The 115,343-nt window shown below is 49.3% G+C and carries 104 protein-coding genes, 4 tRNA genes and 1 other RNA gene (2 of these 109 cut by a window edge); 50 read left to right on the top strand and 59 right to left on the bottom strand.

The genetic code is table 11. The annotated features are described in order from the left end of the window. The 7 genes in view from DYA43_RS10560 to DYA43_RS10530 are tightly spaced (at most 10 nt apart) and all read left to right on the top strand, a layout consistent with a single transcriptional unit that may run on beyond the window. A protein-coding gene (locus tag DYA43_RS10560) for a type I restriction-modification system subunit M (protein WP_061056782.1) crosses the window boundary here: on the top strand, window positions 1-372 show its 3' portion. It extends 1,128 nt beyond the left edge of the window; the window shows 372 of its 1,500 coding nt (coding positions 1,129-1,500); its start codon lies beyond the left edge, outside the window; it ends in the stop codon at window positions 370-372. Next, window positions 369-1,247 (top strand): hypothetical protein, encoded by an 879-nt coding sequence (locus tag DYA43_RS10555; RefSeq protein ID WP_061056781.1) that lies wholly within the window; start codon window positions 369-371, stop codon window positions 1,245-1,247. The genes DYA43_RS10560 and DYA43_RS10555 overlap by 4 nt, the downstream gene beginning before the upstream one ends. Then, window positions 1,244-2,728, top strand: a complete 1,485-nt coding sequence (locus tag DYA43_RS10550) for a type I restriction-modification system subunit M (protein WP_061056780.1) — start codon at window positions 1,244-1,246, stop codon at window positions 2,726-2,728. The genes DYA43_RS10555 and DYA43_RS10550 overlap by 4 nt, the downstream gene beginning before the upstream one ends. Next, on the top strand, window positions 2,721-3,923 hold the full coding sequence (locus DYA43_RS10545) for a restriction endonuclease subunit S (RefSeq protein WP_081094778.1): 1,203 nt from the start codon (window positions 2,721-2,723) through the stop codon (window positions 3,921-3,923). The genes DYA43_RS10550 and DYA43_RS10545 overlap by 8 nt, the downstream gene beginning before the upstream one ends. 1 nt (window position 3,924) lies before the next feature. Next, window positions 3,925-6,987, top strand: a complete 3,063-nt coding sequence (locus DYA43_RS10540; protein ID WP_061056779.1) for a type I restriction endonuclease subunit R — start codon at window positions 3,925-3,927, stop codon at window positions 6,985-6,987. Between the two features lie 10 nt (window positions 6,988-6,997). Next, window positions 6,998-7,807: a Hachiman antiphage defense system protein HamA gene (locus DYA43_RS10535; protein WP_061056778.1), complete on the top strand. Its 810-nt coding sequence runs from the start codon at window positions 6,998-7,000 to the stop codon at window positions 7,805-7,807. Continuing rightward, window positions 7,797-10,913 (top strand): DEAD/DEAH box helicase, encoded by a 3,117-nt coding sequence (locus DYA43_RS10530; RefSeq protein ID WP_061056777.1) that lies wholly within the window; start codon window positions 7,797-7,799, stop codon window positions 10,911-10,913. The genes DYA43_RS10535 and DYA43_RS10530 overlap by 11 nt, the downstream gene beginning before the upstream one ends. A gap of 25 nt (window positions 10,914-10,938) precedes the next feature. Here DYA43_RS10530 and DYA43_RS10525 read toward each other — a convergent pair whose 3' ends face one another. The 3 genes from DYA43_RS10525 to smpB form a co-directional block, all read right to left on the bottom strand. Next, window positions 10,939-12,177 (bottom strand): integrase domain-containing protein, encoded by a 1,239-nt coding sequence (locus DYA43_RS10525; protein ID WP_055467111.1) that lies wholly within the window; start codon window positions 12,175-12,177, stop codon window positions 10,939-10,941. 165 nt (window positions 12,178-12,342) lie between these two features. After that, window positions 12,343-12,709, bottom strand: a transfer-messenger RNA (tmRNA) gene (ssrA, locus tag DYA43_RS10520). Between the two features lie 67 nt (window positions 12,710-12,776). After that, entirely contained in the window at window positions 12,777-13,265 is a 489-nt protein-coding gene (smpB, locus tag DYA43_RS10515) for an SsrA-binding protein SmpB (RefSeq protein ID WP_020328134.1), read from the bottom strand. A gap of 226 nt (window positions 13,266-13,491) precedes the next feature. Here smpB and DYA43_RS10510 point away from each other — a divergent pair, with 226 nt between their 5' ends. Together DYA43_RS10510 and DYA43_RS10505 are read left to right on the top strand one after the other, a co-directional pair. Next, window positions 13,492-13,926, top strand: coding sequence for an SRPBCC family protein (locus DYA43_RS10510; RefSeq protein ID WP_020328132.1), 435 nt, complete (start codon window positions 13,492-13,494; stop codon window positions 13,924-13,926). After that, window positions 13,923-14,282 carry an RnfH family protein gene (locus tag DYA43_RS10505; protein ID WP_020328131.1) on the top strand — a complete coding sequence of 120 codons (360 nt, stop codon included), beginning with the start codon at window positions 13,923-13,925 and terminating at the stop codon, window positions 14,280-14,282. Before DYA43_RS10510 ends, DYA43_RS10505 begins: the two co-directional genes overlap by 4 nt. Before the next feature lie 46 nt (window positions 14,283-14,328). Here DYA43_RS10505 and bamE read toward each other — a convergent pair whose 3' ends face one another. The 3 genes from bamE to nadK all read right to left on the bottom strand — a co-directional run bounded on the left by bamE (window position 14,329) and on the right by nadK (window position 17,508). Beyond that, window positions 14,329-14,688, bottom strand: a complete 360-nt coding sequence (bamE, locus tag DYA43_RS10500; protein ID WP_024374098.1) for an outer membrane protein assembly factor BamE — start codon at window positions 14,686-14,688, stop codon at window positions 14,329-14,331. 154 nt (window positions 14,689-14,842) lie between these two features. Next, complete coding sequence (gene recN / locus DYA43_RS10495; protein ID WP_020431423.1) at window positions 14,843-16,507, bottom strand: DNA repair protein RecN; 1,665 nt, start codon at window positions 16,505-16,507, stop codon at window positions 14,843-14,845. Between the two features lie 116 nt (window positions 16,508-16,623). Further along, window positions 16,624-17,508 carry an NAD(+) kinase gene (nadK, locus tag DYA43_RS10490; protein WP_020328128.1) on the bottom strand — a complete coding sequence of 295 codons (885 nt, stop codon included), beginning with the start codon at window positions 17,506-17,508 and terminating at the stop codon, window positions 16,624-16,626. A 144-nt stretch (window positions 17,509-17,652) separates the two neighbouring features. Here nadK and grpE point away from each other — a divergent pair, with 144 nt between their 5' ends. The 4 genes from grpE to dnaJ all read left to right on the top strand — a co-directional run bounded on the left by grpE (window position 17,653) and on the right by dnaJ (window position 23,387). Then, window positions 17,653-18,255: a nucleotide exchange factor GrpE gene (gene grpE, locus DYA43_RS10485; RefSeq protein WP_020328127.1), complete on the top strand. Its 603-nt coding sequence runs from the start codon at window positions 17,653-17,655 to the stop codon at window positions 18,253-18,255. 323 nt (window positions 18,256-18,578) lie between these two features. Then, the gene (locus DYA43_RS10480; RefSeq protein WP_020328126.1) at window positions 18,579-19,853 is read left to right on the top strand and encodes a dicarboxylate/amino acid:cation symporter; all 1,275 of its coding nucleotides are present in this window, start codon (window positions 18,579-18,581) and stop codon (window positions 19,851-19,853) included. Between the two features lie 235 nt (window positions 19,854-20,088). Further along, complete coding sequence (gene dnaK / locus DYA43_RS10475) at window positions 20,089-21,999, top strand: molecular chaperone DnaK (RefSeq protein ID WP_024374099.1); 1,911 nt, start codon at window positions 20,089-20,091, stop codon at window positions 21,997-21,999. 239 nt (window positions 22,000-22,238) lie between these two features. Then, entirely contained in the window at window positions 22,239-23,387 is a 1,149-nt protein-coding gene (gene dnaJ / locus DYA43_RS10470) for a molecular chaperone DnaJ (RefSeq protein ID WP_020328124.1), read from the top strand. 89 nt (window positions 23,388-23,476) lie between these two features. Here dnaJ and DYA43_RS10465 read toward each other — a convergent pair whose 3' ends face one another. Next, the gene (locus tag DYA43_RS10465) at window positions 23,477-23,914 is read right to left on the bottom strand and encodes a type IV pilin protein (protein ID WP_024374100.1); all 438 of its coding nucleotides are present in this window, start codon (window positions 23,912-23,914) and stop codon (window positions 23,477-23,479) included. Between the two features lie 96 nt (window positions 23,915-24,010). Here DYA43_RS10465 and DYA43_RS10460 point away from each other — a divergent pair, with 96 nt between their 5' ends. From DYA43_RS10460 to DYA43_RS10440, 5 genes are all read left to right on the top strand, one after another. Beyond that, window positions 24,011-24,520, top strand: a complete 510-nt coding sequence (locus DYA43_RS10460) for a GspH/FimT family pseudopilin (RefSeq protein WP_024374101.1) — start codon at window positions 24,011-24,013, stop codon at window positions 24,518-24,520. After that, complete coding sequence (locus tag DYA43_RS10455; RefSeq protein WP_024374102.1) at window positions 24,498-25,124, top strand: PilW family protein; 627 nt, start codon at window positions 24,498-24,500, stop codon at window positions 25,122-25,124. The genes DYA43_RS10460 and DYA43_RS10455 overlap by 23 nt, the downstream gene beginning before the upstream one ends. After that, window positions 25,121-26,452 carry a hypothetical protein gene (locus tag DYA43_RS10450; RefSeq protein ID WP_024374103.1) on the top strand — a complete coding sequence of 444 codons (1,332 nt, stop codon included), beginning with the start codon at window positions 25,121-25,123 and terminating at the stop codon, window positions 26,450-26,452. The genes DYA43_RS10455 and DYA43_RS10450 overlap by 4 nt, the downstream gene beginning before the upstream one ends. Beyond that, window positions 26,442-26,858 (top strand): type IV pilus modification PilV family protein, encoded by a 417-nt coding sequence (locus DYA43_RS10445; RefSeq protein ID WP_020328118.1) that lies wholly within the window; start codon window positions 26,442-26,444, stop codon window positions 26,856-26,858. Before DYA43_RS10450 ends, DYA43_RS10445 begins: the two co-directional genes overlap by 11 nt. A gap of 292 nt (window positions 26,859-27,150) precedes the next feature. Next, on the top strand, window positions 27,151-28,710 hold the full coding sequence (locus tag DYA43_RS10440; RefSeq protein WP_024374104.1) for an AbgT family transporter: 1,560 nt from the start codon (window positions 27,151-27,153) through the stop codon (window positions 28,708-28,710). 45 nt (window positions 28,711-28,755) lie between these two features. On the opposite strand, the gene fghA is transcribed toward DYA43_RS10440, so the two are convergent. After that, window positions 28,756-29,604: an S-formylglutathione hydrolase gene (gene fghA / locus DYA43_RS10435; RefSeq protein ID WP_061056776.1), complete on the bottom strand. Its 849-nt coding sequence runs from the start codon at window positions 29,602-29,604 to the stop codon at window positions 28,756-28,758. Window positions 29,605-29,712: 108 nt separating this feature from the next. Further along, a complete protein-coding gene (locus tag DYA43_RS10430; protein WP_024374106.1) occupies window positions 29,713-30,843 on the bottom strand; it encodes an S-(hydroxymethyl)glutathione dehydrogenase/class III alcohol dehydrogenase in 1,131 nt (376 codons plus the stop codon). A gap of 155 nt (window positions 30,844-30,998) precedes the next feature. Here DYA43_RS10430 and DYA43_RS10425 point away from each other — a divergent pair, with 155 nt between their 5' ends. After that, window positions 30,999-31,886 (top strand): LysR substrate-binding domain-containing protein, encoded by an 888-nt coding sequence (locus DYA43_RS10425; RefSeq protein WP_020328114.1) that lies wholly within the window; start codon window positions 30,999-31,001, stop codon window positions 31,884-31,886. Window positions 31,887-31,912: 26 nt separating this feature from the next. Then, the gene (tadA, locus tag DYA43_RS10420) at window positions 31,913-32,452 is read left to right on the top strand and encodes a tRNA adenosine(34) deaminase TadA (RefSeq protein WP_020328113.1); all 540 of its coding nucleotides are present in this window, start codon (window positions 31,913-31,915) and stop codon (window positions 32,450-32,452) included. A 96-nt stretch (window positions 32,453-32,548) separates the two neighbouring features. Here tadA and DYA43_RS23090 read toward each other — a convergent pair whose 3' ends face one another. Continuing rightward, window positions 32,549-32,680: a hypothetical protein gene (locus tag DYA43_RS23090; protein ID WP_004729240.1), complete on the bottom strand. Its 132-nt coding sequence runs from the start codon at window positions 32,678-32,680 to the stop codon at window positions 32,549-32,551. Window positions 32,681-33,027: 347 nt separating this feature from the next. After that, window positions 33,028-34,587, bottom strand: a complete 1,560-nt coding sequence (gene mltF / locus DYA43_RS10415; protein ID WP_061056775.1) for a membrane-bound lytic murein transglycosylase MltF — start codon at window positions 34,585-34,587, stop codon at window positions 33,028-33,030. Window positions 34,588-34,894: 307 nt separating this feature from the next. Between mltF and purL the strand changes: the two genes are divergently transcribed. Next, window positions 34,895-38,788 (top strand): phosphoribosylformylglycinamidine synthase, encoded by a 3,894-nt coding sequence (gene purL / locus DYA43_RS10410; protein WP_061056774.1) that lies wholly within the window; start codon window positions 34,895-34,897, stop codon window positions 38,786-38,788. 126 nt (window positions 38,789-38,914) lie between these two features. On the opposite strand, the gene DYA43_RS10405 is transcribed toward purL, so the two are convergent. The 5 genes from DYA43_RS10405 to tsaA all read right to left on the bottom strand — a co-directional run bounded on the left by DYA43_RS10405 (window position 38,915) and on the right by tsaA (window position 42,727). Next, window positions 38,915-39,106 carry a DUF4250 domain-containing protein gene (locus DYA43_RS10405; RefSeq protein WP_020328109.1) on the bottom strand — a complete coding sequence of 64 codons (192 nt, stop codon included), beginning with the start codon at window positions 39,104-39,106 and terminating at the stop codon, window positions 38,915-38,917. Between the two features lie 2 nt (window positions 39,107-39,108). Next, window positions 39,109-39,312: a YaeP family protein gene (locus DYA43_RS10400; RefSeq protein ID WP_020431399.1), complete on the bottom strand. Its 204-nt coding sequence runs from the start codon at window positions 39,310-39,312 to the stop codon at window positions 39,109-39,111. Between the two features lie 103 nt (window positions 39,313-39,415). Then, complete coding sequence (locus DYA43_RS10395) at window positions 39,416-40,063, bottom strand: tellurite resistance TerB family protein (protein ID WP_061056773.1); 648 nt, start codon at window positions 40,061-40,063, stop codon at window positions 39,416-39,418. A gap of 106 nt (window positions 40,064-40,169) precedes the next feature. Then, window positions 40,170-41,885, bottom strand: a complete 1,716-nt coding sequence (locus tag DYA43_RS10390; protein WP_020328106.1) for a proline--tRNA ligase — start codon at window positions 41,883-41,885, stop codon at window positions 40,170-40,172. Between the two features lie 146 nt (window positions 41,886-42,031). Further along, window positions 42,032-42,727 (bottom strand): tRNA (N6-threonylcarbamoyladenosine(37)-N6)-methyltransferase TrmO, encoded by a 696-nt coding sequence (gene tsaA, locus DYA43_RS10385; protein WP_061056772.1) that lies wholly within the window; start codon window positions 42,725-42,727, stop codon window positions 42,032-42,034. Between the two features lie 245 nt (window positions 42,728-42,972). Between tsaA and DYA43_RS10380 the strand changes: the two genes are divergently transcribed. From DYA43_RS10380 to DYA43_RS10370, 3 genes are all read left to right on the top strand, one after another. After that, complete coding sequence (locus DYA43_RS10380; protein WP_020431392.1) at window positions 42,973-43,230, top strand: type B 50S ribosomal protein L31; 258 nt, start codon at window positions 42,973-42,975, stop codon at window positions 43,228-43,230. After that, window positions 43,231-43,356, top strand: a complete 126-nt coding sequence (gene ykgO, locus DYA43_RS10375; protein ID WP_080650550.1) for a type B 50S ribosomal protein L36 — start codon at window positions 43,231-43,233, stop codon at window positions 43,354-43,356. 222 nt (window positions 43,357-43,578) lie between these two features. After that, complete coding sequence (locus DYA43_RS10370; protein WP_020328103.1) at window positions 43,579-45,165, top strand: AbgT family transporter; 1,587 nt, start codon at window positions 43,579-43,581, stop codon at window positions 45,163-45,165. A gap of 50 nt (window positions 45,166-45,215) precedes the next feature. On the opposite strand, the gene DYA43_RS10365 is transcribed toward DYA43_RS10370, so the two are convergent. After that, on the bottom strand, window positions 45,216-45,677 hold the full coding sequence (locus DYA43_RS10365) for a YaiI/YqxD family protein (RefSeq protein WP_024374112.1): 462 nt from the start codon (window positions 45,675-45,677) through the stop codon (window positions 45,216-45,218). Further along, complete coding sequence (locus DYA43_RS10360) at window positions 45,677-45,967, bottom strand: hypothetical protein (RefSeq protein ID WP_020328101.1); 291 nt, start codon at window positions 45,965-45,967, stop codon at window positions 45,677-45,679. Before DYA43_RS10360 ends, DYA43_RS10365 begins: the two co-directional genes overlap by 1 nt. A gap of 845 nt (window positions 45,968-46,812) precedes the next feature. Here DYA43_RS10360 and DYA43_RS10355 point away from each other — a divergent pair. Beyond that, complete coding sequence (locus tag DYA43_RS10355; protein ID WP_020328099.1) at window positions 46,813-47,340, top strand: GNAT family N-acetyltransferase; 528 nt, start codon at window positions 46,813-46,815, stop codon at window positions 47,338-47,340. On the opposite strand, the gene DYA43_RS10350 is transcribed toward DYA43_RS10355, so the two are convergent. Both DYA43_RS10350 and DYA43_RS10345 read right to left on the bottom strand, forming a co-directional pair. Beyond that, window positions 47,297-47,599: a DUF3301 domain-containing protein gene (locus tag DYA43_RS10350; protein ID WP_020328098.1), complete on the bottom strand. Its 303-nt coding sequence runs from the start codon at window positions 47,597-47,599 to the stop codon at window positions 47,297-47,299. The two genes, DYA43_RS10355 and DYA43_RS10350, sit on opposite strands and share 44 nt — an antisense overlap. 5 nt (window positions 47,600-47,604) lie before the next feature. Next, on the bottom strand, window positions 47,605-48,642 hold the full coding sequence (locus DYA43_RS10345; RefSeq protein ID WP_020328097.1) for a DUF3549 family protein: 1,038 nt from the start codon (window positions 48,640-48,642) through the stop codon (window positions 47,605-47,607). An 80-nt stretch (window positions 48,643-48,722) separates the two neighbouring features. Between DYA43_RS10345 and DYA43_RS10340 the strand changes: the two genes are divergently transcribed. Both DYA43_RS10340 and truC read left to right on the top strand, forming a co-directional pair. Beyond that, a complete protein-coding gene (locus tag DYA43_RS10340; RefSeq protein ID WP_061056771.1) occupies window positions 48,723-49,034 on the top strand; it encodes a YqcC family protein in 312 nt (103 codons plus the stop codon). After that, entirely contained in the window at window positions 49,034-49,765 is a 732-nt protein-coding gene (gene truC / locus DYA43_RS10335; RefSeq protein ID WP_061056770.1) for a tRNA pseudouridine(65) synthase TruC, read from the top strand. The genes DYA43_RS10340 and truC overlap by 1 nt, the downstream gene beginning before the upstream one ends. A 69-nt stretch (window positions 49,766-49,834) precedes the next feature. On the opposite strand, the gene dxs is transcribed toward truC, so the two are convergent. The 3 genes from dxs to xseB are packed head-to-tail and all read right to left on the bottom strand — an operon-like array spanning window position 49,835 to window position 52,869. Beyond that, window positions 49,835-51,700 (bottom strand): 1-deoxy-D-xylulose-5-phosphate synthase, encoded by a 1,866-nt coding sequence (gene dxs / locus DYA43_RS10330; RefSeq protein WP_055452215.1) that lies wholly within the window; start codon window positions 51,698-51,700, stop codon window positions 49,835-49,837. Window positions 51,701-51,720: 20 nt separating this feature from the next. Then, window positions 51,721-52,605, bottom strand: coding sequence for a (2E,6E)-farnesyl diphosphate synthase (gene ispA / locus DYA43_RS10325; protein WP_047463088.1), 885 nt, complete (start codon window positions 52,603-52,605; stop codon window positions 51,721-51,723). Between the two features lie 21 nt (window positions 52,606-52,626). Next, window positions 52,627-52,869 (bottom strand): exodeoxyribonuclease VII small subunit, encoded by a 243-nt coding sequence (gene xseB, locus DYA43_RS10320; protein ID WP_024374628.1) that lies wholly within the window; start codon window positions 52,867-52,869, stop codon window positions 52,627-52,629. A 499-nt stretch (window positions 52,870-53,368) separates the two neighbouring features. On the opposite strand from xseB, the gene pomA reads away from it, so the two are divergent. The 7 genes from pomA (at window position 53,369) to rlmM (ending at window position 60,188) form a co-directional block, all read left to right on the top strand. Then, a complete protein-coding gene (pomA, locus tag DYA43_RS10315) occupies window positions 53,369-54,133 on the top strand; it encodes a flagellar motor protein PomA (protein WP_020328091.1) in 765 nt (254 codons plus the stop codon). A gap of 9 nt (window positions 54,134-54,142) precedes the next feature. Further along, window positions 54,143-55,108, top strand: a complete 966-nt coding sequence (locus DYA43_RS10310) for a flagellar motor protein MotB (protein WP_024374629.1) — start codon at window positions 54,143-54,145, stop codon at window positions 55,106-55,108. Between the two features lie 163 nt (window positions 55,109-55,271). After that, entirely contained in the window at window positions 55,272-56,720 is a 1,449-nt protein-coding gene (thiI, locus tag DYA43_RS10305; protein ID WP_020328089.1) for a tRNA uracil 4-sulfurtransferase ThiI, read from the top strand. Between the two features lie 452 nt (window positions 56,721-57,172). Continuing rightward, a complete protein-coding gene (locus DYA43_RS10300; RefSeq protein ID WP_020328088.1) occupies window positions 57,173-58,108 on the top strand; it encodes a transcriptional regulator GcvA in 936 nt (311 codons plus the stop codon). Then, window positions 58,089-58,712 carry an alpha/beta fold hydrolase gene (locus tag DYA43_RS10295; RefSeq protein ID WP_038127093.1) on the top strand — a complete coding sequence of 208 codons (624 nt, stop codon included), beginning with the start codon at window positions 58,089-58,091 and terminating at the stop codon, window positions 58,710-58,712. The genes DYA43_RS10300 and DYA43_RS10295 overlap by 20 nt, the downstream gene beginning before the upstream one ends. Continuing rightward, window positions 58,702-59,100 (top strand): DUF423 domain-containing protein, encoded by a 399-nt coding sequence (locus tag DYA43_RS10290; protein WP_020431373.1) that lies wholly within the window; start codon window positions 58,702-58,704, stop codon window positions 59,098-59,100. The genes DYA43_RS10295 and DYA43_RS10290 overlap by 11 nt, the downstream gene beginning before the upstream one ends. Further along, window positions 59,097-60,188 (top strand): 23S rRNA (cytidine(2498)-2'-O)-methyltransferase RlmM, encoded by a 1,092-nt coding sequence (rlmM, locus tag DYA43_RS10285; protein WP_020328085.1) that lies wholly within the window; start codon window positions 59,097-59,099, stop codon window positions 60,186-60,188. The genes DYA43_RS10290 and rlmM overlap by 4 nt, the downstream gene beginning before the upstream one ends. Window positions 60,189-60,236: 48 nt before the next feature. On the opposite strand, the gene xni is transcribed toward rlmM, so the two are convergent. From xni to queF, 5 genes are all read right to left on the bottom strand, one after another. Next, complete coding sequence (gene xni, locus DYA43_RS10280; RefSeq protein ID WP_061056769.1) at window positions 60,237-61,013, bottom strand: flap endonuclease Xni; 777 nt, start codon at window positions 61,011-61,013, stop codon at window positions 60,237-60,239. Window positions 61,014-61,082: 69 nt separating this feature from the next. Continuing rightward, window positions 61,083-62,441, bottom strand: coding sequence for a nucleotide 5'-monophosphate nucleosidase PpnN (ppnN, locus tag DYA43_RS10275; protein WP_020328082.1), 1,359 nt, complete (start codon window positions 62,439-62,441; stop codon window positions 61,083-61,085). 382 nt (window positions 62,442-62,823) lie between these two features. After that, window positions 62,824-64,389 (bottom strand): GGDEF domain-containing protein, encoded by a 1,566-nt coding sequence (locus DYA43_RS10270; protein ID WP_061056768.1) that lies wholly within the window; start codon window positions 64,387-64,389, stop codon window positions 62,824-62,826. Window positions 64,390-64,497: 108 nt separating this feature from the next. Continuing rightward, window positions 64,498-66,768, bottom strand: a complete 2,271-nt coding sequence (locus tag DYA43_RS10265; protein ID WP_020328080.1) for a tetratricopeptide repeat protein — start codon at window positions 66,766-66,768, stop codon at window positions 64,498-64,500. Window positions 66,769-66,785: 17 nt separating this feature from the next. Beyond that, window positions 66,786-67,631, bottom strand: a complete 846-nt coding sequence (gene queF, locus DYA43_RS10260; RefSeq protein ID WP_061056767.1) for an NADPH-dependent 7-cyano-7-deazaguanine reductase QueF — start codon at window positions 67,629-67,631, stop codon at window positions 66,786-66,788. 97 nt (window positions 67,632-67,728) lie between these two features. Between queF and syd the strand changes: the two genes are divergently transcribed. Beyond that, window positions 67,729-68,274, top strand: coding sequence for a SecY-interacting protein (gene syd / locus DYA43_RS10255; RefSeq protein ID WP_061056766.1), 546 nt, complete (start codon window positions 67,729-67,731; stop codon window positions 68,272-68,274). A gap of 3 nt (window positions 68,275-68,277) precedes the next feature. Beyond that, window positions 68,278-69,054: a Zn-ribbon-containing protein gene (locus tag DYA43_RS10250; RefSeq protein WP_061056765.1), complete on the top strand. Its 777-nt coding sequence runs from the start codon at window positions 68,278-68,280 to the stop codon at window positions 69,052-69,054. A 98-nt stretch (window positions 69,055-69,152) separates the two neighbouring features. On the opposite strand, the gene DYA43_RS10245 is transcribed toward DYA43_RS10250, so the two are convergent. The 3 genes from DYA43_RS10245 to metN all read right to left on the bottom strand — a co-directional run bounded on the left by DYA43_RS10245 (window position 69,153) and on the right by metN (window position 71,728). Beyond that, entirely contained in the window at window positions 69,153-69,962 is an 810-nt protein-coding gene (locus DYA43_RS10245) for a MetQ/NlpA family lipoprotein (RefSeq protein ID WP_061056764.1), read from the bottom strand. 64 nt (window positions 69,963-70,026) lie between these two features. Then, entirely contained in the window at window positions 70,027-70,704 is a 678-nt protein-coding gene (locus DYA43_RS10240; protein WP_020328075.1) for a methionine ABC transporter permease, read from the bottom strand. Next, entirely contained in the window at window positions 70,694-71,728 is a 1,035-nt protein-coding gene (gene metN, locus DYA43_RS10235) for a methionine ABC transporter ATP-binding protein MetN (protein WP_020328074.1), read from the bottom strand. Before metN ends, DYA43_RS10240 begins: the two co-directional genes overlap by 11 nt. A 213-nt stretch (window positions 71,729-71,941) precedes the next feature. Here metN and gmhB point away from each other — a divergent pair, with 213 nt between their 5' ends. From gmhB to treC, 5 genes are all read left to right on the top strand, one after another. Beyond that, window positions 71,942-72,499: a D-glycero-beta-D-manno-heptose 1,7-bisphosphate 7-phosphatase gene (gene gmhB, locus DYA43_RS10230; RefSeq protein ID WP_020431363.1), complete on the top strand. Its 558-nt coding sequence runs from the start codon at window positions 71,942-71,944 to the stop codon at window positions 72,497-72,499. 130 nt (window positions 72,500-72,629) lie between these two features. After that, window positions 72,630-72,965, top strand: a complete 336-nt coding sequence (locus DYA43_RS10225; protein WP_061056763.1) for an MliC family protein — start codon at window positions 72,630-72,632, stop codon at window positions 72,963-72,965. 72 nt (window positions 72,966-73,037) lie between these two features. Continuing rightward, window positions 73,038-73,991 carry a trehalose operon repressor TreR gene (gene treR, locus DYA43_RS10220; protein ID WP_061056762.1) on the top strand — a complete coding sequence of 318 codons (954 nt, stop codon included), beginning with the start codon at window positions 73,038-73,040 and terminating at the stop codon, window positions 73,989-73,991. 274 nt (window positions 73,992-74,265) lie between these two features. Beyond that, a complete protein-coding gene (gene treB, locus DYA43_RS10215; protein ID WP_061056761.1) occupies window positions 74,266-75,690 on the top strand; it encodes a PTS trehalose transporter subunit IIBC in 1,425 nt (474 codons plus the stop codon). 66 nt (window positions 75,691-75,756) lie between these two features. After that, entirely contained in the window at window positions 75,757-77,448 is a 1,692-nt protein-coding gene (treC, locus tag DYA43_RS10210; protein ID WP_061056760.1) for an alpha,alpha-phosphotrehalase, read from the top strand. A 111-nt stretch (window positions 77,449-77,559) separates the two neighbouring features. Here the strand turns inward: treC and DYA43_RS10205 are convergent. From DYA43_RS10205 to DYA43_RS10190, 4 genes are all read right to left on the bottom strand, one after another. Then, window positions 77,560-77,644 (bottom strand) — tRNA-Tyr (locus tag DYA43_RS10205). A gap of 69 nt (window positions 77,645-77,713) precedes the next feature. Beyond that, a tRNA-Tyr gene (locus DYA43_RS10200) sits at window positions 77,714-77,798 on the bottom strand. 69 nt (window positions 77,799-77,867) lie between these two features. Continuing rightward, window positions 77,868-77,952, bottom strand: a tRNA-Tyr gene (locus DYA43_RS10195). A 69-nt stretch (window positions 77,953-78,021) separates the two neighbouring features. Next, window positions 78,022-78,106 (bottom strand) — tRNA-Tyr (locus tag DYA43_RS10190). A gap of 268 nt (window positions 78,107-78,374) precedes the next feature. On the opposite strand from DYA43_RS10190, the gene DYA43_RS10185 reads away from it, so the two are divergent. Then, entirely contained in the window at window positions 78,375-79,424 is a 1,050-nt protein-coding gene (locus tag DYA43_RS10185; RefSeq protein ID WP_061056759.1) for an efflux RND transporter periplasmic adaptor subunit, read from the top strand. After that, a complete protein-coding gene (gene vexH / locus DYA43_RS10180; protein WP_061056758.1) occupies window positions 79,424-82,537 on the top strand; it encodes a vibriobactin export RND transporter permease subunit VexH in 3,114 nt (1,037 codons plus the stop codon). Before DYA43_RS10185 ends, vexH begins: the two co-directional genes overlap by 1 nt. A 48-nt stretch (window positions 82,538-82,585) precedes the next feature. Here the strand turns inward: vexH and DYA43_RS10175 are convergent, their stop codons facing one another. Continuing rightward, window positions 82,586-83,188 carry a YitT family protein gene (locus DYA43_RS10175; protein WP_061056757.1) on the bottom strand — a complete coding sequence of 201 codons (603 nt, stop codon included), beginning with the start codon at window positions 83,186-83,188 and terminating at the stop codon, window positions 82,586-82,588. A gap of 343 nt (window positions 83,189-83,531) precedes the next feature. Between DYA43_RS10175 and glyA the strand changes: the two genes are divergently transcribed. Next, entirely contained in the window at window positions 83,532-84,782 is a 1,251-nt protein-coding gene (gene glyA / locus DYA43_RS10170) for a serine hydroxymethyltransferase (RefSeq protein ID WP_020328012.1), read from the top strand. A gap of 42 nt (window positions 84,783-84,824) precedes the next feature. On the opposite strand, the gene DYA43_RS10165 is transcribed toward glyA, so the two are convergent. The 13 genes from DYA43_RS10165 to leuS form a co-directional block, all read right to left on the bottom strand. Then, window positions 84,825-85,151 carry a hypothetical protein gene (locus DYA43_RS10165; RefSeq protein ID WP_020431846.1) on the bottom strand — a complete coding sequence of 109 codons (327 nt, stop codon included), beginning with the start codon at window positions 85,149-85,151 and terminating at the stop codon, window positions 84,825-84,827. Between the two features lie 287 nt (window positions 85,152-85,438). Then, window positions 85,439-86,404 carry a lipoyl synthase gene (gene lipA / locus DYA43_RS10160; protein ID WP_020431847.1) on the bottom strand — a complete coding sequence of 322 codons (966 nt, stop codon included), beginning with the start codon at window positions 86,402-86,404 and terminating at the stop codon, window positions 85,439-85,441. Between the two features lie 3 nt (window positions 86,405-86,407). After that, a complete protein-coding gene (lipB, locus tag DYA43_RS10155) occupies window positions 86,408-87,064 on the bottom strand; it encodes a lipoyl(octanoyl) transferase LipB (RefSeq protein ID WP_024373345.1) in 657 nt (218 codons plus the stop codon). Between the two features lie 195 nt (window positions 87,065-87,259). Continuing rightward, the gene (gene ybeD, locus DYA43_RS10150) at window positions 87,260-87,538 is read right to left on the bottom strand and encodes a DUF493 family protein YbeD (RefSeq protein WP_020328008.1); all 279 of its coding nucleotides are present in this window, start codon (window positions 87,536-87,538) and stop codon (window positions 87,260-87,262) included. Window positions 87,539-87,658: 120 nt separating this feature from the next. After that, window positions 87,659-88,834: a serine hydrolase gene (locus tag DYA43_RS10145; protein WP_020328007.1), complete on the bottom strand. Its 1,176-nt coding sequence runs from the start codon at window positions 88,832-88,834 to the stop codon at window positions 87,659-87,661. A 97-nt stretch (window positions 88,835-88,931) separates the two neighbouring features. Further along, complete coding sequence (locus DYA43_RS10140; RefSeq protein ID WP_061056756.1) at window positions 88,932-89,720, bottom strand: septal ring lytic transglycosylase RlpA family protein; 789 nt, start codon at window positions 89,718-89,720, stop codon at window positions 88,932-88,934. Next, on the bottom strand, window positions 89,720-90,841 hold the full coding sequence (gene rodA / locus DYA43_RS10135; RefSeq protein WP_020328005.1) for a rod shape-determining protein RodA: 1,122 nt from the start codon (window positions 90,839-90,841) through the stop codon (window positions 89,720-89,722). Before rodA ends, DYA43_RS10140 begins: the two co-directional genes overlap by 1 nt. After that, on the bottom strand, window positions 90,841-92,724 hold the full coding sequence (mrdA, locus tag DYA43_RS10130) for a penicillin-binding protein 2 (RefSeq protein WP_020328004.1): 1,884 nt from the start codon (window positions 92,722-92,724) through the stop codon (window positions 90,841-90,843). The genes rodA and mrdA overlap by 1 nt, the downstream gene beginning before the upstream one ends. A 6-nt stretch (window positions 92,725-92,730) precedes the next feature. Further along, a complete protein-coding gene (gene rlmH / locus DYA43_RS10125) occupies window positions 92,731-93,201 on the bottom strand; it encodes a 23S rRNA (pseudouridine(1915)-N(3))-methyltransferase RlmH (RefSeq protein ID WP_020328003.1) in 471 nt (156 codons plus the stop codon). A 2-nt stretch (window positions 93,202-93,203) separates the two neighbouring features. Further along, window positions 93,204-93,521, bottom strand: coding sequence for a ribosome silencing factor (gene rsfS, locus DYA43_RS10120; protein WP_061056755.1), 318 nt, complete (start codon window positions 93,519-93,521; stop codon window positions 93,204-93,206). A gap of 68 nt (window positions 93,522-93,589) precedes the next feature. Next, complete coding sequence (gene holA / locus DYA43_RS10115; RefSeq protein WP_061056754.1) at window positions 93,590-94,615, bottom strand: DNA polymerase III subunit delta; 1,026 nt, start codon at window positions 94,613-94,615, stop codon at window positions 93,590-93,592. Between the two features lie 8 nt (window positions 94,616-94,623). Continuing rightward, on the bottom strand, window positions 94,624-95,247 hold the full coding sequence (locus tag DYA43_RS10110; protein WP_024373350.1) for an LPS-assembly lipoprotein LptE: 624 nt from the start codon (window positions 95,245-95,247) through the stop codon (window positions 94,624-94,626). Between the two features lie 109 nt (window positions 95,248-95,356). Continuing rightward, a complete protein-coding gene (gene leuS, locus DYA43_RS10105; protein WP_024373351.1) occupies window positions 95,357-97,933 on the bottom strand; it encodes a leucine--tRNA ligase in 2,577 nt (858 codons plus the stop codon). A gap of 121 nt (window positions 97,934-98,054) precedes the next feature. Here leuS and DYA43_RS10100 point away from each other — a divergent pair, with 121 nt between their 5' ends. Beyond that, a complete protein-coding gene (locus tag DYA43_RS10100; protein WP_020431856.1) occupies window positions 98,055-98,525 on the top strand; it encodes a zinc ribbon-containing protein in 471 nt (156 codons plus the stop codon). 49 nt (window positions 98,526-98,574) lie between these two features. On the opposite strand, the gene lnt is transcribed toward DYA43_RS10100, so the two are convergent. The 5 genes from lnt to miaB all read right to left on the bottom strand — a co-directional run bounded on the left by lnt (window position 98,575) and on the right by miaB (window position 104,155). Continuing rightward, window positions 98,575-100,092, bottom strand: coding sequence for an apolipoprotein N-acyltransferase (lnt, locus tag DYA43_RS10095; protein WP_061056753.1), 1,518 nt, complete (start codon window positions 100,090-100,092; stop codon window positions 98,575-98,577). 44 nt (window positions 100,093-100,136) lie between these two features. Then, on the bottom strand, window positions 100,137-101,012 hold the full coding sequence (gene corC, locus DYA43_RS10090) for a CNNM family magnesium/cobalt transport protein CorC (RefSeq protein WP_020327996.1): 876 nt from the start codon (window positions 101,010-101,012) through the stop codon (window positions 100,137-100,139). Window positions 101,013-101,090: 78 nt separating this feature from the next. Beyond that, entirely contained in the window at window positions 101,091-101,555 is a 465-nt protein-coding gene (ybeY, locus tag DYA43_RS10085) for an rRNA maturation RNase YbeY (protein ID WP_061056752.1), read from the bottom strand. Next, window positions 101,552-102,661 (bottom strand): PhoH family protein, encoded by a 1,110-nt coding sequence (locus DYA43_RS10080; protein ID WP_061056751.1) that lies wholly within the window; start codon window positions 102,659-102,661, stop codon window positions 101,552-101,554. The genes ybeY and DYA43_RS10080 overlap by 4 nt, the downstream gene beginning before the upstream one ends. A gap of 69 nt (window positions 102,662-102,730) precedes the next feature. After that, a complete protein-coding gene (gene miaB / locus DYA43_RS10075) occupies window positions 102,731-104,155 on the bottom strand; it encodes a tRNA (N6-isopentenyl adenosine(37)-C2)-methylthiotransferase MiaB (protein ID WP_020327993.1) in 1,425 nt (474 codons plus the stop codon). Between the two features lie 296 nt (window positions 104,156-104,451). On the opposite strand from miaB, the gene DYA43_RS10070 reads away from it, so the two are divergent. Beyond that, on the top strand, window positions 104,452-105,603 hold the full coding sequence (locus tag DYA43_RS10070; RefSeq protein WP_061056750.1) for a 2-octaprenyl-3-methyl-6-methoxy-1,4-benzoquinol hydroxylase: 1,152 nt from the start codon (window positions 104,452-104,454) through the stop codon (window positions 105,601-105,603). Between the two features lie 63 nt (window positions 105,604-105,666). Here the strand turns inward: DYA43_RS10070 and crr are convergent, their stop codons facing one another. The 5 genes from crr to cysZ all read right to left on the bottom strand — a co-directional run bounded on the left by crr (window position 105,667) and on the right by cysZ (window position 110,573). Then, the gene (crr, locus tag DYA43_RS10065) at window positions 105,667-106,176 is read right to left on the bottom strand and encodes a PTS glucose transporter subunit IIA (protein WP_014205560.1); all 510 of its coding nucleotides are present in this window, start codon (window positions 106,174-106,176) and stop codon (window positions 105,667-105,669) included. Window positions 106,177-106,284: 108 nt separating this feature from the next. Beyond that, on the bottom strand, window positions 106,285-108,006 hold the full coding sequence (gene ptsI, locus DYA43_RS10060; RefSeq protein ID WP_024373355.1) for a phosphoenolpyruvate-protein phosphotransferase PtsI: 1,722 nt from the start codon (window positions 108,004-108,006) through the stop codon (window positions 106,285-106,287). Window positions 108,007-108,142: 136 nt separating this feature from the next. After that, a complete protein-coding gene (locus DYA43_RS10055) occupies window positions 108,143-108,400 on the bottom strand; it encodes an HPr family phosphocarrier protein (protein ID WP_020327990.1) in 258 nt (85 codons plus the stop codon). Window positions 108,401-108,700: 300 nt separating this feature from the next. Further along, window positions 108,701-109,669: a cysteine synthase A gene (cysK, locus tag DYA43_RS10045; protein ID WP_024373356.1), complete on the bottom strand. Its 969-nt coding sequence runs from the start codon at window positions 109,667-109,669 to the stop codon at window positions 108,701-108,703. Between the two features lie 157 nt (window positions 109,670-109,826). Beyond that, complete coding sequence (gene cysZ, locus DYA43_RS10040) at window positions 109,827-110,573, bottom strand: sulfate transporter CysZ (protein WP_061056749.1); 747 nt, start codon at window positions 110,571-110,573, stop codon at window positions 109,827-109,829. Window positions 110,574-110,813: 240 nt separating this feature from the next. On the opposite strand from cysZ, the gene zipA reads away from it, so the two are divergent. From zipA to DYA43_RS10020, 4 genes are all read left to right on the top strand, one after another. Further along, a complete protein-coding gene (zipA, locus tag DYA43_RS10035; protein ID WP_020327987.1) occupies window positions 110,814-111,677 on the top strand; it encodes a cell division protein ZipA in 864 nt (287 codons plus the stop codon). Between the two features lie 65 nt (window positions 111,678-111,742). After that, window positions 111,743-113,752 carry an NAD-dependent DNA ligase LigA gene (ligA, locus tag DYA43_RS10030; protein WP_061056748.1) on the top strand — a complete coding sequence of 670 codons (2,010 nt, stop codon included), beginning with the start codon at window positions 111,743-111,745 and terminating at the stop codon, window positions 113,750-113,752. A 487-nt stretch (window positions 113,753-114,239) separates the two neighbouring features. After that, complete coding sequence (locus tag DYA43_RS10025) at window positions 114,240-115,250, top strand: porin (RefSeq protein ID WP_061056747.1); 1,011 nt, start codon at window positions 114,240-114,242, stop codon at window positions 115,248-115,250. 80 nt (window positions 115,251-115,330) lie between these two features. Further along, on the top strand, window positions 115,331-115,343 hold the 5' portion of the coding sequence (locus DYA43_RS10020; protein ID WP_061056746.1) for a DUF2057 domain-containing protein. Its footprint extends 794 nt past the window's final position; 13 of the gene's 807 nt are visible here — the first part of the coding sequence; it begins with the start codon at window positions 115,331-115,333; its stop codon lies beyond the right edge, outside the window.

The raw sequence follows: 115,343 nt of genomic DNA, 5'->3' as shown, positions 1-115,343 counted from the left end.
CGTAAAGCGAGACCAGAAGAGCATAAAGATCATGTGCTGATTGTGAATGCGGAAGAGATCTTCACGAAAGGTCGAGCGCAAAACACCTTGTCAGAGCCTCAAGCCGATGAGATCTACAACATCTATCAGAAGATGCGCACCAAAGGTCCGAAGGCTGATGACATTGAAGGTGTCGCACGTTGGGTGTCACATAGCGAGATTGAAGAGAACGATTTCAACTTGAACATCGCTCGTTATGTACAAAAGCCGCTAGAAGAAGAAACCATTACCGTAGAAGAAGCGTTGAAAGACTTCCAGCAAAAATTAGCCGCCTTAGAAACGGCTGAACAGGAGCTCGAAGCTTTGTTGATCAAGGAAGGTTTTGAAATATGAAGTTAGAAAAATCTTATTCAATTGATCTTAAACGAAACATTTCTCCTGTAGAAGCAGATCTTAAATATCGTGAAGGTAAAATTACATCCAAGTTTGCATTTGAATGTCCTGATGACAATTGCCATGCAGCGGTAACATGCGCCAATTTGGATAGATCAAAAGAAAAAAGAAAAATAGATCCTTACTATAAAGTCGTTGAGGTGCATTCCGAACGATGTTTGATAGGAAAAGATCTTTCTGGGGTTAAGAGAAAGAAATCTAAATATTCCGATTATTCTGATACTGATGAATATATTTCAAATGCAGTTAGGTTGAACTTGCGTCCTCACAGCACGAAGAGACCTGTTGAAAAAGACGGCGTGTCGGAAGATGAGTTTGTCATTAAAGGACGACCGATACGTGAAAGTGATGGAGAAGAGGGCAAAAGGAAAAAACAAGCTTCGAAAGTACTTTCATCCATGGTTGATTCATTTTTGAACGATGAAAACATCTTAGTGCAATTACCTGAAATAGGTACTATGCCAATTCAAGAGTTGTTCATTGAAATTGATGGGCAAAAGATAGAAAACTTTGCTGATGAGTTTAGAATCTACTTTGGCAAAGCATGGTTCAATAAGTATGAAGCTGGCTATTCAGTCGTTTTTGCAAATAGGCTAGAGCATGACGAAAATGCTGTACGCCCTTCGTTTTTTATTCCTAATAGTTTGATAGAAGAGACATCTTACCGACTATTTCAAGAGAAAAAGCTAAATGGGTTATTGGATAAAAAGCCAAGGCTAGTTTTTATTGCTAGTGAAACTGGACCTTTCTGCAAGGACAAATACATCAATTTCTGGCTTGAAGGGCTTGAATACTTGGAATATCGCTCACAATGAACAAAAACAAACTAGAAGACCTACTGTGGGGCGCTGCCGAGTTCCTACGTGGGCAAATCGATGCGTCTGATTACAAGCAGTACGTATTCCCACTGCTGTTCTTTAAACGTCTGTCAGATGTATATCTAGAAGAGTATAACGAAGCGCTAGAGCTGCACGAAGGTGATGCCGAATATGCAGCGATGTCTATGTATCACCGTTTCGATATCCCAGAGGAAGCAAGCTGGGAGAAAGTTCGCAACACGAGTAAAGACATTGGTGAAGCGATTCAAAATGCACTGCGTTTGATTGAAGCAAAGAACGAGCGACTACATGGTGTATTTGGTGATGCGCAGTGGACCAACAAAGAGCGCTTGCCTGACCACCTGTTGTCAGATCTTATTCAGCACTTTAGTAAGATCCCACTAGGCATTAAGTCTGTTGCTCAAGATGATTTAGGTGAGGCCTACGAGTACTTGATCAAAAAGTTTGCCGATGACTCAGGCCATACTGCAGCCGAGTTCTATACCAACCGTACCGTTGTGCATTTGATGACTAGAATCATGAAGCTCAAACCTGGTGAGAGTGCGTACGACCCAACGTGTGGTACGGGCGGCATGTTGCTTAACGCGGTAATGGATTTACGCTCTCAAGGTGAAGAGTGGCGTGGTGTTCATTTGTACGGCCAAGAAGTAAACTTGCTAACCTCTGCAATTGCACGTATGAACATGTTCCTGCACGACATTGAAGAGTTCGATGTTATGCGTGGTGATACTTTAGGCGACCCTAAGTTTATTGAGAATGATCAGCTTAAACAGTTTGATGTTATTTTCGCTAACCCGCCGTATTCCATTAAAAAATGGAACCGTGAAAAGTTCGCCGCTGACCCGTATGGCCGCAATATGTACGGCGTACCACCGCAAGGTTGTGCGGATTACGGCTTCTATACTCATATCATCAAGAGTTTGAAACCCGAGACAGGCCGTGCAGCCATGCTTTGGCCTCATGGGGTATTGTTTCGTGATTCAGAACAAGCGATCCGCAAGCAGGTGATTGAATCTGACATCATTGAAGCAGTGATAGGCCTTGGGCCAAATCTATTTTACAACTCGCCAATGGAATCGTGCGTGGTGGTGCTTAACTGCAATAAGCCTGTTGAGCGCAAAAATAAGATTCTCTTTATCAATGGCGTAGAATATGTCACCCGAGAACGTGCCCATAGCCGCTTATCTGATGATGATTTAGATGTGCTTTGTGAAGCTTACTTCAAGCCTGAAAATCAAGGTGATATTACTGCGTTGGTTGATTTAGATATTATCGGTGAAAACCAATACAGCTTATCTATTCCACTTTACGTGAAAGCTAAGGTTGGTGGGGAAGTACATGATACCGAACACGCTATTGAGTCATGGAAAATGAGCCGAGTACAACTGAAGAATCAAACTAATAATCTCTTTAATAGCCTCGCACAGTTAGGTTACGAGGTAAAGATCTATGACTGATAAGCAAACTGTAAAATTCGGTGATATCTGTAAAGAAGTAAAGCTAACGACTAGAGATCCTATTGGTGATGGCTATGAGTGTTACATCGGCCTTGAACACTTGGATTCTGGTTCTTTAAAGATAAAGCGCTGGGGAATCATTGCCGAAGACAATCCAAGCTTCACGCGAGTGTTTAAGAAGGGGCATATCCTTTTTGGTAAGCGACGCCCTTACTTGAAGAAAGCGGCGATTGCAGAATTTGATGGGATCTGTTCTGGTGACATTATCGTGATGGATGTTAAGCCTGATCATGAAGTATCTAAACTTTTGTCCTTCATTGTTCATTCTGAGGGTTTTTGGAACTGGGCTGTAAAAACCTCTTCTGGTTCATTGTCTCCTCGAACAAAATTCAAAGAGCTACAGAAGTATGAAATTGAGCTTGGGGGAAAACACTCGGTAACAGACATTGCAAAGATACTGCGAGGCGCTAATACGGTTAAGCAAAAGCTAGATGATGCATCAGAAAGTATTTCTGATGCATTTGATAATATTATTACTAATGTCATGTCCGGTGGTTTCGAGAGAAATGAATCGTTAACTAGAACGAAATACTTGAAGCACAATCCTTTTTGGTCTGTTAAACCTTTGTCAGAACTGGTAACAAGAGTAAAGAGAGGTCCGTCACTGTCTACAAATGAACGCGGGATTGGTGTTCGATATCTTACATCAGGAAATATACAAAATAGTAAAGTTGATATGAGTTCTGAAGTGAAGCATTTAGAGGGATATGATGCTTTAGAACAATGTCTTGTTTTACATAAAGATATATTATTTAACTGCGTTAACAGTATGACTCAGGTAGGAAAAGTAGCTTATGTAGATGATGATACTTTTTCAGAGGACGTTATCGTTGGTTTCAATAATTATGCTCTAGAAGTTAATGACACAATAGTCATCCCTAAATTTCTTTATTATTTCATGAGAGATAAGAGGTTTTTACATCGAGTAAGGGCTTTAGTTAAACCAGCAATCAACCAAGCTAGTTTTGCCTCGAAGGAGTTGAATCATATGCTAATTGCGTTTCCATCGATTGCTGAGCAAAAGAAAGTTGTAGACTTGCTTGATCAGACTTCAGCACTACTCGAGTTAAGCAAAAACCATGGACATAATTGCTCAAAGGTTCAGGTCTGCCTTAGTCATTCTTTAGGAATTTAAAATGTTTAACGAACAAACCGTCACAGAAAATGGAATCATTGACCGTTTACAAGGTTTAAGTGGAGTAAGGTGGAATTACTGCCATGGTGAGAGCTTGCCCAAGCAAACTCACGATATTTTCGTTGATACTTGGCTCAAAGATGCGCTTTGTTCGTTAAACCCTGATATTGGTAACAATCCTGATTATGCCGATGAAGTGATTTACAAACTTCGTGGCTTGATGTTGGAAGCTAAGCATACAGGCTTAGTTAAAGCCAACGAGAATTTTCATGAATGGTTGATGGCAGAGAAAAGCCTACCGTTTGGTGAAAATGGTGATCACATCACTATTAAGTTGATTGACTTTGATACCCCTGAAAATAACCACTTTGTTGTTTCTCAACAGGTTCACTTCATTGCCGCGACAGAGGTGTTCTTTGACATCGTTCTCTACGTAAACGGCATCCCATTGGTGGTGGGGGAAGTAAAATCAGCGACTCGCCCAAGTGTGACTTGGCAAGATGGCGCTGCTGATTTTATGGGCGGCCAAAAACACTATTGGAAAAATGTTGAGCCCTTCTTTGTGCCAAACCTTTTGTGCTTTGCTTCTGAAGGACGCACCTTTGCTTATGGTGCAATTAATGCGCGAGTGAAAGATTGGGGTCCATGGCATAAAACCGATCAGCGAGATGAAATTCCAGCAAGTTTAGCAACTGTGCTTGATAGTTGTGAAGGATTGCTGAATCCAGAAACCTTGCTGCAAATGCTAGAGTCCTTTGCTCTGTTCTCAACAGTGAAAGCAGGGAAAGACACGCCACCTAAACGCATTAAAATTTTACCGCGTTACCCTCAATTTGAAGCTGCAAAACAAATAGTTGAGCGTGTAAAAAAAGGCTACCCGAAAAAAGGACTTATCTGGCACTTCCAAGGCTCAGGCAAGTCTTTGCTTATGCTCTATGCTGCACGCATGCTTCGTGCTGATAACAAATTGAAAAATCCAACCGTGTTAATTGTGGTAGATCGTCGAGATCTCGATAGCCAAATTAATGAAACCTTCGGTGGAGCCGATGTTAAAAACCTCATCAAAGTACAAAGCTGTAAAAAGCTTGGCGAGCATATAGAACAAGATAGTCGCGGTATTTTGATTACTACAGTCTTCAAGTTTAAAGATGTCGAAATTGATGAGAGCAATGAAAACGGCCTAAATAGTCGTGACAACATTATCGTGCTGGTGGATGAAGCACACCGCACTCAAGAAGGCTCTCTCGGCGATAAAATGCGCTGGGCGCTGCCTCAAGCTCACTTCTATGGTTTAACAGGTACGCCGATTTCTGGTATCGACCGTAACACCTTCAAGCTCTTTGGTGCCGAAGAGGATGAAGGGCGTTACATGAACCGCTACAGCTATAAGCAATCCATACGAGATAAAGCGACCAATGCAGTGAAGTTTGAGCCTCGTTTGGCCGAGCTTCGTGTGGATCGTGCAGCGATTGATGAAGCCTTTGAACAAATGGTCAAAGATAACGACCTAGACGATGACGAGAAAATGGCATTGTCTAAACGTGCTGGTCGTCTTGCGATTATGTTGAAGGCGCCAAAACGCATGACGGCGGTAAGTGAAGATATTGCCAATCATTTTGTAAGCCATGTAAAGCCAAAGCAGATGAAAGGCATGGTTGTGGTCTATGACCGAGACGCTTGTGTTCAGATGTACTATTTACTCGGTAAGAAACTAGGCTTTGATGCGGTAGAAGTGGTCATGAACGTTGACCAAGCACCAATCAAAGATGAAGACGCAAGTAAGAAAGGCAAGGTTAACAAGGACTGGCGTAAATGGAAGCAAGACCTTGAGCTGCCTATCAAAGAGTCCGACTTTGAACGTTGGCAAGAGATTGATGGTAATGACCAAAAGCAGAAGAGCCTGATTGAGGATTACAAAGATCCAAAACAACAACTTCAACTGCTGATTGTTACCGCAAAACTGTTGACCGGATTCGATGCGCCTATCTGTTACTGTATGTACTTAGATAAGCCATTACGTGACCATACTTTGTTGCAGGCAATGTGTCGTACTAATCGTTTGTACGAGATGGACAATGTTAGCAAGCAAATGGGCCTCATCATTGATTACCTTGGCGTATTTGAGAACTTGCGTACCGCACTCGCTTATGATCCTGAAGAAATCGACGGCGTGGTAGAAGGTATTGAGGCCTTTAAAGAGCTCCTGCCTGCTCAGCTAGATAAGTGTTTAAGCTTCTTCCCTAACGTCGACAGAACTATCGATGGCTTTGAAGGTATTATGGCTGCGCAAGCTTGTTTACCTACCAATGAAAAGCGTGATGAATTTGCAGCCTCTTTCGGTGTATTAGCTAAGTTATGGTCTGCGATTCACCCAGATGCTTTCCTTACGCCTTACAGAGCTGATTATAAGTGGTTGGTACAAATCTATGAATCAGTCCGCCCTGTCGGGCAGACAGGCTCTCTCGTGTGGGCTGCGCTAGGCCCAGAAACCATCAAGATGATTCACGAACATACTGATATTAATCGCATTCGTGATGATATTAATGAGTTGGTTATGGATGAGCACGCTATCTTCACGTTGACTGAGAAAGAACAAGAAAAGCGCGCAAGCCAGCTAGAAATCGATCTAATGGGCCGTCTGCGTGGCAGCGGTAATCCTAAGTTTATCGCTCTCGGTGAGCGCTTAGAGAAATTACGCCAGGATTATGAAGCGGGCGTAATTAAAGCAATAGACTGGTTAAAGGGGTTGCTTGATACGGCCAAAGATACTGTGCAAGCCGAACGTGAAACAGGTGACTCACCAGTAACCCAAGAAGATAACAAACAAGCGCTTACCAAGCTGTTCTTAGAAACACGACCAGAGAGTACGCCAAAGCTAATCGGCGATGTAGTAGAGCAGATAGACAAGATTGTAAAAGCCAAGCGCTTTAAAGGCTGGCAAAGCTCGAACAGTGGCCCAAGAGAAATTCAAAAGGCACTGCTACTGACACTAGCCCAGTTTGGTTTAGGAAAAGACAAAGAGCTGTTCGCCAAGGCGTACGGTTATATTGAAGAGCATTATTAGGAAATACAAAATGCCGTGGACTAATGAGCATATTCAGTGGCTACAAGATACAGGAAGTGTTTTAACACTAGCGTGCGGTAAGCAAGCGCCTGTTTATCGGTTTCATCACGATGTAAATGATCAAATTAAAATGTCCGCGTGGGCTAAGCACTTTAGGAATCACTATTGTGACGATAATCAAATAGATTTATTTAAGGCTCCAGGGCAATCCCGTGCTGATTATTTACTATCGATGAGATTTCCTAGTAGCACGACCGCACCAGGTCCAAGTATTCGAGCAGGAGATTTTTCTGAAATACTGGTCGCAGATTATTTGACGTATTTACATGACTACACGGTTCCTAGAACGCGTTATGACCGAAAAGGTGTGCCGAATGAATCTACCAAGGGCTCTGATGTGTTGGCTTTTAAGTATAACCAAGCCAGCCCTGTTGATGATGAGCTGTTAGTCTATGAAGTTAAAGCTAAGTTAAGTGCGGGACCTAAACCAATGCTTCAAGAAGCGATAGAACACTCAGCGAAAGACCACTTACGCTTGGCAGAATCTCTGCATGGGATAAAGCAAAGGATGATTGATCGAAATGAGCTGACTAGTGTTGGCATGATCAATAGGTTTCAGGATTCTGTAAATCAGCCTTATCAGTTGAGGTTCGGTGCTGCTGCGGTCTGTTCTGATAGCGCGTATGATGCAACTTTGCTCGCTGAAGCTGATACCACAGCGCATCCGCATGCACAAGATTTGGAGTTATTAGCTATTCAAGGAAGTGAGTTAATGGCACTTGCTAACGCACTTTACGAGAGGGCTGCTCATGAGATTTGAGAATCAATCTGCAAAGCTACTCTCTATTACTAAATCTAAGGCAAAGATGCACGAGTTTGGTTTAGATGAAGAGCACCATATTCGTTTAACTGAATCGCCAACCAAATTACTATTAATGACAATTGGTATTTTAGGCGATTTATGTCAAGAAGAACTTTCTGCTGAAAAAGACGCCGCTACTTACGAATTGAGAAAGGGCGAAATCCGAAATGTAGCAAGGTATTTCGATGCTCTGATTAGTTCAAAACTACAAACTGAATATGAATATTACCTTTGTCTGTTAGGTGCTGCATCATACTATCTTGCGGATATGCCTGGCAGCGCCGTTGTTTTGTCCAACAAGTTTGATGAATTGAGAGTTGATTTAACTGCCTCAAGAATTGAGAAGTTGTTGGAGTGGTTGTTAAAAGGAAGCTTTGTAGAGCCTCTACGCTTGGATGAAGAAACCACATTAGCCCCTTTGATGTTAGAACTATCTGAGTCGATTAGTGCCTATATTGGTTCAGACATAAGTGCTCGGTCTAACACTCTCAACACGTCTAAGAGTATTCGTAGATTCTGTCACGAAAATGGCAGTGATCGAGAACTACTGATAGCAGATATAGTTGCTTCGGTTGTCGAACGTAAGATGAATAATGCTTCAATCAACCTACTTCCTGCTTATACAGGTTTACCAGTTGAGGCTTGGCTTCCATCCTTGGCTAAGAAGACGTTTGTTAGTGAGTTTTGGCCTGCTCAAAGGTTACTAGGAGAGGCAGGGGTCTTGAGCGGACAGTCTGCGGTAGTTCAGCTCCCCACCAGCGCGGGAAAAACAAAATCAGCAGAGCTAATAATTCGTTCATCTTTTTTGTCTGGTAGGGCGACTGTTGCGGTAATTATTGCTCCTTTTCGTTCGTTATGTAGGGAGATTAGTTCCTCACTTTCTTTGGCGTTCGCTGGTGAAGACGTGTTAGTTAATCAACTTAGCGATGTTCCCCAGATTGATGATTTTGATGTGGAATTATTCTTACAGCTCTTTGGTAAGGCAGAAAAAACGCTGAGTGAGACACAAACTATTGTGGTTGCTACACCCGAAAAGCTAGTTTACCTGCTACGACATAAACCAGAATTAGCTGGGGCTATTTCGTTAGTTATATACGACGAAGGACACCAATTTGATACTGGTGCTCGAGGGGTGACTTACGAGCTACTTCTAACGAGTTTAAAAAGAAAGTTGAGAGAGCAGACCCAGCACATATTGATTTCCGCCGTGTTATCAAATGCGGAGTCTATAGGCGACTGGCTTTATGCTGGAGAAGGTAGTGTCGTTAATGGTGCAGAGTGCTTATCTACAGAGCGAAGTATAGCTTTTGCTAGCTGGCGAAGAGGTAGAGGGCAGTTCCACTATGTTGAACCTTTTAATATAGATGAAGAACAATTTTTCGTTCCTAGAGTAATGGAATCGCTAAAGCTTCCTAAGCGAGGCAATGAAACAGTTCAACGGCATTTCCCTCCCAAGGATGATAAGTCACTAGTTGCAGCGTATTTGGGTATCAAACTGTCTGAGCACGGTCCTGTAGCTGTATTTTGTGGCCAAAAAAGCTCAGTTATAAAGATTTGTCGAGAAGTCCTTAAACCGTTGGAGAGAATTGAGCAACTCGATGATCCAATACGTTACAGTGATCAAGATGAAATCCAGAAAATTGGGAAGTTGTCGGAACTGCACTTAGGGAGTAGCTCGGTTGTTACGAAAGCGATAAAACGAGGAGTTCTGCCTCATAGCGCAAACATTCCCAATGGCCTGAGGGTATCTGTTGAGTATGCAATGGAAAATGGGCTCGGCCGTTGCGTTGTCTGCACATCAACCTTAGCTCAAGGTGTGAACCTACCGATTAAATACCTAGTTGTTTCAGGTGTATTTCAAGGTGAGAAGTTGATATCCACTCGAGATTTCCACAATTTGTTGGGTAGAGCAGGCAGAGCAGGGAAGCATACAGAAGGTAGTATTATCTTCGCAGATACCGAGTTATTTGATAATCGCCGTACTTCAAAGTGGAGACAGTGGGTACAAATGAATCATTTGCTAGACCCATCTCAATCAGAGAGTTGTTTAAGTAGCCTCTTAACTTTGGTTCAGCCTTTTGTTGATGACCCATTCAACATTGATCCTATCAAGCAGATACAGTCACCCGAAAAATATGAAAGACTTAGTATTCAGGCCGCTGATCGCCAGGGGATTGATATCACAAGCCTACTGAGACAAATGCAGCAACGGGTAGGTTACATAGAAAGTCTTGAAAGCTATCTGCTTGCTAACCTCGCTAGCAATGAGATGCTTGATGGTGAGGCTTTGACTGAACTTTGCTATGGAACATTTGCTTATAACCTTGCTTCTGATACTGAAAAAGAAAAGCTAGTACAAGTTTTCAAGGTGGTAGCGGAGCGAGTAAAGCAAATTGAAGTCGAAAAGCGTCCATGTTTTGGTAAAGCTCTTCTGGGTATCAATGAGCTACAGTTTCTTGAAGGTTGGTTAGTGGATAACATAGGGGCTTTAGATGAAGGCGCGGATGTTTTAGGTACGTTAGAGTCTCTCTGGCCTGCTATAGAAAACTTAGGCATGAATAATAGCCTGGGTAAGCTTATCGGTGAAAATGCACCACTGCTTGTTGCTAAGCAATGGTGCTCTGGTGTTTCGTACAATGAAATTTTATTGAAAGCGAAGAGAGAGAATTTCAAATTAAGGGCCGGTAGTCAGCAATGGAATTTGAAAATAGAAAACATTACTGACATTTGTGACGGTGCTTTGGGCTACGAAGTGATGTTGATAGTTGGTGCGTGTGCTGACTTAATAGAAAGCCTATTTGGTAACCAACCACTTGCTGATTCCTTGCGTGATTTACAGCTGTCTCTCCGTATAGGATTGTCGGATCACATTGCGAAGGAGTTGTATGCTATTGGTTTGGCTGACAGAGCTGTAGCTTCGATCATATCAGATAGTATTGTTAAGTCTGGTGCTGAGGTGACCGAGTATGGCAAGAGGCTCGCTGTAGCTCATCGGGCAATTATCGAGCCTGAGTTGCACAAACTCCCAACAGTATTTTCCAACTCTCTTTATGGATACGCATAGCCTATTGGGAGACTAATTGATAGGTTTATATTACTTTTAATTGCTTGGCTCCAGTAACAGAAAGGCTGCCTTTGGCGGCCTCCTCTATATGTCCGCTCCACCAGCTCATCATAGGGCGGCGGCGTTCAAGGTAGTCAGTACGGTTATAGGCGCTACGCACTTGGTTATCATCGACGTGTGCCAGTGACGCTTCGATCAAGTCACGGTCAAAACCTTGTTCATTGAGAGTGGTACTCGCTAGCGATCGTAAACCGTGGCTAACAAGTCGACCTGCAAACCCCATACGCTTTAGAGCCATATTTGCCGTTTGGCTGTTACATGGTTTCTTCGGATCGCGATCTGAAGGAAAGATAAATTCACGATGGCCGCTTATCGGCTTCATTACATCTAATAGCGCCAGCATCTGCTCACTGAGCGGGATGCGGTGCTCCCTTCTTTTTTTCATTCTCTCTGCGGGAATGGTCCAAATTTTCTCATCCCAGTCAATTTCGTTCCAACGCGCGCCAGAGGCTTCGGCAGGACGTGTCATAGTGTGAAGTTGCCACTCAATTAAACAACGAGTGGTACGCTTTATACTGGCATGAGCGATAGCTCCCATGAGCTCTGGGAGCTCTGTCGGTGCCAATGCGGCCATATTTTCTTTTTTGGGCTTTTTAAAAGCAGCACGAATACCAGTCAGTGGGTTGGCTTGGATTAGGCCACAGTTAGCAGCATAGTTCATCACCTCATTTAGTCTTTGAACTAGTCGCTTAACTGTTTCCAAGCTACCTTTGGCCTCAATTGGCTTAAGAAGTTCTATGACTTGTGGAGCTGTAATTTGCTTAACTGGTGTATCAGCGAGGGAGGGGAAAATGTGTAAATCAAGAGAACGCCAAATATCAACGGCATAGTCAGGGGTGACATCGTGTTTTTTGATTTCAAACCATTCTTTAGAAACATTCAAAAATGTATGTTCATGAACCGCTTTGTGTTCCTGTAACTTTTGCTCTTTATGTTCCTGAGGATCAATTCTTTGTGCGATCAACTCTCTTGCTTCTAGAGCACTTTTTCGTGCTTGTACAAGAGAAACATCTGGATAGCGTCCTAAGTTGAGATTTGCTCGTTTGCCATTTGTTGGTCTGTAGTAATTAAGTTGCCATTGTTTAGAGCCACTTGGCAAAACCCGTAACTTTAGACCTTGGCCGTCAACAAGGCTGTACTCTTTTTCCTTGGGCTTCGCGTTTTTGACTTCTGTTGCAGTGAGCGGTTTCGTTTGTCTAGGCATGTTAGGAACCAAAAGGAAGGAACATTATACTAAGGTTCCTACAATGGTTACTAAAAGTCAAAGATGTAGTGAAACGTCCTGAGATACCATGACACGCTAAGTTGTTGATTTTTGGTTGTTGCAGGCAAGAAAAAAGACGCCATGAGACGTCTTTAAACTATGAATTGGTGGAGCTGGCGGGAGTTGAACCCGCGTCCGAAAACCATTCATCTTTGGTACTACATGCTTAGTCGATCTTTAATTTCACCACCGCCTGCGAACCGACACGCTAACGAATGGCTAACCTGAATTAATTCTCGCGGTTCATCCCTCAGGTGGGGGAATCCACGCCAGCTTGATTGGGTTTGACCTTCCTGATTTCCCCGTCTTACAAGCGGAAGCTAGGGAGGAAGGGCTCTTAGCAGGGTATTAAGCTGCTAGTGCGTAGTTTTCGTCGTTTGCGACTATTTTTTTGCGGTTTGTTAACGAGGCCTACCGCACCTCGGCATGCACCTTAGACTTCAAAATTCCCGTCGAATCCTGAATCAGCCCCAAGGTATTGTTCGCATACTACCAGAAAAGCTTTTGCTGTCTAGCCATATGCGTTCAAGTGGTTAAGATTAACGCAGGTTATTGCTCTTCATAACGCGAGCTTTCTGGCGCTGCCAATCTTTGTCTTTCAAATCTTCACGTTTGTCGTGCAGTTTCTTACCTTTTGCGACACCGATTTTGATTTTTACCCATGAGCGAGACCAGTACAGCGCGGTGGCTATCAAAGTCATCCCTTCACGGTTAATACGACCAAATAGGTTATCGAGTTCACGACGTGACAAAAGCAATTTACGCACACGAGTCGGGTTAGCGACCACGTGCGTTGAAGCTTGTTGTAGTGGTGTAATCGTCATCCCGGAGATAAAGGCTTCTCCGTCACGCAGGAATACATAGCTTTCTGCGATGTTGGCTTTACCCTGGCGTAGAGATTTAACTTCCCAGCCTTGTAGCTCCATGCCAGCTTCGATTTCATCTTCAATGAAATACTCATGGCGAGCTTTTTTGTTCAGCGCGATAGTGTTGCTACCCGCTTTTGTGTTTGATTTTTTCTTTACCATAGTGGGCGCATTATACGGATTGGTGAAAGGTTAGGAAATGCTTTTCTTTGCGTAGCATAAGGTTAACGACTGTTGAGCTCAAGAGGGATTTACGCAGTAACTTGAGGTCGTGCAGGGATAAAAGTACAATCCCTGCAACGTGATATTCCCGATTGGCCGATAGAAGAATGAACTTCAGTATAAAAGGTTGGTTGAACAAGAATTCTGGGTAATGTGAGGAGAAAAGATGAAGCAAGTCAGCCGTTCTGCCCTGGTGTCTTTTAGTGCAGATCAGATGTTTCATTTAGTGAATGATGTAGCTCGTTATCCGGAATTTTTACCGGGATGCTCTGGCTCGCGTGTTATTGAAGCATCGAGTGAGAAAATGGTGGCGTCTGTAGATGTGTCAAAAGCGGGCATCAGCAAAACGTTTACCACCTCTAATGAATTGAATCATGGTGAATCGATCATCATGAATCTGGTCGACGGCCCGTTCCGAACTCTGCGTGGTGGCTGGTATTTCACGCCGCTGGATGAGCAGGCGTGTAAGGTAGAGCTGAAACTGGAATTTGAGTTCTCCAGTAAGATGATCGAGATGGCGTTTGGTAAGGTGTTCAACGAACTCACCAGCAATATGGTCAATGCCTTTACGAAACGTGCCAAACAGGTATATGCGCTATGAGTATTGAATCCGACATGATTCACGTGGAAGTGGTTTATGCGCTTCCGCATGAGCAGCGTGTACTGACGCTGGTGGTGAATAAAACCATGACGGTTGAAGAAATCATTCAGACCTCAGGGATCTTGCAGATGTACCCTGAGATTGATCTGAGCAAAAACAAAGTGGGTGTTTTCAGCCGCAACGTTAAGCTGGACGCAACAGTACGTGATCGTGACCGAATCGAAATCTATCGCCCGTTGTTGGCAGACCCGAAAGAGATTCGCCGTAAGCGCGCTGAACAGGCAAAGGCTGCAGGTACTGCGGATCCGGTAACGGGTGGCAAACCAAGTGCTTCGCGAAAAGCAGATACGGAATAATATAAAAATAAAAAAGCTCGCTTAGGCGAGCTTTTTTCATACCCGATCAGTTCAGGCTTTCAAAGAAGTTGTCACTTTGCTGGAAGTCGCCAGCGATGTTGACTAAGGTGCCACCGTTGTTAAAGCTCACGACCAAATTCTTCTGAACAGGATCTTCGTGGCCAGCTGTGTGGTGGTAAATGTAATACCAGGTATCCGGGTAACCGTTTTCAACCAGCATAGGTGAACCCAGCACGAAGCGGACCTGTTCTTTTGACATACCAAACTTCAACTGATCAACAGCCTGCTGTTCGATGTAGTTACCTTGGTTAATATCGATACGATAAACCAGACGTTCTAGGACAGTACAGCCAGACAGCATGGTCAAGGCTAGGGGAAGGGCAACAAGCCACTTGGTAAACTGCATATTCAAAATTCTATAGCTGATGAAACTCAAAACTGGGGTGATAATAAACAAGCTCAGAGCAGATGTAAAAACATCCTGTATCCTCTGAGCTTGTTGAGACTACGATTTTTGAATTAGGTTGCAAAGCCTGAACAAAAAATCCATTTTTTGTGCGCTAGGCAGCAATCAGCAGTTCTTTGGCATTGGCCAGCGTAGATTCGGTGATTTGGCTTCCACCTAACAGGCGTGCCAGTTCTGCCACACGTTGCTCCTGATCGAGCTTGACCATTTGTGTTTCGGTTTTTCCGCCTTTGGTTTGCTTAGCCACAAACAGCTGATTGTGGCCGCAGCCGGCGACCTGAGGTAAGTGAGTGACACAGAGTACCTGAGTGGATTCGCCCAGAGTGCGCAACATTTTCCCGACGACAGCAGCCGTTGGGCCCGAAATACCCACATCCACTTCATCGAAGATCAAACTTGGCGTATCCACTTTCTGCGCAGTGATGACCTGAATCGCGAGCGACATACGTGAAAGTTCACCACCAGAGGCGACTTTGGCGATCGGTTGCAAAGGCTGACCAGGGTTGGTGGAGACCAAGAAAGTGACAGAGTCAAAGCCGAGTGGCGAAGGATGTCCACCTTGATTGCAAACATCAATCTTAAACTGTGCTTTCTCCATGCTGAGTTCATGCATGCTCTGACTGATGAGCTTATCCAGTTCTTTGGCGTAGCGACTGCGCGATTTATTCAGTTTTTCTGCCGCGGAAACAAATGCCTGATATTTCGCTTCTACTTCAGCGGCCAGTTCATCCATTTTCTCTTCTGAGCAATCCAATTGTGCGATCTGTTGGAGTAAATCCTGATGATGTTGATAGAGCTCCTCCGGCAGCACGTGATGTTTGCGTGACAGCGACATGATGCGCGAATAACGCTCTTCCACAAATGCCATGCGCTCGGGATCGACATCAATACTGTCCAGGTAACCACGCAGCTCGCTATTGGCTTCTTCCAACTGGATCATGGCTTCTGAAATCATGTTCGGCAGCGCGCCGAGTTTGCCGTCTAATTCTGCCAGCTCAATCAGGGTGTGGCTGGCGGATTGCAGAATATTCAGCGCATTGACTTCTTCACCTTCGTACAAAAGTTCGATGGCTTTTTGGCAGTTGATCGCGAGATCGCCGCTGTTTGACAGGCGTTTGTGTTCTTGTTCGAGTTCCGCATACTCTTCTTCACCGATCGCCAGCTCGTTGAGCTCTTTGATCTGGTACTCCAACAGCTGCAACTGGGCCAGATTTTGTTGGCTGTTTTCTTTCAGTTGCTTCAATTGGTTGTTGGCCTGACGCCAAGCTTGATAGGTCAAGCGTGTTTTTTTTAACAAGTCGATGTGCCCGGCATACTGATCCAGCATAGTCAGTTGATATTCCGGTTTCATCAGTTGTTGGTGGGCGTGCTGACCATGAATGTTGATCAGCAGTTGGCCTAGGGATTTGAGTTGCGACAGCGGAACAGGGCTGCCGTTAATGAAGGCTCTTGAGCGGCCGTCTTTAGTGATGGTACGGCGCAGAATGCAATCCTTGCCGTCCAGCAGATCGTTATCTTCTAACCAACGTGTTGCGTGAATATTGTTATCAAGTACAAAAGCGGCGCTGACTTCGGTTTTCTCTTCACCTTGTCGCACCATACTGGCTTCTGCGCGGCCACCTAAACAAAGACCCAACGCGTCTATCGCAATAGATTTACCCGCACCAGTTTCACCGGTAATCGTGGTCATTCCTTTTGACAGCTCAAGCTGCAGAGATTTTACAATCGCAAAGTTATTCACACTTAAATGAGCCAGCATTTTTGCACCTGTATAATTGAACAATACTGTATAAGAAAACAGTATATACTGTTTCTTTATACAGTAAAGTTGTCCAGGTAAAAACTTTTAGCCAGCTGAATGAAGTGTGAGCAAACTCAAAACAGTTTGCTCGACCAGCCGAGTTTGTTACGCAGCACGTGGTAGTAGCTGTAGTCCTGTGGATGGATCAGTCTGAGTACGTTAGGGCTTTGATAAATATGAATTTCATCGCCCGGAGAAACGGGGAGAGAAACCTGACCGTCACAACTTACTTCCTGGGTGCCACGGTTGTCTGGCGACACAATCAGTTTGATGCGCCGTTTACCATCGACCACTAATGGGCGACAAGACAGTGTATGCGGAAACATCGGAACCAGAGTGATGGCGTTAAGGCTTGGCGACAAAATCGGACCGCCTCCCGAGAGCGAATATGCTGTCGAGCCAGTCGGTGTGGAGATAATGATGCCGTCGGAACGCTGAGAGAACGCGAAGTTGTTGTCGATGTACACTTCAAATTCAATCATGTGCGCGATTTTGCCTGGGTGCAATACGGCTTCGTTGAGAGCAGCGTTGTGGCTTTTTACCTGGCCGTGGCGATGGATTTCCGCTTCAAGTAAAAAGCGTTCTTCTTCCAGATAGTTACCCGCCAGAACGTCAAGCAGGCGATCCTGAAAATCTTCCGGATTGAGGTCGGTCAGAAAGCCGAGATTGCCTCGGTTCACACCGATGACGGAGATATCAAAGCGCGACAGGACGCGTGCCGCTCCCAGCATGTTGCCATCACCGCCAACGACAATCGCAAGATCGGCTTTTTTGCCCAGTTCGATCAGGCTACCAAAATGGTCCGACGGGATCTCGGTCAAAATTTCACGTAGTCGGTCGTCAATAAAGACAGACTTGCCCAGAGACATTAACCAGTGGTAGAGATCTTTATGTGTTTGAATAGCTTGTTGATCTCTCGGTTTACCGATGATGGCGATCACTTCAAACGGGTTTTTCATAAGTTTTCCAACCGAATTAGGCTTGAATCAGAATTCTTCATCCCCATAATAAAGGCAAGTTACGCTTTTATGCGAATTTTTGTGTCAGGAAACTAAGAGATTTCAACTCCTAAGCACATAAGTGACGAGAGTTCTGGAGATATCATGAGCAACGAAGAAAACAAGATCAAAGACGAAGAGCTGCAACAAGACGCGGTTGAAGTAGAAGCGGAAGCCGTTGGCACTGATGCTGATATCGATTGGAATCAAGACGCAGAAGAGCTTGATGAAAAAGAAGCGAAAATTGCACAGTTGGAAGCCGCGCTGCTGACCAGCGAAGAGCGTGTGAAAGAGAATCAGGATGCGGTACTGCGTGCCCGTGCTGAAGTGGAAAACATGCGCCGTCGTAGCGAACAGGAAATCGATAAAGCACGCAAATACGCGCTGAGTCGTTTTGTTGAGGAGTTGCTGCCGGTTCTGGATAACCTGGAACGTGCGATTCAGGCTGCCGACGGCGAGAACGAAATCGTGAAGCCGATTCTGGAAGGTGTGGAGCTGACGCATAAAACATTTGTTGATGCGGTAGCAAAATTTGGCCTGAAAGAGATCAACCCAGAAGGCGAAGCATTTAATCCTGAGTTCCACCAGGCAATGTCGATTCAAGAAAGCCCGGATCATCAGTCAAACACCGTGATGTTTGTGATGCAGAAAGGTTATGAACTGAACGGCCGTGTTGTTCGTCCTGCGATGGTGATGGTTGCAAAATAATCCACTGCGGATTTTATGAAAAGAGAGGCATAGGCCTCTCTTTTTTTGTTTTAAATTCGTGCCGGAAAGCTTGTTGTATAAGGAATTTCTTAAGTAAAGCTGTTGGGTTGGTTGATTTTCTTGTGAAACAGGTGGTTAGACGTTAATTCTGATTGTTCTGGCTATTTTTAGTAAATGTTCTAATTTGCGCCATGTAACATTTTTGTAAATAAATGCTTCGGATTGTTATCGGTGTGTGTATTATGCGCGGACGTTTAGCACTTTAGGTGACATAAACGACTCTATAACGATAAATACTCAACACAACAAACTGGAGTAGAACGATGGATAAATCGCTCTCATCGAAAATCTTTTTAGGCTTGTTTGCTGGTCTGGTTCTTGGGACCGCCATTCAATACCTGTTTCAGGGTGTTTCCCTGTTCGACGTGTACCTGTTAGGTGCAGCAGAAGGGGCGGGCGGCATGTTCGTTTCGCTGATCAAACTGCTGGTTGTTCCACTGGTGTATGTTTCAATCGTCTGTGGCATTGTTGATCTTAAAGACATCTCCGCTTTTGGCCGTTTAGGCACTAAAACTTTTGCGCTTTATATCATCAACACCGTGATTGCGATTGCGGCGGCATTAACGGTTGGTCTGATCTTCCAGCCAGGTGCTGACGCAAACTTGGCAGGTACGGTGTCACAAGCGGTGAAACTGACCACCACAGAAACGCCGGATATTTTCTCTCTGGTTGTGAACATTGTGCCAAGCAACCCGGTTCAGGCGTTTGCGAATGGCGACATGCTACAAATCATCTTTATGGCAATTCTGACTGGTTTGGCGATTCAAGCGCTGGATTCTCGTGGTGGCCCGGCTATTCGTACCTTTAAGCTGGCTAACGAAATCATGATGAAGCTGGTTGGTCTGGTGATGAGTCTGGCACCTTACGGCGTGTTCGCTCTGATGACCCAACTGGGTGCAACACTGGACGCGCACACGCTGATGTCGGTGGCGGGTTACGTGGCTCTGGTTGTTGCTATGCTGGTGTTCTGGATCTTCGTTTTCTACCCAATTGTGGTAGGTATGACGACCAGCGTATCGCCAAAGCAGTTCCTGCGTGCTACGCGTGAACAGATTCTGTTCTCACTGTCGACTGCAAGTTCGAATGCAACCATTCCGGTAACCATGCGTACACTGACTGAGAAGTTGCAAGTGTCGAAGTCTGTCGCGGGCTTTGGTGTGCCGCTGGGTGCAACCATGAACATGTCGGGTGTGTCTATCTATATCGCTCTGGCGACTATCTTTGTAGCGAACGCTTTTGGTCAGCCAATTAACTCAGCGGATATCTTTACTCTGGGTCTGACGATTTTGCTGCTGTCTATCGGTGCTGGTGGTGTTCCGGGCGGCGGTGTGGTGATGGTTGGCGTGCTATTGCACCAACTGGGTCTGCCACCAGAAGGTTTGGCCATCATTGCTGCGGTAGACCGTATTAACGATATGTTCTGTACTTCATCGAACGTAGTGGGTGACACTGCCGTTAACACCATCGTGGCGAAAAGCGAAGGTGGTCTGGCGAACGAAGAAGAAGCGCAAGCAGAGCTGGCAACAGAAACTCGTTAAGCCAAAATTTCACCTCTTGTATGAAAAGCGAAGCCGATGCTTCGCTTTTTTCTTACTAAAAATTCAAACTTTTTTCGTTTTTGCCCTTGAAAAGGTATTTGTCGCCCTTATCTATGGGGCATACGAGAAGCAAACATACACGTTTTTGTTTGTGAGCGGGGGTTGAAACCCGATTCTCCATCCCCACATTAGGGGTATAGCAAAACGAACATAGAATTTATTCGGAGATAGCCTGATGGGTAAAATCATTGGTATTGACTTAGGTACTACTAACTCATGTGTTGCTGTGCTAGACGGCGACAAACCTCGCGTAATCGAGAACGCAGAGGGTGAGCGTACAACCCCTTCTGTAATCGCGTACACAGATGGTGAAACGCTAGTTGGTCAGCCAGCGAAACGTCAAGCTGTAACAAACCCGGAAAACACGCTATTTGCAATCAAGCGTCTTATCGGTCGTCGTTATGAAGACGAAGAAGTACAGCGTGACATCTCAATTATGCCTTACAAGATCGTTCGTGCAGACAACGGCGATGCGTGGGTAGAAGCGAAAGGCCAAAAAATGGCTGCGCCACAGGTTTCAGCAGAAGTTCTGAAGAAAATGAAGAAAACTGCGGAAGATTACCTGGGCGAGAAAGTAACGGGTGCCGTTATCACCGTTCCTGCTTACTTCAACGATGCGCAGCGTCAGGCAACGAAAGATGCCGGTCGTATCGCAGGTCTTGAAGTAAAACGTATCATCAACGAACCGACTGCTGCTGCACTGGCTTACGGTCTGGACAAACAGGGCGGCGATCGCGTTATCGCAGTATACGACCTGGGTGGTGGTACATTTGATATTTCAATCATCGAAATCGATGAAGTTGAAGGCGAGAAAACCTTCGAAGTTCTGGCAACCAACGGTGATACTCACCTGGGTGGTGAAGACTTCGATAACCGCATGATCAACTACCTGGTTGACGAGTTCAATAAAGAACAAGGCATCAACCTGAAGAACGACCCACTGGCGATGCAGCGTCTGAAAGAAGCGGCAGAGAAAGCGAAGATCGAACTGTCTTCAGCTCAGCAAACTGATGTGAATCTACCTTACATCACTGCTGATGCAACCGGTCCTAAGCACATGAACATCAAAGTGACTCGTGCGAAACTGGAATCTCTGGTTGAAGACCTGGTTCAACGTTCTCTGGATCCACTGAAAGTGGCTCTGGCTGATGCAGACCTGTCTGTCAGCGACATCACTGACGTTATCCTGGTGGGTGGTCAGACTCGTATGCCAATGGTTCAGAAGAAAGTGGCTGAATTCTTTGGTAAAGAAGCACGTCGTGACGTGAACCCTGATGAAGCAGTAGCTGTTGGTGCTGCGGTTCAAGGTGGCGTACTGGCGGGTGAAGTAAAAGATGTACTGCTGCTGGACGTAACTCCGCTGTCTCTGGGTATTGAGACAATGGGCGGCGTAATGACCAAACTGATTGAGAAAAACACCACGATTCCAACCAAAGCGAATCAAGTGTTCTCAACAGCCGAAGACAACCAGAACGCGGTAACGATTCACGTACTGCAAGGTGAACGTAAACAAGCGAACTTCAACAAGTCGCTGGGTCAGTTCAACCTAGAAGGCATTCAGGCAGCACCACGTGGTATGCCTCAGATCGAAGTGACGTTCGACCTGGATGCGGATGGTATCCTGCACGTATCAGCGAAAGACAAACAAACTGGTAAAGAGCAGAACATCACTATCCAAGCGTCTGGTGGTCTGAGCGACGAAGAAATCGAGAAAATGGTTCAGGAAGCAGAAGCGAACAAAGAAGCGGACAAAAAGTTCGAAGAGCTAGCAACTGCACGTAACCAAGCTGACCAGATGATCCACGCAACTCGTAAGCAGGTTGAAGAAGCGGGTGACGCTCTGCCAGCAGACGAGAAAGAGAAGATCGAAGCGGCGATCAGTGAGCTGGAAACAGCGAAACGCGGCGAAGATAAAGCAGAAATCGATGCGAAAGTTCAAGCACTGATGACTGCTTCTCAGAAACTGATGGAAATCGCTCAGCAGAAAGCTCAGGCACAAGGTGCTGACGCTGGCCAGCAGTCTACTTCTCCAGAAGATGACGTGGTTGACGCCGAGTTTGAAGAAGTGAAAGACGACAAGAAATAATTCTTTGTCATCGAAGGCTTGAATTTGAGAGAATTCAAGCCCTTCACCTTCGGTTCTTTTTTCGAAAAGAACACTCGAAGTTTGATGCGGGCGTTAGGGGAAACTCTTACGCCCGTCTGTTTGTCAGCTTTATCGCTATAGCTAAGAAATCAACACTTTTTATCTATATCGATACAAACACCAAGCGGCGCTTAAGTAGAGCGAAAACCGTTTGCAGTAACAGATTGGTGATCTAGAACATGTCAAAACGTGATTTTTACGAAGTATTAGGCGTTAGCCGTGATGCCTCTGAGCGCGATATTAAGAAGGCGTACAAACGCCTGGCGATGAAATTCCACCCGGACCGCAATCAGGGTGATGCCAGCGCTGCGGATAAGTTTAAAGAAGTAAAAGAAGCGTATGAGATTCTGACCGACCCGCAGAAGAAAGCGGCGTACGACCAATATGGTCACGCAGCGTTTGAACAGGGCGGCGGTGGTTTCGGTGGCGGCGGCTTTGGCGGCGGCGGTGCGGATTTCGGCGACATCTTTGGTGATGTCTTTGGCGATATTTTCGGTGGCGGCCGTCGTGGTGGTGGTGCGCCGCGTCCACAACGTGGTGCGGATCTGCGCTACAACATGGAACTGACGCTGGAAGAAGCGGTACGTGGTTGCTCGAAAGAGATTGAAGTTCCGACTTTGGTTCACTGTGATACCTGTGATGGCAGCGGTGCGAAGAAAGGCACCTCGGCTCAAACCTGTGGCACCTGTCATGGTCACGGTCAGGTACAGATGCGTCAGGGCTTCTTTGCGGTCCAGCAAACCTGTCCTACCTGTCATGGTAAAGGCAAGATCATTAAAGACCCTTGTAACGACTGTCATGGTCAGGGCCGTAAACAGAAAACCAAAACGCTTAACGTTAAAATTCCAGCTGGTGTCGACACGGGCGATCGTATTCGCCTTGCGGGCGAAGGCGAAGCAGGAGAAATGGGCGCACCTGCGGGCGACTTGTACGTACAAGTGCACGTCAGAGAGCACCACATTTTTGAACGTGATGGCAACAACTTGTACTGCGAAGTCCCTGTCAGCTTTGCAATGGCCGCACTGGGCGGTGAAGTGGAAGTTCCAACCCTCGATGGTCGTGTGAACCTGAAAGTGCCGGAAGAAACGCAAACGGGCCGTATGTTCCGCATGCGTGGCAAAGGCGTGAAGAGTGTTCGCGGCGGCGCCATCGGCGACCTGATCGTGAAGCTGGTGGTGGAAACTCCGGTGAAACTGAGCGCGCGTCAGAAAGAGCTGCTGCGTGAACTGGAAGAATCTTGTGGTGGCGATGCAGCCAACAAGCATAAGCCCAAGTCTGAAGGGTTCTTCAATGGTGTGAAGAAGTTCTTTGATGACTTAACCAGCTAATCATTGAACTGAAAAGCCTGCATCTGCAGGCTTTTTTGTTTTCAGTTCCTAGTCCACTGGCGGTGCCGGTGGATTTTTACATTTACGAATTACTGCCAACACGTTACGGGCTCTGCTAATCCTGTACTTCTCAATGAGAGCTGGGAATAAGTACTGCCTGCGCATTTATCCAGATTCTGGCCTTTGTTGGCTTGTGGCGTTGCGGTAATGGTGTATCCCGAGCTGGATACCGTAACACCAACGGAATAACGATCTGTATCACTGCTACATAAGGTGCAGGCACCACCCGATAGCACTCCGGCTGTGGAATAGCCACTGTTGTAATGTTCTTCCAGATACAACTGGATTTTGACCATGTCAGCCATGACCTGCTTACGGTGCCCTTCTTTAACATAGCCAGTATAAGCCGGGTAGGCGATGCCGGACAGAATGCCAATAATCACCACTGCGATCATTAATTCGATCAGTGTCATACCCAAAGAATCGGATTGCCGCCTGTTGCAACGATTTGTTCGAATCATTTCCATTAGTTCCCTGAATCTGCCTGCCTCTATTGTGGATACTGCTAGCATCGGTGCAAGTTGATTCACATTCATCTCATTGTTTGCAAAAGGTTTTGGGAAATGGTTCGCGGGTTTACCTTACTGGAACTACTGATCACGCTGGCTGTTCTGGCCGTGGTGCTAACGTTCGCAGCGCCCAGTTTTGAGCGTTTTTCACAGCAGAATCAGATGCAGACGTTGGCGTCTGAACTGCAAGGATTCATGCTACAAGCCAAATCGGAAGCGGTGTTTCGCAACCAAGATTTATGGGCCCACTTTGTGATGGACAGCAATCCATCTGCATCGGGCCAGTGGACTATTGTACTGAAAGACAGCGATTCGCCTTCCTCTGGAAATACCATTTTGCTGCTCAGTGGCCGGGGATTTCGCAACATCAGTTTGGAATCGCACTTCGGCGCCAACAAAATCAAGTTCGATGGTGTGCGCGGTAAAGTGGTTAACGGCAGCCTCTCATTTCATCCGGTCACCGAGACAAGCAAAGAACTCAAACTACGGACGTCATACAGCGCAAATCGAGTGATGATTTGTGGCAACCAAGGAGCCTTGTATGGTTATCCAGCGTGCACGTAAAAAGCTCCGAGGCGCTTCGCTGATCGAATTTATGATCGCCTCGTTAGTGGGGACGATGGCGCTGGCGATAATCGGAAGTGTGTTTATCAGCAGTCAGCGCAGTGCCGCGCAACGCAGCCAAGAAATTCTGCTGCTGCAAAATATCACTAATGTGATGCAAGGGATGAAAGAGGAGATGTATCAGGCCGGGTTTGATGACGTAAACCGGACTTCCGTGTTGTTATCCGGGGCATCAAGCGTGGTTTATACACAAAGTTTTCCCTCCGTAGTTGGTTTTGTGTATCGCGTGGAATCTGCAGGGGCGGCGGCGTATCGCCATGTGGTTTATCGTCAGGACTCCACGGCGTTGAAGTTGTGCGAAAAAATGCGGGCAGCGCCTTTAACCCCCGCGTCTGCGGCGGATTCTATCGTCGGCGATAGCTGTTATTCACTCTTTGATCCCCGGCAGATATCCGTCACCGCGTTTTCTACCGATACTGACGCGTTATCGGGCGGCCTTGTCAGCGGAGCAATGACCACCATCGCCATTACAGCGGCGTTGACTAACCGTCCGAGTGTTACGCAATCGCTCTCATTTCAAATTCAGTCGAGGAACTGGCAATGAGCTACACCAGTCAACGAGGAGTAGCGACGCTGCTGATTACTTCGATACTGCTGACGGTTGCTTTAGTTGTCACGCTCGGGATGTATAAGAATCTGTTTTTTCAAATCAAGCGCGCGCAGAACGAGGTCAGAGCCAAGCAGCAATTTTGGATGGCGGAAGGTGGACTGGAATGTATCTACAGTGTGACCCAAACGACGCATATGCTGCCGACAGCCAGCCATTATTCCGCCTGTGATTCCAGCGGTTTACTGAGTTTTAGTTATCAGAATCCCGGTCGCGGGCAATGGAAAGTCACCGCGCAGTATGGCTATCAGCATCTGAGTAAAACCATTCGCTATCCGGCCTCTGCGTCCGGTGTGCTCAAAGCCACTTCAAATCTGTATTTTGCTGGCGGGTTGTCGATGTTGGCCGACCCGGGACTCAGCCTGAGGGATAGCCAATGGGCCTGTACCATGTTGCGCTACAGCAAGGAGTTTTATGTGAACGGCACCTTGGCCAACCTTGGGCTGAGTGACACTCACTTGCCGTACAGTGGATTTCCAACCGGTCAAAGCTGTCACGGTGATTATATGACGACTACGACAGCGGGTTATGCCACACCGACGGGCTTGGAAAAGGACTTCGTCAATGATCTTCACCAAACTCCTTTTGAGGATTTGTTCGGTGAAGCGCGCAGCGAATGGTACAAGGTTATGTCTGACCCTCAGTTCAGTAAGATCTCCGCCACCAGTCTGTTTAATGCCAGCGGAGTATTGCTGAGCCAGACTTCCTTGCCAACGCCAGCACCAATCACAAATTGTGGTGAACAAATAGTGCAGCAGATTCAGTTGGGGAAGGATTTGTTGTGGGTTTATGGCAGTTGCCATCTTGAGCACTCAGACTTAACGGCAATCGGTGATGTGATTGATGCGGCTGGCTCGGCGATTGATGGCGTGATCCTGGTCATTCACAACGGTTTGCTTTCAACGGAAGGGGCTCTGACGTTTAAAGGCATGATCTATCACTTTATCTCTCAGGCTGCAGACGGCACGCCGGATTTCGTCCCTTCAGAGACTCAATGGCAGGCTCTGAATCTCACTCAGGCCAACTTACTCAAAAGCGCGGTGGATCATACGCCGGATGTGCTTCCTGCGGTGTCGATTGACAATACGAGCTATTTTCAAACGGGTGCCTTTTACCCGACCGGCGGCTATGTGATGGATGCGCCGGATACCTACGCGGTGTTCAGTTCTTCGATGAGTTTTCAATTCAACCGCGATGCGATTGACGTTCCGCTCAACAAAATCCGCAAGTTCAAATGGCAGAAAGGGTCTTGGTATGGCCAATAGACAACAAGGATTCAGCCTGATTGAAGTGATGATCTCATTTGTCTTAATCGGTGTCGGCGCGTTGGGTTTAGTGAAGCTGCAAGCCTATATCGAACAGAGAGCAGACTTTGCTATGCAGAGCGTTATTGCCCTGAATCTGGCTGAACAAAAACTGGAATGGTTTCGCACTCGCGGCGCATCGTCGGCCAGCCCGACATTAATTGCTGCGGACTTTGACAGTGACATCGTCAGTGGGGAAGACCTGACACACTCAGGATATGTTTTGCGCTGGAGTGTGCCTGCGGCAACGGTATCCGGCTCGTTAAAAACGGTCGTAATGGAGGCGTCCTGGCGGGATCGCCAGGGACAGTCTCAGCGTATCGAGCTAACGACGTCGATATCTCGTTATAGCGAGTATCAGCCATAAATCAGCAGAGTTATGGCATTTTGCGTTGTTTCTTTGCGATTTTTCAATGATGTTGTTTGGCATGTGTTTGTGTGATGTTGTGGTTTTGTGGCTAAATAGCAAAATATGTCTCTAGATATTTCATGATAGGTGGAACTTTGTGCTTGATTGAGTCTTGTCTAATACAATGCTCTGACGCGTAATTGGCCTATCTTGCGCTCTTGTATACCGTGAGACGGCATTCTGTTACGTGGCAGGCTAAGCCGAAATTATTACTAAGGCCTAAAGTAACAACATCTGTCAGGAGTTACGAATGAGTAACCAAGCCGTAAAATCTGCGCCGCCAGCGAACTCAAGTCGCATGGATGGCTTTCTTAATTTCATCGAACGCGCGGGGAACAAAATCCCGGATCCTGCGATTCTATTCTTCTGGGCATTGGTCATCGTCTGGGGTGCCTCTGCGCTGCTATCCAATGTCAGCTTTGACCTCATCAACCCACGCACGGGGGATGCACTGGAGGTTAAAAACCTGCTGACCGGAGAATCACTGGCCCATTTTCTTGCCAATATGGTGAGTACCTTTACCAGTTTTGCTCCTCTGGGTATTGTCCTGGTCGCGATGCTGGGGGTTGGCGTGGCGGACTCGTCAGGCTTCATCACGACCGGTCTTAAGAAAATGCTTAATGTGACCCCGGCAAAATTGCTGACGCCGATGCTGATTCTGGTGGCGATTGTGTCGCACACTGCGGCCGATGCGGGTTATGTGTTGGTGATTCCGTTGGGCGGTATCATTTTCCACGCAGCGGGCCGACACCCTCTGGCGGGGATTGCGGCGGCGTTTGCCGGCGTATCCGGTGGTTTCTCTGCCAACTTCATTCCATCGGGGATCGATCCTCTGCTTGCGGGCTTTACCCAGACCTCTGCTCAAGTATTGGATGCCGCTTATCAGGTGAATCCGTTGGCGAACATCTTCTTCACCGGTCTTTCTTCGGTGATCATTGTGGCGATTGGCTGGTATGTCACCGAGCGCGTGATTGAGCCGCGTTTACAGAAAATGCCAGTCGATGAGGATGCGGAAGCCGCGCCGGATCTGGGATCGTTCACCGCGATTGAGTCGAAAGCTTTCCGTTACGCAGGCGGTGCGATGCTGCTGGGTATCGCGTTGCTGGTGGCGGCCTTGTGGCCGGAAAACTCCGCGCTGCGTTCGCCAGACGGTGAAATCACTGCGTTTTCAGCACCGATCATGAAGTCGATTGTGCCACTGATCTTCATCCTGTTTATTATTCCGGGCATCGTTTATGGCCGTGTTTCCGGTACTTTTAAAAACAGTAATGATGTGATTAAAGCCATGTCAGGGACGATGGCAACCATGGGCGCGTACATTGTGATGTCGTTCTTCTGCGCGCAGTTTCTGGCGGCATTTGGTCAGTCTAATATCGGAACCATGTTGGCGCTGTATGGGGCGGAAGGGCTGAAAGCGCTTAACCTGCCAGGCGAAGCAACGATTGTCGGTATGATTCTATTGACGGCGATGGTGAACTTGTTGGTCGGTTCTGCTTCTGCGAAGTGGGCGCTGATCGGCCCGATTCTGGTGCCGATGTTGATGGCGGTGGGGATTTCTCCCGAGTTGTCTCAGGCGGCGTACCGCGTGGGCGACTCTGTGTCCAACATCATTTCACCGTTGATGGTGTTCTTCCCGCTGGTGGTGGTGTACTGCCAACGTTACGTGAAAGCGACGGGGATCGGCACACTGGCGTCGCTGATGATGCCATTCTCGATTGCGATGCTGATTGGCTGGACGTTATTCCTGCTTGCTTACTGGGCATTGGGCATCCCGCTTGGTATTCAGGCGCCGTACACCTACAGCATGTAAATAAAAGAAAAGCCCGCGACAGCGGGCTTTTTCATATCCGTGCCGTTACTCGGCTTTGAGGTACTTCGCGTGAAACGCCAAATGATCGGCAATAAAGCTTTGGATAAAGAAGTAGCTGTGGTCATAACCAGGATGCATTCTCAGCGTGATATCAATATCCATCTCTTTAGCGACGCTTATCAGTGTTTCCGGCTGGAGCTGCTCTTGCAGGAAGCTATCCGCTTCGCCCTGATCAATCAGAATGGGGGTGCGCACCAAGTGCGATTTAAACAGTTCGACCGCGTCGTAGTGTTCCCAGGCCGATTTGTCGTCGCCCAGATAATGGCGAAACGCTTTCTGACCCCATGGCACTGCCATCGGATGGCAGATTGGGCTGAAGGCAGAAATTGAGGTGTAGTGGTTCTGGTTTTTCGCACCAATGGTCAATGCGCCGTGGCCGCCCATACTGTGGCCGGAAATCGCCTTACGCGTGCTGACCGGAAAATGTGTTTCGATAAGCGCTGGTAATTCATCAATGATGTAACTGTACATCTGATAGTTGGCTTTCCATGGCTCCTGTGTCGCATTGAGGTAGAAGCCTGCACCCAGGCCGAAATCGTACGCACCGTCGGGATCATCGGGTACGTGCTCGCCACGGGGGCTGGTATCCGGTGCGACAATCGCAATGCCCAGTTCGGCCGCTTTTTGAAACGCGGCGGCTTTTTGCATGAAGTTTTCATCGGTGCAGGTCAGCCCGGACAACCAGTACAATACGGGGACTGGTGTGCCCGCGGTGGCTTGAGGCGGCAGATAAATCGCAAAGCGCATGTCGCAGCTCAACACATCCGAATGATGCTGATACTGTTTGTGCCAGCCATCAAACACTTTGGCCTGAGTAAGATTGGTTAAACTCATGGTGACTCCTTTGACGAGGTATTGCCTGCCCAGACAATGTTGCAGTTCTGCTGGCTGCAACATTCAACTATCCGGTCAGCATCGCCCGTCATTGCTGAGGGTTGGCGATTATTTGAAATGGATCACCGAGCGAATGCTTTCACCCGAATGCATCAGCTCAAACGCTTCGTTGATCTCGTCGAGCGGCATGGTGTGAGTAATGAACTCCTGCAGACCAAATTCACCCGCCAGATACTGTTCAACAATGCCCGGCAGTTGTGAACGACCTTTCACGCCGCCAAATGCGCTGCCGCGCCATACTCGACCAGTCACCAGCTGGAATGGACGGGTAGAGATTTCCTGACCTGCGCCCGCAACACCAATGATGACGGATTCGCCCCAACCTTTGTGACAGCATTCCAGCGCCTGGCGCATCACGTTCACGTTGCCGATACATTCGAACGAGAAGTCGACGCCGCCGTCAGTCATCTCGATGATAACGTCCTGAATCGGCTTATCGAATTTCTGTGGGTTGATGCAGTCGGTCGCACCCAGTTGCTTCGCCAGTTCGAATTTCTTCTCATTGATATCGATACCAATAATACGGCTCGCGCCAACCATTCGAGCGCCGATGATTGCGGACAAGCCGATACCACCCAGACCAAAGATGGCAACGGTGTCGCCTTTTTTCACTTTGGCGGTGTTCATGACTGCGCCCATACCCGTGGTCACGCCACAACCCAGCAGACAGATCTCTTCCAATGGTGCTTCTTTGTTGACTTTCGCTAACGAGATTTCTGGCAGCACGGTGTATTCAGAGAAGGTTGAACAGCCCATGTAGTGGAAAATGGGTTCGCCATCTTTGTAGAAACGCGTCGTGCCGTCTGGCATCAAGCCTTTGCCCTGAGTGGCACGCACAGCGCTACACAGGTTGGTTTTGCCTGATTTACAGAACTTACATTCGCCACATTCGGCGGTGTAGAGTGGAATGACGTGATCGCCCACTTCCACGCTGGTGACGCCTTCACCAACCATTTCAACAATACCACCGCCTTCATGGCCAAGGATCGCCGGGAATACGCCTTCAGGATCATCACCAGACAGGGTAAACGCGTCCGTGTGGCAAACGCCTGATGCGACGATACGCACCAGCACTTCGCCTTTACGTGGCAGCATAACGTCCACTTCTTCCATCTTCAGTGGCTGATTTGGGCCCCAGGCAACCGCGGCACGAGATTTAATGAATTTGTCTTGAGACATGGAGTGATTCCTTTTCATACATTGCAATCGAGTGGGGGGCGCGGCTAAACGCCCAACCAAGATTGTCAGTATAGTCCTTTCATTTGGCGGTATAATTGGGTCAAAATGAGAATAACTTTTACGGCATTGTAATAATAAACAACGGATAAGGTGAAATGGCGAGTTGGGAAGGGGTGAGTGAATTTGTTGCCGTCGCAGAGACAGGTAGTTTTACTCAGGCAGCAAAACGCTTGGTAACCTCGGTGGCGAATGTCAGCCGAAGGATTGCGTTGCTGGAAGAGCGGTTGGGGGTCAAGTTGCTGCTGCGTACGACGCGTAAAGTTTCGCTCACCGAAGCCGGTCAGGTGTATTACCAGCAATGCCGTGCATTGCTGGAGGGGCTGGAGCAGGCTGAGCTGACGGTGACTCAGATGCAACAAACGCCGAGAGGTAAACTGAAAGTGACGGCGCCGGTTACCTACGGCGAACAGAAAATTGCGCCGTTGCTGAACGACTTCTTGCTGCAGCATCCGAAGCTGGAGTTGGAATTGGTTCTGACAAACCAGAAACTGGATTTGATTGAGCAGGGCGTGGATGTCGCGGTGCGTCTTGGTCAGTTGGACGATTCCAGCTTTATTGCCCGCCGCCTGAGTAATCGCCATTTGTATGTCTGTGCAACGCCGGACTATCTTGCCCAATGTGGTACGCCGCACACTCTGTCTGAACTGACTAAACACAGTTGTCTGGTCGGGACATACGATCACTGGCGTTTCAAAGAAAATCAGCAGTCGCGCTCGATTCGTGTCAAAGGACGCCTCAGTTGCAGCAGCGGCGTCGTGCTGTTAGATGCGGTGCTCAAAGGTATGGGGCTGGCGCAACTGCCGGATTATTACGTCGAAGAGCATCTGCTTTCGGGCCGTTTGGTCGAAGTGCTGCCAAGCTATCGTGATGACCGGGAAGGGGTCTGGGCGCTTTATCCGCAAAACCGCCATTTATCGCCGAAAGTGCGTTTGCTGGTGGATTATCTGGCGCAGCATTTATCTGCACCGGCGATGCCGCTATAATTGCGCCCCCAACAGATGAGGTTTCCATGACAGATACAACCGCCACTTTTACCCCTGAAGATGAACATTTCATGCGCCGAGCGATGGAACTTGCCCAGCAGGCTGAAGCAGAAGGTGAAGTGCCCGTCGGTGCGTTGCTGGTCAAGGATGGCGAGATCATTGCGGAAGGATGGAACCGTTCCATTGGTGCCTGCGATGCCACTGCGCACGCCGAAATTCAGGTGCTGCGCAAAGCGGGTGCGACGCTGCATAACTATCGTCTGCTCGATACTACCTTGTATGTGACGCTTGAACCGTGTCCGATGTGTGCGGGTGCCTTGCTGCACAGCCGGGTTAAACGCATCGTTTATGGTGCGCCGGATCTCAAAGCCGGTGCGGCAGGCACGGTGATGGATCTGTTCAGCAGTCAGGCGGCGTATCACTATGCCACGGTGGAAAAGGGGTTGTTGGAAGAGGAATGCCGCCAGCAACTGCAGGCGTTTTTTCAACGCCGACGCAAAGAGATCAAAGCGCAGAAAGATGCCGAGAAACTGCGTTCTGCCCAATCGGATGCACCGAAGCTGTAAATCTAGCGGTCGATCAGGGAAAGAAGTACAACGAAGAATGAAAGCGGAATGTTGGGCAAACATCTACTTACGGTAGATGTTTGCTTCTCGAAAGTGTCAGTCCGACAACTGTACGAACGCGCGATGGCGAGCCAGAACTTTTTTCTTGGTATTGGCTAACATACGGCGACGACGGTTCGCTGACACGGCTTTGCTAAGGAGTTTTGAGTGCCGTTTACGTTTCAGCATAAAACACCCTCCTACTACTGACTATAAACAAGAAACCCTGTCCGGACCGGATACGCAGTGCGTTAAGCCTAAGCTGCGCGCGTACATGAAGTCCGCTCACCGCTCGAGTATTCGCGCATCGAAGTATTTTGGTCGGTCATTCGCATTCAGTGGCGTTAAGGTTTTCAGAACGGCTGATTAGCCGCCTGAACACAACTCAAAACCGAGTGGAATGTTCTTCAGCAGGGAACCCAAAAATAACAGCTTATCATGTATTTATTGCACTTGATTTTCACTGCTTTCAGAAAACACGCAAGCGATCAAGTTCACACATCTGTGTAAGGTTTTCCCTGCTGAAAATCAAGTGATTAATTATTGCTCACATTTTGCGCATCGGAGGCCGCAGAGCTGGTTTCAGTACTGCTTTCCACGGCGGCGTCGATGTCAGACTCATCCTCGGTGATCTCCTCTTCCGGAGTGATCACCGTCAGATCGTCAGTACCGGAATCGACGGTGGTGACATGTTTTTGTTCCATGTGACCAATGATGCTCTGGTAGTAGCGGCGAATGTTTTCCACGTACGACAACGCTTCGTCGCCACGCGCATAACCATAGCGGGTTTGCGCGAAATATTTTTTCTGGCGCAGTTGTGGCAGGCGATCTTTCACATCCGCCCACGCATCCGGTGAGCCACCCTGTAGCTTGGTCAGGCGGCGGGCATCCATCATGTGGCCATAGCCGACGTTGTAGGAAGCCAGTGCAAACCAGATTTTCTCGTGATCGGGAATGGAATCGGGAATGCGCTCCATCATGCGACGCAGATATTCCACCCCGCCGCGCACGGATTGCTCAGGGTTGAGTCGATTGGTGACATCCACACTGCGCGCGGTGGGCAGAGTCAGCATCATCATGCCGCGCACGCCGGTGGGGGATTTGGCACTCGGATTCCAGTGCGATTCCTGATAGGCGAGAGCGGCAATCAGGCGCCAGTCAAATTCTTCCGAATACTTCTGAAACAGCGGCATCCATTTCGGCAGGCGGGTATCCAGCGCGCGCAGAAATGCACGGGTATCCACATAGTCAAACGTACCAACGTGACCGATGTATTTCTCTTCCAGTGACGCCAGGCTGCCGGACTGCTTCAGATTGCCGAAAAACTCAATCATCATGGCGTACAAGCTTTCGTCATCGGAACGGCGCATAAACCACGAGATCGGCTGGTCTTCGGTCATCTCAAACGCTGTGGCGATATCGGGATAAATGCGTTGAGACAGGGAAATTTCGACCGAGTCGGCCATGGTGAACTTGAGTTCACCCTGTGAAACCTGTTTGAGCAGATCGTTGACATCGGCGTTGTTATCAACGTAGTAGCGAAATTCCGGATAGGTACTTTTCAGTGATTCTAATGTGCTCTCAAAATGGGAGTCGTTCACCACGCTGAAAATGGGCGCGTCACCACTTTCATTGTACAGTTCATCTTGTTTGGCGATGAGCTGCTCAATGCTGCGTGGGCGCCATTGGCCTTTTTTATACACCACTTGTTGCGACACATAATAGTAGGCCGGGCCCGCTCGGTAATCTTTCAGGCGCTGCTCTGACTGGCTGAGGCCTGCAGCGATGATGTCGATTTCACCGTTTTTCAGCGCCGGAAACAGGCTGGATAAACGGTAGGCTGGTTTCATTTCGAGTTTGACACCCAGCTCGCGTGCAAATTCACGCGCCAGTTCGTAGTCCAGGCCGGAGGGGCCATCAGGACCGATATAATAAGAGAGCTGATTGTTAATAGTGCCGACGCGCAACACGCCGCGTGCGCGGATTTGGTCGAGTTCACTTTTGGGTTCTGAGTCGATTTGGCACCCGGCTAGCAAAAGAGTCAAAGCGGCCAGAAAGAGGGTGCGACTCATAGAAGCGAATGAAAGCTTGGTCATTAATTCTGATTCTCTTACGTCAAGTAGTGCCTTTATATCAAACACCAAACACTTGGCAAAGTTTTGCGGTCAGGTGCTGCTAATGGCGTCTAACATTTGACCAAATGGGTTGTAATTCAAATTTAACGAAAAAAATGACGCAAACGGTTGCTTTTGGTGTTACGTCACAAAAAAAAATCCTCTATAATGCGCACGCAATGGAGATGTGAAATCGGTATAAGTTCAACGTTAATAGCCTAATGTGCTGTTATTTAAGTGAATTTATTCCAATTACATCTTAATCACTTGTATATAGAGACCTAAGCACATGAGAATTTTGCGTGGCTCCCCAGCTCTTTCCGAGTTTCGTGTAAGCAAACTACTTGAAACTTGTCGCGAACAAAACCTGCCTGTAACCGGCATCTATGCTGAGTTCATGCACTTTGCAGACCTCAAAGCAGACTTGGACAGCCAGGAACTGGAAAAGTTAGAGAAGCTGCTGACTTACGGTCCAACCATTCAAGAACACGAGCCACAGGGTTTACTCCTGCTGGTGACGCCTCGTCCGGGCACTATTTCTCCTTGGTCTTCTAAAGCAACGGATATTGCGCACAACTGTGGTCTGGCGTCGATCAAACGTCTGGAACGCGGTACGGCGTACTACGTTGAGAGCGAAGCGGCGCTGACGCAAGAGCAGGTAACGACTCTGAAGGCCTTGCTGCACGATCGCATGATGGAAGTCGTGTTCACGGAACTCGACGCGGCACAAGCGCTATTCAGCGTGGCGGAACCCGCGCCAATGACTCAGGTGGATATCCTGGCAGGCGGCCGAGTTGCGCTGGAAGAAGCAAACGTTTCCCTAGGTCTGGCTCTGGCGGAAGATGAAATTGATTACTTGGTCGAGAACTTCATCAAGCTGGGTCGTAACCCGAATGACATTGAGCTGATGATGTTTGCTCAGGCGAACTCTGAGCACTGCCGTCACAAAATTTTCAATGCGGATTGGACTATCGACGGTGTTGATCAGGATAAATCGCTGTTCAAGATGATCAAGAACACCTTCGAAACCACGCCGGATCACGTGCTGTCTGCCTACAAAGACAACGCAGCGGTAATGACCGGTTCGAAAGTCGGCCGTTTCTTCCCGGATCCGGACTCACGTCAATACACCTACCACCACGAAGACGCCCACATTCTGATGAAAGTTGAAACGCACAACCACCCAACGGCGATTTCGCCTTGGCCAGGTGCGTCAACCGGTAGCGGTGGTGAAATTCGTGATGAAGGCGCAACCGGTATCGGTGGTAAGCCAAAAGCGGGTCTGGTGGGCTTTACGGTATCTAACCTGCGCATCCCTGACTTTGTTCAGCCTTGGGAAAGTGATTTTGGTAAACCAAGCCGCATTGTGAGCGCGCTGGATATCATGATTGAAGGTCCTCTGGGCGGCGCGGCATTCAACAACGAATTTGGTCGTCCAAACCTGCTGGGTTACTTCCGTACTTATGAAGAGAAAGTCACCTCGCACGCGGGTGAAGAGATCCGTGGTTACCACAAGCCAATCATGATTGCTGGCGGTATGGGTAACATTCGTGACGAACACGTACAGAAAAAAGAAATCCCGGTTGGCGCAAAACTGATCGTGTTGGGCGGTCCGGCAATGAACATCGGTCTGGGCGGCGGCGCCGCGTCTTCAATGGCGTCGGGTCAGTCGGCAGAAGATTTGGATTTTGCTTCAGTACAACGTGAAAACCCAGAGATGGAACGTCGTTGTCAGGAAGTGATCGACCGCTGCTGGCAGCTGGGCGATGCAAACCCAATCGCGTTTATCCACGATGTGGGCGCGGGCGGTATCTCGAACGCACTGCCAGAGCTGGTTAACGATGGCGATCGTGGCGGTAAATTCCAGCTGCGTGACGTGCCAAACGATGAACCGGGCATGAGCCCGCTGGAAATCTGGTGTAACGAATCGCAAGAGCGTTATGTGCTGGCGGTTGCGCCGGAGCACATGGCGGCATTTGATGCCATCTGTAAGCGTGAGCGCGCACCCTATGCAGTCGTGGGCGTGGCAACGGAAGAGCGTCATCTGACTCTGGAAGACAGCCACTTCGATAACATGCCAATCGACATGCCGATGGACATTCTGCTTGGCAAGCCGCCGAAAATGCACCGTGAAGCGACCACGCTGAAAGTGACCAGCCCAGCGATTGATCGCAGCGGTATCGAACTCAATGACGCTGTGGATCGCGTGCTGCGTCTACCGGCTGTGGCTGAGAAAACCTTCCTGATCACCATCGGTGACCGCACTGTAACGGGTCTGGTCGCTCGTGACCAAATGGTTGGTCCTTGGCAGGTGCCAGTGGCCAACTGCGCGGTAACGGCAGCAAGCTACGACACTTACCACGGTGAAGCGATGTCTATGGGCGAGCGTACTCCTGTCGCTCTGCTTGACTTCGGCGCATCGGCGCGCCTGGCGGTGGGTGAATCTCTGACCAACATCGCGGCAACCGATATCGGCGATATCAAACACATCAAACTGTCAGCGAACTGGATGTCTCCTGCCGGTCACCCGGGTGAAGATGCGGGTCTGTACGAAGCGGTGAAAGCGGTGGGTGAAGAGCTGTGTCCTGCGCTGGGCCTGACCATTCCGGTTGGTAAAGACTCGATGTCGATGAAGACCAAGTGGAACGAGAACGGCGAAAACAAAGAAGTGACCTCGCCGCTGTCGCTTGTCATCACCGCGTTTGCGCGTGTGGAAGATGTGCGTAAGACCATCACACCACAACTGCGTACCGATCTGGGTGAAACGTCTCTGGTGCTGGTGGATCTGGGTAACGGTCAGAATCGTCTGGGCGCGACGGCCTTGGCGCAAGTTTACAAGCAGTTGGGTGACAAGCCGGCTGACGTTGACAATGCCGAGCAACTGAAAGGCTTCTTCGATGCGATGCAAACTCTGGTTCGCAACGACAAACTAGTGGCTTACCACGATAAAGGCGATGGCGGTCTGTTTGTCACGCTGGCTGAAATGGCGTTCGCGGGTCACTGTGGTGTGAAAGCCAACATTGAAACGCTGGGTGACGATGTACTGGCAGCGCTGTTCAACGAAGAGTTGGGTGCGGTAATTCAGGTCAAGAACGATGAACTGAATGCGGTATTGGCCACGCTGGCGGCTAATGGTCTGGCGGATTGTTCACACGTTATCGGTGAAGTTGACGCATCAGATGCATTTGTGGTGACTTCGGGTGAACAAGTCCTTCTGCAGCGTTCACGTACCGAAATGCGTACCATCTGGGCCGAAACGACGCACAAGATGCAAGCAATGCGCGACAACCCAGCGTGTGCCGATCAAGAATTTGCGGCGAAAAAAGACAACTCAGATCCAGGTCTGAACGTGTCATTGAGCTTTGATGTCAACCAAGACGTCGCGGCACCTTACATCGCAAAAGGCGCGAAGCCTAAGATGGCGATTCTGCGTGAGCAGGGCGTGAACTCACACGTTGAAATGGCGGCAGCGTTTGACCGTGCGGGCTTTGACGCAGTCGACATTCACATGAGCGACATTCTGACCGGTCAAGCGGTACTGGATGAGTACCAAGGTCTGGTCGCGTGTGGTGGCTTCTCCTACGGTGACGTGCTGGGCGCAGGTGAAGGTTGGGCGAAATCGGTGCTGTTCAATGTGCAGGCTCGCGAACAGTTCGAGCAGTTCTTCAACCGTCAGGACACGTTCTCGCTAGGTGTGTGTAACGGTTGTCAAATGCTGTCTAACCTGAAAGAACTGATCCCGGGTGCAGACTTGTGGCCACGTTTCGTGCGCAACGAATCGGAGCGTTTTGAAGCGCGCTTTAGTCTGGTTGAAGTGCAGAAGTCGGATTCTGTGTTCTTCGATGGCATGGCCGGCTCTCGTATGCCGATTGCGGTCTCTCACGGTGAAGGTCGCGTGGAAGTTCGCGATGAAGCTCACCTCAGTGCGATTGAGCAATCAGGCACGGTTGCCGTCCGTTTCGTGGATAACTTCGGTAACCCGACGCAGCAGTACCCGAACAACCCGAACGGTTCGCCAAATGCGATTACCGGTCTGACAACGAAAGACGGCCGCGTCACCATCATGATGCCGCACCCAGAGCGTGTATTCCGCACGGTGGCGAACTCATGGCACCCAGATAACTGGGGTGAAAATGGTGCCTGGATGCGTATGTTCCAGAACGCACGTAAGAATCTGGGTTAATCAACCATCCAACGAAAAAGCGCAGACCTGGGTCTGCGTTTTTTTTATCTGTTGGTTTCAAAGCGGCAAAAAAACGGCCATTCGGCCGTTGGGTGTGCACTTTATTCCTGTCGATGGGCAGGCCGATTAACGGAACTGGCCAACTTGGGGCAGAAATTCAAAGCCTGCCGCAGCAAGACGCGCTTCGAGCGCTGCACGGTCAATGTCGAAGTAAACCACCAGCTTGTCGAGATCGCCGCCGAAATCGTCACGCAGCTTCATATTCACAATGCTCATCAGCATCACGGGATCCATGGTGGCAAAGTTCGCCAGATTCATGTTCAGTCCTCGAAATCAGAAATCAGTAAGTTGGCCGCCGCAAACGCCGCTTTTTCACGGGTTTCCTTGGGGAGGGAGGTGTCAGCAGCGATATCATTGAGTGCGCGCACTGCGCAGGAAATCGCCTGCGGCACGTACCCTTGGTCACCACTGCCAATCTGTGCGTAAAGTTCACGCACCAATTCACAACACGCGTAGACTTGCATGGTTTTGTCCTCGAAATAGAATCTGTGTCCAATATACACACACAGCCAGTCGCTGACAAAACTGTGGTTTGCGCTGGCGCAAACTCATGGTGTAACTGGTGAATTATTCTCCGCGCACCTGCTGATTGAGCTCAGCAATCAGTGCATCATCCAGCCGCATCTGTTTGCCAAGCTCACGCAAATAAGCTTTTTCCATGAAGTTCTGCTCATCGACAATCAATAAGGAAGCGAGATAGAGCTCCGATGCTTGGGCTGGCGTCTGAGCCAGAAGGGCGATTTCAGTGGGATCGAGCGGCTTTTTCAGTTCTTGTTCGATCAGAGTTTGCACGCTGGCATCGGCTCCGAGTTCATTCACAGCTTGGTTGATGTGCGCCATTTCCTGTTCATCGACATGGCCATCCGCTTTGGCTGCGGCGATCATCGCCTTAAGAATTAACAGCTCATGACGTGGATTGTGCTCATCAAAGGTGGCTGAGGGTGGGGCAGAGGCGGGCTGTTTGGCTTGCCAGTCATTGTAAACCTTATATGCCAGTGCGCCTAAAGCGGCAGCGCCGCCGATTTTCAAAGCACTCTTGCCAAGTTTCTTACTTTTTCTCGACCCCATCAGAATGCCCAGTAAGCCGCCACCGAGCGCGCCGGCACCCAATGTGGCGAGTTGGCTTTTGTCTTTGGTGAGTGACTGTGCCTGCTGAGTGCCTTTCTGCACCAAGTCTGAATTAAGTGCTTGATTGAGTAATGCTTTCAGATCCATAAATCACCTCCTTGAGTGTGTTTACAGTCTAAGAAGCACAACATGAACTGAGGATTAATTGCATAAAAAAAGCTGCCCGAAGGCAGCTTTCAAACTCAGTTGGCGATTAAGCCATTTGTGCTTTGATGTGTTCAACGATCTGGTCGATGGCAATCGAAGTCTTCTCACCGCTGCGGCGGTTTTTATACTCGAAGTTGCCTTCGTCCATACTGCGATCGCCAATAACGATCGTGTGTGGCACACCAATCAGTTCCATGTCAGAGAACATTACGCCCGGACGTTCTTTACGGTCATCAAACAGTACGTCGATACCTGCAGCGCTCAATTCCGCGTACAGTTTTTCTGCTGCTTGCTGAACGCGCTCTGATTTGTGCATGTTCATCGGTACGATCGCAACCTGGAACGGTGCAATTGCATCAGGCCAGATGATGCCGTACTGGTCGTTGTTCTGTTCAATGGCAGCGGCCACCACACGAGAAACACCGATACCGTAACAGCCCATTTCCAGAATGACGTTTTTGCCGTCTGGACCCAGAACGCTACAGTTCATTTTCTCTGAGTAGTTGGTACCCAGTTGGAAGATGTGACCCACTTCGATACCACGTTTTAGCATCAGGGTACCTTTGCCACATGGGCTAGGATCGCCCTCTACCACGTTACGCAGGTCTGCCACTTTACCCAGTTCAACGTCACGACCCCAGTTGATACCGAAGTAGTGCTTGCCGTCGATGTTAGCGCCTGCGCCGAAATCACTCATCACGGCCACAGTGCGGTCAACGATGAATGGCAGTTGCAGGCCAACAGGACCCAGAGAACCAGGGCCTGCGCCGATCAGCGCGCGAATTTCTTCTTCGCCGGCCATTTCCAGTGGCGATGCCACTTCTGGCAGATTTTCTGCTTTGATTTCGTTCAGTTCGTGATCGCCACGGACCAGCAGCGCAACGATAGGCGCGTCGATCTCGTCAGAGGCTTTCACAAACAGAGTTTTAATGGTTTTCTCGATTGGCAGACCGTGTTGCTCCACCAGTTCCGCGATGGTTTTCGCGTTTGGCGTATCAACCAGAGTCATTTCCTGCGTTGGCGCTGCGGCTTCTGCGGCAGGAGCAATCGCTTCTGCTTTTTCGATATTGGCTGCGTAATCTGACTCAGTTGAGAAAACGATCAGGTCTTCACCACTTTCAGCCAGTACGTGGAATTCTTGTGAACCGTTACCACCAATGGCACCGCTGTCTGCCAGCACTGGACGATAGTCCAGACCCATACGGTCAAACGCTTTGCAGTAAGCGGCGTGCATTGCATCATAAGATTTTTGCAGACCATCTTTGTCGATGTCGAAGCTGTATGCGTCCATCATCGAGAATTCACGTGCACGCATCACACCGAAACGAGGGCGACGTTCATCACGGAACTTAGTTTGAATCTGATACAGGTTCAGCGGCAGCTGCTTGTATGAGCTCACTTCATTGCGCACCAGCGCAGTGATCACTTCTTCAGCAGTCGGGCTAAGAACAAACGGACGAACGTGACGGTCAGTAAAGCGAAGCAGCTCAGGACCCATCTTTTCGCTGCGTCCTGTCTCTTCCCATAGTTCAAACGGCTGAACAACGGGCATCAAAGTTTCGATTGCACCTGCATTATCGATTTCTTGACGAACGATGTTTTCGACTTTACGCAGCACGCGCAGACCAGTAGGTAGCCAGGTGTATAGGCCTGAAGCTAGCTTACGGATCATACCCGCACGTAGCATGAGCTGATGGCTCACAACTTCTGCGTCGTTTGGAGTCTCCTTCAGAGTAGAAAGAAGATATTTACTGGTACGCATTTAGGTATCCGTTTTTCAAAGTTTTAAGGAATCGCCGACACTTTCCCCTGAGTTCACAACCAATGAAGGCGGCATCACAGGCAGGTAAAGTGGCACGTGGCGACTAAAATAAATCAGCCGCTAATAATATCAGCCAATTGCTTTTGTCAAAAGCGTTCTATTGCGGTGACGGTCACTAAGTTGCCGTTGACCATGAATTTGACGTTCAGATCGTACAAATTGACCGCATATTCTTTCATATCCGGCTTGTTTTTCTTATACGCCGGTCGCGGATCCTGTGCCAGCACTTCGCCAATGACTGCCTGTTGCACCTGACCATCTGGCAGGCGCTGTAATGTCTCGAGTGCGGCTGCGGAAAACGTGACTTCAGCTTGCTCGGGTTCCGCTTCTGCGTAGCCTCCCTGAGCATCAGCAATGCTATCGGAGTAGGGAATGTAGGGTTTGATATCGATGATTGGCGTGCCATCGACCAGATCGACACTACCCAGATCGAGATAGATCTGATCGCCCTGTTTACGGACTCCACGTAATTCAACCGCGGACATTCCGATGCCATTCGGACGAAACGTCGAGCGCGATGCCAGAACACCGATGCGCTCATTGCCACCAAGGCGAGGCGGACGAACCGTTGGTTTCCAGCCAGCCTGCAGGTTCTGATCAAACAAAAATAGCAGCCACAAGTGGCTGAACTGCTCGATGCCTCGCACGGCTTCCTGGCAGTTACTTTCTCCCAGTAGTTTGACCCGCGCGGTCGCACTCGGGACTAAGCGTGGCTGACGTGGTACGGCAAACTTTTCTTTATACGGACTTTCGATAACGGCAATCGGTTCGATGGTGTGCATAGTTTCCTACTTAAACTGTCGCCCTGATGCGAACGACGAATCTTTACCCTCATCAGCAATGATGAAATCGGAATGATCAATGCGCCATCCTAACTCTTTGTTTCCGATGAAGACTTAGCTGGCGTCATGACGAATAGGCGAAAAATATCATATTCCTGCCCATAAATCGCTTGCAAAACGGCATTGGTGAGAATTACTATTATTTAAAACGTTATAACATAACAATTTAAGAGAGGAGATCTCAAATGAGAGAAGGTATTCACCCGGAATATCGGGAAGTGGTATTTCATGACACCAGTATTGATCACTATTTTGTTATTGGTTCAACGTTGAAAACCGAACGCACCATTGAATGGCAGGGGAAAACGTACCCTTATGTGACGATTGAAGTCTCTTCAAAGTCGCATCCGTTCTATACCGGCAAACAGCGTGTTATGCAGCAGGAAGGTCGTGTGGCCAACTTTAATCGTCGTTTTTCCCGTTTTGGGGCAAAGGAGAAGTAAATGAAGGTACTGAGTTCACTTAAAAGCGCAAAAAAACGCCATCCAGATTGTCAAATCGTAAAGCGTCGCGGGCGGTTGTACGTAATTTGCAAAACTAATCCGAGGTTCAAAGCGGTTCAACGATAAGTAATTGTTGCCACTGATATTTGGTTGGTTAGGTATTATTTTATCTTATGTAACGTTGTTGGTTTTTTAATCTGATAATTAAGTTATTGGTGTTACATAATTCTGATTTTGAAAATATTTGTAACATTTTCGATTTTTATTTGTTCCCTCCCTCAAGTACTCTGCGCCAGCTTTTGACATTTCTGTCACATATGCTCAGGAATTACTACAAGGAGGGAACAGATGAGTTCATCTGCTTCAATAAACCAACCAGCACCAAAAAAGTCCTTTTTTACCCGCTTCTTAGATGGTGTTGAGTATTTGGGGAACCTTTTACCCCATCCCATTACACTTTTTGCCCTGTTCTGCTTAGCGATCCTGCTGGCTTCCGGCATTGCCGGTTACTTTGATATGTCTGTGATGGATCCGCGTCCGGAAGGCGCCAGTGGTCGTGCCGCGGACGGTATGATTCACGTGGTGAGCCTGCTCAATGCTGAAGGTCTGCAACTGATCGTCACCAATCTGGTGAAAAACTTTGTCGGCTTTGCACCGCTGGGTACTGTTCTGGTCGCCATGCTGGGTGTTGCGATTGCTGAATATTCGGGTCTGCTGTCTGCCGCGATGCGTGGTCTGGTGATGGGCGCTTCTCAGCGCATGGTGACCATCACGGTTGTGTTCGCCGGCATTATCTCTAACACGGCTTCCGAGCTGGGTTACGTGGTTCTGATCCCACTGGCAGCGATGCTGTTCCATTCTCTGGGCCGCCATCCGCTGGCTGGTCTGGCGGCGGCGTTTGCCGGCGTATCCGGTGGATATTCTGCGAACCTGCTGATCGGCACTGTGGATCCTCTGCTCTCGGGCATTACCGAAACCGCAGCGCAGATGATCGACCCAACCTACACTGTTGGTCCTGAGGTGAACTGGTATTTCATGTTCGTGTCGACGTTCTTTATCGCCGCGATGGGTGCGTTTGTTACCGAGAAAATCGTTGAACCGAAACTGGGCGAATACAAAGACGAAGAAGCCTCTGAAGATCTGTCGAAAGACAAAATGGGCTCACTGACGGCGCTGGAGAAAAAAGCGCTCAAATGGGCGGGTGTGGCTGTACTTGTTGTGAGTGCCTTGTTGGCTTGGACCGTGGTTCCGGCGGATGGCATTCTGCGTTCGGCGGATGGTCAGATCGCAGGTTCTCCATTCCTGAAGAGTATTGTGGCGTTCATCTTCGTTTTCTTCGCGATTCCGGGTTTTGTCTACGGCAAGATTGTCGGCACGATGAAAACAGACCGCGACGTGATTGATGCCATGGCAAAATCCATGTCATCGATGGGCATGTACATCGTCCTGGTGTTCTTTGCTGCCCAGTTTGTTGCGTTCTTCAAATGGACCAACTTTGGTCAGGTGTTTGCGGTTGCGGGCGCTGAGTTCCTGCAAAACATTGGTCTGACTGGCCCGATGCTGTTCTTCGCTTTCATTCTGATGTGTGGTTTCATCAACCTGATGATTGGTTCGGCATCGGCTCAGTGGGCGGTTACGGCACCGATTTTCGTTCCGATGCTGATGCTGGTTGGCTATGCGCCAGAAGTGATTCAGGCGGCGTACCGTATCGGTGACTCGACCACGAACATCATCACGCCAATGATGAGTTACTTTGGCTTGATTCTGGCGGTAGCCACACGCTACATGAAGAATCTGGGCATTGGTACACTGATCGCGACCATGCTGCCGTATTCGGTGGTGTTCATTGTTGGTTGGAGCCTGCTGTTCTACGTGTGGGTATTTGTCTTTGGCCTGCCTGTTGGTCCTGGCGCGGCAACGTACTACACGCCATAAGCATCAAATGCTGTTGAACAATGAAAAACCTGCGCTTAGCGCAGGTTTTTTTATGGGCGTCGGTTTTGCTGGAATTTAGCCAGAATGCGATCAAGGTGATTGGCAAATTCACGACGTTCGGTCTGCGAGAGTGCAGAAGGGCCGCCAGTCTGAATGCCGCTCGCGCGCATGGTATCCATAAAGTCGCGGATATTCAGGCGCGCTTTGATGGTTTCCGTGGTGTAGAGCTCTCCGCGTGGGCTGAGCGCCAGAGCGCCTTTGGCAATCACTTCATCGGCCAGCGGAATATCCGAGGTGATCACCAGATCGCCGGCGGCTACGCGCTGCACGATTTCGTTGTCCGCCACATCAAACCCACTGGCGACTTGCAGGCTACGGATGTTATCGCGTTTAGGGACCGGCACCAGGTGGTTGGCAACAAAAATGCATTCAATACCGGTACGCTCAGCGGCGCGGACCAGAGTTTCACGAATCACTTTCGGGCACGCATCCGCATCAACCCATAACTTCATCATGCGTGACCTGCCAATTTTGCTTCCAGTGCCTGCAAACGCTGCGTTAAATCGGCGACCTGTTGTTCCAATACGCTGATGCGATCAGTTTCGTTAGCCGATGTGGCGGCAATCTCAATTTTTGGTACTCGGTTGGCGCTTTTCCAGCTTTTAATCGCCGTAATCAGCGCAGGCATCGGAACCGAGGTCGATAAACGGGCTTTTACCAGAGCTACGCTGGGCTCTTTTCCTTCGTTGTGCAGGCTGGTCAGAATAGCTTCCAGCTCCTGAGTGATATCTTTAGTGAGCATCTTTTGTCCCTTTTCTTTGACTGGGTCTATCTTACTGATATTTCAGTGATAGCAAAAGAGGGAATGCTTTGTAAGAGATCTCGCACAAAACGTGTAAGAGAACGGATTTTTGTTGCAGGAAATTCACTATGTAATCGATTTAAATTAATGATTTTAAATGTTTTTTGTTAATTGTCTGAATTGTGGTCAAAAATAATTATTTAGCGGGCATTGCGAAAAAAGCGCAGCAGCGTAAATTGAACCCTGTCGGAAGGGAACTGACACGGATTTGGATTCACCACTGGACGGTGGCTTCAGGATGAAAATGGCGATAACGGATACATCGCCACACGGAAGACAGGATTTCGAACGGAATCGACAGTTTACACGGAGTAAACTGGCAAGGAATGCACAGGACACCTCGGGATGAGGTCGGAACACCATCAGGATGATGGCAAGGACACCGCTCAGGGAACAAGTGATGTGCGCTAACCGGGATGTGTTAGCAATAGGGAATAACGGACACCGCTAGGACGGCGATGCGAGGAAGAGGCAGAAGGATTCTGTCACTATTATGGATGATGCATGGAGCAATCATCAGTAGCCGGACTGCTGCGAGTAAGACTTAAGCCCCGATGCCCAGCGCATCGGGGCTTTTCTTAATCTCCCAATGCGTGGCTTCTTCAGGTTGCCTGGCGTCCAGCGCTCACAGGATGCGATTACTGCTAATAAATTTGTAAAATAACAAATAAATCGCAACCCAGATCAATGATATATCGTCCCAGTTGGTTTAATTTTCGGCTTCTTTCCTGTGCTTAGGAAAGGGCCTTTTGGTCATTCGGAATTGTTGTAAACAAGGATTGTCCGTGACAATAGTGACACGCAGAACGCTTGTTATTCCTTACACAGAATCATTTGAGTCTGATTTTTTGATGCTCAACTGCTGTGCGAAAAACCGCGCGCAAATGAACGGCCCGAAAACGGTCGCCTCCGCAAAACAACTCTTTCAACGTGTGCTGCACGATCCTTCCCTGCATGCGATGGCGGTGCTCGACAACTACAATCGTGAATACATGGGACATGTGTTTGTCGAGGTTGAAGACGGCCATGCAGAGCTGGGTTATATCTTCGATAAAGCATATTGGGGACAAGGACTGGCAAGCGAAGCGCTGCTGGCGTTTTTTCCTAAGATGTGTCAACGCCTCGGGTTGGAAAAAGTGGTCGCGACGGCCAACCTGCAACATTACGCCTCGATAGCGATTCTTCACAAGCTTGGTTTTCATCTGCTGGGGACCAACGAAGATGTGTTTGGCCCGTATTACGAATTTGCCTGGTTGAAAGAGGAAACGGCTACACCATTCGATGCGGTGGCACATGGAATGCCTGCGGCGTAAAGCCGCGCATGATCAGATGGCCCTGATAACAGTCGTCACCGAGGGCTGAAAACTCAAAATAGTACACCGTATGCCAACGCCAGCGATTGTCTGGCGTTTTCCATTTATGGCGCCCAAACGACACGCTGAGCAGTTGTAAATCCAGTTCATCACACTTACGTGCGATTCGGGCCTTGGCCAGTTCAGACTGACGACGCTGCTGCCAGAAGGCAAAACACACCAGGCAAAACAGCAGGATAGTGAGCAGGTCGCCAATCATTCGCTTTACCCTTTCGTCGATTGTTGCAGGTTCAGCAGTGCTTGCGCCAGTTCTGGTGACGGGCTGGTATGCAATAGCGGCAGCAGTACCATACGCAGTTCTGGCAGCATGACTAAATCGGCAAACAGCTGGTTGAACAGCGACTGATTACCGCTTTGCGCCAAACGCAGCAAAAAGCGCTGTGCGCGACCGCTGTCGCTGAGCATTGACCAGCTGCGACCCGCAATACCAATCAGCACTTCCGGATGGCTCAGACGCGGGCTGCTTAACACCGTATCCAATACGTCACTTTGTATCGCAGCCGGCGCGCCGGACAGGGCTCGCACCAGCGCTGAAAGCAAAAACAGATCCGGCTCTTGCGCGTTCATCTCGGCATCAGCAAGCTCTTTAATTCGCGCGGCCAGTTTCTCAGGCAATTGGATGTGTTCCAGTGCGCCGAGCAAGGCGTATAACGGCTGAGCCGGAAGGTGATGGAGCGCTTTACGCAGCGTGACGCCATTTTGCTCCTGACCCAGACGGGCACAGATGTCCGTGATTCCCTGCAGGCCAACGGTTTGCCAGTTGTCCCAGCCTAAGCCACCGCCGAAGTAGTGCTGCGCGTGTTCATAATACTGACTGCATGGCAGGCCGAGATTGGCGCGGATCTGGCTGTGGAACACGGCCATTTTGTCTTCGGCGGGTTTGAACGTGTAAGGGTTGTTGGCCAGCTTTTGTTGCTGTTCGTCGCTTAGTTCCTGATTCAGGCGCGTCCCCATGGCTTCAATCACGTATTTGATGAACTGGCCGACATCGGCCTGAGCCAGTAATCCTCGCTCATCCAGCGTGAATTTCAGAAACCAGATCCAAGGCTGTTTGGATTCGTTCCAGTACACAATGGCCAAATGCGCCGTGCGTTTCAGCGGATAAGGGTAGGGCTGGTAGCCGAGTTCAACCTGTTCAAATTGAGCCACATCAATGGCTTGAATGCGGCGGCCTAAGTCAAACACCTGATAGTGACAGCCGCTGTTTTTCAGCAGGGCGCTGAGAGTATGAATGGTATCCATGGGAGCAAATTGGTCCTAACTTTCTTTGTTCAATAGATGGTATCATTCGCCGCTAATTCAAGGCCAGGAAGTAAAGATTAATGACCGCCGCCACACTTTTCGTGTTATTGCAGCAACTGGAAGACGAACTTCGTCAATCTGGTGTCTGGCAAACCGCTGCACCCGCTGAGCATGCGTTGCAAAGCACGCAACCTTTCGCGCTGGATACACTTGAGCCGCATGAGTGGCTGCAGTGGATTTTTCTACCACGTATGCAGCAGATGATAGAGCAGCAGATGACCTTGCCGAGCGGCTTTTTGTTGTCACCCTATTTTGAAGAAGTGTGGAAAGAACGCGAGGAATTTGCAACGGTGATGCTGGTCTTAAATCGAATCGATAAGGTGTGTCAGTAATGCTGGAAATCATTTATCAGGACGAGTACATCGTGGCTGTCAACAAGCCAGCGGGCATGTTGGTGCATCGCAGTTGGCTCGATAAGCATGAAACCCATTTCGTGATGCAGACGCTGCGCGATCAGATTGGTCAGCATGTGTTTCCGTTGCACCGTCTCGATCGCCCGACCTCCGGGGTATTGGTGTTTGCACTGTCCAGTGAGATTGCCGCCAACATGATGCCGATGTTTGCCAATCATGAGATGGAAAAAACCTATCATGCGATCGTGCGCGGCTGGATTGAAGAGGGGGATGTACTTGATTATCCGCTTAAAGAAGAGCTGGATAAAATCGCCGACAAGTTTGCCAAGCAGGATAAAGAGCCACAGTCAGCAGTGACGGCGTATCAGCCATTGGCCAAAGTCGAAGTGCCGCATTCGACGGGCAAGTTTCCCACTACGCGTTACTGCCTGATGGAAATGAAACCCAAAACCGGACGTAAACATCAATTGCGTCGCCACATGGCGCATCTGCGTCATCCGATTGTCGGTGATACTACTCACGGCGATGGCAAACACAACCGTCTGTATCGTGAGGTGTATGACGCGCAGCGTCTGATGTTGCATGCCAGCGAGCTGCGTTTTATCCATCCTTACACGGAACAGGAGCTGGTGCTGCGAGCCGGGTTTGACCCAATCTGGCAGCGCCTGTTTGCGCAGTTTGCGTGGAATGAGCCTCAGCCTGCGGTCTGATTCTCTGACCAGTCAACACAAAAAAGCCTTCTCACTGAGAAGGCTTTTTCAATTTGGTGCACCGACGCATTATTTGGCGAGGTAGTCACGAACCGCGCGTTCAATGCCAGCCGCATCCAGTCCCAGCTCGTGGTGCATCTCTTCTTGCGTGCCCTGAGCAATAAACCGATCTGGCAGACCCAGATTGAGGACTGGCTTGATGAGTTTATGTTTCATCATAAATTCCACCACACCCGCGCCAGCGCCGCCAGCGACCACGTTCTCTTCCAGCGTCACTAACACATCGTGCGTGTTGGCCAGTTCGCTAATCAGGGCTTCATCAAGTGGTTTGACAAAACGCATGTCAGCCACCGTAGCGTTGAGTGCTTGCGCCGCTTCGAGTGCGTATGGCAGCAGAGTACCGAAACTTAAAATCGCCACTTTCTCACCTTCGCGCATGATGCGGCCTTTGCCGATTTCCAGAGCCGTGAAGTCACTTTCAATCGTCACCCCCATCCCGTTACCGCGTGGGTAACGCACAGCGCTTGGCCCTTGGTGCTGGTGGCCGGTGTAGAGCATCTGACGACACTCATTTTCGTCCGCCGGTGCCATGATCACCATGTTCGGAATACAGCGCATAAAGCTGAGGTCAAACGCACCCTGGTGAGTCTGACCGTCCGCACCGACAAGACCGGCACGGTCAATCGCAAACATCACTGGCAGGTCCATGATCGCGACATCGTGGATCAGTTGATCGTAACCACGCTGCAGGAAGGTGGAGTAAATCGCCACAATCGGTTGATGACCCGCGATCGCCATACCAGTTGCCAGCGTTACCGCGTGCTGTTCTGCAATCGCCACATCAAAGTATTGTGATGGGTACTCTTTCGAGAAACGCACCATACCGGAGCCTTCGCGCATTGCCGGCGTGATCGCCATCAGCTTAGGATCCTGTGCGGCCATGTCACACAAAAAGTCACCAAAAATTTTCGAGAAAGTCGGCTTAGTACTGGTGCTTTTGGGCAGTGAGTCGTGGCTCGGATCGAATTTCGGTACGCCATGGTAGCCAATCGGATCTTTCTCCGCCGGCTCATAGCCTTTACCTTTTTTGGTCATCACGTGCAGGAACTGCGGACCTTTCAGTTCACGCATGTTTTTCAGCGTTTTGGTCAGTTCCAGAACGTCATGGCCATCAACCGGGCCGATGTAATTAAAGCCCAGCTCTTCAAACAGAGTGCCCGGCACCACCATACCTTTGAGATGCTCTTCGGTGCGGCGAACCAGTTCTTTGATTGGCGGAACGCCAGACAGCACTTTCTTGCCGCCTTCACGAATCGAGGTATAGAGATTACCGGACAGCAGCTGCGCCAGATGGTTGTTCAGTGCGCCCACGTTTTCTGAAATCGACATTTCGTTGTCGTTCAGAATCACCAGCATGTCTGGATGGACGTCGCCGGCGTGGTTCATCGCCTCAAACGCCATACCTGCGGTAATCGCACCGTCGCCAATCACGCTGACCACTTTACGGTTCTGGCCTTCTTTGCCTGCGCAAATGGCCATACCCAGCGCCGCACTGATTGAGGTCGACGAGTGACCAACAGACAAGGTGTCGTATTCGCTCTCTTCACGCCAAGGGAACGGGTGCAGGCCGCCTTTCTGACGAATAGTTGGCATCTGCTCACGGCGGCCAGTCAGAATTTTATGCGGGTAAGCCTGATGGCCGACGTCCCAGATCAGTTGGTCAAATGGGGTGTTATAGACGTAATGCAAAGCAACAGTGAGCTCAACAGTGCCCAGGCCAGAAGCCAAATGACCGCTGGATTGGCTGACTGAGTTCAGCAGATAGGTTCTCAGTTCATCACAAAGCGTCGGCAGCACTTCTTTTGGCATGCTGCGTAATTCATCCGGCGTATTTGCCAGAGCCAGTGTCGGATATTTTGAAATATCAAGAGTCATAGTTATGCGCGCTTATAGTGTTAATTTTTGCGCTCGATGACGTATCGGGCGAACTCTTCAAGATGCTCAGTATTGTACGGAATCGCTTCCAGTGCCTGAAGCGCTTCTTCAAGCAGCGCCTGAGCTTTATTCATTGCTCCTTCCAGACCTAATAGAGCCGGATAGGTACTTTTATTGAGTTGTTGATCAGAACCTTGTGGTTTGCCCAACGTTTCGGTGTCACTGATGATATCGAGAATGTCATCCTGAACCTGGAAAGCCAGACCGACCGCATCTGCGTACTTATCGAGATGAGGCAGCACATCCAGCCCTTTCTGACCCGCCGCCATCGCTCCCATGCGGATAGCGCAGCGCATCAGTGCGCCGGTTTTATTGCGGTGGATGTTTTCCAGCTCTTCCAGTGTCACCATGCGGTTCTCGGCCGCCAAATCTAATGCCTGACCCAGACACATGCCCTGAGCGCCAGACGCTTCTGCCAGTGCCTGAATCATTTTTACGCGGTTCACTTCACCAGCGGCAGACAGTGAGCCTTCTGCGAGAATGGTAAACGCCAGCGTTTGCATCGCATCACCGGTCAGAATTGCGGTCGCTTCATCAAACTTAATGTGGCAGGTTGGTTTGCCGCGACGTAACTCGTCGTCGTCCATTGCGGGTAAGTCGTCATGAATCAGTGAGTAGGCGTGAATACACTCAATCGCGGAAGCGGGAGTGTCCAAATCACTCGGCTCACAGCCCAGCATTTGTCCGGTGATGTAAACCAGATAAGGACGAGCGCGTTTGCCGCCCAGCAGCAAACCGTAACGCATCGCGTCAATCAGCGGCAGAGTCTGGTTCGGCAGACGGTTTAACCACAGGTCAAGCTGCTCATTATTTCTTTGTTGAAAAGAGGATAGAGCCTCAATCATAGGGCACTCTTTAGTCTTCGTTTATTCAGGCAAATCGGTAAAGTCACTCAGCGGCGCTTCGTCGCTGTTGCTGAGCAGAATGCTGACGCGCTGTTCGGCTTCGTCGAGCTTAGTTTGTCCGGAGCGAGCCAGAGCAATGCCGCGCTCAAATTTTTTGAGGGCTTCATCTAACGCCAAATCACCGTTTTCCAGTTGATCAACCAGTTCATCTAACTCCTGAATGGTTGCTTCGAAGGACATGTTTTCAGGTTTCTTGCTCGCCATAATCATTTTGCCTTGGGAAAGATGCACGAAAGTTACCTTAGGGCGTTGTGATGGTCAAATTTAACCAAGCAATTTTGTCAGAAATACAACGCTTTTTAGTGGATGCCGAGACCGAAAAGCAAAAATGGCACCGGAGTCTGAAACTTGGCTTGGATTTCTGTGCTGCCCGCAGGTGCATCTTAGCCGGATTTGAGTATACACTGGGAAAAGCATATCACTGCCCGGTAGGGCGTGCCGCCGTTTCAAGCAGATTTTTGCGCAAATTGTCGACTCAAGACGAGTGGCAGTGGCGAAAGCGTCGCTCAATCCTGAGAAAATGAACAATAACTCAGCAACATAGAGGACGTGCGGACGTAACAATGATAAATAATCTTGTCATCACAGACAGGGAAGAGCGTGGTATGGTGCCACACTTCCTGAGAAAAAAGTTAAAGAATTTATTCTCTTGCCGATAACGAGAGTAATCTCTAATCGCGAATGAACAGCAGAGGAGCGCTTCGTGGATTTAGCAACGCTGATAGGTCTGATTGGTGGCTTAGCATTTGTCGTCATGGCGATGGTCTTGGGCGGCAGCATTATGATGTTCGTCGATGTCACCTCTATTCTGATCGTAGTGGGTGGTTCGCTGTTCGTCGTGTTAATGAAATTTACGATGGGTCAGTTCTTCGGTGCCGCCAAAATTGCCGGCAAAGCGTTCATGTTTAAAGCCGATGAGCCAGAAGACCTGATCGCGAAGATCGTGGAAATGGCTGACGCAGCGCGTAAAGGTGGTTTTCTGGCTCTGGAAGAGATGGAGATCTCCAACTCTTTTATGCAGAAAGGCATTGATCTGCTGGTGGATGGCCACGATGCCGATGTGGTGCGTGCCACGCTGCAAAAAGATATTGCCCTGACCGACGAACGTCATGAGGCCGGCACGGGCGTGTTCCGCGCGTTTGGTGATGTTGCTCCGGCGATGGGGATGATCGGTACACTGGTTGGTCTGGTGGCGATGTTATCCAACATGGACGACCCGAAATCGATTGGCCCGGCCATGGCGGTGGCTTTGTTGACCACGCTGTACGGTGCGATTCTCTCTAACATGGTGTTTTTCCCGATTGCCGACAAACTGTCGCTGCGCCGTGAACAAGAAACGCTCAACCGCCGTTTGATTATGGATGGCGTGTTGGCCATTCAGGATGGCCAGAACCCGCGTGTGATTGACAGCTACCTGAAAAACTACCTCAATGAAGGTAAGCGCGCGCTTGATGTCGACAAAGAATAAGCGGAGTGAATGATGGAAGAGCAAAAGTGCAAATGTCCGCCTCCTGGGCTTCCGGCCTGGCTGGGGACCTTTGCTGACCTGATGTCACTCCTGATGTGCTTCTTCGTACTGCTGCTTTCGTTTTCGGAAATGGACGTACTGAAGTTCAAGCAGATCGCCGGTTCAATGAAGTTTGCCTTTGGTGTGCAAAACCGTCTCGAAGTGAAAGACATTCCGAAAGGGACCAGCATCATCGCTCAGGAGTTTCGTCCCGGGCGTCCTGAGCCGACGCCGATTGATGTCATCATGCAGCAAACCATGGACATCACCCAGCAAACGCTGGAGTTTCACGAAGGTGACTCTGATCGTGCCGGTGGCACCCAGCGTGATGCCGGCCAGTTGACCGGTGGTCAGTCTCCGGAAACTTCCACGCAAAATAACCAGAACACCGAAGCGCAGCAGCAACAGCAGCAAGCGCAGTCTCAGGCGATGTCAGAAGAGATGGAAACGGTACTGGAAAGCATTAAGAAAGCGCTGCAACGAGAAATCGAGCAGGGTGCGATTGAAGTGGAAAACCTTGGGCAGCAGATCGTTATCCGAATTCGCGAGAAGGGCGCATTCCCTGAAGGTTCCGCCTTCCTGCAACCGAAATTCCGTCCGCTGGTACGCCAGATTGCCGATTTGGTCAAAGATGTTCCGGGCATTGTCCGAGTGTCTGGCCATACAGACAATCAGCGTATTGATTCTGAGCTGTATCGTTCGAACTGGGATTTGTCTGCGCAGCGCGCGGTGTCGGTGGCGCAGGAGATGGAAAAAGTGAAAGGCTTCAACCACCAACGCCTGCAAGTACGCGGTATGGCCGATACGGACCCGTTGGGGCCGAACGACACTGAAGCCGAGCGCGCTCGTAACCGCCGAGTAGAAATCAGCATCATGCAGGGTGAGCCGCTCTACAGCGATGAAGTCCCATCGGCACAGCCCGCGACCAACCAATAACGCGACATAGAGTCCGCTCACAAAGGCAAGCTAACCCGCTTGCCTTTTTCATAAGCTTTTCTCTGTGGCGAGAGATCGTGTATAATCCCGCCCCCTTAGCGGTGCTGAGCGCCACACAGTCGTGCCTGCCAGTGAATGTTCAAATCAAATTGCGAATAACCTTATGAAATTTATAGTTAAGCCCCATCCAGAAATTTTCATTAAAAGTGAATCGGTGCGTAAGCGCTTCACTAAAATTCTTGAAAGCAATATTCGCAATATCATCAAGAGTCGTACCACTGGTGTGGCGGTATTCAACCGTCGCGATCATATTGAAGTTTCTGCGAACAGCAGTGATTTCTTTGCGGAAACACTGGAAATTCTGAAGACCACTCCGGGCATTCAACAAGTGCTGGAAGTGAAGCAATCGGAATTCAAAGATCTGCACGATATTTACGAGCAAGTGCTGCTGCAAAGCCGTCATCTGATTGAAGGCAAAACCTTCGTGGTGCGCGCTAAACGTCGTGGTAAGCATGAGTTCACTTCGATTGAGCTGGAACGTTACGTTGGCGGCGGCCTGAACCAGGCGGTAGAAAGCGCCAAAGTGCGTCTGAAAAATCCAGATGTGACCATTAATGTGGAAATCAACGATGGTCTGCTGAATCAGGTTATTGCCCGCCATAAAGGCTTAGGCGGTTTCCCTCTGGGTACGCAGGAAGATGTGCTGAGCCTGATTTCTGGTGGTTTTGACTCGGGTGTCTCCAGCTACCTGCACATCAAACGTGGTTCAAAAGTGCATTACTGCTTCTTCAACCTGGGCGGTCCGGCACACGAAATCGGCGTAAAACAGGTGGCTTACTACCTGTGGCACAAATACGGTTCTTCAGCCAAAGTGCGCTTTATCTCAGTGGATTTCGAGCCTGTGGTGGCAGAAATTCTGGAGAAAGTTGACGATGGCCAGATGGGCGTGATCCTAAAACGCATGTTCATGCGTGCGGCAGGCCAGATTGCAGAGAAATTCGGCATTCAGGCACTGGTGACGGGTGAAGCGCTGGGTCAGGTATCCAGTCAGACTCTGACTAACCTGCGCCACATCGATAATGTAACTGATACGCTGATTCTGCGTCCGCTGATCAACTGGGACAAAGACGATATCATCAGTCTGGCTCGTGAGATCGGTACGGAAGACTTTGCCAAGACCATGCCGGAATATTGCGGCGTGATCTCGAAGAGTCCGACCGTGAAAGCCGTCAAAGCTAAACTGGAAGCGGAAGAAGCCAAGTTCGACTTCTCGATTCTGGATAAAGTGATATACGACGCGCGTCAGATGGACATTCGTGACATCGAAAAAGAGTCGCAGCAGCAAGCGCCGGAAGTGGAGCTGGTTACGGCGGTTCAGGAGCACGCGGTTGTGCTGGATATCCGTAGTCCGGATGAAGAAGATGAGAAACCGCTGGAGCTTGAAGGCGTGGAAGTCAAACACCTGCCGTTCTACAAACTGGCGACTCAGTTTGGCGATCTGGACCAGTCTAAGACTTACCTGTTGTACTGCGAACGCGGTGTGATGAGCCGACTGCAAGCGCTGTACCTGAAAGAACAGGGTTTCGACAATATTAAAGTTTACCGCCCGTAACACTGTCGGTAGATAAAAGAGAAACGCAAATCGCTGGTCGGTTTGCGTTTTTTTTCGCCTCGACGCAGCATTAGATTTATTTACCTTTTGTTACACACTAGGCGCGGGTTTATCGACACTGGAAGCAAGGTCACGGCACAAATCGCAGGCATAAAAAAACACCGCCCTGAGGCGGTGCTAAATAATTTGACAGACAGGTCAAAAAATAAATACAGGAAGTATATGTTTTGCGGCAGGGGATAACTGCACAAAACAGGTGGTAGAAATCTACCTAACTCGAAAATCGAGTTTGCAAACACAACATCGCAACAACTAAGCCCATTGATTCTAAAGAGAATCAAGCCGTTCAGGCCCGCGTTGCGGGGTGAAATATAGATTTTCTCTGGCTGGTTAGCAACGGACAATTTATAATGTTTCAGATTAAAAAAACTAATCTGTTACAGAGTGTCCTCATGTCCAGAAGATTGCCACCATTAAACTCGCTGAAAGTGTTTGAAGCTGCAGCGCGCCACCTGAGTTTTACCCGGGCGGCGGAGGAGCTGTTTGTTACCCAGGCCGCGGTGAGTCATCAAATTAAAGCGTTGGAAGAGTTTCTCGGTTTGAAACTGTTTCGCCGTCGCAACCGATCTCTGCTGCTCACCGAAGAAGGGCAGAGCTATTTCCTCGATATCAAAGACATCTTTGGTTCGCTGGCAGAAGCGACCGATAAATTGTTGGAGCGTAGTGAAAAAGGCGCGCTGACCATCAGTCTGCCGCCGAGTTTTGCTATTCAGTGGCTGGTGCCGCGTCTGGCTGACTTCAACCAGCAAGAGCCGGATATCGATGTGCGCATTAAAGCGGTCGATATGGAAGAAGGTTCGTTGACCGATGATGTGGACGTCGCTATCTACTACGGCCGTGGCAGTTGGCCGGGGCTGCGCGCTGATAAGTTGTATCAGGAGTTTCTGATCCCGCTCTGTTCGCCTTCACTACTGCTGGGCAGCAAGCCGCTGTCGACATTAAAAGATTTGGCCCATCATACATTGCTGCACGATACCTCGCGCAAAGACTGGAAACAGTTTGCCAAAGAGAACGGCCTCGACAGCGTAAACGTTAATCACGGACCGATTTTCAGTCACTCCACCATGGTGCTGCAGGCGGCGGCGCATGGGCAGGGTGTCGCGTTGGGCAACAACGTATTAGCGCAGCCTGAATTAGATGCGGGGCGCTTAGTGGCACCGTTCGATGAAGTTCTGATGACCAAAAACGCATTCTACGTGGTGTGCCATGAGAAGCAGGCGGACATGGGGCGGATTGCGACATTCCGCGACTGGATGCTGAAAAAAGCCCGCCGCGAACAAGAGGATTTACTTGATGACAGCACACTCCATGACACCAGTACGCATTGATGGCGAGCATAACCCGCTGACGTTTATTTTTGCGCACGGTGCGGGTGCCGATATGGATCACGATTTTATGGCGGCGGTGGCAAGTGGTTTGGCTGCACGTGGCATTCGCGTGGTGCGATTCAACTTTCCGTATATGGTCAAACGGGCGGAAGATGGCAAGCGCCGTCCGCCGGATCGTGCGCCGAAACTGCTGGAAGCGTTTGAAGCGGTGATAGCGGAGTACGCCTCAGGTTCGGTGGTGATCGGCGGCAAATCGATGGGCGGGCGAATGGCGTCGCTACTGAGTGCCCATCCGCAAGTGGCGGGCATCGCGTGTCTGGGTTTTCCGTTTCACCCTCCGGGCAAGCCGGAAAAGTTCAAAGGCGACCATTTGGCGGAGGTAGACAAGCCCACGCTGATCCTGCAAGGCGAACGTGACACGTTTGGTACGCAGTTGGAGTGTGCCACTTTCTCATTCAGCCCAAACGTTTCTCTCGCTTTTCTACCAGATGGCGACCACAGTTTCAAACCGCGCAAGTCTTCAGGGTATACCGAAGCGCAAAACATCGCCTTGGCGGTGGAAAAATTAAGTCAGTTTATTATTGAGGTGTACGATGAAAAGTAAGTCATTACTTACCTTGGGTGGCCTGTTTTCCGGGATTGCCGTTGCACTGGGCGCATTTGCAGCTCACGGCCTGAAGGCCAAATTGAGTCCACACCTGCTTGAGGTGTTTCAAACGGGTGTGCAGTATCAGTTTATTCATGCGGCGGCGCTGATTGTCTGCGGTATTCTGCTGCAGCTGTCACTGACAGAAAAAGCGCGAAACTATTTTAGCCGCGCGGCGATTTGCTTTATCATCGGCATCTTTTGTTTTAGCGGCAGCCTGTACGCCTTAGCACTGACGGGTGCAAAATGGTTTGGTCCCATCACGCCGATGGGCGGTCTGCTGTTTATGATCGGCTGGGGATTATTTACCTTCGCGGCCATGAATATTAAAGAGGTCAAGCAGTGAAACAAGTCATGCTCTATTGCCGCGCAGGTTTTGAAAAAGAGTGCGCCGGTGAGATTCAGGACAAAGCCACGCAACTGGAAGTGTATGGTTTCCCGCGTATGCAGAAGAACAGCGGCTATGTGCTGTTTGAGTGCTATCAGGAAGGCGATGCGCAAAAGCTGATCAAAGAGCTGGATTTTCAGGCCTTGATTTTTGCTCGCCAGATGTTTGCGGTGGCGGCAGAGTTCACTGAACTGCCAAAAGATGACCGTATTTCTCCTATTCTGACGCAGTTGTCAGAATTTGAAGGTTTTCCGCGCTGCGGCGATCTGCGTGTGGAAACGCCGGATACTAACGAAGCCAAAGAGCTGCTCAAGTTCTGTCGTAAGTTTACCGTGCCGCTGCGCCAAGCACTGCGTGGCAAAGGGGTACTGTTCGCGAAAGAGCATCCGAAAAAGCCAGTGCTGCACGTGTGCTTTGTCGCGCCGGGCCACTGTTTTGCCGGTTACTCGCTGAGTTCAAACAATTCGCAGTTCTTTATGGGCATTCCACGCCTGAAGTTTCCTGCTGATGCGCCAAGCCGTTCAACCCTGAAGCTGGAAGAAGCGTTCCACGTGTTTATTCCGCGTGAAGAGTGGGATACCCGTTTGGCGTCTGGCATGTGGGCGGTGGATCTCGGCGCGTGTCCGGGTGGCTGGACATATCAGTTGGTGAAACGTTCGATGTTCGTGCACGCGATTGATAACGGCATGATGGCAGAAAGCCTGATGGAAACCGGTCAGGTGAAACACCACATGGTAGACGGTTTTAAGTTTGAGCCGCCGCGTAAGAATGTGACCTGGCTGGTGTGTGACATGATTGAAAAGCCATCACGCGTGGCGCAACTGATGGGCGAATGGATCATTAGTGGCTGGGCGAAAGAGGCGATTTTCAACCTGAAATTGCCAATGAAAGGTCGCTACGATGAAGTGTTGGAAGACATCGAAAACCTGAAAATCTTCCTCAAAGAGCACCATGTCAAGTTCCGTCTTCAGGCGAAGCATCTTTACCACGATCGTGAAGAGATCACGGTGCACGTTCAGGCACTGACGAATATCTCTCCGCACTAATATCGTGACAGAGTTGAAACAAAAAAACGCTCCTTAAGGAGCGTTTTTTTATGCTGGCGACCCGCTGAAACGAATGTCCTGCAGATTAAAACCGAGTTCGATGTCGGTTTTCAGTCCGGCTACCTGCTTACATACCCGCGCCAGTTCAATGTGTTCATCGAGCTTTTTGCGGTATTTCGCGGGCAGCGCCTCACTGGCGTAAGCGCTTTCGATATCGGCAAACTGGGTCAGGATCTCTTTTGCCGCTTTAGGTCCGATTCCCGGCACGCCCGGTACCTGACTGGAGCTGACGCCAGTCAGTCCCCAATAGTCGGCTAACTGGCTAGGTTTGACACCAAATTCTTTGTCGATAAACGGTTCATCCAGCCAGCGATGCTGAAAGTAGTCGCGAATTTGCAGCGTTGGCGACAGCAGTTGGCAGTAACCTTTGTCGGTGGAAATGATGGTGACTTTTTCCTGATGTGCGGCGACCTTGGTTGCCAGTGTTGCCACCAGGTCTTCAGCTTCATCACCATCGGAGAGCAGGGAATCGATACCCAGTTCCCACCAGGCTTGCTGAATCTTGTCTAATCCTTGTTGCAGAGGCAGGGGCATGGGTTTGCGCCCCGCTTTGTAACCCGGCAGAATCTCGGCGCGCCAGCCTCGGTCTTGCAGGTGATGGTCAAACACCGCGATGATATGGGTGGGTTCGGCTTCGCCAATGATACGTTGTAGTGTGCGGCTGGTGGTCTCTATGGTTCTCGCAATATCGGTTTCATCCGGCTGGGCGGAGTGCACACGACGAATGAGGTTAAGAGCATCGATGATGACGAGATGGATAGACATAGCAATTCAAAAAAATAAGGGCTGTTAGGCCCTTATTGTAATGAAATTCAATGGGATTGCTACCAAGCGTCAGGTGACGATGCGATAACACGGCACATAAGCGGAGCCGCCCGGCAGTTTCATACGATTCTGATCGACGAAGTCTTTCAGCAAACGGTCCATTTTCTTCATCAACACCGGGTCGCCGTGAATCTCAAACGGACCTTTGCGCTCAATCTCATGGATCCCTTCGGCCTTCACGTTGCCTGCCACAATGCCAGAGAAGGCGCGGCGCAGGTTGGCGGCCAGCACTTCCGGACGTTGGTTGAGATGCAGATCCAGGTTGGACATGCTTTCGTGGTTAGGCTCGAATGGCAGTTGGAATTCCGGCTCAATCTTGAGTGACCAGTTGAAGCTGTAAGCATCTTCATTGTCTTTGCGGTGCTGACGAACCGTTGGCATCGCATTTTTCATGATACGCGCCGCTTCCGCAGGATCGTCAATCACGATGGTGTAGTGCTTACGCGCTTCATCACCCAGCGTATCGGCGATGAACTGGTCGATAGAGCGGAAGTACGCTTCACTCTCTTTCGGGCCCGTCAGCACGATTGGCATTGGCTGATGAGTGTTTTCCGGATGCATCATAATACCCAGAATATACAGCAGCTCTTCGGCAGTACCCGGGCCACCCGGGAAGATGATGATGCCGTGTGCAAGGCGCACAAACGCTTCCAGACGTTTTTCGATGTCTGGCATGATCACCAGCTCGTTAACGATGGGGTTTGGTGGCTCAGCGGCAATGATTGATGGTTCAGTCAGGCCCAGATAGCGCTGCTCGTGAAAGCGTTGTTTCGCATGACCGATGGCCGCGCCTTTCATCGGACCTTCCATTGCACCCGGTCCACAACCGGTACAGATGTTGAGTTCACGCAGGCCCAGTTCATGGCCCACTTCCCGAGTGTATTGGTATTCGATTTCATTGATCGAGTGACCACCCCAGCACACCACCAGATTCGGAATGATGCCCGGAATCAGGGTACCCGCGTTGCGCAGAATGCCAAACACCAGGTTAGTGATATGGGTTGAGTTGGTCAGGTTCAGACGCTGACTGTCGGCCAGATGCATGTTGACGTACACGATGTCGCGCAGTACGGAAAACAGATGCTCCTGAATGCCTTTGATGATGTGACCGTCGACAAACGCGTGATCCGGCGGATTGGTCAGTTCGAGCTTGATGCCGCGTTCACGGCGCAGAACCGTAACGTCGAAATTCTTATACAAATCGAGCAACTCTTTGGAGTTGTCGGTATGGCTGCCAGAGTTCAGGACCGCAAGGCTACAGTTGCGGTACAGCTGGTACAGATCACTGGATGCGGTTTTTTTCAGTCGTTCTACTTCAAGCTGCGACAACAGATCCATGCTGCCGGCTGGGCTGACTTGAGTGATCATGCTGACCTCCTTTCTTTAGAGGTTAATCATAGTCCACCTGCGCGCTTGGCTGATGAGTTCTTTGAGTCTTGCGTCGCTCGTTTCGCGGAGGTGGGGCAATCATCCGGAATGTTCAGCGGTGGTCGATGACCAGACCTGAGGAGAAACCGGGTTCTTTGGTTCGTGGAAGTGGCTGAGACTTGCTCAGCGACGTCAACGAGTTAGAGTACTTAACTAATTGATATTACGGTTTCAATCTTGTGCGGATCTGTGGGAATGGGAAATATTGTGCCGCATCAGATGTGAGTTTGGTCACTAAAAATGTGTCACTAAGGTTAAAAAATAACCGAATAACAAAGGGGAAGAAAGGGTGATGCCGCGATCAGCAACAATTTCCTGGCGATTACTTCCAGGCGATTTGGTTCGGTCCGTATTTCTTCACATCCACCAGTGAGCGGTGCACGCGCTCAAGCACAGTTTCCGGCGTATCGGATTCTTTGAAGCAGGTGCTTGAAGCGGTCAGCGTGATGGTGATGTTCTTATCTCTGAACTTGAACGGCAGTTTGGAGACGTTGCGCTGAATCTGTTGAATGATTTGGTAACACTCATTATCCGTGTGTTCCGGCAGCAGCAGGATGAACTCTTCCCCGGAGAAACGGGCGACGGTGTCGGTATCATCGAGCTCTTTGCTGATGGTGCGCGCAATGATTTTCAGCGCTTTATCACCGGCCATGTAACCAAAACTGTCGTTAATAGTTTTGAATTTATCGATATCCAGCATGACGATACGCAGCGAGTGCTGAGCGCGAATCCAGCGGCGATATTCCAGTTCCAGACGATCGTTGAATGCCGTGCGGTTGTACACCTTAGTCAGTGGATCCTGCAACATGCGCTGCGCCTGATCTTCCAGACGGCGGCGGTAATCCTGCGTGATTTCAAACAGCGCTTCCATCTGGTTGCGGGTGTACTGCATGCGTTCAATCAGGGCCTGTTCACGCTGTTCGGCGTGAGTCAGACGTTCTGACAGCGACGAGAGTTCATCCAGCATCGGTTCCAGCTTGGCTTTGGTTGGCGCCAGTTCGGTGCCCTCTTTCAACGCCGCCTGACTGCGCGCGACCAGAGTGTTCAGTTCCTGATGCATCTCCTGGCGGTGCGCCTGATAGTTGAGGCTCTGATCGACGTTCTGATTCACGCTCTTGATGTTGTTCGCCAGTGAGCTGTTGACCTGCTCGAGGAATTTCTCCGAACTCTTACGTTCGAAGTTGGTGCCGGCAATCACCAGTTTGAGCACTTCCAGTGTCAGCTCTAACAGGGTTTGAGTGTTCACTCCTGTCAGTAGTTTGGCACGGATGTCAGTCAGCAGATCGCCTGATTCGCCGTCAAAATCAAGTTCGGTAATGAGGTTTTGCAGCTCTTCGCTGAGACGTGCCAATAATTCTTTGTCAGCACTTTGGTTCAGTTCATCGACCACAGCTTGTGGGTTGGCGGTGATGATTTTAACTGAACGTTCGTAGATACCGAGCAGACGCATGGCCTGATCGGCTTTAGGCAGCTGTTGAGCGGCAGAAAAGCTGAGTAAATCACGAAGATCGCGCTTCACTTTTGAAGGCAGGCCGGGTACGCGCAGCAGGATCTCGCCGCTGTGTTTTATCTGAGAGTCGAGGTGAGTACTCTGCTTTTCCATAGTCAACGTTTGTTGCTTCAACATGCGCTCCAGTACGGCCAGACGAGGTATGAGCGAGCTTATATCTTTCTGCTGCTCAATGGCTTGACGCAGCTCAGCTAAATAACCATTCAGTTGATGGTTCTCGCCTCGGCAAGCCAGACTTAAAGATGCGACGATACGTTTCAGGACTTTTTGTTCTCGGTTAAATTTGAACGAAGTATCCCGATGTGTCAAACGTGTCTGTTCCAGCTGACTGCGCAGCTGGCTTAACTGATTTTGGATATCTTGCTCGAGAACGCCCATCGACAACAAACTACAGCTTCGGATCAATCCTGATCCTATTTAGTGATTTATCGATAATAACAAAAAAAACTTATTCGTCACGATTTCAGCGCGTTAACCGCGTAGCTTTTATCCATCTTTTAAAAGTTTTTTGATGTTCTCCTCATTCTTGTACGAGGAGTGCACTTTGATCAGTCCCTGATTGATGGCGTGCTTACACGATTTACGAATATTGTTGGAAGCAAAACTGGCCGCTGGCGCATTGTCGATGGCCCGCAGATAGACCCAGTGGCTGCTGTTTTCCTTAATACTCAGATCTCGCGCGACACTGGCGGCCATCAGCAGAATATCCAACAATTCCTTATCATTGATCGCAGTATAGGCACGTGGCAGGAACGGATAATCGGCAATCCCCATGCGAATGATTCGGTTCAGGCGGCGCTCAGGTTGAAACTCCTGAATCCAGGCCTGCACTTTGTTAAACAGATCTTCCGGTGGGCGCTCACGATCCGGGCACGGTTCGATATACAGCAGGTTGGCATCGGAGAAATGGTACAAACGCGCCTTGTCATTACCGATTTTGGTTTTGAGGAATGCGCCAAAGGCGTGCTCCAGCTCCAGACCTGCGCTGTAGCCATGCTGCAGATACATGTTGCGCAGGAACGGAATGTCGATCATCGCAAAACGCAGTCGATCATTGAGCGGTTCATGGATCAGTTCACCAATATGCCACTGTTCATAGTTCTGACTGCTGCGCTCCAGTGAAGAGAGCAGGCGCGAATTGAGCATGCGCAGGTTGTGCAGGCGCGAACGTGAGTGGGTGTAGAGGTTACTGTTGAGCTCGTCGATCTCTTCTTTCTGACGTTGAATTACGTAGCCGCGGCGTAGCAGCAATAAAAAGAACACCGCGCTGGCAATAAACAGCGCAAAGGCGATTTTCTGAAACTTGCTGTACTCGCGCTGAGTCTCTTGCAGCTCTTTTTCCTGACCGACCAGATGCAGGGTCTGTTCCACGAACTCCTTCTGCTGACGGAACGCATCTTCACTGATCTGATTGAGCTTTTCCTGACGGATCAGTGCGATTGCATTGCTGTGCTTGACGTTTTCCAGTGCGTCAGCGAATTTGCCCATCTGTTCATAGCCGAGGGACATCAAGCGGTAAGCTTGCTCTTCAATGGCTAAGTCGCCTGCGGTCTGGCCGATGGTCAGTGCTTGCTGCGCCTGTGCAATCACGCGCTGGCTCTGGCTTTGATGATAAGCAAGGCCCGCATTGAGCAGCGCAGCCCGGCCTTTCAGGCGTGGAATATCGGTGTAGCTGAGCAGTTCTTCTGCCCGCGCCAGATACTGCTCAGTGAGCGGATAGTTGAACAATTGTAGATAGGTCGCGGCGAGGCTGAGACGCACTTCAATCACATTCTCGATGTCGTTGTCACTGCTTTCGTGGTCAATCACATTAAAGTAATGCACCAGCGCCAGGTTGTATTTACCTTGCTGATAATAGACATCGCCCATGCGTTTCAGTACAGCGGCCAGCGCCGGCGATTTATCGTAGTTGTCATAGAAATCGGCCGCTTGCGAGAGGTGCACTAACGCTTTATCCAGTACGCGGCGTTCATAGAACAGCTGCGCCAGCAGGGTGTTGGTTTTTGCCAGCAGGGCGCTGGAGTTGCTTTCGATGGCGCTCCAGTAAGACATCAACAGTTCGGACAGCGCGAGGTTATACAGCTCGTGCGTCAGATAGTGCTCACCGACCACCAGGTGGTATTCGATCTGCGGCTTTTTCGATTGCAGCGAATCCACGTAAGGTTTCACCTCAGCAAACAAGCGATTGGCGAGCTCAATGTCGTTGGCCTTCGAGGCGATCTCAGCACGCAGCATCGTCATTTTGTAGTCGATGCCTTTGGCTAACTGATCGGCATTTTTGATCGCTTCATACTGGCGTGCAATGTCACGCAATTTCTCACGGGCGTCGCTGGCATTGTCGTCAAAGCGCCAGTGCAAACGCACATCAAGGATTTCCACTTCGAGTTGCAGATAAGGCAATTGGTATTGCAGTGCCAGATCGCGCGCTTCTTCGAGCAGCTTAAAGGCGCTTTGTTGGTAGCCGAGGTTGAACTCGGCTTTGGCCAGAATCTTCAGCGCATCGATGGTACTGCCGGGCGTGCGCACCCGGCTGTCGGTTTCATCGCGAGAAATGGTGGTGGGGCTTTTCTCTGCTTTGTCCGCCAGTTTGCGTTCGGATAGATACTCGGTCGCCAGCGATTTGGCTTGCGCCGGTGAGATCTCAATCAAACCATCGGCTTCGTTCAGTGTCGGTGACGAATAGATGGTGGCGTAGGTCCAGGTCGAAAATGAGAGCAGAGCCAAACCCAGCCAGTGCTTCCAGCGAAGAAAAGTCATCCTGTCGAAAATCCTTGTTATTGACGAGCCATGCGTTGATTGTTGGCCGGAGCCGCCTGGTGGCTTGAGCGGAACGGGTTGATATCCAGACCGCCGCGACGCGTATAGCGCGCCAGCACGGTCAGATGCTCCGGATGACAGTAACGGCTGATATCGGTAAAGATACGCTCAACACACTGCTCGTGGAACTCGTTGTGCTCACGGAATGAGACGATATAACGCAGCAGAGCTTCGCGATCGATTTTCGGGCCGCGATAAGCGATTTCCACGCTGCCCCAGTCTGGCTGGTTGGTGATCAAACAGTTGGATTTAAGCAGATGGCTGTGCAGTGTCTCTTCGACGATCTCATCGCTGCTGGCTTCCGCGAGCAAAGTATCATCAAAATCGTAGCTGCTGATCTCGATGTCCTGATCGTCGATGCATTCGCCCTGCATAGTCACAATCGGCTGCGTGGTATAGGCCGCCAGAGATTTGACTTCTACCTGAACACTTTCGCCCGCGCAGGCCGACAGATCTTTTTGCAGGCAAGCCTGAACTTCAGCCCAGTCAGCAAATCGCGTCTGGTTGAAACTGTTGAGATAAAGTTTGAACGATTTCGACTCGATCAGGTTGGCACTGGTGGCCGGAATCGCGACTTCGCCGATCGCAACCTGCGGCAGGCCTTTGTCGTTCAGCCACGACAGCTCATACAGAGTCCAGATATCACAGCCCAAAAACGGCAGTTCGTTACCCAGATTCAGATCGTTGCGGTTCAGGCTGCGCGGAACCGGCTGCAAAAGGGAAGGATCATACTGGTTGGCGTACTCGGTCTTCTTACCCAGCGTTAAACCCGCCAGCTCTTTTGCGTCAGAATATTTGCTCATACTTTACTGTTAATTCGATTAGAATAACCGGAATTCTACGCAATACCGCCGCGTGTGTCATCTGGCAGGCGCGACTAACCTAACTATGGAGAACGTCATGGCTCACTCAGTGGTTGAGGCCTTATTCTCGTTCAGTCAACGCTACCTTCATGCTTTTGAGCAAACCCATCAGCAATTGCCGTATAACGAAGAACTGCTCGATTGGCCTTCGCCTTGTGTGGTCGAGGTTCTGGCGGATCGAGTGCTTTGGCAACCCGTCCCTCGCACTCCTGCAGCCGATCTCACCAATGTCGAGCAGGGCATTGAGCTGAGCCTGCAACAAGATATCGCTCCCTTCTACGGCGCGCAGTTTGCGGCGGATATGCCAGCCAGCTGGCGTGGCCGTGCGCTGACCTTGTTGCAAGTCTGGAGTGAAGAGGATTTTCAGCGTCTGCAAGAGAACATTCTCGGCCATTTGGTGATGCAGCGCCGCCTCAAACAAAAACCCACCGTGTTTATTGCGACCACGGAAGATGAAATGGCCGTGATCTCCATTTGTAACCTGACAGGCAACGTGATTCTGGAGAAGCTCGGCACTAATCAGCGCGAAGTTCTGACCGCCGATGTGGTCGAGTTTCTGAATCAACTGGAACCGATGGTGTAAGCGATGTACGTAGTAGAACTTCAGTTTGAGTGTTTTGACAACACCACCATCAGCGCCGTCGACAAAGCCATCAATGGTTTGATGGATGCGCTGCGTTACAACGGTCAGGTTCTGGGGCGCGAGTTTCCGGTTATTCTGGGTGAGGGCGAATTTTATGTGCGCGCGGTGTGCCCGGAAAAAGAGAGCCTGCATCCGAAGCATCACTCCGATTTTGTCAAGGTATGCATTAACCGTCTGGCAGAGGCGAGCCTGTTAGCGCCGAAAGTGCGCCTGCTGGGGCGCGATATTAACTCCGAGGAAGCTGCGGAAGCGGAAGCGCCAAGCTGGCAGGTGCTGTATACCACTTACGTGCACACCTGTTCACCACTGCGCAGCGGTGAAAGCTTGCTGCCTATCCCGCTGTATCGTAATGACCCGACGCTCAACGGCGATCATAAATCGGTGATCAAATGGCAGACGGAGTGGCAGGCGTGTGATGAGATTCAGATGGCTGGCGGCTGCAAAGCGGAGTTTGCTGCACTGCATGAGATTTGCGATGTCGACAGCGATCTGTTCCGCCGTGGCTGGGATTTGCGTGGCCGGATCGAATATCTGACTAAGATTCCCACCTACTATTATCAGTACCGCGTTGGCGGTACCAGTCTGGCGGATGAGCAGGCGCGCAAGTGCCCGAAATGCGGTGGTGAGTGGCTGCTGGACGAGCCGCTGCACGATATCTTTCATTTCAAATGCGATGATTGCCGCATTGTTTCAAATATCTCGTGGGATCATTTGAAATAGCTGAGGTTGTGGACCGGGATTAACCCTGAATGACCGCAACAAAAAAGGTTGGCATGACGCCAACCTTTTTTATGCATTTCACGTTGTAAAGGAAGGGATTACCAGCCTTTTACTGCGCCGCCTTGGAAGATATCCGCCGCTGCTTTCGCGACTTCATCGGTCTGGTACGCTTTCAGGAAGTTCTGTACGTTTTCTGCGTTCACGTTGTCTTGACGAGCAACCAGCAGGTTCACGTATGGTGATTCTTTGTTTTCAACGAAGATACCGTCTTTTTCCGGCGTCAGGTTGATAGAACTTGCGTAAGTGGTGTTGATGATAGACAGAGCAACATCATCCAGAGAACGTGGCAGTTGCGCCGCGTCCAGTTCAACGATTTCGATGTTTTTCGGGTTTTCTACGATGTCACGAACCGTGGCAAGCAGACCTGCATCAGCACGCAGTTTGATCAGACCTTGCTTCTCAAGCAGGATCAGAGAACGGCCTAGGTTGGTTGGATCGTTTGGTACTGCGATGCGAGCGCCGTCTTGCAGCTCATCAACCGATTTAACTTGCTTTGAGTAACCCGCGATTGGGTAAACGAAAGTGTTACCAACAATAGCCAGCTTGTAACCACGGTCAGCAATTTGCTGATCCAGGTATGGTTTGTGTTGGAATGCGTTGGCGTCGATTGAACCGTCGTCCAGAGCCGCGTTTGGTGTTACGTAGTCAGTGAAAGTAACCAGTTCTACGTCCAGATTGTATTTCTCTTTCGCAACTTTTGCTGCCACTTCAGCAACCTGTGCTTCAGCGCCTGCGATAACACCAATTTTTACTTTGCTGTTGTCGACGTTTTTTTCACCACAACCTGCCAGCACAAGAGCTGAAGCAGCGGCTGCAATGGTCAGTAAACCTTTAAGGCTAAATTTCATGATATTCTCCTTGTTATAAAACTTTTAACGTATCTGTGTTTAATTTTTTAAGATAAAGAACGGTTTATCTGTGATCGACGCGGCGCACCAACGTATCGCCAATCGATTGAATAATTTGTACCAGCACAATCAGCATCACAACAGTCACAGCCATGATAGTGACATCATAACGGTGGAAACCGTAACGAATTGCCACATCCCCCAAGCCACCGCCACCAACAGTGCCCGCCATCGCTGAGTAGCTCACCAGCGTCACCAAAGTAATGGTGACAGAGTTGAGGATGGTTGGCATCGCTTCTGGAATCAGTACTTTCGTGATGATCTGCATTGGCGTTGCACCCATAGATTGTGCCGCTTCTACCAGACCGGTTGGGACTTCCAGCAGAGCGCCTTCAATCAGACGTGCGACGAACGGGATAGCACCAATCGTCAGCGGCACGATGGCGGCCGTTGTGCCGATAAAGGTACCGACTAACAGTTTAGTTACTGGAATGATGGCCACCATCAAAACCAGGAACGGGACAGAGCGACCAATGTTCACAATCGCGCCCAGTACATTGTTCAGTTTGGTGTTTTCCAGCAAACCACCTTTCTTCGTTGTATGCAGAATCACACCCAATGGAATACCCAGAGCAAAGCCGACAATACCGGCAACGGCTACCATGTAAACGGTTTGCCAGGTGGCCATTAAAAGTAGGTCGCTGTTGAGTGACAACCAGCTGCTGATCGTATTAAAGGACATAACCAAGCACCTCGACTTTTACATTGTGGTCACGAAGATATTGCATCGCCGCGATATCGTCTTGTTCATTGCCGTAAATTTCGGCCACCATCATGCCGAATTTGACGCCGCCGGCGTAATCGAGATCAGAACTCAGAATGCTGACATCGATGTTAAATTTGCGCGCGATTTGCGACATCAGCGGTGCGTCAACCGTTGAACCGGTAAATTCAAGGCGTACCAGTGGGTAGCTACCTTCCACTCGTTCAGCATTCAGGCGAGCCTGATAATCGTCCGGAATCGACAGATCCAGCGTTGAACGAATGAACTGATGAGCCAGTTCGGTTTTCGGGTGAGCGAAAATATCGCCGACGCTGCCTTTCTCAACCAGTTCACCGCCACCGATGATCGCCACTTCGTGACAGATGCTTTTCACGACATCCATTTCGTGCGTGATCAGCAGCATGGTGATATTCAGCTTACGGTTAATCTCTTTCAGTAGTTCCAGAATCGACTGCGTGGTCGCTGGATCCAGTGCGCTGGTGGCTTCGTCACACAGCAGGACTTTCGGATCTGACGCCAGTGCACGGGCAATGGCCACACGCTGTTTCTGACCACCACTCAGGTTTGATGGGTAGCTGTCACGTTTGTCAGCCAGACCAACCAGAGTCAGCAGCTCAGACACTTTACGCTCAATGTGCTCATCATCTTTGCCCGACAACTCCAGTGGCAGCGCAATGTTTTCAAATACTGTGCGAGAAGAGAGCAGGTTAAAGTGTTGGAAGATCATGCCGATGTTACGGCGCGTTTCCGACAACTGCTTAGAATTCAGTTTGGTTAAATCCACACCATCCACAATCACGCTGCCGCTGGTTGGAGTTTCTAACATGTTGACACAACGAATTAGAGTACTTTTACCTGCACCAGAAGAACCGATAACACCAAAAATAGTGCCTTGTGGAATATTTAGATTGATGTCTTTTAGGGCATGAATTTCTTTGTTGCCTTGATAAAACACCTTATTAACGTGACTAATCTCAATCATGTGAAAACCTGTGCAGGGATAGCAGTATAAAATTTTGAACTCTCTCTCACTTGGTAGAGGATGCTATGGGTTATCGATTGGCAAGTCAATAGATATTTTTACGTCTAGACGTCTAAACGGTTTGATTGATCAGACGGTTAAGTAATTAGATAGTGATGAAAGAAATAAAGCGTGCAATAATTCCCGCATACAACGTTATTTGAGAGCATTATTTTGGCGAAACCTGCTGTGTTTTTAGACCGTGACGGCGTGATTAATGTCGACCATGGCTACGTGCACGACGAGCACGATTTTGAGTTTATCGAAGGGGTTTTTGAAGCAACGAAGAAGCTGCAAGAGATGGGCTACCTGTTGGTGTTGGTCACCAATCAGTCTGGCATCGCGCGCGGCATGTTCAGCGAAGACCGCTTCCTGTCACTGACACAGTGGATGGACTGGAATTTTGTCGATAATGGTGTTGAGTTTGATGGCATTTATTACTGTCCGCACCACGCCGAGCATGGCGTCGGCAAATATAAAGAAGATTGCGACTGCCGCAAGCCAAAACCGGGCATGTTTATCTCGGCGCGCGACTTCCTTAAGATTGATATGGCCAAGTCTGTGATGGTCGGCGATAAAGCCGAAGACATGATGGCTGCGGATGCGGCTGGTGTCGGCACCAAGATTCTGGTTCGCACCGGTAAGCCTGTTACCGAACAGGGCGAGGCGCTGGCCACTACGGTGCTGGATAGCCTACGTGATGTACCCGCCTATCTGAGTGCCCATCGCTAAACGTTTGCAAAAGGTCGCCTCTGGCGGCCTTTTTACTCTTTATCTCCCTGTTGTCTATGCTTAATTCGAGGCATTGAACACAACATGCCGCGGCTTGCGTGTGGAATTAGGGGATAAAAAGGAGAGGCGTATGAACGTTCGGTTTGTGTGTGTGATGAGTGCGATGGCTCTGTTGGCTGGCTGCTCGTCTTCTGATGAACATGGCAGAGACGACAGTTATAGCGTCTTCTTTCATTATCAATGTGATGGCCCATCTTCGTTCGACGTTTCTTACTCTACCGGGCAAAGTGCCATCTTACGTTTGTCGGATCACAGTTATCGCCTGATTCAGGTTGCGGCGGGCTCCGGCACCAAGTACATTCTGGATGACCATTCCACACAGGCCAATCCGATTACGCTGTTTACCAAAGGTGACGCGGCGCGATTGGAGGCGAATGGTGTCATATTCAAAAACTGCTGGAGGTAATGTTCGCTCCAGAGTTCCATTTTTCGGTGTGCGGTAAGTTTGCCGCACACACTATCAACATTAGTAGTCGTTATGGGTAAGAAACTCACTATTCTGGATATTGCAAAGCTCTCTGGTGTCGGCAAGTCGACCGTGTCTCGGGTTCTGACCAACGATCCCAAAGTCAAACCGGAAACCAGAGCCAGAGTAGAGCAGGTGATAGCCGATAACGGTTATGTGCCGTCGAAATCGGCGCAGTCTATGCGCGGTGGCAGCCAGAAAGTGGTGGGGGTCATCATCTCCCGTCTCGATTCGCCATCTGAAAACCGCTCTGTCAGCAGTATGCTGCAAGTGCTCTACAGTCAGGGGTATGACGTGGTGATCATGGAAAGCCAGTTTGATCGTGATAAAACCCGCGATCATCTGCAAGTGTTAGCCAAGCGCAATGTGGATGGGGTAATTATCTTTGGTTTTACGGGGCTCGATATGAACGCGTTAATGCCGTGGCACAACCGCGCTGTGGTGATCGCTATGGACTCAGAACTTGTCTCTTCAATTAACTACGATAATCAGGGCGTGATCCGCCAGGCGATCCGCTATCTGGAGCAGCAACAACTGACGAATATTGCGTTTATCGGCGTCAACCCAAAGGATAAAACCACGGGGGAAATGCGGCTGCAAGCCTATCTTGACTGGTGCCAAGATCAGCGTACCACGCCGGTTTATCAGACGGGGGAGCTACACCATGAAAGCGCGTACCATCTGGTGGACAAAGTGCTGACCGACAGCACCCATGCGATTGTCTGTGCCAGTGATACTATTGCAATGGGCGTGATCAAACGCTTGCAGGAGCGTCAGCGCGAAGATGTTGTGGTCACTGGTGTCGGCGGCAATGAACTGCTGTCGTTTTTGTTTCCCAATGTTTACAGTGTCGATCCTGGTTATCGCCAAGCCGGTGAGCAGGCCGCCAACCTGCTCATTCAGCACTTGTGCGGCGAGATTTATGAATGTGTGCATCTTACCCAGAGCCCGGCAGGCGCCGCTTAATTTCACTGTGACTGCGGCGCTTACGGTGTAGCACTCAAGCGTCGTTATCCTTTTCCCTCTATTGTTTCCTTCCCTGTTTTTACCTTTCAGTTGCTCGTTGGTGAGATCGCATTTTTATGGGCGATTTCTGCGCACATTGTGATCGTTTTCAATTTATGGGACTGTTCCCATTTTTCTTCATTATTAAGTGTGTCAATATGCTCACCACTTGGTGGGAATGTTCCCATTTTAAATCAACTATTATAAATGAATAACCAATAGGGTGGACGAGGATATGAGTAAGATAGCGAAACAAGACGTTGCGCGTCTTATTGAGCTGGTCGGTGGCAATGAAAACATTGCCAGCGTAACGCACTGCCTGACACGGCTGCGTTTTGTGCTTAATGAGCCGGGCAAAGCCGATATTAAACAGCTGGAAGCGATGAATCTGGTCAAAGGCTGCTTTACCAACGCCGGCCAGTTTCAGGTCGTGATTGGCACTGAAGTTGATGAAGTCTACAAGGTGTTACTTGAACTGACGGGACAAAGTGGCGCGTCTAAAGATGAAGCCAAGCTCGCGGCGCGTCAGAACATGAACATTCTCGAGCGTGGCATTTCCCATTTGGCTGAAATTTTTGTGCCGCTGCTGCCTGCCATCATTACCGGTGGTTTGATTCTCGGTTTTCGTAACGTCATCGGCGACATTCGTATGTTCGATGGCAAAACTCTGGTCGAAATCAGTCAGTTTTGGGCCAGTGTTCACTCTTTCCTGTGGTTGATCGGTGAAGCTATCTTCTTCTTCTTGCCAGTAGGTGTGTGTTGGTCGACGGTGAAAAAGCTCGGCGGGACGCCCATTCTGGGCATCACACTGGGGATTACTTTGGTGTCGCCACAACTGATGAATGCCTACCTGATTGGTAAGCAGGTGCCGGAAGTGTGGGATTTCGGCTGGTTTGTGATTGAAAAAGTGGGCTATCAGGCGCAGGTGATCCCGGCCATTCTGGCGGGCGTGGTACTGGCGTTTATCGAGACCAACCTGAAGCGCATCGTACCGGCCTATTTGTATCTGGTGGTGGTGCCGTTTGTGTCCATCATTCTTTCGGTGATTCTCGCCCATGCCTTTATCGGACCATTTGGTCGCGTGCTGGGCGATGGCGTGGCGTTTGCGGCGAAAGCGGCCATGACAGGTGACTTTGCTGTGCTGGGTTCGATGGTGTTTGGCTTCCTATATGCGCCATTGGTGATTACTGGTATTCACCACACCACCAACGCGGTGGATCTGCAATTGATGCAGGATTTGGGCGGCACGCCGATTTGGCCACTGATTGCGCTGTCCAACATTGCGCAGGCATCTGCTGTGGTTGGCATCATCCTGATCAGTAAGAAAGAGGGCGAACGCGATATTTCGGTTCCGGCGGCGATTTCAGCTTATCTGGGGGTGACGGAACCTGCGATGTACGGCATCAACCTCAAATACAAATTCCCGATGCTGAGCGCAATGATTGGTAGCGCGCTGGCGGCGGCCATCTGTGGCAGCTTTGGTGTGATGGCGAACGGGATAGGTGTCGGTGGTTTACCGGGTATTCTGTCGATTCAGCCTCAGTACTGGATGGTGTTCTTGATGGCGATGTTGGTGGCGATTGCTGTGCCGATTGTGCTGACGCTGTTCATGTACAAGCGTGCGCAAACCAAAGGCCAGCTGACCGCGGCAGAAGCCTAACCCTTTTTTTCAGAGTGGCCGTTGGCCGCTCTGCTATTTCTGATTTCAGGTAAGTGAGTTTACGTCATGACGACACAATTAACGGACGCCAACTGGTGGAAGACCGCGGCGATTTATCAAATCTATCCGAAAAGTTTCTGTGACAGTACAGACAAAGGCACCGGTGATATTCCGGGCATCATCACTAAGCTGGATTACCTCAAAACACTGGGCATCGACGCCATCTGGCTGACGCCGGTGTATCAGTCACCGATGATCGATAATGGCTACGACATTTCCGACTATTATGCGATTAACCCTGAGTTTGGCACCATGGCGGATTTTGACCGCCTGCTGGAGCAAGCGCATGCCCGAGGCATTCGCATCATCATGGACATTGTGGTCAACCATACGTCGACCGAACACGCTTGGTTCCAGTCGGCGCTGGGAGATAAAGCCAGCCCGTATCGCGATTACTACATTTGGAAGGCGCCAATCAATGGCGCTGAGCCGAACAATTGGCAGTCTAAGTTTGGTGGCAGTGCTTGGGCGCTGGATGAAGCGACCAACGAATATTATCTGCATCTGTTTGCTAAAGAGCAGGCGGACTTGAACTGGGAAAACCCGAAAGTTCGTCAGGAGGTGAAAGACATCATCGCGTTCTGGGCGGAAAAAGGTGTGGACGGTTTTCGTCTCGATGTAATTAACCTGATTTCCAAGCAACAAGATTTTGCCAACGATGTCCTTGGTGATGGCCGCCGTTTTTACACCGATGGGCCGCGTGTGCATGAATATCTGCAAGAGATCAGTCGCGAAGTGTTCCAGCGTTATGGCAGCGTGACGGTGGGAGAAATGTCATCAACCACCTTAGAACATTGCCAGCAGTATTCATCGCTGGACGGCAAAGAGCTGTCGATGGTGTTTAACTTCCACCATCTCAAAGTTGACTATCCGAACGGTGATAAGTGGACTCGCGCGCCGTTTGATTTTCTGCAACTCAAGCAGATTTTCAATCATTGGCAGACGGGCCTCAATGGTAAAGGGTGGGGAGCGCTGTTCTGGTGTAACCACGATCAGCCGCGCGTGGTCAGCCGCCTGGGGAATGACAAAGAATATCGTGAACTGTCGGCCAAAATGCTGGCGGCGTCCGTGCACATGATGCAAGGCACGCCATACATCTATCAGGGCGAAGAAATCGGCATGACTAACCCCGGTTACACGTCCATCGATCAGTACCGCGATGTGGAAAGCATCAATATGTACGACATCATGGTCAATCAGGGCACGACTTCCCATGAGGAGATGATGGCGATTTTGGCGCAGAAGTCGCGGGATAACTCACGCACGCCGATGCAGTGGAATGCCAAACCTCAAGCGGGCTTTACGCAAGGCACGCCTTGGCTTGCGGTGGCAGGCAACTATCGCGATATTAATGCTGAGCAGGCGGTCGCTGATCCAGACTCGGTGTTTTATTTTTACCAGCGTTTGATTGCGCTGAGAAAAGAAGTGCCGGTCATTACGCACGGTGATTATCGCGATCTTCTGCCCGAGCATAGCGAGCTCTTTGCTTATCAACGCCAGTCCGCAACGCAGACCTTAGTCTGTCTGAACAACTATTACGGACAAGAGAGTGAATGCGTGCTGCCCGCTGAGCTGGATCTCGGCCAGGCGCGTTATCTGCTCGGTAACTATGCCGACATAACTGAACACAATGTCTCAGTTCATCAGATTCTTCGACCGTACGAAACCCGCATCATCCTGATTGAATCCCCCCGATAAGATTCAACCTTGATACGCCCCGCGACGCGGGGCTTTTTTATGGGATGTAGTTATTGCGATTCAAATAACAGGCAACAAAAAAGCCAGCTCGATGAGCTGGCTTTCAGTGTATGGTGGAGGGGGACGGATTCGAACCATCGAAGGCGGAGCCGGCAGATTTACAGTCTGCTCCCTTTGGCCACTCGGGAACCCCTCCAGGGGTTTTTATACTTAACTGACGTTTTCCCAACATCGCCAATCAAGTTTTTCTCTAGCGAGAAGAATATGGTGGAGGGGGACGGATTCGAACCATCGAAGGCGGAGCCGGCAGATTTACAGTCTGCTCCCTTTGGCCACTCGGGAACCCCTCCAGGGATTTTTATACTTAACTGACGTTTTCCCAACATCGTCAATCAAGTTTTTCTCTAGTGAGAAGAATATGGTGGAGGGGGACGGATTCGAACCATCGAAGGCGGAGCCGGCAGATTTACAGTCTGCTCCCTTTGGCCACTCGGGAACCCCTCCAGGGGTTTTTATACTTAACTGACGTTTTCCCAACATCATCAATCAAGTTTTTCTCTAGTGAGAAGAATATGGTGGAGGGGGACGGATTCGAACCATCGAAGGCGGAGCCGGCAGATTTACAGTCTGCTCCCTTTGGCCACTCGGGAACCCCTCCAGGGGATTTTTATACTTAAGCGACGTTTTCCCAACGCATCACTCAAGTGCGGAGCGCATCTTATCAAACTCGCTCCCTCTGTAAACCCTTTTTTTGTCTTTTTGAATTGAATGCTGCCTTTTTCGTCAAAGAAGCCAATAAATTAGCGTTTTGCTGGAGTAAATCACAGTGTTACTTACAGTTTCAGCCCTATCTTTACGTTCCTTGACGTTCAAAAAAAAGATTAGGGGTTACAATATAAAAAGTGACCTCTTTTCTGAACCTTACTATGAAAAAAACAATACTTTTCTCTGTAACGCTGGCGGCTACATTTTTCTATCCAGTAGCCTTCGCCGCCGGCGCTGCCAAAGCGATTCCTGTGGTGATTGAATCTGTGCAGACGCACCAGGTTTCGCAAACCCTTTCTTTGGTCGGCAAACTTAAGGCCGAACAATCCGTCAACATCTCACCGGAAGTGACTGGTAAAGTCGATACGATTGCTGTCCGGGCCAATCAGCAGGTGAAAAAAGGCCAATTGTTGGTGCAATTAAATGACGATAAGTCACGTGCCGCAGTGAATGAAGCCAACGCCTATCTGCGTGACGAACAACGTAAACTGACCGAGTTCGAGCGCTTGGTCAAACGCAATGCGATTACCCAAACTGAAATCGATGCGCAAAAAGCCAGTGTAGAAATTGCTCAGGCGCGTTTGGATGCCGCAAAAGCGAATCTGGACGATCTTCGCATCACGGCTCCGTTTGATGGCACGGTCGGCTTCATTGATTTTAGCCGGGGTAAAATGGTCAGTGCCGGGAATGAGTTGCTGACCTTGGATAATCTCTCTTTGATGCAACTTGACCTACAAGTTCCTGAACGTTACCTGTCGAAAATCAAACGTGGCATGAAAGTGCTGGGAGAAACCAACGCCTGGCCCGGCCAAGTGTTTGAAGGCAGCGTGGTAGGGATTGATTCACGTATCAATCAGGAAACGCTCAATCTGCGGGTGCGCATTCATTTTAACAACAAAGAGCGTTTACTTAAGCCGGGCATGCTGATTTCAGCCAAACTCGACTTTGAACCGATCAACGCGCCTATTATTCCTGTGCAGGCACTCGAATACTCGGGCACTAAACGTTTTGTTTACGTGGTCGGTGACAACCATAAAGCGACCCGCACCGAAGTGCATCTGGGTGCCCGTATTGAAAATGAAGTGGTCATTGAAGATGGCCTCAATATTGGTCAGCAGATTGTGGTGCAGGGCATCGTCAACATGCGCGATGGCGCAACGGTGACTGAAGTGGATACTTCCGGTCAACCGCTTGAAAAAGGTAAGCAATAATGTGGTTGTCTGACGTCTCCGTAAAGAGACCAGTCGCCGCTGTTGTGCTCAGTATGCTGCTGTGCGTGTTTGGCTTCGTCTCTTTTTCTAAATTATCGGTGCGGGAAATGCCGGACATTGAAAGTCCGGTGGTGTCCGTCACCACTCGTTACGATGGCGCTTCGGCCACGATCATTGAAAACCAGATCACGTCAGTGCTGGAAGATCAGTTGGCCGGGATCAGTGGTATCGATGAAATTTCTTCGGTTACCCGCAACGGCAGTTCGCGGATCACCATTACGTTTGAACTGGGTTATGACCTCAATACTGGCGTGAGTGATGTGCGCGATGCGGTCGCCAGAGCGCAGCGCAACCTGCCGGATGAAGCGGATGATCCGCAGGTGTTTAAAAATAATGGCTCAGGGGAAGCGTCGGTTTACATCAACCTCAGTTCTTCGGTGATGGACCGAACTCAACTGACCGATTATATCGAACGCGTATTGGCGGACCGGTTCAGTCTGATCTCCGGTGTGAGCTCGGTTGATATTTCCGGTGGTCTGTACAAAGTGATGTATGTACGGTTGAAGCCCGAACTGATGGCCGGTCGCGGAGTGACAACCGCGGATATTTCCAGTGCACTGCGCCGGGAAAATATTGAAAGTCCGGGCGGTGAAGTGCGCAACGATTCCACCGTGATGTCCGTCCGCACAGCTCGAACGTATCGTACGCCTCGTGATTTTCAGTATCTGGTGGTGAAACACGCCAGCGATCGTACCTCAATTTACCTGAAAGATGTCGCCGATGTGTTCATTGGCGCAGAGAACGAGAACTCGACCTTCAAAAGTGATGGTGTGGTAAACGTCAGTATGGGGATTGTGCCGCAGTCGGACGCCAATCCACTGGATGTTGCCAAACGCGTACATGAAGAAGTGAACAAGATTCAAAAGTTCCTGCCGAAAGGGACACGTTTAGCCATCGATTATGACTCCACCGTATTTATCGAGCGTTCGATAGAGGAGGTCTACAGCACACTGTTTATTACTGGCGGGCTGGTGATCCTGGTGCTGTACATCTTTATTGGCCAGGCCCGAGCGACATTGATTCCGGCCATTACTGTGCCCGTATCGCTGATTTCCTCCTTTATCGCTGCGTATTATTTTGGTTTCTCCATCAACCTTATAACCCTGATGGCTTTGATCCTCTCCATCGGCCTGGTGGTTGACGATGCGATCGTTGTGATGGAAAACATTTATCACCATATTGAGCAGGGCGAGAAGCCTTTGATGGCGGCCTACAAAGGCGCGCGTGAAGTCGGCTTTGCGGTGATTGCCACTACGTTAGTGCTGGTGATGGTGTTTTTGCCGATCTCGTTTATGGACGGTATGGTCGGGTTGCTGTTTACCGAATTCTCGGTGCTGCTGGCGATGTCGGTGATCTTCTCCTCGCTGATTGCACTGACGCTCACGCCAGTTTTGGGCAGCAAAATCCTCAGAGCGAACGTGAAGCCGAACGGCTTTAACAAGGCGGTCGATTTTCTGTTCGGTAAGCTGGAAAGCGGTTATCGCGCGGCATTACAAAAAGCGCTGAAATGGAAATGGGCCGCGCCAGTCGTGATTCTGGCGTGTGTCGGCGGCAGTTACGGACTCAATCAGATGGTGCCTGCGCAGCTAACGCCATCGGAAGACCGTGGGGTGATCTTCGCATTTGTCCGCGGCGCTGATGCCACCAGTTATAACCGCATGGCTGCCAACATGGATTTGGTTGAAGAGCGGCTGATGCCAATGCTTGGCAAAGGCTTCCTCAAGTCGTTTAGCATTCAATCTCCGGCGTTTGGGGGCAATGCGGGTGACCAGACTGGCTTTGTGATCATGATTCTGGACGACTGGAATGAACGCAGCGTCACGGCTCAGGAAGCGCTGGGTAAAGTGCGTAAAGCGCTGGCGGGTATTCCGGATGTGCGCGTGATTCCGTTTATGCCGGGATTCCGCGGTGGTTCCAATGAGCCAGTGCAATTTGTTCTCGGTGGTTCAGATTACAACGAGTTAAGACACTGGGCGGAGCTGCTGGAAGCCGAAGCGGCCAAATCATCAATGATGACAGGCGTAGATATCAACTATTCGGAGAAAACACCGGAGTTGGTGGTCACTGTTGATCGTCAGCGTGCAGCGGAACTGGGCATCAGTGTGCAGGATATTTCCGATACGTTGGAAGTGATGCTGGGTGGTAAGAGCGTAACGACGTTTATCGACCGAGGTGAAGAGTACGATGTGTATCTGCGTGGTGATGAGAACAGCTTTAATAACGCAGCGGATCTGACGCAGATATACATGCGTACGGCTTCCGGTGATCTGGTGACGCTTGATACGGTGACCAAGATTGAGGAAGTCGCATCTTCGATTCGCCTTGCGCACTACAACAAACAGAAAGCGATCACGATTACTGCCAACCTCGCAGACGGTTATACATTGGGACAAGCGTTGGATTTTCTTGATCAGAAGGCGTTGGAAGTGCTGCCAAGTGACATCTCGGTCAGCTATTCCGGTGAATCGAAAGACTTTAAAGAGAACCAGTCGAGCGTGGCTATCGTCTTTGCCTTGGCTTTGCTGGTGGCCTATCTGGTGTTGGCGGCGCAGTTTGAAAGCTTTATCAACCCGCTGGTGGTGATGTTTACCGTACCGATGGGCGTATTTGGTGGTTTCATTGGCCTGACGCTTATGGGGCAGGGGATGAACATCTATAGCCAGATCGGTATGATCATGCTGATTGGTATGGTGACCAAGAACGGTATTCTGATTGTTGAATTTGCCAACCAGCTGCGAGACAGAGGTTTGGCGTTCGAAAAAGCAATTGTGGATGCGTCGGCAAGGCGCCTGCGTCCGATTCTGATGACGGCGTTCACCACGCTGGCAGGATCAGTGCCGCTGCTCCTCTCTACCGGAGCGGGCTATGAAAGCCGCATATCCGTCGGTACGGTGATTTTCTTCGGTATGGGCTTTTCAACCTTGGTGACGCTGTTTGTCATTCCTGCGATGTACCAGTTGATATCTCGCTCGACACAAGCGCCGGGGCATATCGAAGCCGAGTTGCACCGCGAGCTGGGCTACGACGTCAAATCGCGTCAAACCCACGAATAATAAAAAAGCCCGCTTCGGCGGGCTTTTTTGACTCTGTATGTAAAGCGGTTAGCGATGGTAGGTCACAGTATAGCGCGTTGGTTTATGGTTCATCGCCAGCACAAGGTTGAGTGCGATGGCACCAAAAATCGACAGCAGAATGATCCAAGGTGATACGAAGAAGAACGACACCAACAGAATCAGGCAGTCGATCGCCATCTGGCTTTTGCCGACGGAAATGCCGAATTTGTCATGAATAAACAGACACAGCACGTTAAATCCGCCTAAACTCGCGCGATGACGGAACAGAATTAACATGCCCAGTCCCATCAGCAGTCCGCCAGATAGGGCGCAGTAAACTTCGTTGATATTGTCGAAAGTGATAAACATCGACAAATGGTCAGTAAAAAGTGCGACCAGAGCACCAGAAATGGCCGTGTTGACAGCGAAATGGCGGCCAAAGCGTTTCCAGGCTAATAAATAGAATGGGCAGTTAGCAATAAAATAGAGCCAGCCAAACGACCAAGGCAGAAAATGGGTCATCAAAAGTGCCAGTCCGGCTGTGCCGCCAGTCAATAATTGACCTGCCTGCAGAAAGAAAACGCCTTGGGCAACCAGAAAGGTGCCAGTCAGGATCGCAATCCAGTCCTCTTTGCGTGTGTGTTTTTCCATCAAATATATAAATTAAAGGCTGAGAATGGCGCGCATAGTAATGAAAAGCGGACATTTTCGGTAGCTAGTGAAGCGAAATTGAGGTAAACCTATGTAATTGCCGCTTTACAGGGTGTAAAGCATAAAATTGACACTTTGATGAGGTAGGATCTGCCTGAACCCCTCGGGATGAAATACTTCGTCAGTCACTATGAAAAAACTGCATGATATTTTCTGCAATTTGGGCTTTATGATGAAGATCAAATTATGTAGAATGCGCGCCAAAGAGGTGACGAAAACGTTTGCGTTGGGTCATTGTGTGGTTTTTAGCTAATTTCAGATAAATCTGAGTCAGGAGATACAGATGCTAAAGCGTGATATGAATATCGCTGATTACGATGCGGAGCTATTCGCAGCAATCCAAGAAGAAACTCTTCGCCAAGAGGAACACATTGAGCTTATCGCTTCAGAAAACTACACCAGCCCACGTGTAATGGAAGCGCAAGGTTCTCAGCTGACAAACAAATACGCTGAAGGTTACCCAGGCAAGCGTTACTACGGCGGCTGTGAGTACGTCGACAAAGCTGAATCTCTGGCGATTGACCGTGCGTGTAAACTGTTCGGCTGTGAATACGCGAACGTACAGCCACACTCAGGTTCTCAGGCAAACAGCGCGGTGTACATGGCCCTGCTGAATCCTGGCGATACGGTTCTGGGTATGAGCCTGGCACACGGTGGTCACCTGACTCACGGTTCACCTGTGAACTTCTCTGGTAAACACTACAACGTTATTCCTTACGGTATCGACGAAGCGGGCCAAATCAACTACGACGAAATGGAAGCGCTGGCACTTGAGCACAAACCTAAGATGATCATCGGTGGTTTCTCAGCGTACTCGCAAATCGTTGACTGGAAACGCATGCGCGAAATCGCAGATAAAGTCGACGCTTACCTGTTTGTTGATATGGCACACGTTGCGGGTCTGATTGCGGCGGGTGTTTACCCAACGCCAATCCCTTACGCACACGTTGTTACGACAACAACGCACAAAACACTGGCTGGTCCACGTGGCGGTTTGATCCTGTCAAACGCTGGCGAAGAGATGTACAAAAAGCTGAACTCAGCAGTATTCCCTGGCGGTCAGGGTGGTCCTCTGATGCACGTTATCGCGGGTAAAGCGGTAGCGTTCAAAGAAGCGATGGAACCTGAATTCAAAGCTTACCAACAGCGCGTTGTGAAAAATGCAAAAGCGATGGTTGCTCAGTTCCAAGAGCGTGGCTACAAGATCGTATCAAACGGTACTGAAAACCACCTATTTCTGGTTGATCTGATCGACAAAGACATCACGGGTAAAGAAGCGGATGCTGCGCTGGGTGCAGCAAACATCACCGTAAACAAAAACTCAGTGCCAAACGATCCACGTAGCCCATTTGTGACTTCTGGTATTCGTGTGGGTACGCCGGCTATCACTCGTCGTGGTTTCACTGAAGAAGACGCGAAGAATCTGGCAAACTGGATGTGTGACGTTCTGGACAACATCAATGACCAAGCGGTAATTGAAGCGACGAAACAGAAAGTTCTGGATATCTGTAAGCGCCTGCCAGTTTACGCATAAGCGGAATCGAATAACGGAAAAGGCCTGCAATGCAGGCCTTTTTTATTTCGCGATGCTGAGCAGGGTGCCAGATTTACATTTGAACAGGTAGTAGCTGCTGCTCTCGCTGAATTTACCCAATCCTTCACCGTCACAGTAATCGATATTAATCTGACGCATGGTCTCCAGCGTATTCTCACTCTGAAGCGCAAATTTAGCGCCGTCGGCACACACGATTCGCACTTTGCCATCATCACTGACTGAGTAAATGTTTACTTCGGTATTGCACAGTTCGAAAGAGGCTTCACGGAAGTTGTCTTGCGTAGTATTGGATGAACAACCAGACGCGACGGCTACTGCCAGCATGGCCAGCAGGCTCAGTTTTTTCATTATCTTGATCCTTATAGTGCGAGACGCATATCCCGTTTGTTCGGATTTAACGGTTTACCAACAGTGTTATGTCAGCTTGCTACCTATAATTCCGAGTAGTTTTGGGTAGTTAGCCCAAAGTTTAGACCATTTTAGCTATCAACCTCAAGCTGATGCTGGTGGGAGTGAAGGCTGGCACTGCTTTTCTGATACCAGTACAAAAAGTGCTACACGCTTGTTGAGCATCTGCTCACCGCAGATAAAAGAAAAGCCGGCAGTCGCCGGCTTTCGTTCAATCGAGTAAGTGATTACTTCACTTCCAGACCTTTCGCTTGCATATCTGCATGGTAAGAAGAGCGGACAAACGGGCCACAAGCGGCGTGAGTGAAGCCCAGTTCCAGCGCGATGTCTTTCAGTTCATCAAACTCAGCTGGCGGAACATAGCGCTCAACGGGCAGGTGGTGACGACTCGGTGCCAGATACTGACCCAGCGTCAGCATAGTCACGCCGTGTGCACGCAGATCTTTCAGCACTTCAATGATCTCTTCTTTGGTCTCACCCAAGCCCATCATCAGGCCAGATTTGGTCGGAACCTCTGGGTGCATCTCTTTGAATTTTTGCAGCAGTTCCAGCGACCATTTGTAGTTCGCACCAGGGCGAGCTTTACGGTACAGGCGCGGTGCCGTTTCCAGGTTGTGGTTGAACACATCTGGCGGGTTATCTTTTAGCAGATCCAACGCCACATCCATACGGCCACGGAAATCCGGAACCAAAGTTTCAATGCGAATCTCTGGGTTCAGGGCACGAATTTCACGGTTACAGTCGGCAAAGTGCTGAGCGCCGCCATCACGCAGATCATCACGGTCAACCGAAGTGATCACCACGTATTTCAGCTTCATGTCTTTGATTGTTTGGGCCAGTTTCTTTGGCTCTTCTGCATCAGGAGTCAGAGGGCGGCCATGGGCAACGTCACAGAATGGGCAGCGGCGGGTACAGATAGCACCCAGAATCATAAAGGTTGCAGTGCCGTGGTTGAAACATTCGGCCAGGTTAGGGCAAGACGCCTCTTCACATACAGAGTGAAGGTTATTCTTACGCATTGCGGCCTTGATGTCCTGAATGCGTTGGCTGTCTGCTGGCAGTTTGATTTTCATCCATTCCGGTTTACGCAGCACTTGTTTCTGCTCCGCAGGCATGTTTTTAACTGGAATTAATGCCATTTTGTCGGCGTCACGATATTTAACGCCTTTTTCCATTTGGATCGGTTTGCTCATGCTCTATTTACCTATGACAGGTGCTTCTGTGCTGAATTCTACTTCCTCGTAACCGAACAGGCTGACGAGTTCTTTTATGAGTTGTTGCTCGACATCTTCGATACGAGTCGGTCCACCTAAATTGCTCACTTGAACCATTTCCATTCCCTGATAACCACATGGGTTAATACGCAGAAACGGAGAGAGATCCATGTTGACGTTGAGCGCTAAACCATGGAACGAGCAGCCTTTGCGAATACGCAGGCCGAGTGAGCAGATTTTTTTACCATCGACATAAACGCCTGGAGCATCCGGGCGAGCGGCAGAGTCGATATTGTAAGCTTTTAACGTATTAATTACGAGGTTCTCAATATCAGTGACGAGCTCTCGGACACCCAGCTTTTTACGACGTAAGTTGATCAGAAAGTAGGCGACGATCTGACCGGGGCCGTGATAGGTGACTTGGCCGCCACGATCGCTTTGAACCACGGGGATATCGCCAGTATTAAGAAGGTGTTCAGCCTTGCCGGCCTGACCCTGAGTGAATACGGGGTTGTGTTCCACAAGCCAGACTTCGTCACGTGTTGAATCATCACGCTGGTCGGTAAAGTCATGCATGGCCTGCCAAACAGGATGGTAATCCTGTCGACCTAATCGTCTGACAACAAGCTGGTTATCCATCATCGAAGTCCGTCAGTGATATATAAAGTGTTTGGATTATAAACGTCTTAAGCAGATTGAACTACTCATGACGATTAACTTTTTGACCATAAATTTTATGTAACTATTTTAACTTTATGATACATAAACAAAAAGCAGCCTCGGGCTGCTTTCAAAAAAAATTGAATTTATCAAATAATTACAGATAAATAAAACTTACAGCACCATGCGAACGATTTCGATATCGCCCAGTTCTTTGTACAGGATTTCTACCTGTTCAATTGAGGTTGCAGTGATGGTGATAGACACAGAGTGGTAGTTACCTTTGCCACTTGGTTTGACACGTGGGCTGTAGTCACCTGGAGCGTGACGCTGAATAACTTCCAACACAAGCTCTGGCAATTCAGGTTTCGCGTGGCCCATCACTTTGTAAGTGAATGAACACGGGAACTCAAGCAGGTCTTTCAATTTTGCATCAGAGTTGATGTTTAACATATTGGAAACTCCAAGTTGGGTATTCGATAAAAACGGTGACGAATAGTACAGTCAATCGAATGGGATCTCAAGTTAACAAAAAAGCCGCCCAAGGCGGCTTTTTGGGTCGATCTCAGTGGATCAGAATAAGCCTTTGAACAATAGAACAATGTAGTCCCACAGACGGCTGAACAGACCACCTTCTTCAACATCTTCCAATGCCATCAGAGGGTATTGCGCAACGTCTTCACCGTTAAGCTGGTAGTACAGCTTACCGACTACATCACCTTTCTTAATTGGGGCTTTCAGCTCTTTTTCAAGGACGAAGCTGGCAGTCAGATCTTTTGCCTGGCCGCGTGGCAGAGTCACGTAAGTGTCCTCATTCACACCCAGCGCGACCGTTGACTTGTCGCCCATCCAGATTTTCTCATCAACGAAAGTCTCGCCCGCTTTGTGTGGTGCAACAGTTTCAAAGAAACGGAAACCGTAACTCAGCAGCTTTTTGCTTTCTGACTTACGTGCATTCATGTCTTTGGTACCCATCACAACAGCGATTAGGCGCATCTTGCCTTCGGTCGCTGAGCTGACCAGGCTGTACCCTGCGTTGCTGGTGTGACCGGTTTTGATACCGTCCACGTTCATGCTTTTATCCCACAGCAGGCCGTTACGGTTGTACTGGGTAATGCCGTTGTAGGTAAATTTCTGCTCCGAGTAAATCTTATACTCGTTTGGTACGTCGCGGATCAGTGCTTGACCCAGCAGAGCCATGTCGTACGGGGTTGAGTACAGGTTCGGGTTGTCTAGGCCGTGGACGTTGGCAAAATGAGTATCTTTCATACCCAGAGTGTTGGCCCACGCGTTCATCAGATCCACGAATGCATCTTCCGAACCTGCGATGTGTTCGGCCATTGCCACACAGGCATCGTTACCAGATTGAACGATGATGCCCTGGTTCAGATCGCGCACTTTGACGGTGGTGCCAACTTCAATGAACATTTTGGAAGAATCTGGGAAGTTCTTCGCCCATGCATTGCGGCTGATAGTCACGTCATCATCGTTCGAGATGTTGCCGCGTTTTAATTCCTGACCAATTACGTAACTGGTCATCATTTTGGTCAAGCTGGCTGGTGACAGCTTGGTGTTCATTTCTTTTTCGGCAAGAACTTTGCCTGAATGATAGTCAATCAGTACAAAACCTTTCGCAGCGATCTGTGGCGCATCTGGAATGACGACAGGAGAAGCGAGGGTCGTGCTTGAGAACGTAGCGGAAAGCGCTATTGAAGACGCTAGAACAGAATTTAGGATGGTTTTTTTCATGATGAATGCGAATTGTGTGTTTAATTGTCCATTATCTTAACAGAAACGACTTCCCAAACCAGACCCGAATGCTTAGCTGGTCAGGTTTGAGTGGTCATTATTGCGCGACGGGGTGCTTTTTTATAAAGGCGGTGTCATAACCCCGCGTTTTCACCTTTTCCAAGGTGTCCTGCGTCAGGGTGTAATCACTGAAAGGCCCGAGAAAGAGCCGGTGACTACCATTAACACTTTCGACAAAACTTTGCACCGATAAGCTTTGACCAAGATTTTGCGCTAAAGTTCGCACTCTTTCTTCATTTTGTGAAGATGCCACCTGAATGATGTACTGAGGAGCGCCAACTTTGGGTTTAGCCGTAGTTTGTTTCGCGACTGCAATGGTCTCGATTTCAACGTTGGCCGTCCCGGTTTGCACGACGCCAAGTTTATACGCGGCTGCGTAACTTAAATCAATAATGCGTCCGTCATGGAAAGGCCCGCGGTCATTGACCCGGACAATGGTCGATTTGCCGTTGTCCAGATTAGTCACTTTGACGTAGGTGGGAAGCGGCAGGGTTTTGTGTGCCGCCGTCATGGAATACATGTCGTAAATTTCACCGTTTGACGTCAGGTGACCATGAAACTTTTTGCCGTACCAGGATGCCTGACCACGTTCTTTGAATCCCTTGGTGTCTTTGACGATCTGATAGTTCTTGCCGCGCAAAGTGTAATCTTTGTTACCGCCCAGACTATATGGTTCGTACTGCGGATTGGCATCTTCAATATGATCGACGGAAAGTGGAGCATCCGGCGCGATGTCATCTTTGATGTCATAACGGCCTGAAGACGAACTACATCCGGCCAGAATGGCGACAGAACATAAACTGAATAGGAGCGTGGAATGCTTCATTAGTTTGCCTTTGAAAACGCTTTTCTATGGGTATGGATTGACATCAGAATGCCAAAACCGGCCATGAGGGTAACCATAGACGTACCGCCATAACTGATCAATGGAAGTGGCACACCCACTACCGGCAGAATACCGCTTACCATACCGATGTTTACGAAAACGTAAACGAAGAAACTCAGCACAATACTGCCAGCCATCATACGGCCAAAAGCGGTTTGCGCATTGCTGGCCAGATACAGGCCTCGGCCGATGATAAACAAGTACACCGTCAGCAGTGCAAGAATGCCTATCATGCCCCATTCTTCCGCGATAACTGCAAAGATAAAGTCAGTATGTCGTTCAGGAAGGAATTCTAGGTTAGATTGTGTGCCGTGTAGCCAACCTTTGCCAACTACGCCGCCTGAACCGATGGCAATTTTACTCTGAATGATGTGATAACCAGCACCAAGAGGATCGGATTCCGGGTTGAAAAGGGTTCTGACGCGTGTCTTCTGATATTCATGCATCAGGAAATACCACAACACCGGAATAAATGCGCCCACCGCCACTGCGGCGGCAAAGATGATTTTCCAACTGATCCCGGCAAGAAAGATCACGAAGATCCCTGATGCCGCAATCAGAATGGAAGTCCCCAGGTCTGGCTGCTTAGCGATCAAAATGGTGGGCACGAATACCATCACCATGGACAGTACCAGTGTCTGGAAGCTGGGTGGAAGCGGGCGCTTACCGATAAAGCGCGCAACCATCAGCGGCACGGCCAGTTTGAGGAGTTCCGAGGGCTGAAAGCGCACAAACCCCAGGTTCAGCCATCGCTGTGCGCCTTTAGACACTTCACCAAACAACAGAACGCCGAGTAATAACGCCACACCCACGAAAAACAGCACCGGAGCCAGACGCTCGTATGTACGCGGCGGCAACTGAGCAAGACCGATCATCACGGTTAACGCCAATACCATACGCATTGCCTGGCGATCCATCATTTCCAGACTCTGACCACTGGCGCTGTACATGACAACCAGACCAAAGCCCATCACGACCAGCAGGCCAAGCAATAATGGCAAGTCGATGTGTAAACGCTCAAAGAACGCCCGGTTTTGACCTGTTGAGGGATCCATTTTCATTATTTGTCTGCCTCGCCGTTACCCAAAATGACACGGTCAAAGATTTGTCTTACCACCGGAGCACCGTTGCTTGAACCGCCACCGGCGTTCTCCAGTACGATGGTCACAATCACTTTTGGATCGTCGACTGGCGCAAACCCGGTAAACAGTGCGTGGTCACGCAGATGTTCGGCCAGTTCGTCGGCGTTGTACTCCTGGCCTTCTGCCAGACCAAATACCTGTGCAGTACCGGATTTGCCTGCACTCTTGTATTGCAGGCCTTGGAAAGCGCGCCGCGCCGTTCCGCGTTTACCGTGGTTGACCAGATACATTCCTTCAATCGCCATATTCCAGTACTTATCCGGTACACCGGTAATCGGTGGGTAAGTCACGTATTCGGTTTCTTTTTGGGTGGAGAATTCTTCGCCATTATTGATGGTAGAACGCAGTAAGTGCGGTGCAATTACTTTTCCGTGATGCACCAAAACAGAGGTTGCTTTCGCAAGCTGCATTGGCGTTGCCGTCCAGTAACCCTGACCGATACCCACAGGAATCGTGTCACCCTGATACCAAGGTGTGCGGTGACGGGCCATTTTCCAGTCACGGGTCGGCATGTTGGCTTTACTCTCTTCGGTGATATCAATACCCGTGTAATCCCCGAAGCCAAATTTCATCATCCAATCAGACAGACGATCAATGCCCATATCATAAGCAATCTGATAAAAGAAGGTATCCACCGATTCTTCCAGTGCTTTGATGATATCCACCTTACCGTGACCCCAGCGCAGCCAATCGCGGAATGGCCGGGTTTTTGAATTCGGAATGCGCCAGTAACCCGGATCGTTTCGAGTGGTATTCGGCGTGATCACGCCTTCTTCCAAGGCAGAAACAGCAATAAATGGTTTGACGGTCGAACCTGGAGGATAAATACCCAGCGTGGTGCGGTTTACCAGCGGACGGTCTTTATCGTTGAGTAACTCACTGTATTCCTTACCAGAAATACCGTGCACAAAAGCATTCGGATCGTAACTTGGGCTTGATACCATCGCCAGCACGCCGTTGTCTTTTGGATCGAGCACTACCGCTGAACCACGACGACCATTGAACAGGCTGTGCACGTAAAGTTGCAGCTTAATATCGAGGTTGAGAACAATGTCTTTGCCCGGGGTTGGCGGAACGTATTTCAGAGTACGAATCACGCGTCCCCGGCTGTTCACTTCGACTTCCTGATAGCCGGCCTCCCCGTGCAGCAAGTCTTCGTAGTAGCGCTCAATACCGAGCTTACCGATATCGCGGGTGGCTTGATAATTGGCTTCTTTACCTTCGCGGACTAAGCGTTCGATATCGCGATCATTAATTCTAGAGACATAACCGATCACGTGGGTCAGTACTTCACCGTATGGGTAGTAACGCTTGAGGTTTGCGCTGACGGAAACACCGGGATATTTGTATTGTTGAACGGAGAATTTCGCGACTTCTTCTTCGGTCAGTTGAGTTAACAGCGGCACTGAGTTAAAGCGGCGTGTCTGGCGGCGCTCTTTTTCAAATGCAGCAATTTGTTCGGGAGTAATCGTGAGAATCTGTTGTAAGCGGGCGATGGTCTCGTCCATGTTTTTCACTTTTTCTGGAATGATCTCCAGACTAAAAACAGGGCGGTTTTCGGCCAGTAACACACCATTCCGGTCATAGATCAGACCCCGGTTAGGCGCAATCGGTACCACTTTAATGCGGTTATCGTTGGAACGGGTTTTGTAATCCTGATACTGATTGACCTGAATGTTATACAGGTTGGCAACCAGAATACCCATCATCAAGACAATCCCCACAAAAGACACGACAGCACGGTTACGAAATAACCGCGCTTCAGCCAGGTAGTCTCGAATAGGGCTACGCTTACGTAACATCAGTGTCTATTCTCGGTGATAAGGGTGGTTTGCTGTAATGCTCCAGGCACGGTACAGACTCTCGGCCATGACCACGCGCACCAGCGGGTGCGGCAATGTGAGTGGCGACAGTGACCAGCTTTGTTCTGCGGCGGCTTTACACGCCGGAGCTAGCCCTTCTGGGCCACCAATCAAAATAGAGACGTCTCTTGCATCCATTTTCCAACTCTCCAGCTGAGCGGCCAGTTGTTCGGTGTCCCAGCGTTTGCCTGGAATGTCGAGAGTAACAATTCGGTTGCCTTTTGGCACGGCGGCCAGCATGGCTTCGCCTTCTTTTTGCAGAATTCTTGCAATATCAGCGTTTTTGCCTCGCTTACCAGCGGAAATTTCAATCAGCTCCAGCGGCATGTCGTGAGGAAAGCGGCGGCGATATTCCTGGAAGCCTTCTTCCACCCACTTTGGCATTTTGGTGCCGACGGCAATCAATTGAATCTTCACGCTCAGCCCCAGAGTTTTTCCAACTGGTACATGGCGCGATGCTCTTCCTGCATCACGTGCAGCATGGTTGTGCCCATATCGACGACAACCCACTCGCCTTCGTTCTCGCCATCAATACCCAGTGGCTCAACACCGACTTTTTTCGCTTCACTCGCGACATGATCGGCAATCGAAGAGACGTGTCTTTTGGACGTGCCAGTACAAATGATCATGTAATCAGTGACACTGGATTTGCCTTGTACGTCTAGGGTTACAATATCAACCGCTTTCATATCGTCGGCTTTGTCTGCAAGAAAGTCTTTTAATTCTTCACGTTGCAAGGGAATTTCCTCTGAGATAACTAACTATAAAAATGATTTTGTCAAAAGCGCGGCAGTATATCACGCTTTCAGGCAGGCAAAGGCAAGTTTGCCTGCGCAACGCAACATTCGAGGCTCAACTGATGCAGTAATGGCCAAGGCGATTGCTCATACTGAGTTTTTGCGACAATTTCACATTGAGCAAGCAGCTGAAGTAAATGTTGCAGACGTTGAACCGATAAGCGCTGCAACGCAGCAGAGCAATGTGGGCGTTTATTCTGCCAGACGCGGTATTTGTCAAAGATAGCGCCGAGTGGCTGATGATTCATCGCCAGACGCATCTGCAGCAGTTGCACCAGCTCTTTTTGGACTGTGCGCATCAGAATGATCGGTTCTACGTCTTCAGCGGCCAGTTGGCGCAAAATGCGTTGCGCGCGATTGGCTTTGCCTTCAAGCAGAGCATCGACCCAGTGAAATGGGGTGTAGTGGTTGTTGCGGCTCAGCGACTCTTCAAGGCGAATCAGCGTCAGTTGACCGTCTGGGTAGAGCAGAGCCAACTTCTCCAGGCTCTGTGCCAGAGCAAACAAATTGCCCTCATGCCACTGTGCCAGCATTTGAATCGCTTCGGCATCAGGAGTCAGACCCAGCGCCCGGCAACGAGCGGCGACAAATTGTGGTAGGCGGCTGATATCCGGGGTTAAACAGTTCACCAGACAGCCCTGACTCATCAGGGCTTTAAACCAGGCCGTATTTTCCTGAGCTTTGGTTAGCTTGGTACCGACAATCAGCAGCAGAATATCGGGATTAAGATGCTGTGCCAAGTTGGCCAGTTCTTTGCTCGCAGCAGCATTAATACCAGCTTCCGGGATCTCCAGTTCGATCACTTGGCGACTGGAGAACAAGCTCATGGATTGACAGCAATCGTAGACCTCGTTCCAGTCGAGACTGGCATCAAGATTAAAACGGTGTTTCTCTTCAAAGCCTTGCTCGCGTGCTTTGCGCTCAATCGCGCTGCGCGATTCTTCGATCAGCAGAGGTTCATTGCCAAAGACAAGATACACTGGCGCCAGCGTTCTGTTCAGAGCATCGGCCAGTTTGTCAGCGTAGAGTCTCATTATAAAATCTACTGAACTTCAGCCGTGCTGGCCGAAGGTGCAACCTGTGTTTCGGTTGTGTTGATGGTGTAGTCTTCGCTTGGTTTGACCGCGTTTGACGCTGGCTGTTCATCCATGGTTCCGGTATGAATGTTTGCTTTGAGACGAGCCATTTGACGTACAATCTGGCTGGCGGCCAGTTTGCGCATTTCGTCTTCAATCATGTCGCGTTCAACCGATTTTGCCAATGCGGTTAACGGGTTATCCAAGTAGCTGCGAGTCACGCTGGTGGAAAATGTCTTTTCCCCCAGATTAGGAATTGTCACGCGATATGACGCAACAAAAGTCAGTTCAATTTCAGCGGCCCGAGTGTTTTGGTACAAAGATAATGTTCTTTCTCCGGTACCTTCACTTAAAAGATGAATGTTAGGTACATCTTCAGCCGGTTGCACCACGGTGATCTCATTCATTCGTAGCTGGCGTTTTACCATGCGGGTAAATGTGCTGTATTGGTCATAGCTGGTCAGTGACATGGTGCTCAGTTCCTCCGGAACGTCATAATCACCACGAAGATGAAAACCGCAGGCACTAAGCAGGGTGGCGGTCAGAACAACCAGTGATAACTTGAAGGTGGAAGGCAGTGTCAAACGCATGGGGCTCTATTCTCATGAATTGGGTTTACTTATCTCAGTTCACCACAGCGATAAACTGAGATAAGTAAACAGGGCGCGAAGCCCTGTTTACAGACCGTAATATACGGAATTAGTTCGCAACGATGTTCAGCAGTTTTCCTGGAACATAGATGACTTTGCGGATTGTCAGACCATCGGTGAATTTCATCACGTTTTCGTCTTTCAGGCCCAGTTCTTCAACTTGTTCTTTGGTTGCATCAGCAGACACAGTCAACTTGCCACGCAGCTTACCGTTTACCTGAAGTACGATCAGTTTTTCATCTTCAACCAGCGCAGCTTCATCAAACGTTGGCCAAGTTGCGTTGTCGATGTCTGCCTGACCCAGCGCTGCCCACATTTCAAAACAGATGTGTGGCGCAATTGGGTAAAGCATCACAGTGATCGCTTTTAGGGCTTCATCCAGAATCGCGCGATCTTGTGCGTCATCCTGAGGTGCTTTAGCCAGCTTGTTCATCAGCTCCATCACGGCTGCAATAGCAGTGTTGAAGGTCTGACGACGTGCAATGTCATCGGTTACTTTCGCGATGGTTTTGTGAACGTCACGACGCAGCGCTTTTTGATCGCCAGTCAGTGCAGAAGTCTCAACCGTAGTTGCTTCGCCTTTTTCGGTATGTTCACGAACCAGTTTCCACACACGTTTCAGGAAGCGGTTTGCACCTTCAACACCAGATTCTTGCCATTCCAGCGTCATATCTGCTGGTGAAGCAAACATCATGAACAGACGTACGGTGTCGGCACCGTATTTGTCGACCATTTCTTGTGGGTCGATACCGTTGTTTTTTGACTTAGACATTTTGATCATGCCTGAGTGTTCAACGCTGCGACCGTGTGAATCTACCGCAGTCGTAATACGACCTTTACCGTCACGTTCAACTTTCACTTCGGTTGGTGAAACCCACTCTTTACCACCTTTGTCATTGGTGTAGTAGAAGGCATCAGCCAGAACCATACCTTGACACAGCAGTTGCTTGAATGGCTCGTCAGAAGTCACATAACCAGCATCACGCAGCAGTTTGTGGAAGAAGCGTGAGTACAACAGGTGCATACATGCGTGCTCGATACCACCGATGTATTGGTCTACTGGCAGCCAGTAGTTGGCTTTTTCTGGGTCCAGAATGTCGTCTGCTTGTGGTGAACAGTAGCGCGCGTAGTACCAAGACGATTCCATGAAGGTATCGAAAGTATCGGTTTCACGCAGTGCCGGTTCGCCGTTAAAGGTGGTTTTCGCCCACTCTTTATCCGCTTTGATTGGGCTGGTGACGCCATCCATGACCACATCTTCTGGCAGAATCACTGGCAGTTGGTCGGCGGGTACGGGATGTACAACGCCGTCTTCTGTGGTCACCATTGGAATTGGTGCGCCCCAGTAGCGTTGACGAGACACGCCCCAGTCACGCAGACGGAAGTTGACGGTTTTCACGCCTTTACCTTCGGCTTCCAGTTTCGCTGCAATGGCATCGAAAGCGGCTTGGAATTCCAGACCGTCGAATTCGCCGGAATCGAACAGTACGCCTTTTTCGGTGTATGCCGCTTCTGAGATATCCAGTTCGCTGCCATCAAGTGGCTTAATGACAGGAATGATATCCAGGTTATATTTGGTCGCAAATTCGAAGTCACGTTGATCGTGCGCTGGGACGGCCATGACCGCACCTGTGCCGTAGTCCATCAACACGAAGTTCGCGACAAAGATTGGAACTTCACGGCCATTCAATGGATGAATTGCGGTAAGGCCCGTTGCCATACCTTTTTTCTCCATCGTCGCCAGTTCTGCTTCAGCAACTTTGGTGTTTTTACACTCTTCGATGAATGTAGCCAGCTCAGGGTTTGATTTCGCCGCTTCGGTTGCGAGAGGGTGGCCCGCTGCGATACCTACGTAAGTGACGCCCATCAGTGTGTCTGGACGCGTGGTGTAGACTTCCAAGTCTTGCGCTTGATCTTTCACGGCAAACTTCAGTTCCACACCTTCAGAACGGCCAATCCAGTTGCGCTGCATGGTTTTCACCATTTCAGGCCAACCTTCCAGGTTGTCGAGATCGTCTAGCAGCTCTTGTGCGTAAGCAGTGATCTTGATGAACCACTGAGGAATTTCTTTCTGTTCAACCGGAGTATCACAACGCCAGCAGCAACCGTCTTCAACCTGTTCGTTCGCCAGAACGGTTTGGTCGTTCGGACACCAGTTAACCGAAGAAGTTTTCTTGTAAACCAGACCTTTCTCGTACAGTTTGGTAAAGAACTCTTGTTCCCAGCGGTAGTACTCAGGACGGCACGTCGCGAATTCACGATTCCAGTCGTAGCCGAAACCCAGCAGTTTCAGCTGGTTTTTCATGTATTCAATGTTTTCGTAAGTCCAAGGTGCCGGAGCGGTGTTGTTTTTAACCGCCGCGTTTTCTGCCGGTAGACCGAATGCATCCCAGCCGATTGGCTGCATGACGTTTTTGCCTTGCAGACGCTGGAAACGAGAAACCACATCACCGATGGTGTAGTTGCGCACGTGACCCATGTGCAGTCGGCCGCTTGGGTACGGGAACATAGAAAGACAGTAGAATTTTTCTTTATTTGGGTCTTCACTTACAACGAAGGTCTTGTTGCTTTCCCAATGCTGTTGAACTTTTTGTTCAATGTCTTGCGGGTTGTATTGCTCTTGCATCGATATATCCGGTTATCTTGGAATTTGTGAGTTCAGTTTGAACAGATACTAATAGATCGTCATAGAATACCTAAAGCAAGGGAGCACAACAATAGCCAATCGGGTTTGAGAGAGGTGACTTATGCCAAAACAAAAAACGGGTTACGAAGCTTTACTCGAAGAGGTGGTGGAAACCCTGAAACAAAGTCCGGAAGAAGTGGACCACATTCTGGAAACATCCGGTAAAGTTGTGGCCGCGGCAAACGACTTGACAAAAGATGAGCTGGCGCTGATTTCTGCGTATGTAAAATCGGATCTCAAAGAGTTTGCGGACAGCTATGAAGAAGAGAAAAGTAGTCCGTTTTATTTGATGATTGCCAATTCTATTTGGCAGGGACTGCTGGAGATCACCGATAAAACCAAAGTGGAATGGGTGGAGCTGTTTCAAGATCTTGAACATCAGGGATTGTACAAAGCCGGCGATATGATTGGTCTTGGTATTCTTGTGTGTGAGAACTGCGGACACCATGTTGAATACAACCATCCGACCGAAATTGTGCCCTGCATTCGCTGTGGTAACACGGCGTTCAGTCGGCAACCGTTGAAGCCTTAAGTAAAAAGAGTCCCAATGGGACTCTTTTTCGTTGTGCTGTTCGGTTAGGCTATGCTTTACGGCGTTGAATCACCAGCGCCACGATAAGGCCAAACAGTGTCCATGCATACAATGGCCAACTACCCAGCGCGTGATAGGGTGTTTGACCGCGGGTTGGGACCATTTCTGCACGCAGCACACCCGTTTCAAATTGAGGTAGCTGCTGAGTGATGTGCCCTTTGTAGTCGGTTACCGCCGTCAGACCGTTGTTAGTGGAACGAATCAGCGGCTTACCTAATTCCAGCGCGCGCATGCGCGCGATTTCCATATGCTGCAGTGGGCCGATAGAGCGGCCAAACCAGGCATCGTTGGACAAGGTCAGCAGAAAGTCAGTCTCATCGGTCACATTGGCCCGAACTTGTTCATTGAAAATGATTTCGTAACAAAGCGCAGGAGCCAACGCGTGGCCATTGGCGACGATGTTCGGCTGAACATAATCCCCTTCGCTGAACGAAGACATCGGCAAGTTAAAGAACGGAGCCAATGGGCGCAGAATGCTTTCAAACGGCACAAATTCACCAAAGGGCAGTAGATGGTGCTTATGAAAACGCTGCGCTAAATCGTAGTGATAATCACCGCTCGGATTCTCACCCAGCGTCAATATGCTGTTGAAATAACGCTTATTGTCATCCTGATTGAGAATGCCCGTAATGAGCGCGCTATGATTCATCCGTGCGGCGGTATCTAGATTGCGCAGAAACGCCGGGATCTCAAATTCAAACGCAGGAATTGCTGCTTCGGGCCAGACGATGATATCGGCATCCCAGTTCTGACGACTGAGATCAGTATATTTCATGATGGTCGGCCAGCGTTGGCTGGGTAACCATTTGAGAGCCTGCTCAATATTGCCCTGAATCAGCGCCACTTTTGTGGTGCGTTGCGGTTGTGGAGTCACCCACTGTGCGGCATTCAACGCAAATCCAACAGCAAACAAAACCGCTGGGATGAGAAGCAATAGAACGCTTTTTTTCTGCCAAGCGAGCGCCAGGCCGCCTGCACACAGCAATACTATCAGCGTCAGTAGTTCAACGCCGCCGAGCGGGGCGAAGTTCGCCAACGGGCTGTCGATTTGGCTGTAACCGAGCCACAACCAGGGAAAGCCAGTCATGACCCAACCACGCAGCCAGTCGCAGACCAGCCAGAGCGCAGGCGTCGCCAGTAATAAACGGCTGCGGTTCTGCTTCGGGAAAAAGCGATTGAGCGCCCAGCTAAAGAGTGCGGAATAAAGGGCTAAGTAGCCAACTAATAGCCCCATCAAAAATAAGCTGGCAATTTTGGGCATGCCACCAAAGGTGTCGATACTGACATGTACCCAACTGATTCCGAAACCAAACTGGCCCAATCCCCAGGCATAACCAATCCATGCCGCCCGTTTGGGGGGCTGCCCGTTTAATAACAGCAATAGCAGGAAAGGGCTGAGAATGGCTAATGGCCAGATCTGATAGGGAGCAAACGATAGGGTGGTAAGCGCGCCAACAAAAGCGGCCGCAAGCGGCCGCATTAGGCGATGATTGAAAATATTCGTCATCTGCAACTTTTCTGATGCTCTTACAGAGTAAGAGGAGCTTCGAACTACTCTTCGGCGATCTCCGGAAGAGTTTCCATATCGGGGACGGTTACCTGAAGTTGAACCACTCGGCGGTTGTCTGCAGCAGTGACCTTAAAATTGTAACGATCAATTTCTACCACTTCACCGCGTGCTGGCAAGTGACCGAAAGCAGTCATTACCAATCCGCCTACCGTATCCACCTCTTCATCGCTGAAGCGGGTACCGAAGGTGTTGTTAAACTCTTCGATGGTGGTCAGCGCCTTCACCGCGTAAGTGTGTTTGCTGAGCTTACGGATATCCAGTTGCTCTTCGTCGTCGAACTCATCTTCGATATCGCCAACGATTTCTTCCAGAATGTCTTCAATGGTCACTAGACCAGAGACGCCCCCGAACTCATCTACGACAATCGCCATGTGATATCGTTCCTCACGGAACTCTTTTAGCAGGCGATCGACGCGTTTACTTTCTGGAACCACCACGGCTGGGCGGATCACTTCTTCAATGTTGAACGGGGAGCTATTGGAACCTAAGTATTTAAGTAAGTCCTTCGCAAGCAGAATGCCTTCTACATGGTCTTTATCTTCACTAACCACCGGGTAGCGTGAGTGCTGAGCATCGGTAATCAGTGCAACCAGCGAATCCAGATTATCTGTACGTTCGATGGTGACCATCTGAGAGCGCGGAATCATGATATCCCTTACACGCATCTCAGCTATTTCCATGACACCTTCCAGCATGTCGCGGGTGTCGTGGTCAATCAGGTCATTGACTTCAGAGTCGCGGATCACGTCAACCAGTTCTTGGCGATCCTTAGGTTCTCCCTGAAATAACTGACCTAGGCGTTCAAAGAAGGACTTTCTACTCGGACCGTCAGAATTCTGCGAATTATCTTCGTTCATTGTTACTCTATTCAATAACGCTATCAGATGTGTGATAGCTCACATGCCAGCTCACGACATTTTTCTGTGGTGCGTGAGCTAGATTTTCTCAGCCAAATACGGGTCTTCAAAGCCCATATTTTGCATGATTTCCGTTTCGAGGGACTCCATCTCTTCAGCTTCGTCATCCTCAATATGGTCATAACCTAGCAGATGAAGACTACCATGTACAACCATATGCGCCCAGTGTGCCAGCAGGGGCTTGTTTTGCTCAACTGCTTCCTGCTCAACCACCTGGCGACAAATGATCAGGTCACCCAGCAGATCAAGCTCCATGCCCGGAGGCGCTTCAAACGGGAAAGACAACACGTTGGTTGGCTTATCTTTACCGCGATATTCGAGATTGAGCTGATGGCTTTCCGGCTCATCCACAATGCGAATTGTTACTTCCGCCTGAGGCTGGAAGGGAGCAACGGCCGCTTGCAGCCAGATGGCAAACTGTTCAAATGTTGGCAGGCCGTCGCCACTGTCGACGGCCAGTTGTAAATCGAGTTCAATGCTCATGACTCGCCAGATTCCTCTAATGCATTGTGCGGTGCCGTTAGTTCAGCTTTTTGCATTTCCAGCAATTTGGACTCACGTTCTTCGCGGCGACGTTTCTCGTACTCTTTGCGTTCTTTCTGGTCTTGCGCTTCCCATTTCTCGTACGCATTGACTATCCGGGCAACCACAGGGTGACGAACAACGTCATCGGCCAGGAAGAAGTTGAAGCTGATTTCATCGACTTCATTCAATACTTCAATCGCATGGCGCAACCCCGATTTTGCGCCGCGAGGCAAGTCAATCTGAGTCACGTCGCCGGTAATGACCGCGCGCGAGTTAAAACCGATACGGGTCAGGAACATTTTCATCTGTTCAACCGTGGTGTTCTGGCTTTCATCGAGAATGATGAAGGCATCGTTCAACGTACGACCACGCATGTACGCCAGCGGGGCGACTTCAATGACGTTGCGTTCAATCAGTTTTTCAACCCGTTCAAAACCTAACATTTCAAACAGTGCGTCGTACAACGGGCGCAAGTAAGGGTCGACTTTCTGGTTCAGGTCCCCGGGCAGGAAGCCCAGTTTTTCACCTGCTTCAACTGCTGGACGGGTCAGCAGAATACGGCGAATTTCCTGACGTTCCAGAGCATCAACCGCAGCCGCTACCGCCAAATATGTTTTACCGGTACCCGCAGGACCGATACCAAAGGTGATGTCATGAGTCACCATGTTCACCAGATACTGAGCCTGATTTGGCGTACGCGGCTTGATCACGCCTTTTTTGGTTTTCACGAACACTTCTTTGCCATGGGCAATAGCGGATTCGGTGTTTTGTTCCAGGACGCCGGATTCTTTGATCGACAGATGAATTTGTTCTGGTTCGATATCAGGAATTTCACCACGAACAGGAGCCGTATCGACGTACAAGGTTTTGATGATGTCGAGTGCAGCAGCAGCGGTGTGCGCTTTACCGACGATAGTGAAATAGTTACTGCGATGATTGATTTCAACGCGTAAACGACGTTCTAAATGTTTGATATTGTCATCGAAAGGGCCGCACAGACTGGCAAGACGGCGGTTGTCTGAAGGTTCGAGATTGATCTCTAAAGTAACGATTTTATTGCTCAAATTAGCCTCTCAGTGTGTCATATCCGGATGCCCGATTTCGACCGGGCATCCATGACAGTTTATACGAGCTTACGGAGTAAAAGTAGCGACTCCCAGCTCATCCTCACGACGCGTTTTGGCCATCATTTCCGATGGGGAAGTGACCACACGCAGGTTCATTTCTTTCTCAGTTCGTACGAGTTCACCACGTAAAGAGTTCGGGAATACATCGACAATTTTCACGTCTACGAACTGGCCGATAAGTTCTGCCGGTCCTTCAAAGTTTACTACACGGTTGTTTTCTGTACGACCACGAAGTTCCATCAGGTTTTTCTTCGAAGGGCCTTCAACCAGAATACGTTGCTCTGTACCCATCATCAGGCGAGAGTAACGCATGGCTTGGGCGTTGATTTGTTGTTGCAGTTCATACAGACGCTCTTTCTTCGTTTCCTCAGACAGATCACATGGGTAATCGGCCGCTGGTGTACCCGGACGCGGTGAGAAGATAAAGCTAAAGCTCATGTCAAAATCGACATCGCGGATCAGCTTCATGGTGTCTTGGAAGTCTTTATCCGACTCGCCAGGGAAGCCAACGATGAAGTCTGAACTGATCTGAATATCCGGGCGCGCTTTACGCAGCTTACGAATGATCGACTTGTACTCGATGCCTGTGTGCGGACGCTTCATCATCGTCAGAATGCGATCGCTGCCGCTTTGAACAGGCAAGTGCAGGAAGCTCACCAGTTCTGGCGTGTCTTCGTACACTGCGATGATGTCGTCAGTGAACTCCAACGGGTGGCTGGTGGTAAAGCGAATGCGATCGATGCCATCGATTGAGGCCACGAGGCGCAACAATTCTGCGAATGAACAGATGGTGCCATCGTGCATTGGGCCACGGTACGCGTTCACGTTTTGACCCAGCAGGTTGACTTCACGGACGCCCTGTTCAGCAAGTTGTGCAATTTCAAACAGCACGTCGTCCATTGGACGGCTCACTTCTTCACCACGCGTGTACGGCACGACGCAGTATGTGCAGTATTTTGAACAGCCTTCCATAATGGAGACAAAGGCGGTTGGGCCTTCTGCGCGTGGTTCCGGCAGACGGTCGAATTTTTCGATTTCCGGGAAAGAAATATCCATCACCGGCGCATCGTCAGTTTGTGACTGTTTAATCATTTCTGGCAGACGGTGTAGCGTCTGTGGGCCAAAGATAACGTCTACAAAGGGTGCGCGATCACGAATGTGGTCGCCTTCTTGAGTCGCCACACAGCCGCCTACGCCGATCACCACGCCTGGCTTCTTATCTTTCAACGTTTTCCAACGGCCAAGCTGGTGGAATACTTTCTCTTGCGCTTTTTCGCGAATCGAACAGGTGTTAAGTAGAAGTACGTCTGCTTCCTCTGGCTCTTCGGTCAGCTCATAGCCGTTTGTAGCGTTAAGCAGGTCGGCCATTTTTGATGAATCGTATTCGTTCATCTGGCAGCCCCAGGTTTTGATTAGCAGTTTTTTACTCATGTTGTTCGCTCGATCGTTAGTTTAAATTAAGGGAGCAAATCGCCCAATGTTTCCAGAAAGTCACCGAAAATCGCTTGTCGATGACTAAATTTTAGCCGCCTTCTCGACGGTAAGCGGCGTATTGTACTGCTTTCAACTTTCAGTGACCAGTGATCGGGCTAAATCTCTTGCAACCATTGTGGCTTCTGGCTTTTTACCCTGCTTGGACCAAGGTTTTTTAACAAAATCGTTCGCAAAAAAAGTCCCGCTACGTACAATAACTTGCGTGTAGCTCAGCCAAAACAGAAGTAGTAACGATGAACGATTTTGACATTGTGGTAATTGGCGGCGGAATGGTCGGTGCCGCTGCCGCGATTGGATTTGCCAAACAGGGCCGTCGAGTGGCCGTGGTCGAAGGATTTGAGCCTCAACCTTATGACGAATCGCAACCGATGGATGTGCGCATTTCTGCCATTTCTCAAACCTCGGTTGATCTGCTGACCTCTTTGGGAGCTTGGGACGCGATTGCCTCTAAACGGGTATGCCCTTATCGCGGTTTGGAAACGTGGGACCACCCAGAGTGTCGTACGCGATTTTCCAGTGAATCGTTGGGGTTAGAGCAGTTGGGTTACATGGTGGAAAACCGCCTGATCCAATTGGGTTTGTGGGAACAGTTTGCCGATTACCCCAATGTGACGCTGCTTTGCCCTGATACGTTAAAAGACATTACCTTTGGTGATACCCACGTTGTGACTCTGCAATCTGGCACGGTTCTGCACTGTGACTGGATCATCGGCGCGGATGGCGCGAATTCGCGCGTGCGAGAGTTGGCTGGTATTGGCGTGACGGCGTGGGATTACCGTCAGCACTGCATGCTGATTAACGTTGAAACCGAAAAACCACAGCAGGATGTCACCTGGCAGCAATTCTTTCCGTCTGGCCCACGGTCGTTCTTACCTTTGAATGGACATCAGGCGTCGCTGGTATGGTATGACGCACCGCAGCGTATTAAGCAATTGAGCCAAATGAATCCTACGCAGTTGAAACAAGAGATTGTCAGTCATTTTCCCGCAGAGCTCGGTGATATCTCCGTGCTGCAGCACGGCTCTTTCCCGCTCACGCGTCGTCATGCACAAAGCTATGTTCGTAATCGATGTGTATTGGTCGGGGATTCTGCTCATACCATCAATCCGCTGGCAGGGCAGGGCGTTAACTTGGGATTCAAAGATGTGGCAGCGATGCTGGAAGTAACTCAAGGACAGGAGGTATTGACACTGGCTCAATTCCAGCGTTACGAGCGCCGACGCCGCCCAGATAATTTACTGATGCAAACCGGGATGGATTTTTTCTATAAAGTGTTTAGTAATGATGTGGCACCGCTGAAGTTGGTTCGTAATGCCGCGCTGAAAATCGCTGAACATGCAGGCCCGGTCAAAGAACAAGTTCTGCGCTACGCATTAGGACTATAGTGACAAAGCTACAAACAAAAAACGCTGCGATATCGCAGCGTTTTTTTATGAATGCAGACTAAATTACTTAGTTACACGCAGAACTGGAGTTTCACCAACTGTCACAGAACCAGACAGTTTGTTCAGCTCTTTGATTTCGTCCATGTTAGAAATAACAACAGGAGTCAGAGTTGATTTCGCTTTCTCTTCCAGCAGAGCCAGATCGAATTCAATGATAGTGTCGCCCACTTTCACTGATTGACCTTCTTCAGCGATACGTTTGAAGCCTTCACCTTTCAGTTCAACAGTGTCGATACCGAAGTGAACAAAAAGCTCAACGCCGTCGTCAGATTCGATAGAGAACGCGTGGTTCGTTTCGAAGATCTTACCGATAGTACCGTTAACAGGAGCTACCATTTTGTTGCCCGCAGGTTTGATAGCGATACCATCACCAACGATTTTTTCAGCAAACACGACATCTGGCACGTCTTCAATGTTTACAATTTCACCAGAAAGAGGTGCGATGATTTCAATTGCACCCGCGTCAGCGCTGTCGTCAGAGACTAGCTTCTTAAGTTTGTCAAACAGACCCATTGTGTCATGCTCCTAACGTTTAGATTTATTCTGTCGAAGTATAGTATACCAATCAAAAACAATAGACGACTACTTTTAGTCGCCTATGTCTTTGGTATTCACAGACTATTAAGCTTTCGCTGCGATGAACTTTTCAACGCAAGCTTCGATTTCTGCTGCTGTCGGTAGAGAAAGTGCTTCTTCTGCCATCGCTTTCACTTCAGCGAAGTTAGAGTTACGGATCACTTTCTTTACTTTAGGGATAGAGATGCCGCTCATTGAGAATTCATCCAGACCCATACCTAACAGTAGAAGGGTTGCGCGCTCGTCACCAGCCAGCTCACCACACATACCTGTCCACTTACCTTCAGCGTGTGACGCATCAATCACTTGTTTGATTACAGTCAGTACCGCTGGAGACAGTGGGTTGTATAGGTGCGAAATCATTTCGTTACCGCGGTCGACGGCCAGCGTATACTGGGTCAGGTCGTTGGTACCGATTGAGAAGAATGACACTTCTTTCGCCAGGTGGTGTGCGATAGCTGCAGCAGCTGGTGTTTCAACCATTACACCGATTTCGATGCTTTCGTCGAATGCCAAGCCTTCAGCACGCAGTTCTGCTTTGTACTCTTCGATTGCTGCTTTCAGGGCACGAATTTCTTCAACAGAGATAATCATTGGGAACATGATACGCAGTTTACCGTGTGCTGATGCACGCAGAATACCACGTAGCTGGTCACGCAGAATTTCACGACGATCCAAGCTGATACGTACTGCACGCCAGCCCAGAAACGGGTTCATTTCTTTTGGTAGGTCCATATACGGCAGGTCTTTGTCGCCGCCGATGTCCATAGTACGGATGATGACAGCTTGACCTTCCATCGCTTCCGCAACTTCTTTGTATGCCTGATACTGTTCTTCTTCAGTCGGCAGTGCGTCGCGATCCATGAACAGGAATTCAGTACGGTACAGACCAACACCTTCACCGCCGTTGCGGGTGATGCCGTCACAGTCTTTCACTGTACCGATGTTGCCGCAAACTTCTACACGATGGCCGTCTAGCGTTTCTGCGTGCAGATCTTTCAGCTTCGCCAGCTCTTCTTTCTCAGCCAGGAACGCAGCTTTTACTGCTTTGGCTTCTTCAAGCTCAGCGTCAGTTGGATTAACAATGATCTTGTTGTTCATTGCATCCAGAATCAACATGTCGCCGTTTTTCACTTGCGCAGTGATGTTGTTGGTACCAACGATCGCAGGCAGTTCAAGAGAGCGAGCCATGATAGATGTATGAGAGGTACGACCGCCGATATCACACACAAAGCCCAGAACGTAGTTCAGGTTGATTTGTGCAGTCTCAGAAGGTGTCAGGTCGTAAGCCACCAGAATTACTTCTTCATTGATGTCACTAAGTGACACAATGTTGATGCCTAGAGCGTTTTTAACGAAACGAGAACCGATATCGCGGATATCCGTTGCACGCTCTTTAAGGTATTCATCGTCCAGAGACTCAAGAGCCATTGCTTGCTCTTCAATCACGGTGTGAATTGCGTTGTCTGCTGTCAGCTTTTCATCTTTGATGAGCGCTAAAATTTCTTCTTCTAGCTCTTCATCTTCAAGCAGCATGATGTGGCCTTCGAAGATGGCTTCTTTTTCTTCACCAAATGTTTCAAGTGCTTTTTGCTTGATCACTTCTAGTTGCGCTGCAGACTTGTTGCGCGCGTCGTAGAAGCGCTGAACTTCAGCGTCAACTTGAGCATCAGAAATGGTGTTAGTGTTTAGGACAATTTCATCTTCTTGAAGTAGTAGTGCTTTACCAATAGCAATACCAGGAGATGCTAGGATGCCTGAAATCATAGCCTTACCTTAAATTGGTCAACTGTAAACGGGAGATAAATGGACGTCGCTAACGATAACATTTAGCGTATTCTTTGGTTTATTTCCAACAAAGCCACTTTGCGGGAGCAAAATGGCTTTGAAAGGAAGAACCGAATTAGTGAAGTTGGTCCATCAGAGCAACTAGGTGATCAACCGCTTCTTTCGCTTGAGAACCTTCTGCAGAGATAGTCACTACAGTGCCTTTAACCAGGCCAAGAGTCTGAAGCTTGAATAGGCTTTTTGCGCTAGCGCTTTTACCGTTAGAAGTCACAGTAATGTCCGCATCGAATGCTTTTGCTTCTTTAACGAACTGTGCAGCTGGACGAGTGTGAAGGCCGTTTTCTGCAGTGATTTCAACTTGCTTCTCGTACATGTTTTATACCCCAATTAATTTATTTTTTGTAAGTTTGTTAACCAGAATTAGCTTAACCGTAACCACTCGTTTCTGCTAGTTCAGTAACGGGCTTTTCGTGTCAGAACTGATACTGGTCTAAAAATAACCAATCGCCTTTGCACGCATTTGCGAACTCGAGCCATCGAATCTAATCTTGTCTGCTTCTTTATTTTGAAGCTAGAAATAAAACATGGCTGATATTACCAAAGGTGAGGCAAGGATCAACAAAAAAGCCCCTGAATGGGGCTTTTTTAAACGAAAAATTGATTTCACCACAGGTTACTGTTGGTTTTCTTTCTCTGTGAAAATGCCTGCAAACAGGGCAGTGCTCAAGTAACGTTCACCAGAGCTTGGTAGTACAGTTACAATGGTTTTTCCTTCAAATTCAGGAAGTTCTGCAAGGCGATTTGCTGCAACCACTGCTGCGCCTGATGAAATACCAGCCAGAATACCTTCCTCTTCCATCAGACGACGAGCCATCTCGATCGCTTCGTCTGATGTCACGGTTTCTACGCGGTCAATGAGCTCTAAATCGAGGTTACCCGGGATGAAACCCGCGCCGATACCCTGAATTTTGTGTGGAGCAGGTTTGATTTCGTCGCCAGCAAGTGCTTGGCTAATCACAGGAGATTCAGCTGGTTCTACGGCAACAGAGATGATGGCTTTGCCTTTCTCGCCTTTGATGTAGCGGCTAGTACCTGTCAATGTACCACCAGTACCAACACCAGCAACGAATACGTCTACTTGACCGTCAGTGGCTTCCCAAATTTCAGGACCTGTCGTTTTTTCGTGAATAGCAGGGTTCGCTGGGTTGTCGAACTGTTGCAGTAGCAGGTATTTTTCCGGATTGCTTGCCACAATTTCTTCTGCTTTTGAAATTGCGCCTTTCATCCCTTTCGCTGCTTCAGTTAGTACCAGATTAGCACCCAGTGCTTTAAGTAGTTTGCGACGCTCAAGGCTCATTGACTCAGGCATTGTTAGCGTTAATTTGTAACCGCGAGCTGCTGCAACGAAGGCCAGAGCAATACCTGTGTTACCACTGGTTGGCTCAACTAGTTCAATACCTGGTTTTAGTTTGCCTTGTTTCTCAGCATCCCAAATCATGTTGGCACCGATACGGCATTTCACGCTGAAGCTTGGGTTACGTGATTCGATTTTAGCCAGTACTTTGCCTTTGCTGACTTTGTTCAGGCGAACCAGTGGTGTGTTACCAATGGTCAGAGAGTTGTCTTCGTAGATTTTGCTCATTGTGATGTTCCTTCATTACGCACGTTTTGGTATCGATATGTCGATACATTAGTGGATACCGATAGAGCATATGTGCTCGATGAAAAAGGTAAAAGGATTAAAAAGTTATAACTTATAGGTTTGAAATAGATTTCAGCAGCTTGCGCTGCTGAAATGACTATTGGTTCACATATTGCCCTCTGAATTCGTTAACCCACATGGCGGTCGCACCACAGACCGCAACAGGCATCACAAGCAGGTTGACGACCGGAATCGTTGTCAACACAGAAACCAGCATACCAAACGTGTAGGCTTTACCCTGCTTTTGTTTCAAACTGTTACGCATGTCATTAAAGGCAACTTTGTGATTATCGAATGGATAATCGCAGTACTGAATAGCCAACATCCAAGCCGTGAAAATGAACCACAAAATCGGCCCCAATGTTTGACCCAAAGCTGGGATAAGCAGCAGAATGAACAGACCAATCGCTTTTGGCAGTACATACACGAGTTTGCGCCATTCACGCGCCATAATGCGTGGCACATCTTTAACTACCGCCAGCACGCCATCGTCATTGACTTTTTTACCGGTCAGTTTTTCTTCTACTTTTTCGGCTAGCAGGCCATTGAACGGCGCAGCGATAAAGTTTGCCAGAGTGCTGAAGAAATAGGAGAACGTCGCTAGAATGGTAATCACCAATAAAGGCCAAAGAATATAGCTGAGCCAGGATAGCCAGTCAGGGATTTGGCCCATCCAGTCATTAATCCAGCTATCAAGATGAGAAAACAGGTAGTAAAGCGCGCCACCAACCAGCAGAATGTTGGTTAGCAATGGCATCAGGACAAAGCGACGAATCCCGGGAGAAACGGCGATATCGAACCCGTAAAAGAAGTAGCCTAAACCTGAGCGTTGTTGAGCTTGCATAGTATATTCCGTACACAATGGGCTAATTTAACGTAAGTGATTGTCTATTGTATCGAAGCGACCAAGGATTAAAAGCTTGGTAAAAATCACGCCATACATGCAACTTCTAACATTAAGTTGTTCTAAATAGGGTAAGACTTTTGGTAGAGTATCCCGATAAGCCGATAAAACCTACCTTGGCAGACGTCACGACAAGCGTTGAAGCTCAGACATCAAAAATCGAGAAACTGAGAGTTTAAGATGCAGGAATTGCGATTCGTACTCATTATTGTTGGCGCGCTAGCGATAGCCGCTTTGCTATTTCATGGTCTATGGACCAGTAAAAAAGAAGGGAAATCTAAGTTTGGTGATAAACCGCTGGGCAGAATAGATGTAGAACCAGAAGCAGACGATGTGGTTGCTTCTCGATCGTTTGCACCGGAAGATGATTACGAAATTATTCGTAAAGACCGAAAACAACCTGATTTCGGTCTCGATGAGTCGTCGGAAGTCGATCCTCTGATTTCGGGCTACGAAACGGTGGATACTGACGAACCAACGGTCAAAACGCCTGAGCCTGAAATTGATGATGTGCCGGCGTTTTCGGCAAGCAAAGAAGAAGCATCAGAAGCGGGCATCGTCGACGAAGTGAAAATCGACGAACCAGCCGCAACTGTGGCTGAGCAACCGGCTGAAGAAGAAATGCAGGTCATCGTGCTCAATGTACATTGCGCGGGTAATGAACCGTTTGTCGGCACTAAACTGTTTGATAGCTTGCAACAAAATGGTCTGCTGTACGGCGAAATGGATATTTTCCACCGTCACGCCGATTTGTCTGGAACGGGTAAAGTGTTGTTTAGTGTTGCGAACATGATGCATCCAGGCACGCTCAAGCACGATGATCCGGCAGAGTTCACCACAAAAGGTATTTCGTTCTTTATGACGCTGCCATGTTTTGGCGAACCAGATCAGAACTTTAAGCTGATGCTGAAAACAGCGCAGCAAGTGGCCGATGACCTTGGCGCGAATGTACTGGATGATGCCCGTAATCTGATGACGCCGGATCGTCTGGCGGCCTACAGAAAGCAGATTACCGATTTTCGCGCCAGAACCGCACAAGCGTAATAAAATTGATTTAACAAAGGCTCCGTGTCGGAGCCTTTTTTCATGATTCAAGAGAAGCACGAACAATGCAAAACGTAGAGCAACGATTAACCGAACTGAAAGAAACACTGCATTACCATGCGATACGTTATTACGTAGAAGATGATCCTACCATTCCAGATGTGGAATATGACCGTCTGATGCGTGAGTTATTGGATCTGGAAGCACAGCATCCGGAATTGGTGACGCCTGATTCTCCAAGCCAGCGAGTAGGTGGTGCACCTTTGGCAGGTTTTGAACAGGTCACTCACGAAATTCCAATGCTGTCTTTGGATAACGCTTTCGATGATAATGAGCTGAACAGTTTCCATCGTCGTATGGGTGATCGTGTTCCTGCGGCCAAAGCGGCCAAATTCTGCTGTGAGCCCAAACTGGATGGCCTTGCGGTCAGCCTGTTGTATGTCGATGGCGTGTTGGTTCAAGCCGCGACCCGTGGTGATGGCACCACTGGTGAGAATATTACCGAAAACGTTCGTACCATCAAGTCGATACCCTTACGTCTGCAAGGTTCGGGGTGGCCGACACGTATTGAAGTGCGCGGTGAAGTTTTCATGCCAAAAGCCGGCTTTGAGAAAATGAACGCTGAAGCGCTCAAGAAGGGCGAAAAAGTCTTTGTGAACCCTCGTAATGCAGCTGCAGGTAGCTTGCGTCAGCTTGATTCTCGTATTACCGCGAAACGTCCTCTGGCGTTTTATGCGTATAGCGTAGGTGTGATTCAGGGCGGCACACTCGTCGATAGCCACTATGAGCGATTTCTGCAACTCAAAGGCTGGGGGCTGCCAATGAGCCCTGAGACTAAGAGGGTCGAGTCGCTGGAAGAGGTAAAAGCCTATTATCAGGACATCATGACTCGTCGTGGAGATCTGCCATATGAGATTGATGGCGTGGTGATCAAAGTTGACGATATCGCATTGCAAGAACAACTGGGTTTTGTGGCGCGCGCGCCGCGTTGGGCGATTGCATACAAGTTTCCGGCACAGGAAGAGATGACAGTGCTGAATGATGTTGAATTTCAGGTTGGCCGCACAGGCGCTATTACGCCCGTGGCAAAACTGGAACCTGTTTTTGTCGGTGGCGTAACGGTCAGCAATGCGACGCTGCACAATGCCGATGAAATCGAGCGTTTGGGCGTGAAAATCGGGGACACAGTCATTATTCGCCGCGCTGGAGACGTGATACCACAGATCGTGTCAGTGGTCAGCGAGCTGCGCCCTGAGACGGCGCGTGATATCCTCTTTCCGGCCCAGTGCCCAGTTTGCCAATCCGATGTTGAACGCGTTGAGGGCGAAGCTGTGGCACGATGCAGCGGTGGTTTGGTGTGTCAGGCGCAGCGTAAAGAAGCGCTGAAACATTTTGTCTCGCGCAAAGCTATGGATGTCGATGGTCTAGGTGATAAAGTTATCGAACAGCTGGTGGATAAAGAGATGGTTACGACGCCAGCGGACCTGTTTAGATTGCGAGCAGGCGAGTTGACGATTCTTGAGCGCATGGGGCCAAAATCTGCGCAAAATATCGTGACTGCGCTCAACGAATCGAAGGAAACGACGCTAGCACGTTTTCTCTATTCACTGGGAATTCGTGAAGTCGGGGAAGCAACGGCAATGAACTTAGCGCATCATTTCCTGACTCTTGATGCCATTCGTGATGCAAGCGTTGAGCAACTAATCGAAGTTCCTGATGTCGGTACGATCGTGGCAAGTCATGTTCACGCGTTCTTTGCTCAGGATCGTAACCAGAAAGTCGTGGAAGAGTTGCTTGAACTCGGTATTCATTGGCAGGAAATTGTGCCTAAAGCTGAGGATGAACCGCAGCCATTGGCCGGGAAAGTTGTTGTTTTGACCGGAACGTTGTCGCAATTATCTCGTAATGATGCCAAAGCCGCGTTGCAAGCATTAGGCGCAAAAGTGACGGGGAGCGTGTCTAAAAATACTGATATTCTGTTTGCTGGCGAAGCCGCGGGTTCTAAGTTAGCCAAAGCACAAGAGCTTGGTATCGAAATTCGCGGAGAACAAGATCTTATCGATATGATTCGCTGAGTTATTTGACCATATATTGAACACCCCAGGCAGTAATGTCTGGGGTTTTTTATTGTAAAAAAATAACCTGCCAGCTATTTTCCGTTTTTGCTACTGTATCTCATCCCTGGTAAGCAGTTATCGCTTTACTTGTCATTATGGCAATGTTCCTCATGCGACGCACTTCAACAAAATCGATCTTTGTATTTATATAAATTATTGATTTTATTTTAAATAATATTTTTCATTCAAACTAGAAATAAGATTTAGATCTCGATCACTTACTTGGGTAAAGTTTGTCATGGCTCATATTTTTTTAGTCAAAAATTAAGTTCTCATTGATGTTTTAAAGGGCGAAGTTAGTCTTATCACTATGGATACACCCGGTGTATGCAGAAACTTAAGAGGATCGAACAGAGACTCTGGTAAGGAAAATTTTCTTCCCCTCGGCGGCCAACTTTGGGGGAGGGAATAACAAAACAGCTATATCTATTTTTAGGAGTTTTCCATGGACAAAATGTTTAAACGTACCCTATTAGGTGCGGCAGTGGCTATCGCTTCAACTAGCGCATTCGCGGCGAGCGAGACAGGTCAAATTGGTGTTCTTTCTGATTTCAACGTTCAAGCATACGGTGTCGCGGCTATCTCTGTTATCTACCAAGAAGACAGCAGCGGTTACGACTATGAAAACGAATCACGTATCGGTTTCCGCGCAAGTAAAGACATGTTTGAAAACCTGAATGTTTTCATGCAGATCGAATCTGGTTACGTGGGTGAAGATGGTACAGGTTCTACACTAGGCGCTCGTGATACTTTCCTAGGTCTACAAGGTGACTGGGGTAAAGTACGTTTTGGTCGCATGCTGACTCCTCTGTACGAAATTGTTGACTGGCCTTACTCAAACCCAGGTCTAGGACGTGTGTTCGACTGGGGTGGTGATGTGAAAGCTCACTACGACCGTAAAGGTGATATTGCTCGCTATGATTCTCCAGCTTTTGGCGGTCTGACATTTAACGTTTCTGTGGGTCGTGGCGATACTTCAACAAAAGACTCTGATCACGTTGGTGCTGCGGTTCACTACAATGTCGCTGACATCGTAACGCTGCACGGTGGCTTTGAATCAAACTCTAAATATGGTGGTGGCTCGATCGATTCTACTGCTTACATCGTAGGTTTTGAACTTCCTCTACCAGCAGGTTTCGGCTTGGCAGGTGCTTACAAATACAACGAAGGTGAATCTAAGCACGATGCATACGCTGGACAAGAAGCGAAGCAAGGCCAGTACTCAATCATCGGCCAATACTGGAATGGTCCATGGGGCTTCAAACTCGGTTACGCAGCGAACCTGGAATCAAAAGTTGATGGCAACAAACTGGGTGACGAAGATGAAGTGCTATCAGCGCAGCTGATGTACGTGAAAAACGGTTTCGTCCCTTATCTTCGAGTGGGTCAGCATGATGCATACAATGCCGATGACAAAACTGCGTTTGTTCGTCTAGGTATTGAATACGGTTTCTAATCAAAACCGCTGTCTTTCTCAATCAAAACTCAAACGCCGGCCTTGTGCCGGTGTTTGACTAAGCACACAGGAAATTATGTATGAAGCATTTTA

Source organism: Vibrio fluvialis (assembly GCF_900460245.1).
Classification (GTDB): Bacteria; Pseudomonadota; Gammaproteobacteria; order Enterobacterales; family Vibrionaceae; genus Vibrio; species Vibrio fluvialis.
Note: the sequence above shows the minus strand (reverse complement) of the source record. Positions and strands in the feature narration are given on the sequence as shown.

Excerpts from the sequence above, each read along its gene's own strand:
- DYA43_RS10555 (WP_061056781.1), top strand. The coding sequence starts at position 369 with ATGAAGTTAGAAAAATCTTATTCAATTGATCTTAAACGAAACATTTCT.
- DYA43_RS10550 (WP_061056780.1), top strand. The coding sequence starts at position 1,244 with ATGAACAAAAACAAACTAGAAGACCTACTGTGGGGCGCTGCCGAGTTC.
- DYA43_RS10545 (WP_081094778.1), top strand. The coding sequence starts at position 2,721 with ATGACTGATAAGCAAACTGTAAAATTCGGTGATATCTGTAAAGAAGTA.
- DYA43_RS10540 (WP_061056779.1), top strand. The coding sequence starts at position 3,925 with ATGTTTAACGAACAAACCGTCACAGAAAATGGAATCATTGACCGTTTA.
- DYA43_RS10535 (WP_061056778.1), top strand. The coding sequence starts at position 6,998 with ATGCCGTGGACTAATGAGCATATTCAGTGGCTACAAGATACAGGAAGT.
- DYA43_RS10530 (WP_061056777.1), top strand. The coding sequence starts at position 7,797 with ATGAGATTTGAGAATCAATCTGCAAAGCTACTCTCTATTACTAAATCT.
- DYA43_RS10525 (WP_055467111.1), bottom strand. The coding sequence starts at position 12,177 with ATGCCTAGACAAACGAAACCGCTCACTGCAACAGAAGTCAAAAACGCG.
- smpB (WP_020328134.1), bottom strand. The coding sequence starts at position 13,265 with ATGGTAAAGAAAAAATCAAACACAAAAGCGGGTAGCAACACTATCGCG.
- DYA43_RS10510 (WP_020328132.1), top strand. The coding sequence starts at position 13,492 with ATGAAGCAAGTCAGCCGTTCTGCCCTGGTGTCTTTTAGTGCAGATCAG.
- DYA43_RS10505 (WP_020328131.1), top strand. The coding sequence starts at position 13,923 with ATGAGTATTGAATCCGACATGATTCACGTGGAAGTGGTTTATGCGCTT.
- bamE (WP_024374098.1), bottom strand. The coding sequence starts at position 14,688 with ATGCAGTTTACCAAGTGGCTTGTTGCCCTTCCCCTAGCCTTGACCATG.
- recN (WP_020431423.1), bottom strand. The coding sequence starts at position 16,507 with ATGCTGGCTCATTTAAGTGTGAATAACTTTGCGATTGTAAAATCTCTG.
- nadK (WP_020328128.1), bottom strand. The coding sequence starts at position 17,508 with ATGAAAAACCCGTTTGAAGTGATCGCCATCATCGGTAAACCGAGAGAT.
- grpE (WP_020328127.1), top strand. The coding sequence starts at position 17,653 with ATGAGCAACGAAGAAAACAAGATCAAAGACGAAGAGCTGCAACAAGAC.
- DYA43_RS10480 (WP_020328126.1), top strand. The coding sequence starts at position 18,579 with ATGGATAAATCGCTCTCATCGAAAATCTTTTTAGGCTTGTTTGCTGGT.
- dnaK (WP_024374099.1), top strand. The coding sequence starts at position 20,089 with ATGGGTAAAATCATTGGTATTGACTTAGGTACTACTAACTCATGTGTT.
- dnaJ (WP_020328124.1), top strand. The coding sequence starts at position 22,239 with ATGTCAAAACGTGATTTTTACGAAGTATTAGGCGTTAGCCGTGATGCC.
- DYA43_RS10465 (WP_024374100.1), bottom strand. The coding sequence starts at position 23,914 with ATGGAAATGATTCGAACAAATCGTTGCAACAGGCGGCAATCCGATTCT.
- DYA43_RS10460 (WP_024374101.1), top strand. The coding sequence starts at position 24,011 with ATGGTTCGCGGGTTTACCTTACTGGAACTACTGATCACGCTGGCTGTT.
- DYA43_RS10455 (WP_024374102.1), top strand. The coding sequence starts at position 24,498 with ATGGTTATCCAGCGTGCACGTAAAAAGCTCCGAGGCGCTTCGCTGATC.
- DYA43_RS10450 (WP_024374103.1), top strand. The coding sequence starts at position 25,121 with ATGAGCTACACCAGTCAACGAGGAGTAGCGACGCTGCTGATTACTTCG.
- DYA43_RS10445 (WP_020328118.1), top strand. The coding sequence starts at position 26,442 with ATGGCCAATAGACAACAAGGATTCAGCCTGATTGAAGTGATGATCTCA.
- DYA43_RS10440 (WP_024374104.1), top strand. The coding sequence starts at position 27,151 with ATGAGTAACCAAGCCGTAAAATCTGCGCCGCCAGCGAACTCAAGTCGC.
- fghA (WP_061056776.1), bottom strand. The coding sequence starts at position 29,604 with ATGAGTTTAACCAATCTTACTCAGGCCAAAGTGTTTGATGGCTGGCAC.
- DYA43_RS10430 (WP_024374106.1), bottom strand. The coding sequence starts at position 30,843 with ATGTCTCAAGACAAATTCATTAAATCTCGTGCCGCGGTTGCCTGGGGC.
- DYA43_RS10425 (WP_020328114.1), top strand. The coding sequence starts at position 30,999 with ATGGCGAGTTGGGAAGGGGTGAGTGAATTTGTTGCCGTCGCAGAGACA.
- tadA (WP_020328113.1), top strand. The coding sequence starts at position 31,913 with ATGACAGATACAACCGCCACTTTTACCCCTGAAGATGAACATTTCATG.
- DYA43_RS23090 (WP_004729240.1), bottom strand. The coding sequence starts at position 32,680 with ATGCTGAAACGTAAACGGCACTCAAAACTCCTTAGCAAAGCCGTGTCA.
- mltF (WP_061056775.1), bottom strand. The coding sequence starts at position 34,587 with ATGACCAAGCTTTCATTCGCTTCTATGAGTCGCACCCTCTTTCTGGCC.
- purL (WP_061056774.1), top strand. The coding sequence starts at position 34,895 with ATGAGAATTTTGCGTGGCTCCCCAGCTCTTTCCGAGTTTCGTGTAAGC.
- DYA43_RS10405 (WP_020328109.1), bottom strand. The coding sequence starts at position 39,106 with ATGAATCTGGCGAACTTTGCCACCATGGATCCCGTGATGCTGATGAGC.
- DYA43_RS10400 (WP_020431399.1), bottom strand. The coding sequence starts at position 39,312 with ATGCAAGTCTACGCGTGTTGTGAATTGGTGCGTGAACTTTACGCACAG.
- DYA43_RS10395 (WP_061056773.1), bottom strand. The coding sequence starts at position 40,063 with ATGGATCTGAAAGCATTACTCAATCAAGCACTTAATTCAGACTTGGTG.
- DYA43_RS10390 (WP_020328106.1), bottom strand. The coding sequence starts at position 41,885 with ATGCGTACCAGTAAATATCTTCTTTCTACTCTGAAGGAGACTCCAAAC.
- tsaA (WP_061056772.1), bottom strand. The coding sequence starts at position 42,727 with ATGCACACCATCGAACCGATTGCCGTTATCGAAAGTCCGTATAAAGAA.
- DYA43_RS10380 (WP_020431392.1), top strand. The coding sequence starts at position 42,973 with ATGAGAGAAGGTATTCACCCGGAATATCGGGAAGTGGTATTTCATGAC.
- ykgO (WP_080650550.1), top strand. The coding sequence starts at position 43,231 with ATGAAGGTACTGAGTTCACTTAAAAGCGCAAAAAAACGCCATCCAGAT.
- DYA43_RS10370 (WP_020328103.1), top strand. The coding sequence starts at position 43,579 with ATGAGTTCATCTGCTTCAATAAACCAACCAGCACCAAAAAAGTCCTTT.
- DYA43_RS10365 (WP_024374112.1), bottom strand. The coding sequence starts at position 45,677 with ATGAAGTTATGGGTTGATGCGGATGCGTGCCCGAAAGTGATTCGTGAA.
- DYA43_RS10360 (WP_020328101.1), bottom strand. The coding sequence starts at position 45,967 with ATGCTCACTAAAGATATCACTCAGGAGCTGGAAGCTATTCTGACCAGC.
- DYA43_RS10350 (WP_020328098.1), bottom strand. The coding sequence starts at position 47,599 with ATGATTGGCGACCTGCTCACTATCCTGCTGTTTTGCCTGGTGTGTTTT.
- DYA43_RS10345 (WP_020328097.1), bottom strand. The coding sequence starts at position 48,642 with ATGGATACCATTCATACTCTCAGCGCCCTGCTGAAAAACAGCGGCTGT.
- DYA43_RS10340 (WP_061056771.1), top strand. The coding sequence starts at position 48,723 with ATGACCGCCGCCACACTTTTCGTGTTATTGCAGCAACTGGAAGACGAA.
- truC (WP_061056770.1), top strand. The coding sequence starts at position 49,034 with ATGCTGGAAATCATTTATCAGGACGAGTACATCGTGGCTGTCAACAAG.
- dxs (WP_055452215.1), bottom strand. The coding sequence starts at position 51,700 with ATGACTCTTGATATTTCAAAATATCCGACACTGGCTCTGGCAAATACG.
- ispA (WP_047463088.1), bottom strand. The coding sequence starts at position 52,605 with ATGATTGAGGCTCTATCCTCTTTTCAACAAAGAAATAATGAGCAGCTT.
- xseB (WP_024374628.1), bottom strand. The coding sequence starts at position 52,869 with ATGGCGAGCAAGAAACCTGAAAACATGTCCTTCGAAGCAACCATTCAG.
- DYA43_RS10310 (WP_024374629.1), top strand. The coding sequence starts at position 54,143 with ATGATGGAAGAGCAAAAGTGCAAATGTCCGCCTCCTGGGCTTCCGGCC.
- thiI (WP_020328089.1), top strand. The coding sequence starts at position 55,272 with ATGAAATTTATAGTTAAGCCCCATCCAGAAATTTTCATTAAAAGTGAA.
- DYA43_RS10300 (WP_020328088.1), top strand. The coding sequence starts at position 57,173 with ATGTCCAGAAGATTGCCACCATTAAACTCGCTGAAAGTGTTTGAAGCT.
- DYA43_RS10295 (WP_038127093.1), top strand. The coding sequence starts at position 58,089 with ATGACACCAGTACGCATTGATGGCGAGCATAACCCGCTGACGTTTATT.
- DYA43_RS10290 (WP_020431373.1), top strand. The coding sequence starts at position 58,702 with ATGAAAAGTAAGTCATTACTTACCTTGGGTGGCCTGTTTTCCGGGATT.
- xni (WP_061056769.1), bottom strand. The coding sequence starts at position 61,013 with ATGTCTATCCATCTCGTCATCATCGATGCTCTTAACCTCATTCGTCGT.
- ppnN (WP_020328082.1), bottom strand. The coding sequence starts at position 62,441 with ATGATCACTCAAGTCAGCCCAGCCGGCAGCATGGATCTGTTGTCGCAG.
- DYA43_RS10270 (WP_061056768.1), bottom strand. The coding sequence starts at position 64,389 with ATGGGCGTTCTCGAGCAAGATATCCAAAATCAGTTAAGCCAGCTGCGC.
- DYA43_RS10265 (WP_020328080.1), bottom strand. The coding sequence starts at position 66,768 with ATGACTTTTCTTCGCTGGAAGCACTGGCTGGGTTTGGCTCTGCTCTCA.
- queF (WP_061056767.1), bottom strand. The coding sequence starts at position 67,631 with ATGAGCAAATATTCTGACGCAAAAGAGCTGGCGGGTTTAACGCTGGGT.
- syd (WP_061056766.1), top strand. The coding sequence starts at position 67,729 with ATGGCTCACTCAGTGGTTGAGGCCTTATTCTCGTTCAGTCAACGCTAC.
- DYA43_RS10250 (WP_061056765.1), top strand. The coding sequence starts at position 68,278 with ATGTACGTAGTAGAACTTCAGTTTGAGTGTTTTGACAACACCACCATC.
- DYA43_RS10245 (WP_061056764.1), bottom strand. The coding sequence starts at position 69,962 with ATGAAATTTAGCCTTAAAGGTTTACTGACCATTGCAGCCGCTGCTTCA.
- DYA43_RS10240 (WP_020328075.1), bottom strand. The coding sequence starts at position 70,704 with ATGTCCTTTAATACGATCAGCAGCTGGTTGTCACTCAACAGCGACCTA.
- metN (WP_020328074.1), bottom strand. The coding sequence starts at position 71,728 with ATGATTGAGATTAGTCACGTTAATAAGGTGTTTTATCAAGGCAACAAA.
- DYA43_RS10225 (WP_061056763.1), top strand. The coding sequence starts at position 72,630 with ATGAACGTTCGGTTTGTGTGTGTGATGAGTGCGATGGCTCTGTTGGCT.
- treR (WP_061056762.1), top strand. The coding sequence starts at position 73,038 with ATGGGTAAGAAACTCACTATTCTGGATATTGCAAAGCTCTCTGGTGTC.
- treB (WP_061056761.1), top strand. The coding sequence starts at position 74,266 with ATGAGTAAGATAGCGAAACAAGACGTTGCGCGTCTTATTGAGCTGGTC.
- treC (WP_061056760.1), top strand. The coding sequence starts at position 75,757 with ATGACGACACAATTAACGGACGCCAACTGGTGGAAGACCGCGGCGATT.
- DYA43_RS10185 (WP_061056759.1), top strand. The coding sequence starts at position 78,375 with ATGAAAAAAACAATACTTTTCTCTGTAACGCTGGCGGCTACATTTTTC.
- vexH (WP_061056758.1), top strand. The coding sequence starts at position 79,424 with ATGTGGTTGTCTGACGTCTCCGTAAAGAGACCAGTCGCCGCTGTTGTG.
- DYA43_RS10175 (WP_061056757.1), bottom strand. The coding sequence starts at position 83,188 with ATGGAAAAACACACACGCAAAGAGGACTGGATTGCGATCCTGACTGGC.
- glyA (WP_020328012.1), top strand. The coding sequence starts at position 83,532 with ATGCTAAAGCGTGATATGAATATCGCTGATTACGATGCGGAGCTATTC.
- DYA43_RS10165 (WP_020431846.1), bottom strand. The coding sequence starts at position 85,151 with ATGAAAAAACTGAGCCTGCTGGCCATGCTGGCAGTAGCCGTCGCGTCT.
- lipA (WP_020431847.1), bottom strand. The coding sequence starts at position 86,404 with ATGAGCAAACCGATCCAAATGGAAAAAGGCGTTAAATATCGTGACGCC.
- lipB (WP_024373345.1), bottom strand. The coding sequence starts at position 87,064 with ATGGATAACCAGCTTGTTGTCAGACGATTAGGTCGACAGGATTACCAT.
- ybeD (WP_020328008.1), bottom strand. The coding sequence starts at position 87,538 with ATGTTAAACATCAACTCTGATGCAAAATTGAAAGACCTGCTTGAGTTC.
- DYA43_RS10145 (WP_020328007.1), bottom strand. The coding sequence starts at position 88,834 with ATGAAAAAAACCATCCTAAATTCTGTTCTAGCGTCTTCAATAGCGCTT.
- DYA43_RS10140 (WP_061056756.1), bottom strand. The coding sequence starts at position 89,720 with ATGAAGCATTCCACGCTCCTATTCAGTTTATGTTCTGTCGCCATTCTG.
- rodA (WP_020328005.1), bottom strand. The coding sequence starts at position 90,841 with ATGAAAATGGATCCCTCAACAGGTCAAAACCGGGCGTTCTTTGAGCGT.
- mrdA (WP_020328004.1), bottom strand. The coding sequence starts at position 92,724 with ATGTTACGTAAGCGTAGCCCTATTCGAGACTACCTGGCTGAAGCGCGG.
- holA (WP_061056754.1), bottom strand. The coding sequence starts at position 94,615 with ATGAGACTCTACGCTGACAAACTGGCCGATGCTCTGAACAGAACGCTG.
- DYA43_RS10110 (WP_024373350.1), bottom strand. The coding sequence starts at position 95,247 with ATGCGTTTGACACTGCCTTCCACCTTCAAGTTATCACTGGTTGTTCTG.
- leuS (WP_024373351.1), bottom strand. The coding sequence starts at position 97,933 with ATGCAAGAGCAATACAACCCGCAAGACATTGAACAAAAAGTTCAACAG.
- DYA43_RS10100 (WP_020431856.1), top strand. The coding sequence starts at position 98,055 with ATGCCAAAACAAAAAACGGGTTACGAAGCTTTACTCGAAGAGGTGGTG.
- lnt (WP_061056753.1), bottom strand. The coding sequence starts at position 100,092 with ATGACGAATATTTTCAATCATCGCCTAATGCGGCCGCTTGCGGCCGCT.
- corC (WP_020327996.1), bottom strand. The coding sequence starts at position 101,012 with ATGAACGAAGATAATTCGCAGAATTCTGACGGTCCGAGTAGAAAGTCC.
- ybeY (WP_061056752.1), bottom strand. The coding sequence starts at position 101,555 with ATGAGCATTGAACTCGATTTACAACTGGCCGTCGACAGTGGCGACGGC.
- miaB (WP_020327993.1), bottom strand. The coding sequence starts at position 104,155 with ATGAGTAAAAAACTGCTAATCAAAACCTGGGGCTGCCAGATGAACGAA.
- DYA43_RS10070 (WP_061056750.1), top strand. The coding sequence starts at position 104,452 with ATGAACGATTTTGACATTGTGGTAATTGGCGGCGGAATGGTCGGTGCC.
- crr (WP_014205560.1), bottom strand. The coding sequence starts at position 106,176 with ATGGGTCTGTTTGACAAACTTAAGAAGCTAGTCTCTGACGACAGCGCT.
- ptsI (WP_024373355.1), bottom strand. The coding sequence starts at position 108,006 with ATGATTTCAGGCATCCTAGCATCTCCTGGTATTGCTATTGGTAAAGCA.
- DYA43_RS10055 (WP_020327990.1), bottom strand. The coding sequence starts at position 108,400 with ATGTACGAGAAGCAAGTTGAAATCACTGCAGAAAACGGCCTTCACACT.
- cysK (WP_024373356.1), bottom strand. The coding sequence starts at position 109,669 with ATGAGCAAAATCTACGAAGACAACTCTCTGACCATTGGTAACACACCA.
- cysZ (WP_061056749.1), bottom strand. The coding sequence starts at position 110,573 with ATGCAAGCTCAACAACGCTCAGGTTTAGGCTACTTCTTTTACGGGTTC.
- zipA (WP_020327987.1), top strand. The coding sequence starts at position 110,814 with ATGCAGGAATTGCGATTCGTACTCATTATTGTTGGCGCGCTAGCGATA.
- ligA (WP_061056748.1), top strand. The coding sequence starts at position 111,743 with ATGCAAAACGTAGAGCAACGATTAACCGAACTGAAAGAAACACTGCAT.
- DYA43_RS10025 (WP_061056747.1), top strand. The coding sequence starts at position 114,240 with ATGGACAAAATGTTTAAACGTACCCTATTAGGTGCGGCAGTGGCTATC.